The sequence below is a fragment of the Streptococcus agalactiae genome, from assembly GCF_949788565.1.
In the GTDB taxonomy this organism is placed as follows: domain Bacteria; phylum Bacillota; class Bacilli; order Lactobacillales; family Streptococcaceae; genus Streptococcus; species Streptococcus agalactiae.
In genome coordinates this window covers 97,501-212,843 of sequence record NZ_OX460931.1, presented here as the reverse complement: position 1 = coordinate 212,843, position 115,343 = coordinate 97,501, and the positions used below count along the sequence as shown (strand labels likewise).

The 115,343-nt window shown below is 36.6% G+C and carries 107 protein-coding genes, 12 tRNA genes and 3 rRNA genes (1 of these 122 running past the window's edge); 20 read left to right on the top strand and 102 right to left on the bottom strand.

What is annotated here, in order from left to right; genetic code table 11:
- The 12 genes from treP to QOR44_RS01205 form a co-directional block, all read right to left on the bottom strand.
- A protein-coding gene (gene treP / locus QOR44_RS01260; protein WP_017648367.1) for a PTS system trehalose-specific EIIBC component crosses the window boundary here: on the bottom strand, positions 1-1,772 show its 5' portion. It extends 259 nt beyond the left edge of the window; the window shows 1,772 of its 2,031 coding nt (coding positions 1-1,772); its start codon is at positions 1,770-1,772; its stop codon lies beyond the left edge, outside the window.
- A 282-nt stretch (positions 1,773-2,054) separates the two neighbouring features.
- Complete coding sequence (locus QOR44_RS01255) at positions 2,055-2,681, bottom strand: ABC transporter ATP-binding protein (RefSeq protein WP_000171312.1); 627 nt, start codon at positions 2,679-2,681, stop codon at positions 2,055-2,057.
- Positions 2,665-3,468: an ATP-binding cassette domain-containing protein gene (locus QOR44_RS01250; RefSeq protein WP_000140980.1), complete on the bottom strand. Its 804-nt coding sequence runs from the start codon at positions 3,466-3,468 to the stop codon at positions 2,665-2,667. Before QOR44_RS01250 ends, QOR44_RS01255 begins: the two co-directional genes overlap by 17 nt.
- Positions 3,469-3,479: 11 nt before the next feature.
- Positions 3,480-4,301, bottom strand: a complete 822-nt coding sequence (locus QOR44_RS01245) for an ABC transporter permease (RefSeq protein WP_017646958.1) — start codon at positions 4,299-4,301, stop codon at positions 3,480-3,482.
- Positions 4,298-5,275, bottom strand: coding sequence for an ABC transporter permease (locus QOR44_RS01240; protein WP_000680645.1), 978 nt, complete (start codon positions 5,273-5,275; stop codon positions 4,298-4,300). The genes QOR44_RS01245 and QOR44_RS01240 overlap by 4 nt, the downstream gene beginning before the upstream one ends.
- Positions 5,276-5,387: 112 nt before the next feature.
- Positions 5,388-7,016 carry an ABC transporter substrate-binding protein gene (locus QOR44_RS01235; protein WP_283572659.1) on the bottom strand — a complete coding sequence of 543 codons (1,629 nt, stop codon included), beginning with the start codon at positions 7,014-7,016 and terminating at the stop codon, positions 5,388-5,390.
- A 241-nt stretch (positions 7,017-7,257) separates the two neighbouring features.
- Positions 7,258-7,986 (bottom strand): antiholin-like protein LrgB, encoded by a 729-nt coding sequence (gene lrgB, locus QOR44_RS01230; RefSeq protein ID WP_000421727.1) that lies wholly within the window; start codon positions 7,984-7,986, stop codon positions 7,258-7,260.
- 1 nt (position 7,987) lies between these two features.
- Positions 7,988-8,443 carry a CidA/LrgA family protein gene (locus QOR44_RS01225; protein ID WP_000683316.1) on the bottom strand — a complete coding sequence of 152 codons (456 nt, stop codon included), beginning with the start codon at positions 8,441-8,443 and terminating at the stop codon, positions 7,988-7,990.
- A 169-nt stretch (positions 8,444-8,612) separates the two neighbouring features.
- Positions 8,613-9,353 carry a LytR/AlgR family response regulator transcription factor gene (locus QOR44_RS01220; RefSeq protein ID WP_000697630.1) on the bottom strand — a complete coding sequence of 247 codons (741 nt, stop codon included), beginning with the start codon at positions 9,351-9,353 and terminating at the stop codon, positions 8,613-8,615.
- The gene (locus QOR44_RS01215) at positions 9,334-11,079 is read right to left on the bottom strand and encodes a LytS/YhcK type 5TM receptor domain-containing protein (RefSeq protein WP_000930336.1); all 1,746 of its coding nucleotides are present in this window, start codon (positions 11,077-11,079) and stop codon (positions 9,334-9,336) included. The genes QOR44_RS01220 and QOR44_RS01215 overlap by 20 nt, the downstream gene beginning before the upstream one ends.
- Before the next feature lie 26 nt (positions 11,080-11,105).
- Positions 11,106-11,750: an HAD family hydrolase gene (locus QOR44_RS01210; RefSeq protein WP_000416615.1), complete on the bottom strand. Its 645-nt coding sequence runs from the start codon at positions 11,748-11,750 to the stop codon at positions 11,106-11,108.
- Between the two features lie 123 nt (positions 11,751-11,873).
- Positions 11,874-12,269 carry a single-stranded DNA-binding protein gene (locus QOR44_RS01205; protein WP_000282447.1) on the bottom strand — a complete coding sequence of 132 codons (396 nt, stop codon included), beginning with the start codon at positions 12,267-12,269 and terminating at the stop codon, positions 11,874-11,876.
- 80 nt (positions 12,270-12,349) lie between these two features.
- On the opposite strand from QOR44_RS01205, the gene QOR44_RS01200 reads away from it, so the two are divergent.
- Positions 12,350-13,066 carry a class I SAM-dependent methyltransferase gene (locus QOR44_RS01200; RefSeq protein ID WP_000186181.1) on the top strand — a complete coding sequence of 239 codons (717 nt, stop codon included), beginning with the start codon at positions 12,350-12,352 and terminating at the stop codon, positions 13,064-13,066.
- 53 nt (positions 13,067-13,119) lie between these two features.
- Here QOR44_RS01200 and ytpR read toward each other — a convergent pair whose 3' ends face one another.
- Genes ytpR through QOR44_RS01185 form a run of 3 tightly spaced genes read right to left on the bottom strand, consistent with a single transcriptional unit; the run spans position 13,120 to position 14,383 of the window.
- Complete coding sequence (gene ytpR / locus QOR44_RS01195) at positions 13,120-13,746, bottom strand: YtpR family tRNA-binding protein (RefSeq protein ID WP_141444610.1); 627 nt, start codon at positions 13,744-13,746, stop codon at positions 13,120-13,122.
- Between the two features lie 32 nt (positions 13,747-13,778).
- Positions 13,779-14,102: a thioredoxin family protein gene (locus tag QOR44_RS01190; protein ID WP_000602780.1), complete on the bottom strand. Its 324-nt coding sequence runs from the start codon at positions 14,100-14,102 to the stop codon at positions 13,779-13,781.
- On the bottom strand, positions 14,099-14,383 hold the full coding sequence (locus QOR44_RS01185; RefSeq protein ID WP_000791272.1) for a DUF4651 domain-containing protein: 285 nt from the start codon (positions 14,381-14,383) through the stop codon (positions 14,099-14,101). The genes QOR44_RS01190 and QOR44_RS01185 overlap by 4 nt, the downstream gene beginning before the upstream one ends.
- 160 nt (positions 14,384-14,543) lie before the next feature.
- On the opposite strand from QOR44_RS01185, the gene QOR44_RS01180 reads away from it, so the two are divergent.
- The 3 genes from QOR44_RS01180 (at position 14,544) to proC (ending at position 16,875) form a co-directional block, all read left to right on the top strand.
- Positions 14,544-14,783: a hypothetical protein gene (locus QOR44_RS01180; protein ID WP_000660178.1), complete on the top strand. Its 240-nt coding sequence runs from the start codon at positions 14,544-14,546 to the stop codon at positions 14,781-14,783.
- A gap of 184 nt (positions 14,784-14,967) precedes the next feature.
- Positions 14,968-16,035, top strand: coding sequence for a glutamyl aminopeptidase (pepA, locus tag QOR44_RS01175; RefSeq protein ID WP_001281326.1), 1,068 nt, complete (start codon positions 14,968-14,970; stop codon positions 16,033-16,035).
- A gap of 69 nt (positions 16,036-16,104) precedes the next feature.
- Complete coding sequence (gene proC, locus QOR44_RS01170; RefSeq protein WP_001867096.1) at positions 16,105-16,875, top strand: pyrroline-5-carboxylate reductase; 771 nt, start codon at positions 16,105-16,107, stop codon at positions 16,873-16,875.
- 20 nt (positions 16,876-16,895) lie between these two features.
- On the opposite strand, the gene QOR44_RS01165 is transcribed toward proC, so the two are convergent.
- The 17 genes from QOR44_RS01165 to pbp1b form a co-directional block, all read right to left on the bottom strand.
- Positions 16,896-17,561, bottom strand: a complete 666-nt coding sequence (locus QOR44_RS01165) for a CPBP family intramembrane glutamic endopeptidase (RefSeq protein ID WP_000008107.1) — start codon at positions 17,559-17,561, stop codon at positions 16,896-16,898.
- A 68-nt stretch (positions 17,562-17,629) separates the two neighbouring features.
- Positions 17,630-18,022 (bottom strand): hypothetical protein, encoded by a 393-nt coding sequence (locus QOR44_RS01160; protein ID WP_001265365.1) that lies wholly within the window; start codon positions 18,020-18,022, stop codon positions 17,630-17,632.
- 102 nt (positions 18,023-18,124) lie between these two features.
- Entirely contained in the window at positions 18,125-18,262 is a 138-nt protein-coding gene (locus QOR44_RS01155) for a hypothetical protein (RefSeq protein ID WP_079263416.1), read from the bottom strand.
- Between the two features lie 58 nt (positions 18,263-18,320).
- Entirely contained in the window at positions 18,321-18,527 is a 207-nt protein-coding gene (locus tag QOR44_RS01150) for a helix-turn-helix transcriptional regulator (RefSeq protein ID WP_000798241.1), read from the bottom strand.
- 151 nt (positions 18,528-18,678) lie between these two features.
- Positions 18,679-19,872, bottom strand: a complete 1,194-nt coding sequence (locus QOR44_RS01145; protein WP_000047537.1) for an acetate kinase — start codon at positions 19,870-19,872, stop codon at positions 18,679-18,681.
- A 31-nt stretch (positions 19,873-19,903) separates the two neighbouring features.
- Positions 19,904-20,878: a class I SAM-dependent methyltransferase gene (locus tag QOR44_RS01140; protein ID WP_001008568.1), complete on the bottom strand. Its 975-nt coding sequence runs from the start codon at positions 20,876-20,878 to the stop codon at positions 19,904-19,906.
- A 114-nt stretch (positions 20,879-20,992) separates the two neighbouring features.
- Positions 20,993-21,364 (bottom strand): competence type IV pilus minor pilin ComGG, encoded by a 372-nt coding sequence (gene comGG / locus QOR44_RS01135; RefSeq protein ID WP_000601103.1) that lies wholly within the window; start codon positions 21,362-21,364, stop codon positions 20,993-20,995.
- Positions 21,342-21,803 carry a competence type IV pilus minor pilin ComGF gene (gene comGF, locus QOR44_RS01130; RefSeq protein WP_001874060.1) on the bottom strand — a complete coding sequence of 154 codons (462 nt, stop codon included), beginning with the start codon at positions 21,801-21,803 and terminating at the stop codon, positions 21,342-21,344. The genes comGG and comGF overlap by 23 nt, the downstream gene beginning before the upstream one ends.
- Positions 21,757-22,002 (bottom strand): competence type IV pilus minor pilin ComGE, encoded by a 246-nt coding sequence (gene comGE / locus QOR44_RS01125; RefSeq protein ID WP_283572658.1) that lies wholly within the window; start codon positions 22,000-22,002, stop codon positions 21,757-21,759. The genes comGF and comGE overlap by 47 nt, the downstream gene beginning before the upstream one ends.
- A 25-nt stretch (positions 22,003-22,027) precedes the next feature.
- Positions 22,028-22,441, bottom strand: a complete 414-nt coding sequence (gene comGD / locus QOR44_RS01120) for a competence type IV pilus minor pilin ComGD (RefSeq protein ID WP_017646959.1) — start codon at positions 22,439-22,441, stop codon at positions 22,028-22,030.
- On the bottom strand, positions 22,416-22,745 hold the full coding sequence (gene comGC / locus QOR44_RS01115; protein WP_000793380.1) for a competence type IV pilus major pilin ComGC: 330 nt from the start codon (positions 22,743-22,745) through the stop codon (positions 22,416-22,418). The genes comGD and comGC overlap by 26 nt, the downstream gene beginning before the upstream one ends.
- Positions 22,742-23,785, bottom strand: coding sequence for a competence type IV pilus assembly protein ComGB (comGB, locus tag QOR44_RS01110; RefSeq protein ID WP_228322108.1), 1,044 nt, complete (start codon positions 23,783-23,785; stop codon positions 22,742-22,744). The genes comGC and comGB overlap by 4 nt, the downstream gene beginning before the upstream one ends.
- Positions 23,679-24,650 (bottom strand): competence type IV pilus ATPase ComGA, encoded by a 972-nt coding sequence (comGA, locus tag QOR44_RS01105; protein ID WP_283572657.1) that lies wholly within the window; start codon positions 24,648-24,650, stop codon positions 23,679-23,681. The genes comGB and comGA overlap by 107 nt, the downstream gene beginning before the upstream one ends.
- Before the next feature lie 171 nt (positions 24,651-24,821).
- Positions 24,822-25,187 carry a DUF1033 family protein gene (locus QOR44_RS01100; RefSeq protein WP_000285373.1) on the bottom strand — a complete coding sequence of 122 codons (366 nt, stop codon included), beginning with the start codon at positions 25,185-25,187 and terminating at the stop codon, positions 24,822-24,824.
- 113 nt (positions 25,188-25,300) lie between these two features.
- On the bottom strand, positions 25,301-28,951 hold the full coding sequence (gene rpoC, locus QOR44_RS01095) for a DNA-directed RNA polymerase subunit beta' (protein WP_000228729.1): 3,651 nt from the start codon (positions 28,949-28,951) through the stop codon (positions 25,301-25,303).
- Positions 28,952-29,067: 116 nt separating this feature from the next.
- On the bottom strand, positions 29,068-32,643 hold the full coding sequence (gene rpoB, locus QOR44_RS01090) for a DNA-directed RNA polymerase subunit beta (RefSeq protein ID WP_016502428.1): 3,576 nt from the start codon (positions 32,641-32,643) through the stop codon (positions 29,068-29,070).
- Between the two features lie 523 nt (positions 32,644-33,166).
- On the bottom strand, positions 33,167-35,464 hold the full coding sequence (gene pbp1b / locus QOR44_RS01085; protein WP_000472390.1) for a penicillin-binding protein PBP1B: 2,298 nt from the start codon (positions 35,462-35,464) through the stop codon (positions 33,167-33,169).
- A gap of 110 nt (positions 35,465-35,574) precedes the next feature.
- On the opposite strand from pbp1b, the gene tyrS reads away from it, so the two are divergent.
- Positions 35,575-36,834 carry a tyrosine--tRNA ligase gene (tyrS, locus tag QOR44_RS01080; protein WP_001019849.1) on the top strand — a complete coding sequence of 420 codons (1,260 nt, stop codon included), beginning with the start codon at positions 35,575-35,577 and terminating at the stop codon, positions 36,832-36,834.
- 579 nt (positions 36,835-37,413) lie between these two features.
- The gene (locus tag QOR44_RS01075; RefSeq protein ID WP_000777422.1) at positions 37,414-38,445 is read left to right on the top strand and encodes a DNA/RNA non-specific endonuclease; all 1,032 of its coding nucleotides are present in this window, start codon (positions 37,414-37,416) and stop codon (positions 38,443-38,445) included.
- Between the two features lie 210 nt (positions 38,446-38,655).
- Here QOR44_RS01075 and QOR44_RS01070 read toward each other — a convergent pair whose 3' ends face one another.
- The 14 genes from QOR44_RS01070 to QOR44_RS01005 all read right to left on the bottom strand — a co-directional run bounded on the left by QOR44_RS01070 (position 38,656) and on the right by QOR44_RS01005 (position 52,811).
- Positions 38,656-39,468, bottom strand: a complete 813-nt coding sequence (locus tag QOR44_RS01070) for a metal ABC transporter permease (protein ID WP_000923269.1) — start codon at positions 39,466-39,468, stop codon at positions 38,656-38,658.
- The gene (locus QOR44_RS01065) at positions 39,458-40,168 is read right to left on the bottom strand and encodes a metal ABC transporter ATP-binding protein (RefSeq protein WP_001269500.1); all 711 of its coding nucleotides are present in this window, start codon (positions 40,166-40,168) and stop codon (positions 39,458-39,460) included. Before QOR44_RS01065 ends, QOR44_RS01070 begins: the two co-directional genes overlap by 11 nt.
- A 2-nt stretch (positions 40,169-40,170) precedes the next feature.
- Positions 40,171-40,614, bottom strand: coding sequence for a zinc-dependent MarR family transcriptional regulator (locus tag QOR44_RS01060; RefSeq protein WP_000217076.1), 444 nt, complete (start codon positions 40,612-40,614; stop codon positions 40,171-40,173).
- Positions 40,615-40,699: 85 nt separating this feature from the next.
- Positions 40,700-41,551, bottom strand: coding sequence for a 4-(cytidine 5'-diphospho)-2-C-methyl-D-erythritol kinase (ispE, locus tag QOR44_RS01055; protein ID WP_000688170.1), 852 nt, complete (start codon positions 41,549-41,551; stop codon positions 40,700-40,702).
- Between the two features lie 140 nt (positions 41,552-41,691).
- Positions 41,692-41,765: transfer RNA gene (locus QOR44_RS01050), tRNA-Asn, on the bottom strand.
- Between the two features lie 5 nt (positions 41,766-41,770).
- A 5S ribosomal RNA gene (rrf, locus tag QOR44_RS01045) occupies positions 41,771-41,886 on the bottom strand.
- A gap of 74 nt (positions 41,887-41,960) precedes the next feature.
- Positions 41,961-44,863 (bottom strand): 23S ribosomal RNA (locus QOR44_RS01040).
- 154 nt (positions 44,864-45,017) lie between these two features.
- Positions 45,018-45,090: transfer RNA gene (locus QOR44_RS01035), tRNA-Ala, on the bottom strand.
- 54 nt (positions 45,091-45,144) lie between these two features.
- Positions 45,145-46,693, bottom strand: a 16S ribosomal RNA gene (locus QOR44_RS01030).
- Together the 16S, 23S and 5S rRNA genes with 2 tRNA genes alongside form the textbook arrangement of a ribosomal RNA operon.
- 397 nt (positions 46,694-47,090) lie before the next feature.
- Positions 47,091-48,023 (bottom strand): ABC transporter ATP-binding protein, encoded by a 933-nt coding sequence (locus tag QOR44_RS01025; RefSeq protein WP_000138506.1) that lies wholly within the window; start codon positions 48,021-48,023, stop codon positions 47,091-47,093.
- Positions 48,023-49,069, bottom strand: coding sequence for an ABC transporter ATP-binding protein (locus QOR44_RS01020; RefSeq protein WP_000410286.1), 1,047 nt, complete (start codon positions 49,067-49,069; stop codon positions 48,023-48,025). The genes QOR44_RS01025 and QOR44_RS01020 overlap by 1 nt, the downstream gene beginning before the upstream one ends.
- A 12-nt stretch (positions 49,070-49,081) precedes the next feature.
- Positions 49,082-50,113: an ABC transporter permease gene (locus QOR44_RS01015; protein WP_000764052.1), complete on the bottom strand. Its 1,032-nt coding sequence runs from the start codon at positions 50,111-50,113 to the stop codon at positions 49,082-49,084.
- A 9-nt stretch (positions 50,114-50,122) separates the two neighbouring features.
- Entirely contained in the window at positions 50,123-51,037 is a 915-nt protein-coding gene (locus tag QOR44_RS01010; RefSeq protein WP_000598968.1) for an ABC transporter permease, read from the bottom strand.
- Between the two features lie 118 nt (positions 51,038-51,155).
- Positions 51,156-52,811, bottom strand: coding sequence for a peptide ABC transporter substrate-binding protein (locus QOR44_RS01005; RefSeq protein ID WP_001118754.1), 1,656 nt, complete (start codon positions 52,809-52,811; stop codon positions 51,156-51,158).
- A 241-nt stretch (positions 52,812-53,052) separates the two neighbouring features.
- Between QOR44_RS01005 and pbp3 the strand changes: the two genes are divergently transcribed.
- Both pbp3 and QOR44_RS00995 read left to right on the top strand, forming a co-directional pair.
- Complete coding sequence (gene pbp3, locus QOR44_RS01000; protein ID WP_000720943.1) at positions 53,053-54,288, top strand: D-alanyl-D-alanine carboxypeptidase PBP3; 1,236 nt, start codon at positions 53,053-53,055, stop codon at positions 54,286-54,288.
- A gap of 151 nt (positions 54,289-54,439) precedes the next feature.
- On the top strand, positions 54,440-55,627 hold the full coding sequence (locus QOR44_RS00995) for a D-alanyl-D-alanine carboxypeptidase family protein (RefSeq protein ID WP_001125236.1): 1,188 nt from the start codon (positions 54,440-54,442) through the stop codon (positions 55,625-55,627).
- Positions 55,628-55,697: 70 nt separating this feature from the next.
- Here QOR44_RS00995 and sufB read toward each other — a convergent pair whose 3' ends face one another.
- The 9 genes from sufB to QOR44_RS00950 form a co-directional block, all read right to left on the bottom strand.
- On the bottom strand, positions 55,698-57,116 hold the full coding sequence (gene sufB, locus QOR44_RS00990; RefSeq protein WP_001289836.1) for a Fe-S cluster assembly protein SufB: 1,419 nt from the start codon (positions 57,114-57,116) through the stop codon (positions 55,698-55,700).
- A 99-nt stretch (positions 57,117-57,215) separates the two neighbouring features.
- Positions 57,216-57,659 (bottom strand): Fe-S cluster assembly sulfur transfer protein SufU, encoded by a 444-nt coding sequence (gene sufU / locus QOR44_RS00985; RefSeq protein ID WP_001218456.1) that lies wholly within the window; start codon positions 57,657-57,659, stop codon positions 57,216-57,218.
- On the bottom strand, positions 57,646-58,878 hold the full coding sequence (locus QOR44_RS00980) for a cysteine desulfurase (RefSeq protein WP_000173343.1): 1,233 nt from the start codon (positions 58,876-58,878) through the stop codon (positions 57,646-57,648). The genes sufU and QOR44_RS00980 overlap by 14 nt, the downstream gene beginning before the upstream one ends.
- A 1-nt stretch (position 58,879) precedes the next feature.
- Entirely contained in the window at positions 58,880-60,142 is a 1,263-nt protein-coding gene (gene sufD, locus QOR44_RS00975) for a Fe-S cluster assembly protein SufD (RefSeq protein ID WP_000031277.1), read from the bottom strand.
- A 36-nt stretch (positions 60,143-60,178) separates the two neighbouring features.
- A complete protein-coding gene (gene sufC, locus QOR44_RS00970; RefSeq protein WP_000114503.1) occupies positions 60,179-60,949 on the bottom strand; it encodes a Fe-S cluster assembly ATPase SufC in 771 nt (256 codons plus the stop codon).
- A 162-nt stretch (positions 60,950-61,111) separates the two neighbouring features.
- Positions 61,112-62,272 carry a glycosyltransferase family 4 protein gene (locus tag QOR44_RS00965; protein WP_000612110.1) on the bottom strand — a complete coding sequence of 387 codons (1,161 nt, stop codon included), beginning with the start codon at positions 62,270-62,272 and terminating at the stop codon, positions 61,112-61,114.
- A 1-nt stretch (position 62,273) separates the two neighbouring features.
- Entirely contained in the window at positions 62,274-63,029 is a 756-nt protein-coding gene (mecA, locus tag QOR44_RS00960) for an adaptor protein MecA (protein ID WP_000425367.1), read from the bottom strand.
- Between the two features lie 119 nt (positions 63,030-63,148).
- Positions 63,149-63,988 carry an undecaprenyl-diphosphate phosphatase gene (locus QOR44_RS00955; RefSeq protein WP_000905322.1) on the bottom strand — a complete coding sequence of 280 codons (840 nt, stop codon included), beginning with the start codon at positions 63,986-63,988 and terminating at the stop codon, positions 63,149-63,151.
- A gap of 45 nt (positions 63,989-64,033) precedes the next feature.
- Positions 64,034-65,917, bottom strand: a complete 1,884-nt coding sequence (locus QOR44_RS00950; RefSeq protein ID WP_000710518.1) for a DUF2207 domain-containing protein — start codon at positions 65,915-65,917, stop codon at positions 64,034-64,036.
- 135 nt (positions 65,918-66,052) lie between these two features.
- On the opposite strand from QOR44_RS00950, the gene QOR44_RS00945 reads away from it, so the two are divergent.
- The 4 genes from QOR44_RS00945 to QOR44_RS00930 all read left to right on the top strand — a co-directional run bounded on the left by QOR44_RS00945 (position 66,053) and on the right by QOR44_RS00930 (position 69,528).
- The gene (locus QOR44_RS00945; protein WP_000722381.1) at positions 66,053-67,603 is read left to right on the top strand and encodes an ABC transporter substrate-binding protein/permease; all 1,551 of its coding nucleotides are present in this window, start codon (positions 66,053-66,055) and stop codon (positions 67,601-67,603) included.
- 9 nt (positions 67,604-67,612) lie between these two features.
- Positions 67,613-68,353: an amino acid ABC transporter ATP-binding protein gene (locus QOR44_RS00940; protein WP_000189495.1), complete on the top strand. Its 741-nt coding sequence runs from the start codon at positions 67,613-67,615 to the stop codon at positions 68,351-68,353.
- 341 nt (positions 68,354-68,694) lie between these two features.
- Positions 68,695-69,045, top strand: coding sequence for a hypothetical protein (locus QOR44_RS00935; protein WP_053039113.1), 351 nt, complete (start codon positions 68,695-68,697; stop codon positions 69,043-69,045).
- Between the two features lie 366 nt (positions 69,046-69,411).
- Positions 69,412-69,528, top strand: coding sequence for a putative metal homeostasis protein (locus QOR44_RS00930; protein ID WP_000818733.1), 117 nt, complete (start codon positions 69,412-69,414; stop codon positions 69,526-69,528).
- 91 nt (positions 69,529-69,619) lie between these two features.
- Here the strand turns inward: QOR44_RS00930 and QOR44_RS00925 are convergent, their stop codons facing one another.
- The 4 genes from QOR44_RS00925 to rpmB all read right to left on the bottom strand — a co-directional run bounded on the left by QOR44_RS00925 (position 69,620) and on the right by rpmB (position 73,001).
- Entirely contained in the window at positions 69,620-70,504 is an 885-nt protein-coding gene (locus tag QOR44_RS00925) for an SPFH domain-containing protein (protein WP_000052520.1), read from the bottom strand.
- Positions 70,505-70,651: 147 nt separating this feature from the next.
- Positions 70,652-72,316: a DAK2 domain-containing protein gene (locus QOR44_RS00920; protein ID WP_283572656.1), complete on the bottom strand. Its 1,665-nt coding sequence runs from the start codon at positions 72,314-72,316 to the stop codon at positions 70,652-70,654.
- Positions 72,316-72,681, bottom strand: coding sequence for an Asp23/Gls24 family envelope stress response protein (locus QOR44_RS00915; RefSeq protein ID WP_000216444.1), 366 nt, complete (start codon positions 72,679-72,681; stop codon positions 72,316-72,318). Before QOR44_RS00915 ends, QOR44_RS00920 begins: the two co-directional genes overlap by 1 nt.
- Positions 72,682-72,812: 131 nt before the next feature.
- On the bottom strand, positions 72,813-73,001 hold the full coding sequence (rpmB, locus tag QOR44_RS00910) for a 50S ribosomal protein L28 (protein ID WP_001140949.1): 189 nt from the start codon (positions 72,999-73,001) through the stop codon (positions 72,813-72,815).
- A gap of 238 nt (positions 73,002-73,239) precedes the next feature.
- Here rpmB and QOR44_RS00905 point away from each other — a divergent pair, with 238 nt between their 5' ends.
- Positions 73,240-74,157, top strand: a complete 918-nt coding sequence (locus QOR44_RS00905) for an L-lactate dehydrogenase (protein WP_000197048.1) — start codon at positions 73,240-73,242, stop codon at positions 74,155-74,157.
- Between the two features lie 84 nt (positions 74,158-74,241).
- Here QOR44_RS00905 and QOR44_RS00900 read toward each other — a convergent pair whose 3' ends face one another.
- The 7 genes from QOR44_RS00900 to QOR44_RS00870 form a co-directional block, all read right to left on the bottom strand.
- Positions 74,242-75,123 carry a class II fructose-bisphosphate aldolase gene (locus tag QOR44_RS00900; RefSeq protein ID WP_001018987.1) on the bottom strand — a complete coding sequence of 294 codons (882 nt, stop codon included), beginning with the start codon at positions 75,121-75,123 and terminating at the stop codon, positions 74,242-74,244.
- 140 nt (positions 75,124-75,263) lie between these two features.
- Entirely contained in the window at positions 75,264-76,652 is a 1,389-nt protein-coding gene (argH, locus tag QOR44_RS00895) for an argininosuccinate lyase (protein WP_000164581.1), read from the bottom strand.
- An 18-nt stretch (positions 76,653-76,670) separates the two neighbouring features.
- Positions 76,671-77,861 carry an argininosuccinate synthase gene (locus QOR44_RS00890; RefSeq protein ID WP_000514044.1) on the bottom strand — a complete coding sequence of 397 codons (1,191 nt, stop codon included), beginning with the start codon at positions 77,859-77,861 and terminating at the stop codon, positions 76,671-76,673.
- Positions 77,862-78,014: 153 nt separating this feature from the next.
- Positions 78,015-79,094: a sensor histidine kinase gene (locus tag QOR44_RS00885; protein ID WP_001883592.1), complete on the bottom strand. Its 1,080-nt coding sequence runs from the start codon at positions 79,092-79,094 to the stop codon at positions 78,015-78,017.
- Positions 79,078-79,749 carry a response regulator transcription factor gene (locus tag QOR44_RS00880; protein ID WP_000590687.1) on the bottom strand — a complete coding sequence of 224 codons (672 nt, stop codon included), beginning with the start codon at positions 79,747-79,749 and terminating at the stop codon, positions 79,078-79,080. The genes QOR44_RS00885 and QOR44_RS00880 overlap by 17 nt, the downstream gene beginning before the upstream one ends.
- 30 nt (positions 79,750-79,779) lie before the next feature.
- Positions 79,780-80,466, bottom strand: a complete 687-nt coding sequence (locus QOR44_RS00875) for an ABC transporter ATP-binding protein (protein WP_001274148.1) — start codon at positions 80,464-80,466, stop codon at positions 79,780-79,782.
- The gene (locus tag QOR44_RS00870) at positions 80,466-81,554 is read right to left on the bottom strand and encodes an ABC transporter permease (protein ID WP_000017569.1); all 1,089 of its coding nucleotides are present in this window, start codon (positions 81,552-81,554) and stop codon (positions 80,466-80,468) included. The genes QOR44_RS00875 and QOR44_RS00870 overlap by 1 nt, the downstream gene beginning before the upstream one ends.
- A 181-nt stretch (positions 81,555-81,735) precedes the next feature.
- Here QOR44_RS00870 and QOR44_RS00865 point away from each other — a divergent pair, with 181 nt between their 5' ends.
- The 6 genes from QOR44_RS00865 to QOR44_RS00840 are packed head-to-tail and all read left to right on the top strand — an operon-like array spanning position 81,736 to position 87,457.
- Complete coding sequence (locus tag QOR44_RS00865) at positions 81,736-82,722, top strand: LacI family DNA-binding transcriptional regulator (RefSeq protein ID WP_000104356.1); 987 nt, start codon at positions 81,736-81,738, stop codon at positions 82,720-82,722.
- Positions 82,715-83,626 (top strand): ribokinase, encoded by a 912-nt coding sequence (gene rbsK, locus QOR44_RS00860; protein ID WP_000065864.1) that lies wholly within the window; start codon positions 82,715-82,717, stop codon positions 83,624-83,626. Before QOR44_RS00865 ends, rbsK begins: the two co-directional genes overlap by 8 nt.
- Complete coding sequence (gene rbsD / locus QOR44_RS00855; protein WP_000750737.1) at positions 83,601-83,999, top strand: D-ribose pyranase; 399 nt, start codon at positions 83,601-83,603, stop codon at positions 83,997-83,999. Before rbsK ends, rbsD begins: the two co-directional genes overlap by 26 nt.
- Positions 84,000-84,014: 15 nt before the next feature.
- Entirely contained in the window at positions 84,015-85,493 is a 1,479-nt protein-coding gene (locus tag QOR44_RS00850; RefSeq protein ID WP_000687223.1) for a sugar ABC transporter ATP-binding protein, read from the top strand.
- Position 85,494: 1 nt separating this feature from the next.
- Positions 85,495-86,436: an ABC transporter permease subunit gene (locus QOR44_RS00845; RefSeq protein ID WP_000794185.1), complete on the top strand. Its 942-nt coding sequence runs from the start codon at positions 85,495-85,497 to the stop codon at positions 86,434-86,436.
- 52 nt (positions 86,437-86,488) lie between these two features.
- Complete coding sequence (locus QOR44_RS00840) at positions 86,489-87,457, top strand: substrate-binding domain-containing protein (protein WP_000668262.1); 969 nt, start codon at positions 86,489-86,491, stop codon at positions 87,455-87,457.
- A 39-nt stretch (positions 87,458-87,496) separates the two neighbouring features.
- Here the strand turns inward: QOR44_RS00840 and gltX are convergent, their stop codons facing one another.
- From gltX to tig, 10 genes are all read right to left on the bottom strand, one after another.
- Positions 87,497-88,951 carry a glutamate--tRNA ligase gene (gene gltX, locus QOR44_RS00835; protein WP_001284497.1) on the bottom strand — a complete coding sequence of 485 codons (1,455 nt, stop codon included), beginning with the start codon at positions 88,949-88,951 and terminating at the stop codon, positions 87,497-87,499.
- A 209-nt stretch (positions 88,952-89,160) separates the two neighbouring features.
- Entirely contained in the window at positions 89,161-90,480 is a 1,320-nt protein-coding gene (locus tag QOR44_RS00830) for an FAD-containing oxidoreductase (RefSeq protein ID WP_000759710.1), read from the bottom strand.
- Positions 90,481-90,633: 153 nt separating this feature from the next.
- Positions 90,634-91,131, bottom strand: a complete 498-nt coding sequence (locus QOR44_RS00825) for a beta-class carbonic anhydrase (RefSeq protein WP_000214743.1) — start codon at positions 91,129-91,131, stop codon at positions 90,634-90,636.
- A gap of 135 nt (positions 91,132-91,266) precedes the next feature.
- The gene (radA, locus tag QOR44_RS00820; RefSeq protein ID WP_001085194.1) at positions 91,267-92,631 is read right to left on the bottom strand and encodes a DNA repair protein RadA; all 1,365 of its coding nucleotides are present in this window, start codon (positions 92,629-92,631) and stop codon (positions 91,267-91,269) included.
- A gap of 161 nt (positions 92,632-92,792) precedes the next feature.
- Positions 92,793-93,239: a dUTP diphosphatase gene (locus QOR44_RS00815; RefSeq protein WP_000049182.1), complete on the bottom strand. Its 447-nt coding sequence runs from the start codon at positions 93,237-93,239 to the stop codon at positions 92,793-92,795.
- Between the two features lie 62 nt (positions 93,240-93,301).
- A tRNA-Leu gene (locus QOR44_RS00810) sits at positions 93,302-93,387 on the bottom strand.
- 46 nt (positions 93,388-93,433) lie between these two features.
- Positions 93,434-94,360: an alpha/beta hydrolase gene (locus QOR44_RS00805; protein ID WP_000723853.1), complete on the bottom strand. Its 927-nt coding sequence runs from the start codon at positions 94,358-94,360 to the stop codon at positions 93,434-93,436.
- Positions 94,361-94,468: 108 nt separating this feature from the next.
- A complete protein-coding gene (gene pyrG / locus QOR44_RS00800) occupies positions 94,469-96,073 on the bottom strand; it encodes a CTP synthase (RefSeq protein WP_000170432.1) in 1,605 nt (534 codons plus the stop codon).
- Between the two features lie 272 nt (positions 96,074-96,345).
- Positions 96,346-96,921 (bottom strand): DNA-directed RNA polymerase subunit delta, encoded by a 576-nt coding sequence (rpoE, locus tag QOR44_RS00795; protein ID WP_000418426.1) that lies wholly within the window; start codon positions 96,919-96,921, stop codon positions 96,346-96,348.
- 188 nt (positions 96,922-97,109) lie between these two features.
- Positions 97,110-98,393 carry a trigger factor gene (tig, locus tag QOR44_RS00790; RefSeq protein WP_000107753.1) on the bottom strand — a complete coding sequence of 428 codons (1,284 nt, stop codon included), beginning with the start codon at positions 98,391-98,393 and terminating at the stop codon, positions 97,110-97,112.
- A gap of 156 nt (positions 98,394-98,549) precedes the next feature.
- Between tig and QOR44_RS00785 the strand changes: the two genes are divergently transcribed.
- Positions 98,550-99,392 carry a mechanosensitive ion channel family protein gene (locus tag QOR44_RS00785; protein WP_000631143.1) on the top strand — a complete coding sequence of 281 codons (843 nt, stop codon included), beginning with the start codon at positions 98,550-98,552 and terminating at the stop codon, positions 99,390-99,392.
- Between the two features lie 36 nt (positions 99,393-99,428).
- On the opposite strand, the gene QOR44_RS00780 is transcribed toward QOR44_RS00785, so the two are convergent.
- From QOR44_RS00780 to QOR44_RS00655, 26 genes are all read right to left on the bottom strand, one after another.
- Complete coding sequence (locus tag QOR44_RS00780; RefSeq protein ID WP_000599668.1) at positions 99,429-99,998, bottom strand: TIGR01440 family protein; 570 nt, start codon at positions 99,996-99,998, stop codon at positions 99,429-99,431.
- The gene (locus tag QOR44_RS00775) at positions 99,995-100,459 is read right to left on the bottom strand and encodes an ECF transporter S component (protein ID WP_001224405.1); all 465 of its coding nucleotides are present in this window, start codon (positions 100,457-100,459) and stop codon (positions 99,995-99,997) included. The genes QOR44_RS00780 and QOR44_RS00775 overlap by 4 nt, the downstream gene beginning before the upstream one ends.
- Before the next feature lie 9 nt (positions 100,460-100,468).
- Entirely contained in the window at positions 100,469-101,227 is a 759-nt protein-coding gene (locus QOR44_RS00770) for a bifunctional hydroxymethylpyrimidine kinase/phosphomethylpyrimidine kinase (protein WP_000857667.1), read from the bottom strand.
- Positions 101,190-101,966, bottom strand: a complete 777-nt coding sequence (gene truA / locus QOR44_RS00765) for a tRNA pseudouridine(38-40) synthase TruA (protein ID WP_000199161.1) — start codon at positions 101,964-101,966, stop codon at positions 101,190-101,192. The genes QOR44_RS00770 and truA overlap by 38 nt, the downstream gene beginning before the upstream one ends.
- A gap of 70 nt (positions 101,967-102,036) precedes the next feature.
- On the bottom strand, positions 102,037-103,284 hold the full coding sequence (locus QOR44_RS00760) for an aminotransferase-like domain-containing protein (RefSeq protein ID WP_000256643.1): 1,248 nt from the start codon (positions 103,282-103,284) through the stop codon (positions 102,037-102,039).
- 117 nt (positions 103,285-103,401) lie between these two features.
- Positions 103,402-104,517 (bottom strand): molecular chaperone DnaJ, encoded by a 1,116-nt coding sequence (dnaJ, locus tag QOR44_RS00755; protein ID WP_001066281.1) that lies wholly within the window; start codon positions 104,515-104,517, stop codon positions 103,402-103,404.
- 288 nt (positions 104,518-104,805) lie between these two features.
- The gene (gene dnaK / locus QOR44_RS00750) at positions 104,806-106,635 is read right to left on the bottom strand and encodes a molecular chaperone DnaK (protein WP_000034648.1); all 1,830 of its coding nucleotides are present in this window, start codon (positions 106,633-106,635) and stop codon (positions 104,806-104,808) included.
- Between the two features lie 180 nt (positions 106,636-106,815).
- Complete coding sequence (gene grpE, locus QOR44_RS00745) at positions 106,816-107,388, bottom strand: nucleotide exchange factor GrpE (RefSeq protein ID WP_001865751.1); 573 nt, start codon at positions 107,386-107,388, stop codon at positions 106,816-106,818.
- 2 nt (positions 107,389-107,390) lie between these two features.
- Positions 107,391-108,425, bottom strand: a complete 1,035-nt coding sequence (gene hrcA, locus QOR44_RS00740; RefSeq protein WP_032458911.1) for a heat-inducible transcriptional repressor HrcA — start codon at positions 108,423-108,425, stop codon at positions 107,391-107,393.
- Positions 108,426-108,567: 142 nt separating this feature from the next.
- Positions 108,568-109,143 (bottom strand): glycoside hydrolase family 73 protein, encoded by a 576-nt coding sequence (locus tag QOR44_RS00735; protein WP_001231504.1) that lies wholly within the window; start codon positions 109,141-109,143, stop codon positions 108,568-108,570.
- Positions 109,140-109,892, bottom strand: a complete 753-nt coding sequence (locus tag QOR44_RS00730) for a M15 family metallopeptidase (protein WP_000739808.1) — start codon at positions 109,890-109,892, stop codon at positions 109,140-109,142. Before QOR44_RS00730 ends, QOR44_RS00735 begins: the two co-directional genes overlap by 4 nt.
- Entirely contained in the window at positions 109,889-110,581 is a 693-nt protein-coding gene (locus QOR44_RS00725; RefSeq protein ID WP_000049274.1) for a histidine phosphatase family protein, read from the bottom strand. The genes QOR44_RS00730 and QOR44_RS00725 overlap by 4 nt, the downstream gene beginning before the upstream one ends.
- A 121-nt stretch (positions 110,582-110,702) precedes the next feature.
- Complete coding sequence (locus QOR44_RS00720; RefSeq protein WP_001204194.1) at positions 110,703-111,182, bottom strand: sigma-70 RNA polymerase sigma factor region 4 domain-containing protein; 480 nt, start codon at positions 111,180-111,182, stop codon at positions 110,703-110,705.
- 199 nt (positions 111,183-111,381) lie between these two features.
- Positions 111,382-111,801 carry a YjdF family protein gene (locus tag QOR44_RS00715; RefSeq protein ID WP_000784699.1) on the bottom strand — a complete coding sequence of 140 codons (420 nt, stop codon included), beginning with the start codon at positions 111,799-111,801 and terminating at the stop codon, positions 111,382-111,384.
- 173 nt (positions 111,802-111,974) lie between these two features.
- Positions 111,975-112,571: a nucleotidyltransferase family protein gene (locus QOR44_RS00710; RefSeq protein WP_000161845.1), complete on the bottom strand. Its 597-nt coding sequence runs from the start codon at positions 112,569-112,571 to the stop codon at positions 111,975-111,977.
- Between the two features lie 915 nt (positions 112,572-113,486).
- Positions 113,487-113,657, bottom strand: a complete 171-nt coding sequence (locus tag QOR44_RS00705; protein WP_000840973.1) for a hypothetical protein — start codon at positions 113,655-113,657, stop codon at positions 113,487-113,489.
- Positions 113,658-113,726: 69 nt separating this feature from the next.
- The gene (locus QOR44_RS00700) at positions 113,727-114,158 is read right to left on the bottom strand and encodes a hypothetical protein (RefSeq protein WP_000761053.1); all 432 of its coding nucleotides are present in this window, start codon (positions 114,156-114,158) and stop codon (positions 113,727-113,729) included.
- A gap of 413 nt (positions 114,159-114,571) precedes the next feature.
- Positions 114,572-114,655, bottom strand: a tRNA-Leu gene (locus QOR44_RS00695).
- A 10-nt stretch (positions 114,656-114,665) separates the two neighbouring features.
- Positions 114,666-114,737: transfer RNA gene (locus tag QOR44_RS00690), tRNA-Gln, on the bottom strand.
- Positions 114,738-114,743: 6 nt separating this feature from the next.
- Positions 114,744-114,816, bottom strand: a tRNA-His gene (locus QOR44_RS00685).
- Between the two features lie 14 nt (positions 114,817-114,830).
- Positions 114,831-114,901 (bottom strand) — tRNA-Trp (locus QOR44_RS00680).
- 6 nt (positions 114,902-114,907) lie between these two features.
- A tRNA-Tyr gene (locus QOR44_RS00675) sits at positions 114,908-114,988 on the bottom strand.
- A gap of 11 nt (positions 114,989-114,999) precedes the next feature.
- Positions 115,000-115,072 (bottom strand) — tRNA-Phe (locus QOR44_RS00670).
- A gap of 2 nt (positions 115,073-115,074) precedes the next feature.
- Positions 115,075-115,148: transfer RNA gene (locus tag QOR44_RS00665), tRNA-Met, on the bottom strand.
- Positions 115,149-115,158: 10 nt separating this feature from the next.
- Positions 115,159-115,248 (bottom strand) — tRNA-Ser (locus QOR44_RS00660).
- A gap of 13 nt (positions 115,249-115,261) precedes the next feature.
- A tRNA-Glu gene (locus tag QOR44_RS00655) sits at positions 115,262-115,333 on the bottom strand.
- Between the last annotated feature and the right edge of the window lie 10 nt (positions 115,334-115,343).

The window sequence follows — 115,343 nt, the reverse complement described above, 5'->3', positions numbered from 1 at the left end:
ACACCCTCTGATGTTAATAATCCAATAGCATGTTTCGTAGGGAAAAGAACTGAAACTGTCGCATCGACCGGTGAAACTAGTTCTCCATCACTTGGATCGATAACCACTCCCTTCCCCATAATTCCTTGTGAAAAGACAGGATCACTAGCTTGATCCAGTGGTTTAGCTAAACCTGATAAAGGGCTTACTACACTAAGCTTTGTACCTGATACGACAGCTTTTTCTTTTGCTGATTTTGTTTCTGTTGTTGAAGCAATGACAGCATCAGGTACTAATTTTTCTTCTTCAGTTTTTGTCAAAATACCTGATTTTTTAAAGAATAGTGTCAAAAATAAAGGGATAAAGATAGCCACTGCCATACAGATAAAGAAATATCCCATATATTTAACGTTAATTGACAGGAAGCCTGGAAGACCGCCTACACCAATAGAGTTAGCTTGGACATTAAAAGTTGTCGCCAAAAGACCTGCCACACTTGAACCAATCATACCAGCAACAAATGGATAAATGTATTTAACGTTTACACCAAAAAGCGCAGGCTCTGTAACACCAAGGTAGGCTGAGATAGCAGCTGGAAGTGATATTTGAGCCTCTTTTTCATCATGACGATGCATAAAATAATAAGCTAGTACAGCTGAACCCTGAGCAATATTTGAAAGAGCAATCATCGGCCAAAGGCCAGTTGTATGTGTTTTTGTATCTGCTATGAGTTGAGTATCGATAGCATTTGTCATGTGGTGCAAACCAGTAATAACAAATGGGGCATACAGGGCACCAAAAATAGCACCAAAGAGCCATTTTACAGGACCAGTCAATCCAATAAGAACGATAGCAGAAATCCATTTACCTAGTGTCCAACCAATAGGTCCAAGGACGGTATGAGCCAAGATAATAGCTGGAACTAAGGATAAAAATGGCACAAAAATCATTGAAACAACTTCAGGAATATGTTTTCTCCAGAAGATTTCTAAGTAAGACAGGCTCAAACCAGCTAACAGAGCTGGAATAACTTGAGCTTGATAACCAATTTTTTCTACTGTAAAGTAACCAAAATTCCAAGACCAATTTTTAGCAATGTCTGCTGCTGAAGTACTAGCTACAGAATAAGCATTAAGTAATTGTGGCGACACTAGACAGATACCTAGAACAATACCGAGGATTTGAGTAGTCCCCATCTTACGAGTCACAGACCATACAATACCAACTGGTAAGAAATGAAATATAGCTTCACCTGGTAACCATAAAAAAGAGTCTACTCCGCTCCAAAACGTTGAAACATCTACTAGAGTATTCCAAATTGGATGCCCAGAAGAGTCTACTTGCCTGACACCATCAACAACTTTTTGACCTAAAAATTCAAATGGAACGGCATCTAAAATATTACGAAAACCAAGGATCAGACCACCAACAATAATGGCTGGAATAATCGGTGTAAATATTTCAGCCAGCATTGTCAACACACGCTGTAAAGGGTTTTGATTTTTTTGGGCAGCCGATTTTGCCGCCTCTTTAGACACACCCTCAATACCAGAAACGGCTACAAAAGCATTATAAAAAATAGGGACATCATTACCAATAATGACTTGAAATTGCCCAGCATTGGTAAAGGTACCCTTGACTGATGGTAACTCCTCAATTACCTTTACCTTAGCTTTACTACTGTCATTCAAAACAAATCTCATGCGTGTGGCACAATGTGTCACTGCACTAATATTTTCTTTACCCCCAATTGCCTCTAACAAGGCTTTGGCATCATGTTTAAATTGTTCCATCTGTTTATCCTTATCTATTTAACGGAGAGTCTGTGACTCCAAGGCAGAAACTTAAAGAAGACTAGCTTACAATACAATTGTAAACGATTACATATCCCTATGCAAATCCTTAGCTTATCTTTTTAAAAAATCTATAAATTATAAAATAAATTAGTCAATAATACCCAAAACATTAGAATTTCTCACCAACGTTACCAAAATGTTAGAGTCATGGGTAGGTCAGTCACCCTCAATACTCTCTTAATAAAAAACACCTACTAATTGATATAGTAGGTGAGTTTTTTAATCTCCATTGAAAGCTACGATACGATTCTCTTCAATCATATAGCATTGGTTACAAAGTTTCTCTAACATAGCGAAATCATGACTAATAACAATGAGACCTAAATTTCTATCCTTTACAATCTCCAACAGGCTTTTCCATACACTAGCTTGTGTAATACTATCCAACATAGTAGTCATTTCATCTGCAATAAGGTATTTAGTCTCTGGATGTAATGAACGCACAATCGAAAAGCGTTGTAATTCCCCTCCCGAGAGTTCACTAGGGCGACGATTTAGCCATTTTTCTTGAATTCCAAAAGCATCTAGTAAATCTTGACTTGGGTAATAGGCTTCTTCCAAACTTTTTTTCATAGGCCATAAAGGATTCATCGTTTTTTCAGGATGTTGTTGAATAAGTTGTACAGGTCTAAATGCTTTGTTAGGCAAATTACTGCCATCAACTAATACTTCACCAGATCTAGGATGTAAAAAACCTGCAAGCACTCTGGATAAACTAGTTTTTCCACAACCACTTTGTCCAAATATACCTAAAACTTGACCAGGTGCTACCTCTAAATTAATCTCCTTAAAAAGCCATTGATCTTTTTTATGATAAAAGCCAAGCTTTTTAGCCTCTAAGGTCATGAGTAACTCCTTTCAAAAATTCTTGCTGTGGGAGAGAGCGCCATAAACTTCTAGCAAATTCTGTTTGTAACTGCTCTCCATTTCCGCTAAAGAAACTAGCTGGAGCTGTTTCAATAGCTTTTCCCTCTTTAAAAATAGTAATACGATCAGCAATTTGACTAGCTGCTACAATATCATGAGTGATAAATATAACGCTTATTCCTTTATCTGCAAAGGAGCGTAGTTGATCTAAAACCATTTGCAGAGCATCTGGATGTAATCCAGGGGTGGGCTCATCCGCAATAATCAAAGAAACCTTATCACTAATACATGTTGTAAACAAAACACGTCGGAGCATTCCGCCAGAAAGTTGGAAAGGATACAAGTCACCATCACTTTCTTTTAAACCAAACTGTTGAAACAATCCTTCTTGAGTAGCCTTTGAATTTTCTGAGATACCTAAGCGCACCTGATGTTTGACTTTCATAGATGGGTCTAAATAATTAACTGATTGTGGAATCAACGTAATATCTTTTCCTCGCAACTGTTTAATGCGTTTAGAATTTAGTGATTGACCACGATAAATCATATCTCCCGTTACAGATGCATTTTTAGGAAGAATGTCCATAATAGCATGTGCTAATAAACTCTTCCCTGAACCACTAGCACCTATAATAGCTAATAACTCACCTTTTTTAATTTCTAAATTCAGCGCTTGTATCGGTGTTGATTGAAATGGTTTTAAAAATCTTCCGTATTGAGTGAAGGTGATGGAGAGGTCTTTAATGCTTAATAATGTTTCTGTCATATCTCTACCTCCTAAAAATGATCAGTTTGAGGGTAAAAGAGTTTCTTTAAAGATTCTCCGATAGTATCAAATGCATTGACAACCAAAATAAGATAAAGTCCTGGAAAGATAACCAACCACCAATTTCCAAGAGAGATATGCTTAGCTGCCTCTGACAGAATGATACCAACCGAAGGTTGTTCGGCAGAGAGTCCAAATCCTAAGAAAGTCATTGATGCTTCATGTAGGATGACATGTGGAAATAAGAGGATAAAACCAATGAAAATTTGAGAAGCAATCAAAGGCAGGATATGATGCCTCACAATATAATAAGGCGTTTTTCCCATACTTTTAGAAAGTTGGACAAATTCTTTATTCTTTAGATGATAGACTTCATTGCGGATAAGCCTTGCTAAAGAAGGCCAATGTGTAACAGCCGTTGCAATGATGACCCCTTGAGCACCTTTCCCAACAACAAAAGAAATGAGAATCATAAAAATCAAATGAGGCATACCAATAAACAAATCAACTAACCATGCTATTATTTTATCAATAATGCTATTTCCTAAACCTGCAATCACTCCAAAAACTGTCGCAAGAATGACCCCCATAAGGGCACCTAATAAGCCGACTTGTAGAGAGAAATAAAGTCCTTTAATCGTTCTGACAAACATATCCCTACCTAAACCATCTGTCCCAAAAAGATGGTTTAATGAAGGAGCAAGATTCCGTAAAGCTGCATTGGTTTGCAAGGGAGTACTATAGAAATAAAGATTTAAGGCTAGAATACTAAGAATGAGAGAAATGGCGATACCCAGTTGCCATAAAACAATAGTTCGACGTCTCAATATCATACTTTTCTCCTTAACTGTGGATTGATTATGCTATTTAAAATATCCGCAATAAGATTGCCCGCAAAAACAAATAATGTCCCTATCATCACAATAGCTAGAAGTAGCGGTGTATCACTTTTAAGTCCTGCTTCAGTTAGGGTAGACCCTAGTCCTGGATATGAGAAAACTTGCTCAGCAAGAACAGATCCTCCAAACAATTCTCCAAAATAGGAAAAATGCAGTGTAATAGCTGGTACGATAGCATTTCTAAGACAATGATTTTTAAAAATTTGCCATTCCGTTTCCCCACGCGCTCTGGCAAATAAGACATATTCACTAGAAAGTACCGACATCATTTTAGTTCTAGTATGAAGAGTTACATTGGCAATGCCTAGAATACTTAGCGTGAAAACAGGTAAAATAAGGTGCTTAATACGATCAGCTAACGTAATATCTTGACTCAAAGTACCTATCGGAGAAGAAATACCAATCGGGAACCACCCCAGCTGGACAGAAAAGATTAATAAAAAAATGAGCCCAATCCAAAAAGTTGGTACTGATATCTGAAGGTAAGAAAACCACCTTACAATTCGATCAAGCAATTTCCCTTGATGGAAAGCTGATAAAGTTCCTAAGATAAATCCAATAAGACCCGATAAGACCCAGGAGAGTCCCATAAGTATGAAAGAGGCACCTGCCCGTGATCTAATAATATCAATAACAGGTTGCCGATAAACAAGTGAAGTCCCTAAATGTCCCTGTATAAAATTTTTTAACCAAATAAAATACTGGACCGGAGCTGGCTTATCCAAGCCATAGTGGTGAGCAATCGCTTTGTACTGAACAGGGGTTAGTGACGTGTCATAATTGACACTTGCCATGACTGGATCAACCGGTGATTGTTTTAGTAAAATAAAGGTCAAAATTGATACTCCAAAAACGAGTGACAAACACCTAAGTATCTTCCAGATAACTACAGTGGTAATATGTTTCACAGATAAATCTCCTTAATTGTTAAAAAAGGAGTCGAGGAAACCATTCACACCATAAGGTGTACATTGTTTTCTCTGACTCCAAACTTAAAGTAGCCTACATTAACTAAATTAGTTACTTAGCAGATTCATCCCAAGTCCATTCAGCAATGTTAGTCAATAATGACCAATCATGACCATGACTATGGACACCTTGTTTACCTACATTGATACGTTTATCACCAATATAAGTATGGTTAAGACTCACCAACCATACATTTGGTAAATCTCCAAGAGTGGAAGCACCTGTTTTGCCATCCCACTGAGCTAACTTCCAATATTTGTTAGCTTTATCAAGGTCAGGAGATATCATTGCTTTGTCAAGGTACTTAGTCACAGTAGGATTGTTATAAAAAGTAATATTGGTCCAACCTTTACCAGCTAAACTTGGGTAATGTGATTCATAAAATTGCTGCGCATGATGACGTCCTCCCGCATAAAGTAAGGCTGAATCATGTGACTTAGTTGCCATTTCATCCCAGTTACTAGCCTTGAGTTTAATAGTAATACCTAAGGCTTTAGCTTGCTCCGCTACTTCAACGGCTAAGTTTGCTCGTAATTGATCATTAGTAGGGTAGTAAAGGTCAAATTCCGCTTTAAGATTTCCTTTTTTACGGCTACCGTCTGCTTGTTCTTTCCATCCAGCTTTTGTCAAAAGTTGCTTAACTTTAGCTACTTTATTATCTTTAATTGCTGTTTTTGGATTCCAGAATGGTGTTCTATCAATAATTGAATAAGCTGGTTTACCATAACCATTTAAAACAGTATCCAGAACTTTTTGTCTATTTAAACCAATAGTCAAGGCTTTTCTGATTGCTGGATCACTAGTGACATCATTTCCTACTGGATAACCGTCTGGTGAATTTTTCACAACACCTTTCTTCACATAAGGTAGCGATAACCCACGAACATCATTTGAAGCAATATCTAGAAGACGTGTTCCTTTGACTTTCTTGCTAGCAAGCTCTGGCGTTGCGTAAATCATGTCAACATCACCAGATTCTAAAGCAGCTAGTGCTGTATTTTCATCAAGTAATACCCAAGTCCACTTTTTAAAATAAGGCTTTTTACCGTGCCAATATGGATTTCGAACGAAGATTGCTTGTTCTCCAGCCTTATATTCTTTCACCATGTAAGGTCCTGAACCGATAGGATTGCTCTTATACTTATCATTGTAATGTTTTTTAGGGACGATTGGGATTTCTGTCAACTGTGCTGTAAATGTCGAATGCGCCTCAGTCAAATGAATATTTACCTGGTTTTTCCCAACTACTTCAACATTCTTAATAAAGGTCAAATCCCAAGCTTTTCCATCTGCTTTCAACATATCATAAGTAAACTTAACATCGTCAGCAGTAACAGGCTCACCATTGGAGAATTTAAAATCATCATTTAAGTCGAACGACCACGTTAAGCCATCCTTAGAGATTTTATATTTTTTAGCAAGCTCTCCTTTTATATCTAGTTCAGGAGAACGTTTCAATAGGGTGCTATGAGTAATATTACCTTCATTATGGATTCCATAACGGTCCTTTGGATCGAATTCATGAGGAAGCTTTGCCCCCATAGAAACAACCAATTCATCTTTTGGTCGTTGTTTTCGTGTTCGCTCCTTTGTTTGTGAATTTTGATTTTGACAAGCTACTAAAAAGATACTCGCCAGAAACAAAGCAACAAAAGAGATATACTTCAAATATTTAGTCACTATTAAACCTCCTTTTTTATTGATAAATAATATTTTTGACAACTTTTTTCATTATAACAAGAAAAAAGTTGGAGGACAATTACTTAACTGGTTAATTAGAAAATTTGTTATTTTATCATTAATAACTTAAAGTTAGGTAAAACACAATTCTAGACTCTAGCTCATAAACCATGTTAATCCAATGTATTTTAATAGACATCATAAAAAGGCTGAATAAATTCAGCCTTAACCACGCTATTAATTATAGCAAACCAATCAAATGACTAAAGATAGGAATAACCAAATCAACTACCAAACCGATAACTACCACAGCTATAGCTGCCATCGCACCTTGTAGTTCTCCCAATTCCAATGCAAAGGCTGCTCCGACTGTATGACCAGAGGTCCCTAGACCTAACCCTGCACCAATCTTACTATCATTCAAATGGAAAAATGACACTAATTTTTTACCTAATGCATAAATAATAACTGCATTTAAGATACACGCCATTGCTGTCACAGCTGTGTTCCCTCCAATTGCTGCTGTTATTGGAAGAGCAATTGCTGTTGTTGCTGCTTGTGGCAACATTGAAGCAATTCCGACTTGACTAAGCCCAACCATTTTAGAAATAGCGACGATAAGCATAAGGGAAACAATCATACCGATTACTAAACTGCTGAGAATTTCTACCCAATATTTTTTAACAACGTCATTTTTCTTATAGAGAGGAACTGCAAAAGCAATTGTCGCTGGATTTAAAAACCAAAATATTAAATCACCACCTGGTTTATAAGCTTGTGTATAAAATGTCTTAACATCGGTTCCTAAACCTTTTGACATAAGCCAAAGAATGACAATACCACTAACCATTGCAAAGAAAAGAGGCTGCAAAAGGAAGAAACCTTTACTCTTCTTAAATAAATGTTGTCCTATCGTATAGAGTATTAAAGAAAAGCAAATACCAAAGATGGGTGTTTTTAAGAGTTCCATATTATTTTTCCTCTACTTTCTTACTATAGTGGTTAGGTAATATCTTTTTAAATAAATCTGTGACACTGAGTTCTCTAATAGCAAGTATTAATCGTGCAACGTATGCTACCACTACTAACATAACAACAGTTGAGATTGTAATAACAGCAACTAGTTGCAAGCCTTCAGCTTTTAGGATATCAAGATTCGCTGCTACTGATATTCCTGAGGGGACAAACATAAAACCAATCATGCTTATCATCAAAGCCCCAAAAGAGTCAACCCACTCTACCTTGATAATTTTAGCAGTTAGCAATACATACATTAGCACCAAACCAATAACCGTCGTTGGGATTGGTAGTGATTTCGGTAATAACATTGAAATCATTTGTGAAACTAATAGAATAGCTGCATATATTGACATTTGAATAAACATTGGAGCTTCTTTTGTTTTGGTTTCTTTACTGGTGTGTTTCATAGTCACTACCCCTTCCTTTTATTACAAAGTTTTAACTTGTTTTATTGATAGCTATATTGTACTTCAAAACAAATAAAACGTTTTCATTTTCAGTCTCAGTTACCAAAAAAAGAAGCCGAATTGCAAATTCAAGCTTCTAAACAACAAAGGGAAGTTCGCAAAAGCACTTTTACATGGTTAAATGCTCATTTAGGTCTTTTAAATACGATCGACCTACTGGAAATTTCTCTCCATTAGACATAATTAGTAACAAAGTATGATTAAACCAAGGTTGAATTTCCTCAATCATCTCTAGATTAATCACTGTGTTTCGATGAATCTGGAGAAAATATGGTGCTACGGCGCGTGACTTAAACCAATTGAGTGTTTTCCGAATAGTGTAAGTTTTCTGAACTGTACTAACAGTTAATTCGCCATCTTCAACACTAGCTGCAACGATATCTTGCATTTTAACAACAACACTGCGATCTGATAATGTCAAGGTTAACAATTCAACACTGGCTTTTTTAGGTATTGCTTGCTCTACATCTGAAGCAGTGGTGAGTTGGCTCAATTTCTTCACTTTTGATAGAGCCATATCAACGCGCTGTTGTTCAAACGGTTTCATGATATAATCAACAGCGTTACTTTCAAAAGCTTTCACAGCATAGTTATCATAAGCCGTCGCAAAAACAACAAGTGGGGGATGTGCAAGTTGGCTCAACTGATTAGCCAAAGTAAAGCCATTTTCTTCACTAAGCGAAATATCTAAAAAAATTAAATCAATTTGCTGTCTAAATAAGATTTTTTCGGCTTCACTGATATCCTCAGCCTGAAAAATCTCAGGGTTGTCAACCTCCTGGCTATGTTCAACTAAAAACGATAATTCTTGTCTGGCAAACATTTCATCATCAAGAATTAAAATTTTCATGCTCATCCTCCCTTATTCTATTAGGTATTCGATACCAAACTTTTGTACCATTCTTGTCGCTCGAAAAATGAAGGCAACTTACACTACCATATAATAAATTCAGCCTGTTATTTAGATTAACTAGAGCAGTACCTGTACCCTTACTCTCTGCAACTGTTTCTTGACCTAATTTATCAATGATAGTATCTGAGATTCCTTGTCCATTGTCACTAACAGAAACACAATAATAATAACCATCTGGCTTTATTTGAACCAATATATGGTTGTCCGTCTTACGTTCTTTGAAAGCATGTCGAACTGCATTCTCTACCAGTACCTGTAAACCAAAAGGCGGTAACTTCATTTTTTCTGGTGCACTAATATCATAAGATAACTGATATTTATCAGGGAAACGTAATTTTTCAACATTCATATAAGCATCCACATGTGATTTTTCTTGCTCAAGCGTTACCTCACGATCCTGACCACCTTGCAAACTTGTTCTAAAAAAAGTACTTAACTGCATCAGTGCATAACGTGCTTTATCAGAATCAATACGGATTAATGCACTAATTGTATTAATGGCATTAAAGAAGAAATGAGGGTTGATTTGTGCTTGTAAAGCCTTTATCTCTGCCATACTGGCTAACTTATTTTGTTCCTCTGTTATCCCCATTGCCAGTTGTCCTGAAAATATTTGCGCTAAACCAAGGACTAGGTTTTCCTCCACCTCAGACATTGTCTTATCTCCTGCAAAGTACATTTTTAAGGCACCCACAGTTTTATCATTTATTTTTAGAGGAACTACAATAGCAGAATTTAACTGACAGTTGTGATCTGGACAAGAAATCGCCGCTTTATCTTGCGCAATTCTTGGTTCGCCATCAAAAATAACACTTTTAGATAGGTCTGTTTTGACTGGTTGTCCTGCAATATGGTGATCATGGCCAACACCAATATGAGCTAATACGTTTGACCGATCTGTTAATCCCACAGCATCAAAATTAGTATGCCTCTTTATAATTTCGCAAACGCTCCTAGCAGATTGCGGTGTCAAACCTTGTCTAAGGTAGGGCAGAGTCTGTCGAGTCAATTCAAGAACATCTCTCGTTTGAACTGCGCGTAACTGACTTTCATTTGACAAATAAGTTTTCAAAATCGCAAGGAAAAGTGTGGAACCTAAACTATTTAAAATCATCATTGGAATGACAATCATTTTGACAAGTTCCCATCCTGTAAAAATGCCAACAAATAGCATCTGGATACTTTCGGCAATAATACTAATTAAAATAACTTGGCTTGTTGAAGGGTAGAGATGGTTTTCCTTAAGCTTATCACCAATCTTTCCGCTAACAATGCCGACTAGAACTGAACTGACAATATAGAAAGAACCTGAAAAGCTTCCTTGAAAAAAGCGATGAACCCCTCCAATAAAACCAACAATTGATCCAACCAGAGGTCCACCAACCAAACTTGCCGTTGTAATAACTAAAGTCCTTGTATTAGCAAGTGAGTCAGAATGGGAAATCGTTGTTAGAAAAGGGCGCTCGACCAAACTTCGATCCCCTTTTATTTCAATTCCTGTTATATTAGATATAATAACAAACAAGCCGAAAATGATGACAAGGACTACCGTTTCACGTTTAGACCGCTCTTCAATTAACTGTCTGAAATAACTATTATTTACCAATAAAAAGGCTAAAATCATAATAATTCCTAGCCTTTGGAATAACAACACCATCAACATATGCTTATCCTCCTCAAGATACCATTTTACTCCGGAAGATAAATATAGATATCTTGATAATCTGAAATAACCTTGTCTACCATTGATAAATCTTGCGGTGGATAATCAGGATTAGCAAAGCCAAAGCAATACATTCCTGCTTCCTTAGCAGCTAAACTCCCATTTCTTGTATCTTCTATAACTATACAAACTTTAGGGTCTACATCTAAAAGCTCTGCAGCTCTAAGAAAAACATCTGGAGCTGGTTTAGAAGACGATACATCTTCTCCTGTAACCATGTATTCAAAGCATTCTGCCACACCCAACTCTTTTAGATTACGCTTAATATCTACCATTGGAGATGAGGACGCAACTGCTAAGCGATAGCCATGTTGGTATAACCAATGAATCAGTCGCTGAGCTCCTTTGATGGGCCTAACACCATCACGCGCCACAATCGCTTGTCGACGTCTGTTCATCTCAGCAATATACTCTTTTACTGTTTTCGGTAAGCCAAACTCCTCTTTCATAGCTTGCCACATGAATTCAAAAGTAGTCCCCATGTACTGGTATTGGTACGAGACGTCCGTATCAATACCCTCCTCACGTAACATTTCTGTCTTATTATCTAAAAACGTGTACTCGGAATCAACAATAACGCCGTCCATATCAAAAATAATGACTTTTTCCATCTTAAACCTGCTTTCTATCCCCTTTATTGTAATCGTTTGCCTTTCTATTTTCAATAAAAAAAGGTTGCTTCCCACAGAAAGCAACCAGTATATTTAGAAATGATATTTTGAGAGTGATTTTATTTAAAAGGGGAGCTCCTCTTCTTCCAATACTAAATCTGACAAATCACCAGAAACGTTATTTTCACGCATAGCACGTTGGGCACGGCTTTCTAACAACTGAAATGATGATGCTAATACTTCAGTGATATAGTGCGTTTGACCATCCTTTTCGTACTTGCGCGTACGCAATTCACCATCTATTGAAATTAAAGAGCCCTTTGTCCCATAGCTCGCAAGGGTTTCCGCTAGACGACCCCACATAACCACATTAATAAAATCTGCTTCACGCTCACCATTACTTCCTTTAAAGCGTCTATTAACAGCAACAGTTGCACGCGTTACTGACTTGTCAGTTGGTGTTTTTACCATCTCAGGCTTTGCTGTTAGACGCCCAATCATAATAACTTTATTATACATTGACTACCTCCTCACTATTATTATTCGAAAATAAGGAAGAAAAATGCTAAAATATATGAAATTGTTCTGGGAGAATTAAGATGACAAATGTAACTAGTTATAAAGAAATGCTGGCTAAACCTTGGGGAAAAATACAATATGAAATAACTTTTGCTCAATTAAGCCATATCAAAAATCAGAACGTTTTAGATTTTGGAGCTGGTTTTTGTCTCACCGCACAACATCTAGCAAAAGAAAACAATGTAACTGCTATTGAACCCAATCCTAAACTGCTTTACGATAATCAAAGTGACAATATTTATAAAATCCTAGGTTCCTACGAAGCATTAAGAGCTTTGCCTGATCAAAGTTTTGATACTATTGTTTGTCATAATGTTCTTGAATATATAGACAAACATAATCATCCTGCTTATTTTGACGAATTTTCTCGACTTCTAAAACCTAATGGAGAACTATCTCTCATCAAACATAATATAACCGGTAAAATATTACAATCAGTTATTTTTAGCAATGATACCTCCACTGCGATGGAACTCTTAACAGGAGAAGCAAACTTTAAAAGTGCCAGTTTTGACCAGGGAAATATTTATACCTTAGAAGAACTAAAACAAAATACAAATTTATTAGTTGAACGTTATCAGGGTATTCGTACCTTCTATTCATTACAATCAAATCATTTTAAAACTGAAACTGATTGGCTAAACAAAATGCTTGCTATCGAGCTAAGTGTTGCTGACAAAGCTCCTTATAAAGATATTGCTTTTTTGCAACACATCACACTTAAAAAGTCATTGTAACTTCTTAAGTTTACAACTAAAAATCAACTTAGCTGAAGCTAAGTTGATTTTTACTAATTTTTCCAATGTTTATTGGCGTCGAAAGACTCTCCAACAATTACCTGATCAGATAATTCAATGATACCTCTGACTTGAGGAGCATTTGGAAGAGCTAACTCGCGAGCACTACATAACATTCCAAAGCTATCTTCTCCACGAAGTTTTCCTGGGAAAATAAGGCTACCATTTGGCATCATAGCTCCTGGAAGAGCTGCAACTGTTTTAAGACCTACTGAAGCATTAGGTGCCCCACAAACGATTTGGACCGTCTTCCCATCGTTGATTTCTACTTGACAGATATGTAAATGGTCACTATCTGGATGATCAATCATTTCTTTAATTTGCGCCACAACAAATGTAGGTTCAATATTATTAACAAGAGAGTCTTCGAATCCTTCTTTCAGTAGTTCTGCATTAAGGATTTTAATATCTTGATCAGATAAAGTTACTCGACCTACTCCCTCAATAGCAATTAAACTTGACACTTCAAAGATATTCCAAGCAACTGTTTCTTTACTATCTTGCAGATAGACGCGTGCTACTTGTCCGCGACGATCAACATCTAGCTTAGCTCCTTGACTATCCTTAACAATAACCATTAAGGTATCACCAACATGCTCTCTATTATAAGTAAAAATCATTTATTCTCCTTTAAATTTTGCTATTTTCTGTCTTATTTATGGTTAATTTCAGCGAGAAATTTAGTAATTTCAGCCTTTGTTTTGCGATTCTTATTAACCAAACGACCCAGTTCCTGACCATTTTCCACAACAACGAAACTCGGAATCCCAAAAATATTCCACTGCTGAGCTAATTCTATATAGTCATCACGATTAACACGTACAAAGACAAAATCTGAGAAGTCTTTTTCAATTGATGGCATTACTGGATATATAAATTGACAATCTGGACACCAATCTGCTGTAAAAAAGAAAACAACTTTCTTAGTGCTATCAATATAGGCTGCTATTTCTTCATAAGATTCTGGTAAAATCATTTGCTCACCTCCACATAATCAAGAACACCTTGACGATAAATGAATTCGAAAATTCTGCCATCTTCCAAGACAAGACCACCACTGGTCATTTTAATATCAGATTCAAATTCATTAAAATAAAATACCTGAATATCACCCATCTGACTAAAAAATTCTCTTAAGGTCTGAGTGATTTGCTGACGTTTATAATCTGTTACTTTTTTAGTTAGGGTATAACCAGCAGCTGCTAGTAAACCCACACCAGCAAGGCCAGTCCCAAATAAGATTTTTTTATTTTTCATAACTGTTATTATACCATACCCCCCGGAATTAGACACAGGAATTGATGGAATAAATCCACATAACAGTTATGAAAAAAAACAACTTATTCCTTGTGGTATAATAGGATGACATTGTCTTAAGATACCATTATGGTTAATCATTCAAACAGAAAGAAAAAACATGAAAGAAAAATTATTAGTACCTGCTTTAAATTGTTTGCTAGGTCTACTCTTCCTAGGTGATCACTGGTTTTTATTTCGTCTTCAAAATGGAGAACTTTTTGCTATTGTAACGCTAATACTGCTTTGCACAGCTTCATTTTTAATCAATAAGAATCACCCCAAAAATTTGACTTTGATTTCTATGATTATCACTTTTCTAGCCGTATTATCTCTCCTATCTACCTTTTTATTAGCTTAAGCCGATAAACATTATCTCCGTTGTATTCAACCCAGTTTTCACTATAACAGGCTTTGTCAGTCATAACAGTCTTCTGGTAGTACTTGATATTCTTTTTGAAAGTCTTTATATTGACTGAAACCTGTTCTGTTCTTTATTTTTAATTAAAAGGTGCTAAAATAGTATTTGTAGAATTGAGGTAATTATGTCAGATTTATTTAACAAAATTAAAACCGTAACTGAGCTTGATGGGATTGCTGGCTATGAACACAATATCCGCAACTTCCTTCGTCAAGAAATAACTCCTTTAGTTGATCAAGTTGAGACAGACGGACTTGGTGGAATTTTTGGAGTTAAAAATACTCATGAGACTAATGCTCCTAAAGTCATGGTTGCTGCCCATATGGATGAAGTCGGCTTTATGGTTAGTCATATTCAGCCAGATGGAACATTTCGTGTACTTGAGGTTGGAGGATGGAATCCCCTAGTAGTCAGCTCACAACGCTTTACCCTCTACACACGTTCTGGTGATGCTATTCCTGTTATATCAGGCTCAGTTCCTCCTCACTTTCTTCGTGGACAAAGCGGTGGAACGACATTACCCAAAATTAGTGACATTGTTTTTGATGGAGGATTCACAGATAAAAATGAAGCTAAAAGCTTTGGCATTGCTCCTGGCGATATCATTGTTCCTAAATCTGAAACCATTTTAACTGCAAATCAAAAACATATTATGTCAAAAGCTTGGGATAATCGCTATGGTGTGCTTATGGTGACCGAATTGCTAAAAAGCTTAAAAGATCAAAGCCTTAGCAACACACTTATTGCTGGGGCTAATGTTCAAGAAGAAGTCGGACTTCGTGGCGCACATGTTTCAACAACTAAATTCAACCCAGATATCTTCTTAGCTGTCGATTGTTCCCCAGCTGGAGATATTTATGGGGAACAAGGCAAAATAGGAGAGGGAACCTTAATCCGTTTTTATGATCCCGGACATATCATGCTTAAAGATATGAGAGATTTCTTGCTTACAACAGCTGAAGAAGCAGGTATAAAATACCAATATTATGCTGCAAAAGGTGGTACCGATGCTGGGGCTGCTCACCTAAAAAATAGTGGTATTCCTTCTACAACTATCGGTGTCTGTGCACGCTACATTCATTCTCATCAAACACTCTACGCTATGGATGATTTTCTGCAAGCACAAGCTTACCTTCAGGCCATCGTTAACAAATTAGACCGCTCGACGGTGGATATTATTAAAGGTTATTAAGATAGAAAGGATGGGAGTTTCATAAGGTAGACACATTTTAGTATCTCCTTTCATCCCCATATCAACATTATGAAAATTGGAATTATCGGCGTTGGAAAAATGGCCAGTGCAATTATTCAAGGCCTCAAACAAACCCAACATGACATTGTCATATCCGGATCTTGCTTAGAGCGTTCAAAAGAAATTGCAGAAAGACTTGATGTTACTTACGCCGAATCTCATCAGTCATTAATCAATCAAGCTGATATTATCATGTTAGGTATTAAACCTCAACTATTTGAAAAGGTTCTTCTTCCACTTGATATCACAAAACCAATCATCTCAATGGCAGCAGGAATCTCCTTAGCGCGTTTAAGCCAATTAACTCGTTCTGATTTACCATTGATTCGTATTATGCCAAATATTAACGCACAAATACTTCAAAGTTGCACAGCTATTTGTTACAACAATCATGTATCGGATGAGTTACGACAATTAACCAAAGAAATTACGGATAGTTTTGGAAGTAGCTTTGATATAGCAGAAACCAATTTTGATACCTTCACTGCTCTAGCAGGTTCTAGCCCTGCCTATATCTATCTATTTATAGAAGCCTTGGCTAAAGCAGGTGTAAAATATGGATTTCCAAAAGAACAAGCACTCTCTATTGTAGGACAGACTGTCTTAGCTTCTAGTCAAAACCTATTACAAGGACAAAATAGCACCTCTGACTTAATCGACAACATTTGTAGCCCAGGCGGAACTACTATTGCTGGCCTTTTAGACTTAGAAAAAAATGGTCTGACGCATAGTGTTATTTCTGCTATTGATGCTACTATTGAGAAAGCAAAAAAACTTTGAGCAAATTGCTCAAAGTTTTTTTAGTTATTCATCATTGTACTGATTAACACACTATAAGCAAGAGCATTGTTAATAAAATGAATCATTATACTATATTCTAAGTGCTCAGTTTTATAATAAACAAAAGATAAAATAGCACCCATCCCAGCATAAATAATAAAACTACCTATATCAGAAGGAGAATGAATAAGAGCAAAAGCTAAAGTACCGATGACAAAACCCCATTTTTGATGTTTCGCAAAAAGTTCTTTAGGGATAATATAGCGAAATATAATTTCTTCCATAATCGGGGCACCAATTATGGCAAAAATTAACATCAAAGCTAGTGGAAGTTGCTTTGTTAATTCCATAATTACTGTTTGATTTGCTGTATCTTTAACCCCTTGCATAGTCATAATGAGGTAACCAATAATTTGTGGAACCCTCAATGATAACCAACCTAATAAAATAGTAACTAATGCTTTCCTTGTCAATAATACTTTCCATCTGATTATTTGTTTAACCTTAGCATAATAAAGGAAAAGAGCAATAATAAGTAATTCTAAGCCAATTAACAATATACTAGTAAAAGGCGTTTGATAGTGATTCTTTAGGAGCCACACAGCCAATATAGGAACAAGTTGATTAATAACTAAAAATGCTATTAGCAAAGCTAAAATTTTGCCTTTTTTAATAATAAATGACACAAAAACCTCCAAAATAAATTATTAACTTTTTTCTATCATAACATATTTTCAAATCTTATAGACTTATCTCACAATAACTTCTGTAAAATAAAGTAAATTAATAAATAACCGTGTAAAACAAAAGAGAGTATCAATAGCAAGAACTTTGCATAGGAAAAAGTTATACCAAACCAGACATTAATCAGGCACAATACCACTAAAACAAGGACAGATAAAAGAAAAAGAAGTCGACAAGACATATTAGCAATAAATTGATTATGCTCATCAAAAACTTTGGTATAGTAATGTTGAAATCGCTTTTCACTAAATGTTATCACCAAAAAATAAAAACTTCCTGCAAATAAGGCAATACCTGAACCAAAGGAAAAACCTTTAGTAAAATTAGATTCAAAGGTATGTAGAAATGATGATACTATCATAATCAAACTACATACACTAAAAACAAAAGACAAAACTCTCATATATACTTTGTAATCCTTCGGAGATACTTTACTATTGGGTGACAATAATCCTTTTATTAACTAGAATACTACTTTCTAAAACTTCAATTTAATCATCAGCTATTATATCGTTTTCTTCAATGAAGCATAGCGATAAATAGCAAAAATAGACATCGCAATACTAATACTAATAGTAATGATAAAAACATATTGCTGGTAAACGTTTGGTGGACAAAAATCAATAGTCCACTTCCTTGACATATTACAGATTAACTTTTAACCTTTTGTCTTTTGTGGACTGTATTTTTCCATTAAAATCCTATCCTCCTTCACTTTCTGTATAAATAAAAACTTCCTCAATTTGTTTATCAAAATAACGCGCTATCTTAAATGCTAGCTCCAAAGATGCCGTGTATTTCTCTTTTTCTAGAGAAATAATAGTTTGCCTAGTAACTCCAAGTGCAACTGCAAGTTCTGCTTGACTTAATTTCCTAGATTTTCGTAACTTTTGTAGAGAATTTTTCATATCTTACACCTTTTTTGTATAGTTAACTTTACATTTATAGTGTAGTTAACTATACATTTTTTGTCAAGTACATTTTACATACCTGTTCAAAAAACAAAAAAGTTGATAGTTAAACTATCAACTTTTCTGGTCTTATCAATTTTTTGATAACTTATTTAGCTTTAAGGCGCTCAACGTCACGCGCAATCATTAATTCTTCATCAGTAGGAATAACTAAAACCTTCACTTTTGAATCTGGTTTTGTGATATCTCCAAAATAACCAAAAACATTTTTTTCTGGATCAAGTTCAATGCCAAACCATGATAATCCTGCGATAACATCTTGACGCATTAATGGCGCATTTTCTCCCATACCTGCAGTAAAAATAATAGCATCCGCGCCATTTAATACTGCCAAGTATTGTCCAATAAATTTCTTAATACGGTCAATAAAGACATTATAGGCTAACACTGCATTTGGATCTTTACTTTGAAGACCTGCTTCAATATCTCGCATATCACTTGAAGTGCCTGATACTCCAAGCAATCCTGATTGTTTGTTAAGCATATTAACAACAGCTGCTGCATCTTCCAATTCTGGATCATTAGCTACAAGATAAGGGATAATCGCAGGATCAATATCTCCTGAACGTGTTCCCATCATTGGTCCTGCAAGTGGTGTGAATCCCATTGATGTATCAATAGACTGTCCATGATAATTTGCTGTAATAGAAACACCATTACCCACATGTGCTGTGATTAATTTTAATTCTTCTAAAGGACGTCCTAATTGCTTAGCTGCTTCTTGGGCAACGTATTGGTGGCTTGTCCCGTGTGCACCGTATTTACGTACTTTATAATCAGTATAGTACTTTTGTGGGATTGGATATAAGTAGGTATGAGGTTGCATTGTTGTATGGAAGGCTGTATCAAATACACATACACTCGTGATATCTGGTAAGATTTCTCTAAACGCACGAATCCCTGCTGCAGCTGCTGGGTTGTGGAGTGGAGCTAAAGCTGATAATTCTTCAACCTGTTCTACAACTTTATCATCTACTAAAGCAGACTCTTTAAAATATTCACCACCAGCAACGACACGATGACCAACACCTGTAATTTCATTAAAGTTTTTGATAATACCATGTTTTGTTAGATCTTCTAAAAGAATTTTAACAGCTTGGGTATGATCTACGATATCTAAAATTTGTTCATCTTTTTTATCGTCAAATTTTACAGTCGAAATAGAATCTTTCAAACCAATACGTTCGATAATCCCTTTGGCAACTACTTTCTCCTCTGGCATTTCATATAATTGCCATTTCAAACTTGAACTTCCAGCATTAATTGCTATTGTTTTTGACATAATTTACCTCTCTAAAGCGTTTTCACAATCTCTATTCTATCATATTTTTTGAGTAATGACTATTTTCTCTTCTCCATTTTTGAAAATTTTCAATGAAGTTTGCCATATTCTCACGATTTTGCAAATCTGTCAGCGGATATACAAAGGTTTCTGGTTTTTGTTCTGCTTGCTTCTTGAGAACAAATATAGATTTCGCATTTTGACGACTTCCAAAAATAGTTTCTGGTAGAGTTAAAACGGCAATGACATCTGCATATCCTTTTAACCACTCCTTCAGCAAATCACTTTGTGGACTTGTTAAAAGGTTTTCGGGTGCTAAAAATATAGCGATTCCATCTTTTTTCAAATATTTAAGAGATTGCTCCATCAATAGATGGTGAGCATAGGTGTGCTCTTTAGAACTTGATACAGCATATCGTTTAGCAATATCATCATTAGGATAATAGCCAACTGGTAAATCACTAATGATTACATCGCTTTCTTTCAAAATTTGTGGTCTAACAGCATCCTCTTGGATAAATTGGACACTACAACCTATAATTTCAGCAATGCTTGCTGATAGATCAATCAAAAGATCATCAACTTCAATGCCCATATAATTTAACTCTTTCGAGCTGTTATTGAGGAGAGTCTGAGCTAAATTCCCAGTTCCACTTCCAATTTCCAAGACATCCACTGTCTCTTGACTCGTTAATTCTTCCAAAAGAAATAACAAGATAAAACCAATACTATCTGGCGTAAACTGATGATTAGCTTGTAATTGCTCTGTTTGCGCAGATTTGATAAAAATGAACTGGAAAGTGCGACGCCATTCTTCTTGACTTAAGTCAAGTTGACGTAATTTTTGGTTATTCACCACAACAATATCTAAATCACAACTTGAACCAAGGTAATAAGAGTTCTGTTCAATTAAGGCATCATAAATATGAGTTTTTAATTGATTCTCAATCGTTTGGATATTTTCTAAAATCAGCTCATAGGCTGTCTCAATTTTTTCAAAATTCATGATTTCCTCCAGAATTTATCATAACAAAAAAGACAGCATCTGAAAAGAGAAGCAAACAAAAATCCTGTTTTTAAGCAAAACCTTGTCTTACTAATATTTCATCACTGTATATTTTTAATGTTTATGGCTTGCTTTATTATCATTAGACTTGAGAGGTACTTGGAGAGTGTCTATTTTACGATAAAACTTATGGTTATAGTTTCCTCCCTTATCCAATGTAACCTTAACTTGTAAATAGTTCCCTTCTTGGAGGTATGAAGCATATCCTCCTGTAAAATAACATTTTCCTGATATGGAGTCACCTTCTATTGTTTTATAAGCTAACTGCGCTGTTAAATAAGCTTTACTTGCTTCAATTTGGCTATGATACTGTCTTTCTGTTGCCAATATTCTTGCTAGATAAAACTGTAAGACGAGTGTAAATACAGCAGCCAATACAATAGCTTGCAAAAGGATACCAGCTTTAAGTTTCTTCTTTAAAATCATAGTAAAATGTCCTTTTTAACCCGTCCTTAAAATAAAAAACAAGTTTTACCATACTTTTGGTTTGACTCATTTGACAATTGTCTAACCCATAAACCATTGGTTGATAACCTCGACCATCATAACCTGTCTTACGGAAATCATCTTTATTAGATTTGCCAAAGGTTACAATCTTATCTTGCTTACGTAAATAAAGTTTGTTCTGTCTTAAATATTCCAGATGAGCGCCTTCAAATTCTGCATTTAGTTGCTGAGTTAATAACACCCATTCAGACTGACTGGAAGAAGACATCACTACTATCTGTTGAGCCAACAATTTTGTCAGTCCTTGATAAACTAGTAAAGCTCCTGTAATTGTAACCAATGCTACCAAACATTCTAAAAGCGTAAATGCTTTAACCCTTAACTTTTGATACGTGCAAAATTTCCTTATTACCTTCAAAGAGCGCAATTTTATTTTTACTTTCTTCAATACGAATATTAACACCATTTGCTTCTAATATTTTTTGATCAGTTTGCATAGCCATTCTAGCTAATATCAATACTTCTTGCTCATGTTGCCTTCTTGCAATATGAGATTGTTGACGATTGATTTCACTTATTACTAAACTTGTAATAGTAACTAAAATAGCTAATCCCACTAGGCTTTCCAGTAAAATATAGGCTCTAATTTTCTTTCTTACGATAGTTACCACTTCCTATATATAATTGATACGTGACAGTTTTTCTATAACATTCAAATTGAATTTTTGCCAAGCTTGAATTCCCTCCATTAGCGTCAAATGCAAGTGTGTCACTTTTGACTACTTTTACAGTTTTAGGTAAATAAAGTCTCTCATAAGTATTTTCGAGATAATTATGAGAGATTGTAAGGGTTTGTTTCTTCTGACCAAATGCACTCAATTTCTGAGTATCTCTATAAAGATGTTCAAAGGATATGAAGAAAATTGTTTCTTCAACCTGCCTAAAAATATTATTAAATGATGTTGAAAATACTAACGTCATAAATGCCACTACTGATAATGCAATAAGGCTCTCCAAAACAGTAAATGCTTTAACTTGAAATTTTCTGAGAACCATTGGAACTGTCTTTATAATAATCTAAATAGGCTTTTTCTTGCTTTTCAGTAATATATCCTCCAGATTTTAGAGTGGATAAACTAGCTTTTCTACCTGTTTCTTGCAGTTCAAAAAGTTCGGCTTGACTTTCTACAACCTTGACAACAGCGGCATTTCCAGTTCTTGTGACACTTTCCTTTTGTTTTGATAAATTGGGTACAAACAATAACAACAAGACCGAAATAATGATCAAAACAACTAACATTTCTAAAAGTGTAAATGCTTTAACCTTCTTATCCTTACATTTTAACAATAAATTTTTCATGATAATATCTCCATATTTTGATACATTGGTAACAGCATTGCTGCATAAATCATAACAATGATAAGAGCTACAAAAATAAAAATAACGGGTTGGATTAACTGGGTCGCTCTAGCTAATTTTGTAAAAAAATCCTCCCACTTCTCATCAGCATATATATCTAACTCTGTTCCTAATTTCGCCTTAACTTGACCATATTCAATCATTAAACTAAGCTCAGTTAAGAAAAACGGATAGTCTAATACTTTTTGGTGAAATGCTTTACCTGATAGAAAACCTTCTTCCATGTCATACCCTATTTCCCTAAAAAGTTTGGATTTCTGATTTTGCATTACTTTAACAATTTGGTCCAATTCAACACCTTGACTTAATAAATTTCCCCACTCACGGGCATAGTAAGCAGTTAAATAAAGCTTAACATATGATCCAACTAAGGGAATTGTTGTTAAAAAACAAGCTACTTTAATGCGCGACAATCGCTTTTGAATAATATAAAATATTAAACTAAAAATAAGTACAACTGCTAAAAGTAATAAGAAAATATTCGGCACATTTGTAATCAGTCTAGTTGCAAAATTATTTTCTCCTAATTGGGGCATTAAATAATTCCTAAGGCCAATCATAATTAGCACCAGAAAAGACAATAATATCAATGGGTAAGCAGCTACTTCTATTACTTTTTTTCTAACTAACAAAAGATTAGCTAAATAAGACTCAATCTTTAGTAGGCTCCTTGAAATGTTACCATGCAAATCAGCTAATGCAACCTGTGTGATAACAGTGTCAGAAAAACCTAACTCTCCTAACATTTTTGATAAATCTTTTCCCTCTAATAATGCCTTATTCATCCTATCTGTATAACAATCAGACAATAACTTACTCCTCTTTAAGAAGGTGACCATATCAGTTAAAGAAAAACCACTAGCAAAAAGATTATTAAAAAGTTGGACTACTTTCCGTTGTTTCTTGAGGGATAATTTTTTCGACTTGTGCCTGTTTCTTACTGATATGTCCTTCTTCAGCCAAGATATCCACTTGTCTATTCCACTTGTCTGATGAGTGTTTTTTAAAGTTACCTGTCTCAAAGTCAATTAGGCTTCCTCCTCCAATTAAACGTTGATATGCTATTAATTTTAGACTATTTTCTAACTCTTGATAGTTAACCCCTAATTCTATAAGCCTATCATAGACTCCGGGAATACTTTTAGCATGAATAGTAGAAAAAACCATCACTCCCGTTAAACTTGCACGAATAACAGCACGAGCCGTCGCTTGATCTCTAATCTCTCCGATAATTAAAATATCTGGACGATGCCGTAAAGACAGTTTGATTAAAGCATCATAAGTCATTCCAATATCCTCATTCAATTGGAGTTGTAACATCTTGTCATTCTTGATTTCTACCGGATCTTCAATCGTGATAATTTGCTTATTTTTAAATACTTCTGAAGCGAATTGATACATGAGAGTTGTTTTACCACTCCCCACAGGGCCGGAAAAAAGATATAGCCCTCTTGTACCCAGTACTTCCTTCATTTGCTTTATATTATCAAACCAATATTTTAAGTCCTGATGACCTGAATACAAAATACGAATAACTAAAGATTCTTGACCACGATAATCTCCCACACTCGATAGTCGTAATGAAATCAGTCTTCCCTCTGACAGTTCATAGTCACAAGAACCTAATTGACTTCGTCTTTTTTCTCCAACGTTCATGCCTGCCACAAATTTAAAGTGACTAATAAGACTAGCCATCCTATTAAACTCAAAAACATCAATAAACCGCCTTTCATCATCAATACGCATATAGAGTTCATAACAATCACCTTTGGGAATGATATAAATATCTTGAGCATTTACTTCTACTGCCTGATGAATGACGTGCTTTGCTAATGATTGAACCATCCCGTACCTCCTTAACCATATATTCGAAAATAAAATAAAAAAATCTCACCAATTGGTGAGATTTTTTCAATGATTTCTTGGGGGGTAGTAACATAAATATTATGAAGCAGAGGCTGAACAAACCTATTATATCCCCATAAAAACTATCTAACTTTTTTAAACTACTTTTAATTACAAATTTAAAGAACATGCCGATGGCAACTCAGCTATCTTATTAAATACTTCAAATCGCTCAATAGATTCTTCCTTAGGAATTTCTTGCCATTCTTTCAATAACATTAAGGAATGATACTGTTGGAGGTACTCATCACATTCTTCACACCAACGTTTTTCTTTTATACTCCAAAACGTTGCCAACAAACTAGACTTACTTTGAAAATAAGGCCACTTTTCCTGTCCCCTATCCCACTCCTCTTGAAAATAGAGCAAAGCTTCTGATAAGGTATCATACTCAGCAATTTCAGTAATATCTTCTTCCCAACCTTCAATAAACCACCAAGGTTCCCAATCACCAAACATTTTTACAACTTGATACATAATACACTTCCTTTAGAGAGTATTATATAAAAAATAAGAATAAAATAAAAAATATCTGCTCATTCCAAATTCTTGTAAAAAAAGAACCTGAGTTAAACTCAAGTTCTTTTTGATTAATCTTCTGTTGTAGGTGTTGATACTTCCGTAACTTCTGCATCAACAGGAGTTCCTTCAATAATCTCAACTTCATTAACAGCAAGTGGTTCAATATTACGGTAACGAGCCATACCAGTACCCGCTGGAATGATTTTACCGATAATAACATTTTCTTTAAGACCAAGTAAGTGATCTTTCTTACCACGGATAGCAGCATCTGTAAGAACACGTGTTGTTTCTTGGAAGGATGCAGCTGATAAGAATGAATTAGTTTCAAGGGAAGCCTTAGTAATACCCATAAGGACAGGACGGCTTGTCGCAGGGATACCACCGGAAATAACAATATCTTTGTTAGCATCTGTAAAGTCTGAAATATCCATAAGTGTACCTGGAAGAAGATCTGTATCTCCTGGATCCATGACACGAACTTTACGGAGCATCTGACGAACCATTACCTCAACGTGTTTATCTCCGATTTCTACCCCTTGGCTACGGTAAACTTTTTGTACTTCAGCAAGTAGGTACGTTTCAACAGATAAAGTATCACGAACTTCAAGGAGACGTTTTGGTTGGATAGACCCTTCAGTTAAGGCCGCACCACGAGCTACTTCATCACCAACTTCAACTTTCATACGTGCTGTAAATGGAACAACGTATTCTCCCTCACCTGTCTGACCTTTAACGAATACTTTCTTAGTACGTGTTGAAGAGTCTTCTTCAATTGCAACGACTTCACCCTTAACTTCAGTAATGACTGCCTCACCTTTAGGGTTACGTGCTTCAAAGATTTCTTGGATACGTGGAAGACCTTGTGTAATATCAGTATTTGAAGCAACACCACCGGTATGGAAGGTACGCATTGTAAGCTGTGTCCCTGGTTCACCGATAGATTGAGCTGCAATAGTACCAACTGCTTCACCAACCTCAACAGCATCACCTGTTGCCAAGTTAATACCGTAACAGTGACGACAAACACCATGGCGAGTGTTACATGTAAATACTGATCGGATAGTTACTTCCTCAACGCCGGCTTTAACAACTTTAGCAGCCATATCTTCAGTAATTAAGGTATCCGCACCAACAAGAATTTCACCTGTCTCAGGATGTTTGATTGACTTCTTAGTATAACGTCCTATCAAACGCTCTTCAAGTGTCTCAGTAACCTCTTTACCATCTGTAATTGCTGTGATTGTCAAACCGCGGTCTGTTCCACAGTCATCTTCACGAATAATAACATCTTGGGCAACGTCAACCAAACGACGAGTAAGGTAACCTGAGTCGGCTGTCTTAAGGGCCGTATCAGTCATACCTTTACGCGCACCGTGAGTTGAGAAGAACATTTCCAAAACACTAAGACCTTCACGGAAGTTTGATAAGATTGGCAATTCCATGATACGTCCGTTAGGAGCAGCCATCAAACCACGCATACCGGCAAGTTGTGAGAAGTTTGAGATGTTACCACGAGCTCCTGAGTCCATCATCATAACGATAGGGTTCTTTGGATCTTGTGTCTCAATAAGACGTTTTTCAAGTGCTTCTTTAGCTTCACGCCATGTTGTTGTAACAGCAACATAACGATCTTCTTCAGTCATCAAACCTCGACGGAAAGCTTTATTGATATCTTCAACTCTGTGGTGAGCTGCATCAATAATCTCAGCTTTATTGTCAATAACTGGGATATCAGCAATACCCACAGTCAAACCAGCAAGTGTTGAATGATAATATCCAAGATCCTTCAAACGGTCAAGGAAAGCAGAAGTTTCTGTTGTACGGAAACGTTTAAAAGTTTCTGCGATAATATTACCAAGATTTTTCTTCTTAAAGGGAATATTAATCTCTAAATTATCAATAACTGCTTGAATATCCTGACCTGGCTCTAAGAAGTATTTATCTGGAGTTTTTTCTGTCAAGTTTGCATTATTAGGTTCAATTAAGTACGGTAAATCTTCAGGCATGATATCGTTGAAGAGAATCTTACCAACTGTTGTAACCATGATTTTATGTTTTTGCTCTTCTGTCCAAGGCTTATTCGGCATTGAATCAACAGCGATACCAACACGTGTATGTAAATGAACATAACCATTTTGATATGCCATAACTGCTTCGTCATGATCTTTGAAAATCATGCCTTCACCTTCACGACCAGCATCTTCCATAGTCAGGTAGTAATTTCCTAAAACCATGTCCTGAGATGGTGTTACGACTGGCTTACCATCTTTAGGGTTAAGGATGTGCTCTGCAGCAAGCATCAAAAGACGAGCTTCTGCTTGGGCTTCTTCAGACAATGGAACGTGGATGGCCATTTGGTCTCCATCAAAGTCAGCATTGTAGGCCTCACATACAAGTGGGTGAAGACGAAGCGCCTTACCATCAATAAGGACAGGTTCAAACGCTTGGATACCTAATCTGTGAAGAGTAGGTGCTCGGTTTAGAAGTACTGGGTGCTCTTTAATAACTTCTTCTAAGATGTCCCAAATTCGTTCGTCCCCACGTTCAACCATACGTTTAGCTGCTTTAACGTTCCCTGCGAGGTCACGAGCAACGATTTCACGCATTACAAAAGGTTTGAAGAGCTCAATAGCCATTTCACGTGGTACACCACATTGGTACATTTTAAGTGTTGGACCAACAGCAATAACGGAACGTCCAGAGAAGTCAACACGTTTACCAAGCAAGTTTTGGCGGAAACGACCTTGTTTACCTTTAAGCATATGGCTTAATGATTTCAAAGGACGACTACCTGGTCCGGTAATTGGACGACCACGACGACCATTGTCGATAAGCGCATCAACAGCTTCTTGTAACATACGTTTTTCATTTTGAACGATGATGCCAGGAGCATTTAATTCCAACAAACGTGCCAAACGGTTGTTACGGTTAATAACACGGCGGTAAAGGTCATTCAAGTCTGATGCCGCAAAACGACCACCATCTAATTGAACCATCGGACGAAGATCCGGTGGGATAACCGGTAAAATGTTAAGAACCATCCATTCTGGTTTATTTCCAGATTTTTTAAAGGCATCTAACACATCCAGACGACGAACTGCTTTCACACGTTTTTGACCTGTCGCTGATTTCAACTCCTCTTTAAGAACTGCGATTTCTGCATCTAAATCAACGCGTTTAAGAAGATCTTGAATGGCTTCAGCACCCATTTTAGCAACAAACGAACCGTAACCGTACTCTTGAAGTTTTTCACGGTATTCACGCTCAGTAAGGAGTGACTTCGGTTCTAATGGTGTGTCCATTGGATCGATAACAACATAAGCCGCAAAATAAATAACTTCTTCAAGGGCACGAGGACTCATATCCAACGTGAGTCCCATACGCGATGGGATACCTTTGAAATACCAGATATGAGATACTGGTGCTTTTAACTCGATATGTCCCATACGTTCGCGACGAACTTTTGCACGAGTTACTTCAACGCCACAACGGTCACAAATGATTCCTTTGTAACGAATACGTTTGTATTTTCCACACGCACATTCCCAATCTTTTGTTGGACCAAAAATAACTTCATCAAAAAGTCCTTCACGTTCTGGTTTCAATGTGCGGTAGTTGATTGTTTCAGGTTTTTTAACTTCACCATAAGACCATGAACGGACCTTACTTGGTGATGCTAATGTGATTTGCATACTTTTAAAACGATTTACGTCAACCACTAGTTTTACCTTTCTTCGATTTATCATCATACTAGCCCAGCTAGGATTTCAATAAATCCTAGGACTAGCATTGCATATCAATTCTATATTCGCTTCTAGTTATAAACTAGATAAATTTAATCTTCTTGAACGACTTCAGATACTTGTTCAGCTTGTTTTTCTTCAGCTTCTTGTTTCACACGCGCTTTTTCAAGGTCATCAACGTGCATCACATCATCATCTTCACCTTCATCAAGATCACGGAGTTCAACTTCGTTGTCATCTTCATCAAGGACACGCATATCAAGACCAAGTGATTGCAATTCTTTTACAAGAACACGGAATGATTCTGGAACACCTGGTTTTGGAATTGGCTTACCTTTTGTGATCGCTTCATAAGCTTTAAGACGTCCTGTAACATCATCAGATTTGTATGTTAAAATTTCTTGAAGAACATTTGAAGCTCCATAAGCTTCAAGCGCCCAAACCTCCATCTCACCAAAACGTTGTCCACCAAATTGAGCTTTACCTCCAAGTGGTTGTTGAGTAACAAGTGAGTATGGTCCTACTGAACGGGCATGAAGTTTATCATCAACCATGTGGTGAAGTTTGATCATGTACATGACACCAACTGACACACGGTTATCGAATGGTTCACCAGTACGACCATCATAAAGAACAGTCTTAGCATCTGAATCCATACCTGCTTCTTGAACAGTTTCCCAAAGGTCTTCTGAAGAAGCCCCATCAAAGACTGGCGTTGCAATATGAATACCTAAATTACGAGCAGCCATACCTAAATGAAGCTCCATAACTTGTCCGATATTCATACGTGATGGCACCCCAAGTGGGTTCAACATGATATCAACTGGCGTTCCATCTGGTAAATAAGGCATATCTTCAACAGGAACAATACGTGAGACGACACCTTTGTTTCCGTGACGACCGGCCATCTTATCACCGACTTTGATTTTACGTTTTTGAGCGATATAAACGCGGACAAGCATATTAACACCTGATTGCAATTCATCACCATTTGCACGAGTAAAGATTTTAACGTCACGAACTACTCCATCGCCACCGTGAGGTACACGTAGTGAAGTATCACGAACTTCACGTGATTTATCACCAAAAATGGCATGCAAGAGACGTTCTTCAGCAGATAAGTCCTTTTCACCCTTAGGCGTTACCTTACCAACAAGAATGTCACCTTCTTTTACCTCAGCACCAATGCGGATGATTCCCATTTCATCGAGATCACGTAGTGAATCTTCACCAACATTTGGAATTTCACGAGTAATTTCTTCAGGCCCAAGCTTTGTATCACGCGTTTCAGATTCGAATTCTTCCAAGTGAACAGATGTATAGACGTCTTCTTTCACAAGGCGCTCACTCATGATAACGGCATCCTCGAAGTTATAACCTTCCCAAGTCATATAAGCAACAACTGGGTTTTGTCCAAGAGCCATTTCACCATTTTCCATAGATGGTCCGTCGGCGATAAAATCACCTTTTTCAACGAGATCACCAACTTTAACTAAGGTACGTTGGTTATAAGCAGTACCTGAGTTTGAACGGCGGAATTTTTGAACATGATAAACATCAAGAGAACCATCTTCGCGACGCACTTCAACTTTTTCAGCATCTGAAAAAATAACACGACCGTCATGTTTAGCAATCACAGCTGCACCTGAATCGTGGGCTGCTTGATACTCCATACCAGTACCAACATATGGTGCTTTTGGATCAATCAATGGCACAGCCTGACGTTGCATGTTGGCACCCATCAAGGCACGGTTAGAGTCATCATTTTCCAAGAAAGGAATACATGCTGTTGCGACAGCAACTACTTGCTTAGGTGACACGTCAACAAAGTCAACAATGCTTGAAGGAAACTCTTGGTTATTACCTTGATGACGACCCATAACGATTTCTTCTGCAAATGTACCGTCTTCGTTAAGTTTAGAGTTGGCTTGTGCAACTGTAAATTCATCTTCTTCATCAGCAGTCAACCAAACAATTTCGTTCGTTACCGCACCAGTAGAACGATCTACTTTACGATATGGTGTTTGAATAAATCCATATTTATTGAGGTGTCCAAATGAAGATAAGTTATTAATCAAACCAATGTTTGGACCTTCAGGTGTTTCAATCGGACACATGCGCCCATAGTGGGTATAGTGCACATCACGAACTTCATATCCAGCACGGTCACGTGTCAAACCACCAGGTCCTAAGGCAGAGAGACGGCGTTTGTGCGACAATTCTGATAGAGGGTTGTGTTGGTCCATGAATTGTGACAGCTGTGATGAACCAAAGAATTCTTTAACAGCGGCAGTCACTGGACGAATGTTAATGATTTGTTGAGGTGTCAAGACTTCATTGTCTTGTACAGACATACGTTCGCGGACATTGCGTTCCATACGAGCAAGTCCAATACGGAATTGGTTCGCAAGCAATTCACCAACTGCACGAATACGACGGTTACCTAAATGGTCAATGTCATCTACCTTACCGAGACCCTCTGCAAGGTTTAAGAAGTATGACATCTCTGCTAAAATATCTGCAGGAGTTAAGGCACGAACTTTATCTTCAGGATTTGAGTTTCCAACAATAGTAACAACACGGTCTGGATCAGTTGGAGCAACAACTTTGAATTTTTGAAGAATAACTGGTTCAGTAACTACAGCATAATCATTTGGTGTGTAGACAAACTTGTTTAAGTCTCCATCGATATGCTCTGCAATTGAATCAATGACATCTCGTGTCATAACAGTGCCAGCTTCAACAAGAATCTCTCCTGTTTCACCATCAACTAAATTTTCAGCGATTGTTTGGTTCAATAGGCGTGTTTTAAGATTCAGTTTTTTATTAATCTTATAACGACCAACAGCCGCTAAGTCATAACGACGTGGATCAAAGAAACGTGCAACTAAAAGACTACGTGAGCTGTCTGCAGTTTTTGGTTCACCTGGACGAAGACGTTCATAGATTTCTTTAAGTGCTTCATCTGTACGAGAATCACTTGGATTTTTATGAATGTCTTTTTCAATAGTATTGCGAACAAGTTCACTGTCACCAAAGATGTCAACAATTTCATCGTCTCCAGAGAAACCAAGTGCACGGACTAGTGTTGTGAATGGAATTTTACGTGTGCGGTCGATACGTGTATAAGCAATATCTTTTGCGTCTGTCTCAAGTTCCAACCAAGCTCCACGGTTAGGGATAACAGTTGACCCATAACCAACTTTTCCATTTTTATCTACCTTATCATTAAAGTAAACACCAGGAGAACGGACTAATTGTGAAACAATGATACGTTCACCACCATTGATGATGAAAGTACCCATTTCAGTCATAATTGGAAAATCACCAAAGAAAACTTCTTGAGTTTTAATTTCACCAGTTTCTTTATTAACTAAACGGAAAGTAACAAAAATAGGTGCTGAGTAGCTAGCATCATGGATACGAGCTTCTTCCAAAGTATATTTAGGTTCTTTTAATTCATAACCAACAAATTCAAGATCCATAGTATCTGTAAAGTTTGAAATTGGAAGTACATCCTCAAATACTTCTTTCAAGCCAGCATCAAGAAAATCTTGGAATGAATCAGTTTGAATTTCAATTAAGTTTGGTAAATCAAGAACTTCCTTAATTCTTGAAAAGCTACGACGTGTACGGTGTTTTCCGTACTGAACTTCATGTCCTGCCAAGTTTTTAGCTCCTTTTTAAAGATAGAGTGACTAAGTTTTTATCTCATAAAACTTAGTGAGTTTATTTCATTTGCTCGCCTAACAAGAACAAGCTTATAGATGTCGTTTGCGGTAATTTTCAGAAAGTTTAAATATGTATTACAACAACCTTTTTTCTTAAAATTAAGCACAAAAAGAGCAGCTAAATCTCACTTTATCAAGTTGATTTAACTGCTGTATATCTAGGTCGGACAATATTTCAACCTAGACAGACGACAAATAGTTACATATATTATAACTTATTTTCACCAATAAATCAAGTTTTATTCTCTTGACTTCAAGGAAGCTTCTAGAATTTCAATTTGTTCATCAACACCCTTGAGTTTTAGCATAACACGATGATTTTTAAACATAGCATACTGGTGTTTTTCTAATTCTTTGAAAGAAGACTATACAAGAATTAAATCATATTATCTTGGAAAAAATAAAAGGAGAACAGATCACTCTATTCTCCTCAAATAAAACTATCAGTATCGTAAACCTGTTATCGTTTTCCACCCAAAGTAGACCAAGCTTTTTGATAATCACTATCAGTTCCCCCAATAGCAAAACGATAGGTCATCGTTCCAGGTCCATTTTTTGCCCAATAACTTGTTGTGCTTTCACCTCCAACAGTGATTCGACGACCGTTTACTGTTACTACACCTGGCTGTAAGCCTGTAGACTTAAGAACTTTAGCTTTTATAACGCTATCATCAAGTCTAAACCTTTCTGACTTACCAAAAGTATTGCCATCTGCATTATTAATAGCATTAACCAAGTGAGCCATATAATTAGCATTATTATTGTAACCTGTCAATTTCGCTAAAGAGGCATTATTATCATGTCCTGCCCATCCACCTAAAGTCACTTTAGGTGTAGAAAGCATCAACCAAACGTCAGAAGTTGAGTTAGTAGTACCCGTTTTTCCAATCCAATCTACCCCAGCTAAACCACTATTTAAACCTTGTAAGCGATTTTTAAAGGTTGTAGTCTTTCCGGAGTTAATTGGTCCATGTAATAGCTGCTGTAAGATAGTAGCTGTTGCTTTCGAAAAGACACGGACAGGTTTACTCTCGTGATTATAAATCACTTTCCCATTACTATCCTCTATACTTTCTATCATATACTGCTTATGATAAACACCACCATTTGCAATCATTTGATAAAGGTTTGTTTGCTGAGCAACTGACGTATCAATACCACCACCAAGTGGTAAACTTTCTATACCAAAGTTTTCAATTGGATAGTCTAATTTCTCCATATAGTTTTTTACATCAACGCCTCGATCTCGTAGCATCTTGTAAGTCCAGAAAGCTGGAATGTTCCAAGAAATGTCCAATGACTCTTGAAGGTTAACCATAGCAGTACCTTCTTCATCCGCATGCATAATCTTTTCGCCACTTGAATATGTCGTTGGATAATTTGAAAGAACACTACCACTGCCTAACATCCCTTGATCAATAGCAATTCCGTAAGGTAATATCGGTTTAATACTTGACCCTGGAGAGCGTGCCGTATCAAAAGCATGGTTATTTTGATTCTCACTATAGTTACGACCACCAATAAATCCTATAATAGCACCACTAGAATTGTCCGTTAGTACATTTCCCATTTGAACCTTGCCAGTACCATCATCTAACAACCCTCCGTATTGAGCTGCAGCATCCTGCATGGCTTGATAAACAGATTTATTGATAGTAGTTTTAATAGTATACCCTCCCTGTTGAATCTCTTCAATAGCGCGGTGTCTGTACGTCGCTCTAGTCTCGTCATTTTTTAAATCATGCTCTGAAACATTATCCTTTTTAATGAGGTAATTGTACATCACTTTTTGAGCTTCAGATAATGCCGAGTAGTAGAGATAATCATGATGATTTGTTGTCGCCACTGCAGGTTTGATAAAATCTTTTTTGATGTCATAATCTTTGTAGGATTTGTACTCATCTTTGGTTAAAGCTCTCGTTCTATACATATTGTATAACACATTTTTTTGGCGCTTTATACCAAAACTAAGATCTTTATCTGATTTCAACTGGGCATCTGCAGTATAAGGAGAATATACAATAGGGCTTTGCGGTAAACCTGCAAGGAAAGCTGCCTGAGGAATTGTTAAATCTTTTGCGGAAACTCCAAAAATCCCTTGTGCTGCTTCTTCAATACCTGCAATATTCTGTCCTTTGTTATTGCGACCAAACGGTGATACATTTAAATAATCTGATAAAATCGAATCCTTATCCATGTAACGCTCTAATGCTAGAGCATAGATAATTTCTTTTGATTTGCGTTTAAATGACGGATCATCTCCCAAAATTTGCTGCTTTAATAATTGTTGTGTCAGCGTTGAACCACCGCTACTCTCTCCAAACCCCAGAACAGATCCTGCTGCAGCACGTAGTACGGCTTTAGGAACTACACCTTTATGGTCATTGAAATTTTCGTCCTCTGTTGCAATGATAGCCTTTTTAATATTATCAGATATAGCATCCTTTGCCACTGGTGTACGTTGTAAATCAGTGTCAATCTCTGAAATTTGTGATTTATCAGAATAAGTTAACCTAGACACCCTAGTAAGTGTATTAACTTGTGTCACTAAACTATTTTTACTTGGTACTTTAACAGAGTCAACTTGACTAGCAAGATACCCTACTGCAAGTCCTACTCCGAGCATAACAAATAGTAAAATAATAACATAGATGAAATCTGATAAAAGCTTTACAATTCTTAAAAAAATAGAACCAAATTCAAGTGGTGTGTAATCACCTAATTTAGAACTATTCAACTTCTTATTACCTTTAAACATGAATAATACCTCATCCTACATTATATCAGATTTAATATAACTTGCATATCCTAAAGAGTTTTGATATAGTTGACATTGATACACAACAAGTTAATAATTAGGAGAAAAAGATGAATATTTTTGATGAACTCAAAGAACGTGGACTCGTTTTTCAGACAACTGACGAAGATGCTTTACGCAAAGCTCTTGAAGAAGGTTCTGTCTCTTACTATACTGGCTACGATCCTACGGCTGATAGCCTTCATCTTGGACATTTAGTTGCTATTTTAACCTCTCGTCGCTTACAACTTGCTGGTCACAAGCCTTATGCACTTGTGGGAGGCGCAACTGGACTTATTGGGGATCCTTCATTTAAAGATGTTGAGCGCAGTTTACAAACAAAGGAAACTGTAGTTAGTTGGGGTAATAAAATCCGCGGTCAATTATCTAATTTTCTAGAGTTTGAAACAGGTGATAACAAAGCTGTATTGGTAAATAATTATGATTGGTTCAGCAATATTAGTTTCATTGATTTCTTACGAGATGTTGGTAAATATTTTACTGTCAATTATATGATGAGTAAAGAATCTGTTAAAAAACGTATCGAAACAGGGATTTCCTATACTGAATTTGCTTATCAAATTATGCAAGGATATGACTTTTACGAATTAAATAAGAACTATAATGTCACTTTGCAAATTGGTGGTTCTGATCAATGGGGCAACATGACTGCTGGAACCGAACTTATTAGACGAAAATCAAATGGTGTATCTCATGTTATGACTGTTCCATTGATAACAGATTCTACAGGAAAAAAATTCGGAAAATCTGAAGGAAATGCTGTTTGGCTTGATGCTGACAAGACCTCTCCTTATGAAATGTACCAATTTTGGCTCAATGTTATGGATGCTGATGCCGTTCGCTTCCTTAAGATTTTTACATTCCTAAGCCTTAAAGAAATAGAAGATATACGTATTCAATTCGAGGAAGCACCTCACCAACGCTTAGCACAAAAAACACTAGCACGTGAAGTTGTAACTCTTGTTCATGGTGAAAAAGCTTATAAAGAGGCCGTTAATATCACGGAACAGCTATTTGCTGGCAATATAAAAGGATTGTCTGTTAAAGAGCTCAAACAAGGTTTACGTGGAGTACCAAATTATCACGTTCAGACGGAAGATAACCTCAATATCATAGACCTTCTAGTCACTTCAGGAGTTGTCAATTCTAAACGTCAAGCTCGAGAAGATGTCTCCAATGGAGCTATTTATATTAATGGAGATCGTATTCAAGATTTAGAATATACTATCTCAGAAAATGATAAGCTTGAAAATGAAATTACAGTCATTCGTCGTGGAAAGAAAAAATACTTTGTATTAAACTTTAAATAGACTTGAAGTGTAATCGATACTCTGACAATAATATTTCAAGACAATAAAAAGTGTAGTCAATTGACTACACTTTTTATTAATGAACAACATTCCTAAAGATACAACTTTTAAATTATAGTTATTATATATGACTACCTTATTTTTATTAAGAAATAACACCAAACAAACAGATTAGAATTTCTACCATAGAGTAAATAGTTATCGAAAAAATATACATATCTAATACCCACAATTTTTTCATAAAAACAACAAATATCGTCTGTCTAACCCCAACGAATTTATTCTAACCTTTACATGTTATAAATCAAGAAAATATGATTAGAATACCTTAACTTTGTAATCAAAATCAGCTAAAGAAATAATCCATTAAAAAATCTAATAAAATAACAAATTATATAAAAATTATTATGTAATAACAGTATATCTATAACATTTAACTTTAATAACTATCTAGTTAAATAACATAATATCCAAAAAAACATTAACTAGTTATGTTTTTTTATTACTTTTTCCCAATAAAATGATAAAATTATACTTGTGAAAGGCCTTCACAAATATCATTTAGAAGGGTTTAGGTTTATGAAATTATCTAAACAATTATACAAATCACTCCCACTATTAACTGTCGTGCTATGCGTTGGGGCATTACAACAGAATGTTGAAGCTAAGGCTAAACATTATAAGACGACATCCCATATTGAGACACAGTATGTAAGTACTTCTTCAACAAAAATCTTACCGTTTACTCATAATAAACAAATCAAGGTAGGTCCATTAGATAACTTAGGAAGAGCAACATATTCTCACATACAATTGAGGGATGCAGATGAGCCTAAGATAAAAAGAGAAAGACTGACGTATAATCCAACCGGTTGGCACAACTACAAATTTACTACTGAAAAGGGTAAAACAACTTGGCTTATGGACCGAGGTCACCTCGTTGGTTATCAATTTTCAGGAATGAACAATGTTCCTGAGAACCTAGTTACTATGACCAAATATCTAAATACAGGATTTAGCGAAAATAATCCTGATGGTATGTTATACTACGAAAATAGATTAGATAGTTGGTTGGCAAATCATAAAAATTTCTGGCTTGATTACAAAGTGACTCCAATATACGAAGGAAATAATTTAGTACCTAGCCGAGTTGAACTTCAGTATGTTGGAATTGATAAACAAGGAAAACTTCTAGAAATCAAATTAGGCGGCGGCAAAGAACAGACTGATGAATACGGCGTCACAACTGTTACATTAGAAAATACGTCTCCACTCGCAAAAATTGATTACAAAACTGGTATGCTAATCAAAGAAGATGGGAAACAGGCAGAAGAAGGTGAAGATTCAAATAGCGATGCTGATGAAAACGAAGCAGCTATTGAAGGTGCATCTGATATAGAAGAAAATAATAACACTAATACTTCTGAATCAGATACAAATAATGTAGCTCCCAAAAATAGAATCGTCTACGTTGCAAATAAGGGTCGTTCAAATACTTATTGGTATAGTTTAGAAAACATAAAAAATGCAAATACCGCTAATATCGTTCAAATGACTGAACAAGAAGCGTTAAATCAACACAAACATCACAGCACTACTGAAGCACAATAATTATAATTTACTGCCGGCAAAATTGCCGGTAGTATTTTTTATCCTAAAACGCAAAAATAGATTCACATTGCCCCTTCTATCAACTTAAGCCAGAAAACTTAGTAGATACCTCATCGAGATAATTTCTCAACTGATCCCTCATAAAATATATTCGAAAAAAACAGGGAGATAAATAAAAAATCTATCCTAGAATAAGATAGATTTTTTTATTTAACGTTTGCGAAGCAAGGCTACTAAGCTAACTAATAGGAAAATGCCAATAAAAATCATCGTTATTGTTGCACTAGCAGGTGTCTCCCAATAATAAGAAAGAAAAATACCAGCTACCATTCCCACAAATCCAATTAACATCCCCAGAAAAATAACAGTTTTAAAATTTCGACCTAACCGCATAGCAATACTAGCTGGTAAAACCATAATAGTTGATACCAATAGAGCACCTGCGGCAGGAATTGTTAACGCAATAGCAATACCTGTAACAACATTGAACAAAATAGACATTGTACGCACAGGCAATCCATCTACAAAAGCTGTATCCTCATCAAACGTTAATATATACATTGGTCTAATAAATAGGATGGTTAAAATAAAAGTGATTAATGCAATAACAAACAAAGCAATCACTTGTTCCTTCCCAATAGTAATAATAGAACCAAATAAATACTGTTCAAGACTGACATTACCAACATTATGAGCTTTACTCATAACGATTAAAGATATAGCCAACCCCATCGACATCAGGATAGCAGTTGATATTTCCATATAATGTTTGTATACAGTACGCAAATACTCTAATACAACTGCCGCCAAAGTAACAACGAAAATAGTTGACCATGTAGGCGAGATACCTAAAACAACGCCTAATGCAACACCGGCTAAGGAAACGTGGCTCAAAGTATCACTCATCAAACTCTGACGACGTAAAATTAGGAAGATGCCTAAAATTGGAGCAAAAATACTAATAGCCACAACTGCTAAGAGCGCTCGTTGCATAAAATCATAGGAAAGCATATCAAGTAGCATCTGATTCAGCCTCCATTTCGTTTGTATGGACATTGAAACAACGCCATGGTAAAGATTGGTTCCTAACAAGATGAATATTTCGGTCAGCATACCCCTTTACTTCATCAGGATCGTGAGTAATCATCAAAACAGACTTACCATGCTTATGAGCATTATGATGCATTAACTCATAAAATTTCTCAGTAGTCCCTGCGTCCATACCAGTTGTTGGCTCATCCAATACAAAAATATCTGGATCAGAAGCAAACATCCTAGCAATGACAGCTCTCTGCTTTTGACCGCCAGATAAACTTCCTATCTTTTTATGGCGATTATCCCACATACCAACAGCTTCTAAACTAACCCTAATATGTTCTTCATCATGTTTAGTCAGTCTTCTAAACCAACCATTTCTAGGGTATCGTCCAGATTTCACAAATTCATAAACTGACGATGGAAAGCCAGCGTTAAAACTTGCAATCTGTTGAGGTAAATAGGCAATACGTAATTTTTTACCTTCTTTGTTTTCTTTAGAGATATTAACTGTACCCACTTTGGGCGTTAAAATACCTAAAGTAGCCTTTATTAAAGTTGATTTAGCAGCCCCATTTTCACCTGTTAAGGTAACAAACTCCCCGCTGTCTAAATGGTAATTAACCCCTTCCAGCACAGGATCGCTATCATACTGAAAAGTAAGACCACTAACTGTAATATATCGCATGATTACCCTTCTAATTCTCTAGAGAAAAGATCAAGAAAACGTTCTAAAACGACCTTTTCGTCCTTTGAAAAATGATTTACTAATCTTCCGTAAACCCCTAACGTATTGTCATGATGATGTGTGTGTTCATCTGCGATGGGTTTAGCAAGTTCAGATAACTCAAAATAAGTAATACGAGCATCCTTAGAATCTTTATTCGCTTTCAACATATCCTGAGAAATTAAACTTTTTACTGCTTTAGTTACAGCTGCCTGACTAATATTTAACTTCTTTGCTAAATCAGAATTTGTCAACTGCTCTTGTGATAAAAGCATCAGAATGTGTTCTTGCGTATTAGTCAATTTAACATCACTTTGACAAGTACCAAACAATAATTCATGTTGATTTTCTGCTTTAAGCAAGATTTGACTCACTAAATGGTCTAATTTTTGTTCTAAAACTGTCATATATACCTCTTTTTTGTTAACCAGTAAATTATATCACGAAGATATAGAAGAATCAATCATAGATAGGTGAAGAAGATAAAACCTTTTATCTCAACAACCTAACTTTATAAACTTCTTTGCAAAAACCTTTCATACTATTAAAAACACGATCAGCTTTTTTCTCTGTAGAACACATTGAAAAAACAGTTGGTCCACTTCCTGTCATTAATGCAACATCGGCTCCAGAATTTAACATACGTTCTTTTATTGTACTTATAACTGGATTTTTAGTAATTGTAATATCCTCGAGTGAATTTCCCATAGATTTGACCATTAACTGATAATCTGATGACAAAATAGCAGACTTTAATAAATCAATATCAACTCTGCTTATAGACTTACAATCAATATCTCTAAAAATAGATTTAGTTGAAATACCAAAATCCGGCTTAACCAGAACTATCCAACATGGTCTCAATGTCGGTAAGGGTTTAACAATTTCACCTTTACCTAATACTAACGAACATCCCCCACCAAGACAATAAGGAACATCACTACCAATTTTAAAACCAATAGCAACCATTTCGTCATAGTCCATTTGAAGATTCCATAATTGATTAAGAGCTCTTATTGTAGCAGCAGCATCAGTAGAACCACCCCCCAGTCCTGCACAGACAGGAATGGATTTTTCTAATCTAATATGAACACCTTTATTAATACCATATTGATTTTTGATTATATCTGCAGCTTTAAACACATCATTATCATTATTTAAAGGCATTTTGCTACTATCAGAATCGATAACAATACAATCTTCCTTTAGCTCAGAAATGGTAACGTAGTCATTAAGATCAATACTAACCATAATCATAGCTAATTCATGATAACCATCGTCACATCGTCCTTTAATATCTAATCCTAAATTAAGTTTGGCAGGAGCTTTCTCAAAAATTTTCATAAAACCTCCCTAATAAAATATAGAATATCCATATTATAACATAACAAATGATAAATTCGGACAATTAAGATGCTAACCGATTTTAAGGAATAATAATTCCAATAAAAAAAGGCTAACCAAAGTTAGTCTCCCTTTATCTACTCCGCCAGTAGGACTCGAACCTACGACATCATGATTAACAGTCATGCGCTACTACCAACTGAGCTATGGCGGATTATAGCTAAGCGACTACCTTATCTCACAGGGGGCAACCCCCAACTACTTCCGGCGTTCTAGGGCTTAACTTCTGTGTTCGGCATGAGAACAGGTGTATCTCCTAGGCAATTATCACTTAACTATTGAGTCTTATTCACTCAAAATTGAATATCTATAGTCTAACAAGAAACCGTAACGTTGTCAATATCTCTTTTTGGATAAGTCCTCGAGCTATTAGTATTAGTCCGCTAAATGTGTCACCACAATTACACTCCTAACCTATCTACCTGATCATCTCTCAGGGCTCTTACTGATATAAAATCATGGGAAATCTCATCTTGAGGTGGGCTTCGCACTTAGATGCTTTCAGCGCTTATCCCTTCCCTACATAGCTACCCAGCGATGCCTTTGGCAAGACAACTGGTACACCAGCGGTAAGTCCACTCTGGTCCTCTCGTACTAGGAGCAGATCCTCTCAAATTTCCTACGCCCGCGACGGATAGGGACCGAACTGTCTCACGACGTTCTGAACCCAGCTCGCGTGCCGCTTTAATGGGCGAACAGCCCAACCCTTGGGACCGACTACAGCCCCAGGATGCGACGAGCCGACATCGAGGTGCCAAACCTCCCCGTCGATGTGAACTCTTGGGGGAGATAAGCCTGTTATCCCCAGGGTAGCTTTTATCCGTTGAGCGATGGCCCTTCCATACGGAACCACCGGATCACTAAGCCCGACTTTCGTCCCTGCTCGAGTTGTAGCTCTCGCAGTCAAGCTCCCTTATACCTTTACACTCTACGACTGATTTCCAACCAGTCTGAGGGAACCTTTGGGCGCCTCCGTTACCTTTTAGGAGGCGACCGCCCCAGTCAAACTGCCCGTCAGACACTGTCTCCGATAGGGATTGCCTATCTGGGTTAGAGTAGCCATAACACAAGGGTAGTATCCCAACAACGCCTCAAACGAAACTGGCGTCCCGTTATCATAGGCTCCTACCTATCCTGTACATGTGGTACAGATACTCAATATCAAACTGCAGTAAAGCTCCATGGGGTCTTTCCGTCCTGTCGCGGGTAACCTGCATCTTCACAGGTACTAAAATTTCACCGAGTCTCTCGTTGAGACAGTGCCCAAATCATTACGCCTTTCGTGCGGGTCGGAACTTACCCGACAAGGAATTTCGCTACCTTAGGACCGTTATAGTTACGGCCGCCGTTTACTGGGGCTTCAATTCATACCTTCGCTTACGCTAAGCACTCCTCTTAACCTTCCAGCACCGGGCAGGCGTCACCCCCTATACATCATCTTACGATTTAGCAGAGAGCTGTGTTTTTGATAAACAGTTGCTTGGGCCTATTCACTGCGGCTGATCTAAAATCAGCGCCCCTTCTCCCGAAGTTACGGGGCCATTTTGCCGAGTTCCTTAACGAGAGTTCTCTCGCTCACCTGAGGCTACTCGCCTCGACTACCTGTGTCGGTTTGCGGTACGGGTAGAGTATATGTATCGCTAGAAGCTTTTCTTGGCAGTGTGACATCACTAACTTCGCTACTAAACTTCGCTCCTCGTCACAGCTCAATGTTAAAGATATAAGCATTTGACTCATATCACACCTCACTGTTTGACCAGACACTTCCAATCGTCTGGTTTAGTTAGCCTACTGCGTCCCTCCATCACTATATACTCTAGTACAGGAATATCAACCTGTTGTCCATCGGATACACCTTTCGGTCTCTCCTTAGGTCCCGACTAACCCAGGGCGGACGAGCCTTCCCCTGGAAACCTTAGTCTTACGGTGGACAGGATTCTCACCTGTCTTGCGCTACTCATACCGGCATTCTCACTTCTATGCGTTCCAGCGCTCCTCACGGTACACCTTCTTCACACATAGAACGCTCTCCTACCATGACACTTTTGTGTCATCCACAGCTTCGGTAATATGTTTTAGCCCCGGTACATTTTCGGCGCAGGGTCACTCGACTAGTGAGCTATTACGCACTCTTTGAATGAATAGCTGCTTCTAAGCTAACATCCTAGTTGTCTGTGCAACCCCACATCCTTTTCCACTTAACATATATTTTGGGACCTTAGCTGGTGGTCTGGGCTGTTTCCCTTTCGACTACGGATCTTAGCACTCGCAGTCTGACTGCCGATTATATCTCGTTGGCATTCGGAGTTTATCTGAGATTGGTAATCCGGGATGGACCCCTCACCCAAACAGTGCTCTACCTCCAAGAGACTTAACATCGACGCTAGCCCTAAAGCTATTTCGGAGAGAACCAGCTATCTCCAAGTTCGTTTGGAATTTCTCCGCTACCCACAAGTCATCCAAGCACTTTTCAACGTGCCCTGGTTCGGTCCTCCAGTGAGTTTTACCTCACCTTCAACCTGCTCATGGGTAGGTCACATGGTTTCGGGTCTACAACATGATACTATGACGCCCTATTAAGACTCGGTTTCCCTACGGCTCCGTCTCTTCAACTTAACCTCGCATCATATCGTAACTCGCCGGTTCATTCTACAAAAGGCACGCTCTCACCCATTAACGGGCTCGAACTTGTTGTAGGCACACGGTTTCAGGTTCTATTTCACTCCCCTCCCGGGGTGCTTTTCACCTTTCCCTCACGGTACTGGTTCACTATCGGTCACTAGAGAGTATTTAGGGTTGGGAGATGGTCCTCCCAGATTCCGACGAGATTTCGCGTGTCTCGCCGTACTCAGGATACTGCTAAGGTTAATCTATCATTTTAAATACGAGGCTGTTACTCTCTTTGGCTTACCTTCCCAGGTAATTCTTCTATAATGATTAATCCTATATCGCAGTCCTACAACCCCGAAGTGTAAACACTTCGGTTTGCCCTCCTGCCGTTTCGCTCGCCGCTACTAAGGCAATCGCTTTTGCTTTCTCTTCCTGCAGCTACTTAGATGTTTCAGTTCACTGCGTCTTCCTTCTCATATCCTTAACAGATATGGATACTAGTCATTAACTAGTGGGTTCCCCCATTCGGACATCTCTGGATCAGCGCTTACTTACAGCTCCCCAAAGCATTTCGTCGTTAGTCACGTCCTTCTTCGGCTTCTAGTGCCAAGGCATCCACCGTGCGCCCTTATTAACTTAACCTTATTAACCTAGTTTCTTTAAAACTAGAAAACTCATTAAATATTCACAGCGTTTTCGGTTTATTTTCTTGTTACTTTCTACAATCTATTTCTAGATCGTGGAATTTGATATAGATATTCAATTTTCAATGAACAATTTGAATCTTTCGATTCAATGGAGCCTAGCGGGATCGAACCGCTGACCTCCTGCGTGCAAAGCAGGCGCTCTCCCAGCTGAGCTAAGGCCCCACAAGACCTCTCAAAACTAAACAAGACACAAATGGCAGGTTTCCTTATCCTTAGAAAGGAGGTGATCCAGCCGCACCTTCCGATACGGCTACCTTGTTACGACTTCACCCCAATCATCTATCCCACCTTAGGCGGCTGGCTCCTAAAAGGTTACCTCACCGACTTCGGGTGTTACAAACTCTCGTGGTGTGACGGGCGGTGTGTACAAGGCCCGGGAACGTATTCACCGCGGCGTGCTGATCCGCGATTACTAGCGATTCCGACTTCATGTAGGCGAGTTGCAGCCTACAATCCGAACTGAGATTGGCTTTAAGAGATTAGCTTGCCGTCACCGGCTTGCGACTCGTTGTACCAACCATTGTAGCACGTGTGTAGCCCAGGTCATAAGGGGCATGATGATTTGACGTCATCCCCACCTTCCTCCGGTTTATTACCGGCAGTCTCGCTAGAGTGCCCAACTTAATGATGGCAACTAACAATAGGGGTTGCGCTCGTTGCGGGACTTAACCCAACATCTCACGACACGAGCTGACGACAACCATGCACCACCTGTCACTTCTGCTCCGAAGAGAAAGCCTATCTCTAGGCCGGTCAGAAGGATGTCAAGACCTGGTAAGGTTCTTCGCGTTGCTTCGAATTAAACCACATGCTCCACCGCTTGTGCGGGCCCCCGTCAATTCCTTTGAGTTTCAACCTTGCGGTCGTACTCCCCAGGCGGAGTGCTTAATGCGTTAGCTGCGGCACTAAGCCCCGGAAAGGGCCTAACACCTAGCACTCATCGTTTACGGCGTGGACTACCAGGGTATCTAATCCTGTTTGCTCCCCACGCTTTCGAGCCTCAGCGTCAGTTACAGACCAGAGAGCCGCTTTCGCCACCGGTGTTCCTCCATATATCTACGCATTTCACCGCTACACATGGAATTCCACTCTCCCCTTCTGCACTCAAGTCCTCCAGTTTCCAAAGCGTACAATGGTTAAGCCACTGCCTTTAACTTCAGACTTAAAGAACCGCCTGCGCTCGCTTTACGCCCAATAAATCCGGACAACGCTCGGGACCTACGTATTACCGCGGCTGCTGGCACGTAGTTAGCCGTCCCTTTCTGGTTAGTTACCGTCACTTGGTAGATTTTCCACTCCTACCAACGTTCTTCTCTAACAACAGAGCTTTACGATCCGAAAACCTTCTTCACTCACGCGGCGTTGCTCGGTCAGACTTCCGTCCATTGCCGAAGATTCCCTACTGCTGCCTCCCGTAGGAGTCTGGGCCGTGTCTCAGTCCCAGTGTGGCCGATCACCCTCTCAGGTCGGCTATGTATCGTCGCCTTGGTGAGCCTTTACCTCACCAACTAGCTAATACAACGCAGGTCCATCTCACAGTGAAGCAATTGCTCCTTTTAAATAACTAACATGTGTTAATTACTCTTATGCGGTATTAGCTATCGTTTCCAATAGTTATCCCCCGCTATGAGGCAGGTTACCTACGCGTTACTCACCCGTTCGCAACTCATCAGTCTAGTGTAAACACCAAACCTCAGCGTTCTACTTGCATGTATTAGGCACGCCGCCAGCGTTCGTCCTGAGCCAGGATCAAACTCTCATTAAAAGTTTGAGCTTTGCTCTTTTCTGTCTCGCTGACAGATTTATTGTTTTTTTGTCATTGACGGATTTACAGTGTAAATCCACCCTGCACATTCGTTCGTCTTGTTCAGTTTTCAAAGGTCTTTGCCTCTCTTGAGACAACTTCTATATTCTAGCAAACTTATTCTGCTTTGTCAACTACTTTTTTTAAGTTGTTAACTACGCGCTAATAGAAACTGCTCTCTCGAGACAACTTATTTAGTTTACTACATCATCTCTTACTTTGTCAACTCTTTTTTCATACTTTTTCTACATTTTCTGAAAAAAGTTTCCTGTTGGCTAACACCAATAACATAGAGTTTAAAATTCCATACCTAAATTTATTTTATTAGTAAAAAAATAAAAGATGGGCTAGCCATCTTTTATAATATTTGTTTTTTATATTCTTCAGCTTCTTGGGGTGTAGATAAAACAAAATGACCAGGGGTAATCTCGTGCATTTGACGTTCTTGTCCGTCTTGCTCAATAGCTGGATTATACGGCTGGTGAACACGTTGACGTTCACTCTCCGGATCTGGTTCTGGAATAGCTGATAATAGACTCTTCGTATAAGGGTGGATTGGATTGTTATAAACATCATCAGATGTTCCAACTTCTAACAGTTTCCCCCAATGCATAACACCGATACGATCTGAAATGTATTTTACCATAGACAAATCATGTGCGATAAACAAATAAGTCAATCCTTGTTCTCTTTGCAATTTTTGCATTAAATTAACAACTTGTGCTTGGATTGAAACATCTAAGGCAGATATTGGTTCATCAGCAATGATAAATTTAGGCTCTACTGCTAAAGCACGTGCAATCCCGATACGTTGTCGTTGTCCACCTGAAAATTCATGCGGATAACGTGTTAAATGATCTTTATTTAACCCTACAAGATCTAATAGGGCCTGAACTTTACTATCACGATCTGATTTTGATTTAGCTAATTTATGTATATCTAAACCTTCTGCTACGATATCACGAATCTTCATACGGCCGTTTAAGCTAGCCTGAGGATCCTGAAAAATCATCTGAGCGTCTTTACGAAAACTATGTAATGCTTTACCTTTCAGATGTGAGATCACTTCTCCATTAAAGGTAATTTCTCCATCAGAAATATCATAAAGTTTTAAAATTGAACGTCCAACGGTTGTCTTTCCTGATCCAGATTCCCCAACTAATCCAAACACTTCACCTTCATAAATGTCAAAACTAACATTATCAATTGCTCTCACTTCATTAGCTTTTCCTTTATTGAAGGTCAAAGAAACATTTTTGACTTCAACTAATTTTTTTCGATTTTCAGTCATTAGGCTTTCCTCCCTTCAATCTCGTTCCATTTTTCCCAACGTTTTTGGATCGGTAATGGAGGAAGCACCTTAGGTGATCTTTCATCTAAAAGCCATGTAGCAGCGAAATGTGTTTCTGAAACTTTGAAGTACGGTGGTTCTTCTTCATGATCAATATCTAATGCAAATTCATTACGAGCTGCAAATGCATCTCCTTTAGGTGGGTTCAACAAATCTGGTGGTGTTCCCGGAATTGACTCTAAACTACCTGATTCTGTGTCGGTTGTCGGCATTGAATTCAATAATCCCCAAGTATATGGATGTTGTGGATTATAAAAGACCTCATCAACAGTTCCAAATTCAACAATTTTCCCTGCATACATAACTGCTACACGATCTGCCATCCCTGCAACGACCCCTAAGTCATGAGTTATGAAAACAATGGAGGAGTCTCGTTCTGCTTGAATTTTTTTCATTAAGTTCAAAATTTGTGCTTGAATTGTTACATCTAAAGCAGTCGTTGGTTCATCAGCAATAAGAATTTCAGGATCAGCAGCTAAAGCAATCGCTATAACCGCACGTTGACGCATTCCTCCAGACCACTGATGTGGGTAATCATTAATATGCTCTTCAGCATTTGGGATACCTACATCTTTCATTAGTTCGAGAGCTAATTTTAAAGCATCCTTTTTTGAAATTTTTTGATGAATCATCATTGGTTCTGCTATTTGCATACCAATTTTCATCGTTGGATCCAAACTAGTCATAGGGTCTTGGAAAATCATAGAAATCTCATTCCCGCGTACCTTAGTCCACTCTTCTTCTGATAGTTCAACAAGGTTACGCCCCTTAAATTGAACATTCCCCGATATCTCTGAATTTTTAGCATTTAAACCAATTAAAGTTCTGGTAGTTACAGATTTTCCTGAACCAGATTCACCAACGATTGCAAGAGTCTCACCTTTTTTTAATTCAAAGTTGACATCACGAATTGCTTTTACTTCTCCAGCATATGTGTGGAAGTCAACATGAAGATTATTAACACTTAAAATAGTTTCTTTTTCCATGATTATACCTCCTTATTCATCGCTAGATTTTGGATCAAAAGCATCTCGCAACCCATCACCAAGCAAAATAAATGCCAATGAAATCATTACCAATGCTAAAGCTGGCAAGATAACTTGATATGGATAATATTGTAAATTTTCTTGTGCATCTGAAATCAATGATCCTAATGAAGCTGTCGGTGGTTTAACACCTAAATTGATTGCTGAAAGTACCGCTTCATACATAATAGCACTTGGGATTGTCATCATAATTTGTACAATGATAATACCAGAAATGTTAGGTAAAATATGTTTGAAGGCTATTTTAATTGGACTTTCCCCAAGTGAACGTGCAGCAAGTACAAACTCTCTTTCTCGATATGATAGGGTTAAATTCCTTACCTGACGAGACATAGAAGTCCATCCGGTAAAAGCAATAGAGATAATAATAGCCGTAATACCGTTACCAAGGACCAAACCTAACATTGTAACGATAACTAAGTTTGGAATTGATGAAATTACCTCTACGATACGTTGCATTAATGTATCAAGGCGTCCTCCAGCAAAACCTGAAACAAGACCGTATGTAACACCGATAATTAAATCAATGAATGTAGCTGCAATAGCTACAAGTAAGGAAATCCGAATACCTACGATGATGCGCTTAGCAACACTTCTCCCTAGAGAATCTGTACCTAAAGCATACTTAACTTTTTCAGGGACATTTTGAGACTTATAAGCGTCTGTAGATTCTGTATTTCCAGCGTACTTAATGCTACCATTCCAAAAAGGAAGGTTTGAACTCAATTTAGGTGGTAAGTTGCGATATGTCGTTACTTTTTTCGAATCAAACCCATTAGCATCCTTCTGAGTTACAAATAAATTTGAAGCCAACGAAAAAGTAAGTAAAAGAGCTAATAAATAGAGTGAAACTACTGCTAATTTGTTTTTTTTCAAGCGACGCCACGCATCTTGCATAAACGAAAGAGCAGGCTTTTCAATTTTTTCTTGTGTGCTAGAAGATCCTGCACCTACAAGTTTAAATGTTCTGTTTTTATCTGCCATAACATCTCCTTACTGCAAGCGAACGCGTGGGTCTACGATACTAATAACAACGTCTGTTATCAAGATAGCAACCATCAACATTACTGCATAAACAATGGTTGTCCCCATAATAACAGGATAGTCTTTTGTTGGAATCGAAGTAACAAACTGCTGCCCAATTCCTGGAATCGAGAAAATCTGCTCAATTAGTGCAGAACCAGTTAACAGACCCGCCGCCAAAGGGCCAATTAGAGTTAAAATTGGAATCATAGAATTACGGTAAGCATGTTTTCGAGTTACTTGACGAATTGTCATACCTTTTGAACGAGCTAGTTGCACATAATCAGAATTTAAAGTTTCAATCATTTCACTACGGAAGAAGCGTGAAACAGATGCTAATGTAGGGAGTCCTAGAGCTAAAGAAGGTAAAATTGTTTGAGAGAAAGTCCCCCAACCTGATAAAGGCAACAAGTTCCACTTAAATCCAAAATAGTCTAATAATAAGATACCAATGATAAATGAAGGCATAGAAATCCCTAGCGTTGCAATAACACTTAAGATACCATCGACTTTATCATTCTTATGACGTGCCGAAATAGCTCCTACCAAAATACCGCCTAAAACACCAAATACGAGAGCCTGAACACCTAGATGTACTGAAACTCCTAATCTCAAGCTAATCATACGTGATACTGGCTGATTCACTGATTGATAACTCGTTCCAAAGTCACCATGAAGTACATTCCAAAGGTAAGTCAAATATTGTTGCCATACAGGCTTGTCTAAACCATACTGTTTATTAAGCAATGCGATCATTTCTTGAGTGAGTTTTGGATTATTGTAGGGTGTTCCTGGAAGGATCTGCATCAGAAAGAACGATAGGGTTATGACAACCCATAGCGTTACTAACAAAATAGCAACACGCTTTAAAATATATTTAATCATATCATTTCCTTTTCTTAGAATTGCTAAAAATAGCAAACTCTTTCACTTTCTTTACTTAACCAAAAGCAAGAACTGGCAATTACCAATTCTTGCAAAGGTTTAGTGTAAAGTAATTTAATTATTTTTTATAAGCATGTGTAAAGTCTATTGACAAACCTGTAGTATTACGAATAACACCTTTTAATTTTGGATTTTGTAAACCTTTACCACTACGGAAGTAGAGTGGGTTATAAGCACCTTGCTCAAATAAAATTTTCTCTGCTTCTTTATAGTCCTTCGCTGATTCTGCTGGTTTCATCGCATCTTCAGAAATTGCCTTGTTATAAGCAGCATCATAGTCCTTGTTAGCAAATTTTCCATCGTTATTTTGTGAATCTGACTTAAAGAGGCCGTAGAAAGTTGATCCTTCTGGATAATCCCCACCCCAAAGAGAAACTACGATGTCAAAGTTTTGTTTTCTACTGTCTTCTAAGCGTTGTTTAAAGGTTACAAATTTTTCTTCAACAGTAAGTCCTGGAAGAGCAGCTTCCCAAGTAGACTTGATGTAGTCAACAGAGTTTTTGGCAGCAGGAACATCAGCATCTGCTGTAATTGTTAATTTTAGCTTAGTCAAGCCTGATTCAGCCAAACCTTCTTTAAAGAGTTTTGCTGCTTCAGTTTTATTATATTCATAACCTGGGGCAACATATTTTGCCAAATCAGTTCCATCTGGTGTTTTGGCTAAACCAGTAGGTGCAAAAGCAATTGCCGGTTTTGAGCCTGTATCAACGGCTGCTTGAACAACTCCTTTACGGTTAGTTGCTAAGTTTAAGGCGCGACGAATCTTAACATTATCAAGCCCTTTCACAGAACCAGTAGTATTATATTGCATATAGGCAGTGGTCGCTTCTAGAACATCTGTGACATCTTTATTATTTTTATTAGCTTGATAAATAGCAGAAGTATTTGAGATATTAGCTGCATCTAACTCACCACGTTTATACATTTGAACGGCGGTATCTGGTTTTTTAACAGTCTGGATGCGAACTTCTTTTGTTTTTACATTTTTAGCGTCCCAATAATTTTTGTTTTTCTTCAGCGTGAAAGTCCCATTTGAACCATTCCAACCTTCAACAGTATATGGTCCTGAGTAAACTGTATTTTTTGAAGTAGTTGCGTAATCTTTTCCATATTTTTCAACAACTTCTTGTTTTTGTGGCATGAAGTTAGTGAATGCAAGGTAGTAGATGAATTGTGGAGACGGACTAGATAAAGTAATAACAACTTTGTCATCGCCTTCTGCCTTAACACCTAGCTTATTCAAGTCTTTCTCTTGTCCTTCGTTGATTTTATCGGCATTAAGCACATGCCCTTCAACAGCAAGGTAAGCATATTGTGAAGCTGTTTTAGGATCAACTAAACGTTGCCATGAATAAACAAAATCCTTTGCAGTAAGTTTACTGCCATCTGACCACTTCAAGCCTTTACGTAATGTAGCTGTATAAGTTAAGCCATCTTTTGAAACATCTACTTTAGTAGCCAAATCTGGTCTTGTCTTTCCATCTTTATCTAAGCGAAGGAAATTACTACTAGAGTTACCAATAGCTAGATTTGAGTAAGTGTCTGTAACTTTAGATAAATCTAGTGTATTGATTTCTGTTGGAATAGCCCAATTAATCGCTCCATTAGAATCCTGGGAAGCTGATTTACTTCCACATGCAGCAAGAGTCGCAACTGAAGCAAGTGTAAGGACACCAACTCCAACACGGCGCCAGTTATTTTTCTGTTTTGCCATAGCTTTGTTCTCCTAATTCATTTATCTAGTGACTAACATTATACCACAAAAAATTCTTAAGAAAAGACAAAAACGCAAAATTTTCAGATAATTTTTTAACTTTCATTTTTTTACATTTTTTTACATTTTTATAACAAACGTTTTCTTCATTCAATTATCTGAAAATAATAATTCCTAGTATGGTATAGTGATATGGTATAATAGGAGGGACAAAGTTTAAAAAATTTCTAAAGGTGTTATTTTGAAAAAAATTATTACTTCTATTCTATTACTTAGTTGCATTTTTTTTATGCCAACCATCTCTGCTGAATCTTTTAATGCTTCCGCTAAACATGCCTTGGCAGTTGATTTAGATTCAGGAAAAATCTTGTATGAAAAAGATGCTAACAAACCCGCTGCTATTGCTTCCTTGACTAAAATAATGACCGTTTATATGGTCTATAAAGAAATTGATAACGGTAACCTCAAGTGGAATACCAAAGTAAATATATCTGACTACCCTTATCAACTAACACGCGAATCTGATGCTAGTAATGTTCCTTTAGAAAAAAGGCGCTATACTGTTAAACAACTCGTGGACGCTGCCATGATTTCTAGTGCTAACAGTGCAGCCATTGCTTTAGCTGAACATATTTCAGGAACTGAAAGTAAATTTGTTGATAAAATGACTGCTCAATTGGAAAAGTGGGGAATTCATGATAGCCACCTAGTCAATGCTTCTGGCTTAAATAATAGTATGTTAGGCAATCACATTTATCCAAAATCGTCACAAAACGACGAAAATAAAATGAGTGCACGTGATATTGCTATTGTTGCCTACCATTTGGTCAACGAATATCCTTCCATTCTTAAGATTACTAGTAAGTCCGTTGCTAAATTTGATAAAGATATTATGCATTCTTATAACTACATGCTACCAGATATGCCTGTCTTTAGACCAGGTATTACAGGTTTGAAAACTGGGACAACGGAATTAGCTGGCCAATCTTTTATTGCTACGTCCACTGAAAGTGGAATGAGGCTACTCACTGTTATTATGCATGCTGATAAGGCCGATAAAGACAAATATGCTCGCTTTACAGCAACTAACTCTCTCTTGAACTATATCACAAACACCTACGAACCTAATCTTGTATTAGCTAAAGGAGCTTCATATAAAGGTAAAGAAGCAAGTGTGAGAGACGGAAAAGAACAATCGGTTATCGCTGTTGCTAAAAACGATTTGAAAGTAGCACAGAAGAAAAATATCACTAAACAAAATCAGTTAAAAATTAACTTTAAAAAAGAGCTTACTGCTCCTATTACAAAAAAAGAGAACCTAGGGAAAGCTTATTACGTTGACCTTAATAAGGTTGGAAAAGGCTATCTCATAAAGGAACCTAGCGTCCATTTAGTGGCAAAAGATAGTATTGAGCGCAGTTTCTTCCTCAAAGTGTGGTGGAATCATTTTGTGCGCTACGTTAACGAAAAACTTTAATAGTAATCTCCCTTTGACACAGGACTTACTGCACAGCAGTTTCTTTAACTAGTTTTAAGAGAAAATATAAAATTAAAAATCACTAATGAAATGTCTTTTTTATTAGTGATTTTTTGTTATAATATTAATAAAAAGTTTTCAGGAGTTACCTATGCCTAAATTAATCGTATCTTTCCTCTGCATTTTATTATCCCTGACTTGTGTAAACTCTGTGCAAGCTGAAGAACATAAAGATATTATGCAAATTACCCGAGAAGCCGGATATGATGTTAAAGATATTAATAAACCTAAAGCGTCTATCGTTATTGACAATAAAGGTCATATTTTGTGGGAAGATAACGCTGATTTAGAACGTGATCCCGCTAGCATGTCTAAAATGTTTACTTTATATTTACTATTTGAAGACTTAGCTAAAGGAAAAACAAGCCTCAACACCACAGTGACTGCAACAGAAACAGACCAAGCCATAAGTAAGATTTATGAAATTAGTAATAATAATATTCATGCTGGGGTTGCTTATCCTATTCGTGAACTGATTACTATGACAGCTGTCCCGTCATCTAATGTAGCAACTATTATGATTGCTAACCACTTATCACAAAACAACCCTGACGCCTTCATTAAACGAATCAATGAAACCGCCAAGAAACTCGGTATGACAAAAACTCACTTTTATAACCCCAGTGGGGCGGTAGCGAGTGCTTTTAATGGACTTTACTCCCCAAAAGAATACGATAACAATGCTACTAACGTTACGACTGCACGTGATCTATCAATTTTAACCTATCATTTCCTTAAAAAATACCCTGATATACTGAACTATACAAAATATCCTGAAGTCAAGGCCATGGTCGGAACTCCTTATGAAGAAACATTTACAACTTATAACTACTCTACCCCCGGCGCTAAATTTGGATTAGAAGGAGTAGATGGCTTAAAAACTGGTTCTAGCCCTAGCGCTGCTTTTAATGCCTTAGTTACAGCTAAACGCCAGAATACTCGCTTGATAACTGTGGTTTTAGGAGTTGGCGATTGGTCAGACCAAGACGGAGAGTACTATCGTCATCCGTTTGTCAACGCTCTTGTAGAAAAAGGTTTTAAAGACGCTAAAAATATTTCTTCTAAAACTCCTGTATTAAAAGCCGTTAAACCTAAAAAAGAAGTTACTAAAACCAAAACCAAATCTATTCAAGAACAGCCTCAAACAAAAGAACAGTGGTGGACAAAAACAGATCAATTTATCCAATCACATTTTGTATCTATTTTAATTGTTCTGGGAACCATCGCTATCCTTTGTCTTTTAGCTGGGATAGTATTACTTATAAAGCGCTCTAGATAATAACTGTGCTAATATAAAAGCCCCTTCATCAATAACATAGGGGCTTTTTATTATCTCTTGAAATCTTCAATTAACCAACTGAACCTTCCATTTCATAGGAAATTAAGCGGTTTAACTCTACCGCATATTCCATTGGTAATTCTTTCGTAAAGGGCTCAACAAACCCCATAACAATCATTTCTGTTGCCTCAGCTTCAGATAAACCTCGACTCATCAAGTAGTACAGTTGCTCTTCAGAAATCTTAGACACCTTTGCTTCATGCTCTAAAGCAACCTGTGAATTATGAATCTCATTAAACGGTATGGTATCTGATTTTGAAATATCATCCATCAATATGGTGTCACATTCTATATGTGACACTGATTTTTTGGAATCTTTATTAAATGTCACTTGACCTCGATAATCAACTTTTCCTCCACCCTTAGCAATTGATTTAGAGACAATGGATGAACTAGTATGGGGAGCATTATGAATCATCTTTGCACCCGTATCTTGGTGTTGTCCTTTGTTTGCAAAAGCAATAGACAACATCGTGCCACGTGCTCCTTCACCATCAAGGTAAACCGATGGGTATTTCATTGTTGTTTTAGCACCTAGATTTCCATCTATCCACTCAACTGTTGCATCTTTTTTAGCGGTAGCACGTTTTGTCACTAAATTATAGACATTATCGGACCAATTTTGAATCGTCGTATAGCGCATATAAGCTCCATCAAGTGCAAAAATTTCAACTATAGCTGCATGTAAACTATTTGAAGAATAAGTTGGGGCGGTACAACCTTCAACATAGTGAACACTTGCTCCCTCATCAACAATAATGAGAGTACGTTCAAATTGTCCAGTATTTTCATTATTAATACGGAAGTAAGTTTGAAGTGGAATATCCACCTTAACACCTTTAGGGACATAAATAAATGTTCCACCTGACCATACAGCAGAGTTCAGAGCAGCTAATTTATTATCTGTTGGAGGGACAAGTTTAGCAAAATATTTTTTGAATAGCTCTGGATACTCTTTAAGTGCAGAGTCAGTATCCGTAAAAACAATACCCAGCTTATCATATTCTTCTTTCATATTATGATAAACCACTTCTGATTCATATTGTGCTGATGCTCCTGCAAGATAGGCTCTTTCAGCTTCTGGAATCCCAATTCTTTCAAAAGTTTCTTTGATTTTTTCTGGAACATCATCCCAATCACGCGCAGGTTTATCAGATGCTTTTTGATAATAAATAATATCATCAAAATCAATATCTGATAAATCTGCTCCCCAGGTCTGCATTGGCATTTTATTAAACGTTTCCAAGGATTTTAGACGAAAGTCCAACATCCACCCAGGTTCACCCTTAGCTGCAGATAACTCACGAATAACAGCCTCATTTAGACCTTTTCCCGTAGAATAAATTGGCTTTACATCGTCATGAAATCCAAATTTATATTCCCCAAGATCTATTGGCTGTGGTTCTACTTTTTCATTTATTTCGGACATACTTATCCTTTCTTTAATATTTAAATTTAAGACATTCTTCTACTAGACTACCTTATGTCAGTAAAAGTTGTTTAAATGTAATTCTTTCAACTATGGTTGTCAGAGTTCTGCCTGATTATCTCTCTCAATAGCCTTTCTTAAAGCATTCCACGAAAGCGTAGCACATTTGATACGTTGTGGAAATTTTGATACCCCAGCTAGAAACTCTGCATCCCCAAGTTTCTCTTGTTTTGGATTTTGATCGCCTTGAACCATTTTGGAGAATACATCAGCAAGCTGCAATGCTTCTTCTTTTGTTTTCCCAATAACTGCATCTGTCATCATGCTTGATGAAGCCGTAGAAATTGTACAACCATTACCAGCAAATGCAATATCTGAAATAATATTCCCATCAAATTTAACAGATAAGGAAATAACATCTCCACATGTAGGATTGTTTAACTGCACTTGTTCAACGCCTTCTAAAAATCCATGATGATGAGGGTGTTTTGAATGATCAGCTACCACTGCCATGTAGAGGTTATCTAATTTAGAGAGTGCCATTGAAAAACTCCTTAGTTTTTTGGATAGCGTCTACCAATTTGTCGCAATCCTCTTTGGTATTATAGAAATAGAAACTTGCTCGAACCGCCGAATGGATACCAAGATGATTAATAAGGGGTTGTGCACAATGATGACCTGCACGAACAGCCACTCCTTCGTAATCCATTGCAGTTGCCACATCATGTGGGTGTAAACCTTCTAAATTGAAGGCAATAACGCCTACATGAGATTCAGCATCACTAGGTCCGTAAATAGTTAAACCATCGACAGCCTGTAATTTAGGCAACACATAAGAAACTAAACTTTGTTCATATTGATGAATCTCATCCATACCAACATCCGATAAATAATCTAAAGCTTCCCCAAAAGCGATCGCTCCAGCAATATTAGGCGTTCCAGCTTCAAACTTCCAGGGCAATTCCTTCCATGTTGCACTTTGCTCATAGACAAAATCAATCATTTCACCACCAAATTCGACAGGTGGCATCTTATCTAAAATGCTTTCTTTCCCATAAAGAACACCAATACCAGTAGGACCAAGCATCTTATGGCCAGATAAGGCGAAGAAATCACAATCAAGGTCTTGAACATCAATCGCCATATGTGGCGCTGATTGAGCTCCATCAACAACCATGTATGCCCCAACTTGATGCACACGTTCTGCTATTGCTTTTACTGGTGTAATACAGCCAAGTACATTCGAGATATGTGCCAAACTAACAAATTTAGTTTTAGAGGATAATTTATTATAGAAATCTTCTAAATCTAAAGAACCATCTTTTAGATAGGCATAAACCAATTTAGCGCCAGTTCTCTCGCAAGCTTGTTGCCATGGGATAATATTAGAATGATGCTCCATAATGGAAATAAGTACCTCATCACCTCGTTCTAAAATACTTTCGGCAAACTTAGCTACCCAATTTAATCCTGTTGTGGTGCCACGTGTGAATAAAATTTCTTTACTTGATTTAGCATTTAAAAACTGCCTTGCTTTTTCACGAGCATTCTCGTACTGAGCAGTCGCTCGTTCTGCTAAAGTATGAACACCACGATGGACATTTGCATTGTCGTTTTGGTAGTAGTCTCGCAAAGCTTCTAAAACTTGATTCGGTTTTTGTGTCGTTGCTGCATTATCTAAATAGATAAGCGGCTCATCATTAACTAATTGATTTAAAATTGGGAAATCTTGCTTTAGTTTATAACTATCTAGTAATGTCATATTAACGTTTTTCTAGTTTTGTATCAATAACGGCAATCATTTCATCGCGAACTTCTTTTACTGGTATTTCAGCAATGACTGTTCCTAAAAATCCACGAATAACTAATTGCTCTGCTGTTTTTTGGTTCAAGCCTCGGCTCATCAAATAATATAAATCCTCTGGGTCAACCTGACCAATTGAGGCTGCGTGACCAGCTGTAACATCATTTTCATCAATCAAAAGGATAGGATTAGCATCTGAACGTGCTTTGTCTGATAACATGAGAACTCGGCTTTCTTGTTGGGCGTCTGCTCCCTTTGCACCTTTTATAATATGTCCGATACCGTTAAAAGTAAGAGTCCCACGCTCTAAAATAACCCCATGCTGTAAAATATGTCCTACTGAATTACAGCCATAGTTTGTAACACGCGTATCAATTCCTTGAACTTGACGCCCTGACGAGGCAGCAACTACTTTTAAATTAGCGTGACTTCCATCACCAATTAAATCAGAATCAAAGTCAGCAACAACATTGCCTTCATTCATCACCCCAAGGGCCCAATCTATTGTTGCATCGCTACTGTGACGACCACGACGACTTATAAACGTTGTCACATTTTCTCCGAGGCGATCAATTGAAGCAAATTTAATTTGGCTACCTGCTTGGGCAATTACTTCTACAGAAATATTAGCACTTGTTCGTTCTGTCCCATCACCAATTGACTCAAATCGCTCTAAGTAACTAACTTTTGCATTTTTTCCAACAATAAGAAGGATATGCTTATTAAATGGTACTTTAGATTGACTATCTTGATAAAAAAGACCTTCGATTGGTTGAGTAATTTCAACATTATCTGGAATATAAAGCACTGCACCACTGTTGAAGTAAGCTGTGTGATAGGCAGCAAGTCTATCTTCTTCAAAAGGACGTGCTTTCCCAAAGTAGCGCTCTATGACTTCTGGAATTTCTTCCAAAGCCGAATAGAAATCTGTAAAGACAACGCCTTTCTCTATTAATTCCATAGGAACTTGTTCAAGGACAGTTTGGGTCCCAATTTGAACCAACTTGGGATTGTTTCCTAACTCTGTGAAATCTGGAATGTTAGCTGTATAGTCATTCTCTAAAATAGTTCCATCACCTAAATTCCATCTATGAAATTTTACACGTTCAATTACTGGTAATTCTAGTTCTTCTATTTTTTCAAAAGCCTTTAGTCGTAATTCTTGTAACCAAGTAGGCTCACCTTTGGCTTGTAAAAAATTTAATATAGCTTCTTTAGACATTTGTAACTCCTTTTCTCTTCTAGTTGAAGTGACAAATTAGACTTCTTCTTTATACTCTAAACCAAGCTCTTCAGCGATTTGAGCATAACCTTCTTTCTCAAGGCGAACCGCTAATTCTGGTCCTCCTGACAATACTACCTTCCCGTCCATCATAACGTGTACTTTATCTGGTGTAATGTAATTCAAAAGGCGTTGATAGTGTGTAATAATCATAGCACCAAAACCTTCACCACGCATTTCATTGACTCCCTTTGATACCACTTTAAGAGCATCAATATCAAGGCCAGAGTCAATCTCATCCAAGAGGGCAAACTTAGGCTCTAACATTAGGAGTTGTAAAATTTCATTGCGCTTCTTCTCACCACCTGAAAAACCTTCGTTAAGATAACGTTCCGCCATTTCTTCTTTCATGCCAAGTAGTTCCATCTTTTCATCTAACTTAGTGATAAATTGGCGGATGGAAATTTTATCATCATCAGCCTTTCCAGCATTCATAGCTGCTCGGATAAATTCAGCATTAGTAATTCCTGGAACCTCTGAAGGGTATTGCATCGCAAGAAATAGACCCAAACGAGCACGTTCATCCACTTCTAGCTCTAAAATATCTTCACCATCAAAAAGAATTTCACCTGCTGTAACTTCATAATTAGGATTTCCCATAATAGCTGCTGAAAGTGTCGACTTCCCAGTACCATTTGGACCCATGATAGCAGCAATTTCTCCTGTTTTCAACGTTAAATTAAGACCTTTTAAAATTTCTTTACCTTCAATAGAAACATGAAGATTTTTGATTTCAAGTACAGACATTGTACACTCCTTTTCTTGGTTAACAGAGAATATGTGATATTTCTCTATGGTTTAAAGAAGATATTATAGGGCACTCACCCGATATTATATTCTAAATAATTATAGCAAAAATGAGGTGTGACTGCTATCTAAATGATCAAAAATAAAAGCCTTTTCAGGCTTTTATTTTTGATGCTTATCGCTATATTTAGCAATAACACTTTGTCTGTAATCACTGTTGCCAATGAACTTTAAGAGATTAAATAGTGGTGTCCGATTCTCACCCCAAATATTTAAACCTTCTATAAAAATTTCCATTGCTAATAGTAGTGCCAATAGAAGAAAAATTCCCCCAATACGACTAGAAACATTTAAAAGCAAAGCGATAAGCGAAAAGATAATTGCAATACCATAAACAACTAAAACTGCTCCTCTATGTGTAAATCCCATAGATAGCAATCGGTGATGCAGGTGCATCTTATCAGCTTCAGAAATCTTTTTCCCTGATAATTTACGCCTCACAATAGCAACAGCTGTATCCAAAATAGGAACTCCTAAAATAATGACAGGTGTTATCACTGCAACAGCTGTGGAGTTTTTTAAACCTTGAAGCGATAATACACCAATCATAAATCCTATAAACAAGGCACCAGCATCACCTAGGTAGATAATGGCTGGATGATAATTATAAGGGAAAAAACCAACTATTGAGGCGATTAAAATAACAATAGTTAGCGTGAGAAAAAAATCTATTTTAGGTAAAAAGAAATAAGAAACCACTGCCATTGTTGCTAGACTGATGATTGAAACACCACTAACGAGACCATCTAGACCATCAATCAGATTGATAGCATTAGTAATCGAAATAATCCATAAAACTGTCAAAAAGAAAGTTAGAATAGGACCAAACTCCAAGAGTGGACCACCTATTGGAATCTTAAAACTATCAAATCTAAAATGTGTAAATTTCCATATGATAACAGCTGCAATAATAATTCCCAACATTTTATAACGAGGTCTTAATTCAAAGATGTCATCTATAAATCCTGTTGTTGTAACTACGAGACCGCCAATAATTACAGGCAAAATGTAGTGAAAATAAGAGACTTCTATAAAGTGTCTACTGGCCGCCATTGGCATGAAAAATAATGTTGTTACAACAAAGGAGAGAAATATTGCTAAACCACCACTACTTGGCATTGGTACTTTGTTGATTCTTCGAGCGTTCGGTTTATCAACCGCTCCTACCTTCAAAGATATAACTCGAATAATAGGAGTTAGAATGATTGATAATAAAAATGCTCCAATCAATACAAAAATATACTCAATTGTAAAAGGTATCATTTTATCCCATCTCAATCATTTGTAATTTTGAAATAGCATCATCATGAATCAATTGAATACTATGCTCTTTCAAGTAAGCTCGTGTTTTTGTGCCCACATTAGCATGTTCAAGCATTCGAGCATACATCAAATTAGCAAAGTAGCTTGGTTGGTTTTCCAAGTCTAGCAAAATTGTCATATGATAGCCTTTACCATTTTTATAGAGTTCAGAAGCTTCTATTGGAAAATCAATCGTTTGTGAAAATCGAACTACAGCTTCAATATTATCAAAATCAAAGACATAGTGAACATATCCAATCGTTTCTACTTCCTTTTCAGGTTGTTCTTCAGAAACATTTTCCTCAACTACTTCTTGAGTTGCTTTATCCATCATATTTTCAATTTCTGCTAATTTGGCATGAGCATCCGTATCCCCTTTTTCCAACATCGATTGTTCCAATGTTTTAAAAAAGTCTTCTGGAGACATTTTTGAAATGTCACCCAAATCTGCTAATTCTTCTAAATTTAAATCTTTACTTAATTCAGACTTTGTAACAAAAACATCAATGCGATCTTTTTTAGGTGTTACTCGAAAACTTAACATACCACTATTTTTAAAGTTGTCTGGCAAGTCTAATTCATCCATGACAGAATAGAAAAATTCCTCAGTCTTCTCCTGAGGGATTAGGAAATCTTTCAGCTCCATACCACGATCTTCTAAATCTTCCATACTAATTGTAATTTTCAGTGTTGTTTCACTGATTTGTTTCATTTCCATATCATCACCTCATACGAGTATTCAGTTTTCTTATTATACCGAAAAAGCTATTTTTTAGCAATTTTTCACAGCCTAACACGCTAAAAAGCTGAGGAATACTCAGCTTTTTATGTTATATTTTAGAATAAATGAACAACTAACCAGTAGAGGATGAGTAAACTTCCTAAGACTATACGATACTTACCAAAGATGGTGAAATCGTGTCGTTTGACATAGTCTGTCAAGAAACGAATAACATATAAACTAACTACGAAAGCTATCAGACTTGCTACTAAAAGTATTAAAGATTGGTCTAAACTCAAGACGTTACCATCTAAAAAGTATTTAACCGCCTTAAGTCCACTATAACCAAACATAGTTGGGATGGCAAGGAAGAAAGTAAAGTCAGCAGCGACCGAACGACTAGTTCCAATAATAATTGCTCCTAAAATAGTAGCTCCAGAACGACTGGTTCCCGGAACAATACTGAGAACCTGGAAGCATCCAATCAAGAAAGCTGTCTTGTAAGACATACTTGCCAATTCGGTTACCTGTGGTTTGAGGTGTGCATTACGTTTTTCAACCCATATGAAGACAAAACCATAAAAGATTAGGGCTATTGCAATCGGGATCATGAAATTAAAATGAGCTTCAAACCAATTATCAAATGGTAAAGCAATTAAAATAGATGGAATACAAGCTATCACTACTTTTAACCATAATTGCCAAGTTAAACGAATTTCTTTAGCAGATTTACCTGGCTGAAATGGGTTAAGGCGTTTAAAATAAATGACAATAACTGCCATAATTGCCCCAAGTTGTATAACAATATTAAACATTTCAACAAAGGATTTGCTTTGGTTCAACTTCATAAACTCTTGAACCAAGATTAAATGGCCAGTACTAGAAACAGGTAACCATTCTGTCACTCCCTCAACGACTCCTAAAAATAGGGCTTTGAGTAATTCAATTATTAACATAATAACTCCATAAATTTTTCTTTATTATACCATACTTTTGGAAAATTAGAAGGCACCACCACCTCCGCCGCCTCCGCCGCCTGAGAAACCACCTGAAGAACCGCCTGAATTAACACTAAAATTAGAAGCGTGACTAACATCTTCAGTTATCGTTGAAAAATGATTACTAGATTGATTGACTGAAATCGCAAATTGATGACTATCAATGTTTGCAAATCTTTCTGGAATATCTATTTGGTTCACTCTGAGTACTTTCTCAACACGGTCAGCGTAGCCGAATAAAGTAGCGTAAACCAATATTCGATTCCATAATACGATACTTTCTAACTCTGAACGATCAAACGATTTGATATCCCTTAGCATGTTCCTAAAACTAGTCCATTGGTAGACACGACTTGCTCCATCTTCAGTTACAATATAACCGTTACTTATTTTTTTTGTCATCATAAAAATGATTTTATTCAACAACAGGATAACACCAAACAATAAGAGATAGATACAGCAATAGGTAAAATAATTTAAAAAAAGCGTATAAATTATAACAACAAAAGAAATAAGAGGTGATAGGTAACTGAATCTTTTCAACCTAGATAATTCTTTAGACTCTTCTGAAGACATTTTACGATAAGGGGATGAAATTCCCTTTCTTCTAAGAGAGTTTATATTGTCTTTAGAAATCAACCTTGTGAGACGCGTAATTCTTGATAAGGCATTACTTCCTCGGCGTCTCATTTGAGTTTGCAGATCTGAAGCCTTGTGCTGCTTTTTCAGTTCACGTAGTGTTTCTTTATAACTAAATTGGTAATTAGAAAAGAGTTGATCTGGCTTCAAACTCGTAGAATCCGCAAAAGCAAACTCTATAAAATCTATTTCTGCATCAGAAGCTCTATCTAAGTTAGCTAGAGATAACAAGTTATCATCATAATTCAATACTTTTCTATCAATCAAGTCTAATAGAATTGACTGTATGAGTTGTTCTTGACTGATAAGGTGAGTTTTCTTCTCCTCATCTTGAAAATTTTTAAAGCTCATACTATAAATGCTTTGAGTTAACTCTAGTGGTGAAAGGTCCTCAGGTGCTTCATATAAATGATGATCCTTAGGGAATTGCCCGTATTTATTAACTTTTTTTCTAAACAGGAACACCCTAATTGAGATGAATAGTGTCACAATAATAAAGAATGAAGGTAATAATATCCTCAACAAGAAACTTAGGATAAAACCATGACGCTCTATCATCTTCTCTTGATGTTCAATTTTTTTCTTGTAATTATTTTTACTGTTTGTAGGTAGATTAAAATAAGATCTATCCCAATAACCATGAAACTCTAATCGTTTGTTTACATTAAAAGCTGTCAAATGGTAACGATTATTATTTTGTCTTATTTTAGGAGGAGTTTTAAGATAACCCAAGTGCCCCCAAAGACGAGAAAGAGCAACCTTTTTGTCAGTTGATATCCAAAAATCTACTTTCTCTAATGTTTTATCCCAGTCGCTAATAGGAATCCAGTTAAGTTCACCAACATCCTTATGCATAAATAGAACATTTTTTAGTTTCCACTGAACATTGACTTTAACAGTATCACCTGCTTCACCACCATTAAACACTTTCAAACGGTAGCCATCCTCCAAATCTTCTAGCTGGTAACTAACTTTCCTTACTTTACCATTAATTGAAACTTCAACCTGTGGCTTATTATTAATATCAAAATTGTCAGGTAACTTACCCGCCGTACCTAATGTGACATACTGTCCATTATAGGACGAATCAAATTGGTAAGTAACCTTCTCTGTAAAATCAGCACTATTATCATTGTGAATAGTTAGATTACCCTCATAATGAGGAATGTTATAGTCCACCTCATCTGCTTGAACTGAAACCATAAAAAAACTAAGAGCTAAACAAATAGCCAAAAAACATTTCTTCATTATCATCCTCCCTCCTTTGTTTGTATACCATTTTAACATAAAAATACAATTAATCGCTTTCAATAAGATAATGATATTGAAATCGACCTTGTTTTTCGGTAAAATAGGAGGAAGTAACTTATCGGAGGCTGTTGAATGAAAAAAATATTACTAAGTTTATTCACTGCTTTGCTTATCACCTTTGGAGGTATGACAAGTATACAAGCAGATGAATATCTACGTGTCGGTATGGAGGCAGCCTATGCTCCTTTCAACTGGACACAAAATGATAACACAAATGGTGCAGTTCCTATTGAAGGAACTGATCAATATGCTAATGGTTATGATGTACAAGTCGCTAAAAAGTTAGCTAAAAAGTTAAATAAAAAAGTTGTTGTTGTCAAAACAAAATGGGAAGGCCTTGTTCCAGCACTAACTTCTGGAAAACTCGATATGATTATTGCAGGAATGAGTCCTACCGAAGAACGTAAAAAAGAAATTAATTTTTCAAAGCCTTACTACATTTCAGAACCTACTCTAGTTGTTAACGCTGAAGGAAAATATACTAATGCTAAAAATATTAGTGATTTCAAAAATGCTAAAGTAACTGCCCAACAAGGAGTCTACTTATACAACCTCATTGATCAAATCAATGGTGTCAAAAAAGAAGTTGCCATGGGGGACTTTAATCAATTAAGACAAGCTGTAGAATCTGGTGTTGTAGACGCCTATGTTTCAGAACGTCCAGATGCAACTTCCGCTCAAACTGCTAATCCTAAATTAAAAATGATTGAACTGCACCAAGGGTTTAAAACATCTGATGCTGATACAAATATTTCTGTTGGGATGCGTAAAGGTGACAATCGTATTAATCAAGTCAATCAAGTTCTCGAAAGCATTTCTAGAGATAAACAAATCGCCTTGATGGATAAGATGATTAAAGAACAACCATCCGTTAAAAAAGAAAAAAATGGAAAAACAAACTTCTTTGAACAGATGGCAACTATTTTAAAAAACAATGGTTCTCAATTCCTCAGAGGAACAGCTACAACCCTCCTAATTTCTATGGTAGGAACTATCGTCGGATTATTTATCGGCCTTCTCATCGGTGTTTTCCGTACAGCACCAAAATCTGACAATAAGTTAAAGGCTGCCTTACAAAAATTATTAGGTTGGTTACTTAACATCTATATTGAGGTCTTCCGTGGGACACCTATGATTGTACAATCGATGGTTATCTACTACGGAACAGCACAAGCTTTTGGAGTTTCGCTGGACCGTACACTAGCAGCTATATTTATTGTTTCAATCAATACTGGTGCTTATATGAGCGAAATTGTACGTGGTGGTATTTTCTCTGTTGATAAAGGACAATTTGAAGCCGCAACTGCACTTGGTTTCACCCACGGACAAACCATGCGAAAAATTGTTCTACCACAAGTTGTACGTAACATACTCCCAGCTACTGGTAATGAGTTTGTTATCAATATCAAAGATACCTCTGTACTGAACGTTATCTCTGTTGTCGAACTCTACTTCTCTGGTAATACTGTTGCAACACAAACCTACCAATATTTCCAAACATTCACCATTATTGCGATTATTTACTTCATCTTAACCTTCACCGTAACACGTATCTTACGTTACATTGAAAAACGTTTTGATTCAGATAATTACACAACCGGTGCGAATCAATTACAAGTCTAGGAGGTTGGTATGACACAAGCTATTTTAGAAATTAAACATTTGAAAAAATCTTACGGAAGCAATGAAGTGTTAAAAGATATTTCGCTTTCGGTCAACAAAGGCGAAGTTATTTCTATCATTGGTTCTTCTGGATCAGGAAAATCAACTTTCCTACGTTCTATTAACCTCTTAGAAGAACCAAGTGGAGGAGAAATCTTATATCACGGTCACAATGTTCTTGAAAAAGGCTATGATTTAAATAATTATCGTGAAAAACTTGGGATGGTCTTTCAATCTTTTAACCTCTTTGAAAATTTAAATATCTTAGAGAATGCTATTGTCGCACAGACTACTGTTCTAAAACGTGAACGCCAAGAAGCTGAAAAGATTGCTAAAGAAAACTTAAATGCTGTTGGCATGACTGAGCAATATTGGAAAGCTAAACCAAAACAATTATCAGGTGGGCAAAAGCAACGTGTCGCAATCGCCCGAGCACTTTCTGTTAACCCAGAAGCTATACTTTTTGATGAACCAACTTCAGCCTTGGATCCAGAAATGGTTGGTGAGGTCCTTAAAACAATGCAAGATCTAGCTAAATCTGGATTAACAATGATAATTGTGACACACGAGATGGAATTTGCTAAAGAAGTATCAGACCGCGTTATTTTCATGGACAAAGGAATCATTGCAGAGCAGGGTACTCCTAAGCAACTTTTCGAAAATCCAAAACAAGAAAGAACTAAGGAATTTCTACAACGCTTCTTAAAATAAAATTTATCCACATTTAAATATAGACTATTTATACCCCTACAGGTTTTGTCATTGTCATCATTACAATGGAACTGGAGGGGATTTTTTATTGCCACATCTTTGGTGAAATCTACGACTAGCCTCAACTATAGATCAAATTAGACAGTCGTTATTGGATTGTATACTATTAAATAAGTTACTAAATCTCATTTTTTAATTTTAAGTGATATTTAATTAATTATATATTTGTTTAAAATTAAAAACATGTTGTTTTAATGAGTTTTTGATGATATAATATGGTATGCACAAAATGAACTAACCACTGTGCAAGAATAGTTTATTATCTTTGAAAGGATTTTATAATGAAACTTAAAATCAGTGTTTTAACAGCAGCTTCAGCTGTCACTCTATTATTAGCTACTTCAGCAAGTCTTGCGAAGGCAGACACAGTGTCTTATCCTTCACGTGATGCCGGATTTGTCTACTCTCGTGGGTATGCGCCTTCTGAATCACGCTATCCTTCACGCGATGCCGGGTTTATCTACTCTCGTGGGTATGCGCCTTCTGAATCAAGCTACCCTTCACGCGATGCCGGGTTTATCTACTCTCGTGGGTATGCGCCTTCTGAATCAAGCTACCCTTCACGCGATGCCGGGTTTATCTACTCTCGTGGGTACGCTCCAAAACACTTCCTAAGTGCTTACGATAAATAAAAACTGACCTTATTAACTTAACCGATACACTTTCACAAGTATAAATTTTCATTCAATTACATTAAAAATAATTATTTAGTTTGCTGAAAAACGATCACTCAACGATCGTTTTTTATGTGCACAATGATAGCCATTAGCTACTTTCTCGTTGGGTATTTTCCTCATTCATCTTTCACTTAACATCGCTTGTCAAATCCAAACCTCATTAATAAAGGTGTAATATATCTTTGAGCTTATTACTTTTGATTGATATTTAATTACTTTGCTATTTATTTTTAAATTTATCAACAAAGTACTTTACCAGTTAATTTTTTTGTGGTATACTGGTGTCTGTTAACGTTAATAAATTGTCTATAGGAGGTAATCATGGCTGAAAAAACAGACCTATCGTCAGCCTATCGCAGACTTAAAAGTCCTAACATTAAAACTAGAAAACGTGCTCTGAAAATCATTCATGAGTACAAACGTTACGGTAAAAAATAACTTTTTTCCGTCTCTCCAATTATAATAAATAAGTCAGACACAAAATAACCAGAGCAAATGCTCTGGTTATTTTGCTTCTATAAAAAGTTCATTATCTTGTTTTAAGAGCAGATAAAACTTGTGTACGAATATCTTCAACACCTTCTGGGTTATTTGGTAAGAAAATCGTTTGATTACCATTAATAGCAAATGTATTTAAAGTATCTAAATATTGATTCGTTAACAAGATAGACATGATTTGTTCTTCTGTCAATGTCACGTTAGCATCTTTCAATTCTTGAATCGAATCAGCTAACCCATCTACAATTGCTTTACGTTGTTGCGCAATACCCACACCATGTAGACGATCCTTTTCTGCTTCTGCTTCTGCAGCAGTTACAATTTTGATCTTATCAGCATTCGCTAATTCTTGAGCTGCTACACGTTTACGTTGTGCAGCATTGATTTCGTTCATGGATTGTTTTACTTCTGCATCTGGCTCAACCTTAGTAATTAAAGTCTTAACAATGATGTAGCCGTATGTTGACATTTCTTCTGCCACTTGATGTTGAACTTCCAAGGCTATTTCATCTTTCTTTTCGAATAGCTCATCTAATGTAAGTTTAGGTACTGATGAACGTAAAGCATCTTCGATATAAGATTTAATCTGAGCTTCTGGCTTTATTAATTTGTAATAAGCATCTGTAACGTTATTTTCATTGACACGATATTGTGTAGCAATATTTAAAGTGACAAAAACGTTATCTTTTGTTTTTGTCTCAACGATAATTTCACTCTGTAAAAGACGTAACTGCACTCGTGCTGCAATCTTATCGATACCCAATGGTACACGAATATGAATACCGCTAGTAGCAGTCTTTTGATATTTACCAAAGCGTTCAATGATGGCTACTGTCTGTTGTTTAACAACGTATAAAGAAGTTATCAACAGAACAATCACTAAAACCAAAATAACCGTAAGAATAATTAATGACATCATAAATCTCCTTTGTATGAATGTTTTAAAACAATTCTAACACAATTTGTCAAAATTTTCAAAATACTGATGCTTTATCATACTAAAATAGAAACTCTGATAAAATAAAAAATTAGAAGTATCTCTCCTAATTTTTTATTTTATCAATTATTCAACGCTCATGAGGTATGGATATACAGGTTGATCTCCTTGGTGGATCTCAACTTCAACATCTTCATAAGTCTCCTCAAGATATTCCGACAAGGTCTCGGCTAATGCTTGTTTACCATCTTCACCAACATAGATTGTCACGATTTCACTATCTTCATCAATCATTTTATCAAAAGTGTCCTTAAGTGCTTTTTCCATATCTGGTGTAGATACTAGAATTTTACCATCAACCATCCCAAGGATGTCGTTTTCATGAATTTCAAGGCCATCTATCGTTGTATCACGAACAGCTAAAGTCACACTACCACTAATGACATCTGAGAGGCTATTTGTCATATCAGCTACATTAGTTTCAAGAGACTTAGCAGGATCAAAAGCAAGTAAGCTAGTAAATCCTTGTGGAACTGTACGTGTCTCTACTACTGCTGCTGGAATATCAACGACATCTGCAGCTGACTGTGCAGCCATGAAGATGTTCTTATTGTTTGGTAAAATAATAACATTTCTAGCGTTTACTTTTTCAATCGCTTTTACAATATCTTCTGTAGATGGGTTCATAGTCTGGCCGCCAGAGATGATATAATCAACACCTTGTGATTTAAAAATCTCAGCTAGACCGTCACCAGCTACAACAGCAATAATACCATATTCTTTAGTTTCTTTGACAGTTTCTTCAACTTCAACCTTTTGCATTTGGGCATCATGTTGGTTACGCATGTTTTCAACTTTAACCTTCACAAGCGATCCATATTTCAAACCTTCTTGCATAACAAGACCTGGATCTTCTGTATGAACATGAACCTTGACAATTTCATCATCATTAACAACTAGTAAAGAATCCCCTAGATTGCTAAGATAACCTTGAAATTCTTCGTAGTTAAATTCCTTAACGTAAGTTGGTCCTTGCTTTAAACCAACCATGACTTCTGTACAATAGCCATATTTAATATCTTCTGTGGCTACGTGGCCTACTACAGCTTTATGGTGCTCTGCATTAACCATTTCAGTCATTGTTGCGGGAGTTGCTTTAAAATCTTCTGATGCGATATATTCCCCAGTCAGTGCTGAGAGGAAACCTTCGTAAATAAAGACGAGTCCTTGACCACCAGAATCAACAACACCAACCTCTTTAAGAACAGGTAGCATATCCGGTGTTTTAGCAAGAGCACGCTTAGCACCTTTGAGAGTTGCGCGCATAACTTCAACTGCATCATCAGTTTCTTCAGCTTTTTTTAGAGCAGCGGTAGCTGCACCGCGTGATACTGTCAAGATAGTTCCTTCAACTGGTTTCATAACGGCTTTATAAGCTACTTCAACACCATTCTGGAAAGCGTGTGCCAAATCTTGACCCGTTAATTCTTCTTTATCCTTGATACTTTGACCAAAACCACGGAATAATTGTGATGTAATTACACCTGAATTTCCACGTGCTCCCATCAATACACCTTTAGAAAGAATTTGACCAACTTCTCCAACAGTCATCGCTGGTTTGTCCGAAACTTCCTTGGCTCCGTTTTCCATAGTCATCCCCATATTCGTACCAGTATCACCATCTGGAACTGGGAATACATTTAATGAGTTGACATACTCTGCCTGTTTACTCAGACGTGTACTGGCAGCTTGTACCATTTCTTGGAATAAACTTGTCGTAATCTTTGACACTAATCTTCTCCTACAACCTTAATACTTTGCACATAAACATTCACCATATCAGCAGATAAACCAAGCTGATTTTCGAGATTGAATTTCACTCGCTCTTGAATATTTTTTGAAACTTCACTAATTTTGACGCCGTAACTCATGACAGTATAAACATCTACTGCGATGCCCGCTTCACTAGACCTCACAACAACACCTTTTGCGTAGTTTTCCTTACGCAAAAGTGCTTGAAAGTTATCTTTGATAGCACTTTTACTTGCCATACCAACAACGCCAAAAATTTCCGTTGCTGAACCTCCAACGACAGTTGCAATAACGTCATCAGAGAGTTCAATTTGACCATCTCTTGTATTGATTTTTACAGTCATATCTACTACCTCAAAAAGTTTTTATCACTCTATTCTATCATATCTCACTATTATTGTAAAAAAATAGAGGCATCTAACTATCAAATCAGCCTTAGAAACACTAAAAAAAGCCCTAAGGCTTTCTCAGTTTATTAAACGCGTTCTACTTTACCAGATTTAAGCGCACGAGCTGAAACCCAAACTTTTTTTGGTTTACCGTCGATAAGAACAGTAACTTTTTGAAGGTTTGGTTTAACAGTACGTTTTGTTTGGTTCATCGCGTGTGAACGGTTGTTACCAGAAACTGTTTTACGTCCTGTGAAATAACATACTTTAGCCATTTTACGAGTTCCTCCTATATTGATCAATATTTACGGATGTGCTAGCACCACATACTAGACTATTCTATCACAACTTACTTCTTCTAGCAAGTTCTTTTCAAAATTACTTTTTCATTTGTTTTATCTAAATCGCTTACATATTTTTTATAATAAGACACACTTCCTTCTAATTCATTTTTTAGTTTACATTTTCTTTCAAAATATTATAATAGACAACAATAATCAAAGGAGGTTTCATATGACACGTAAAATTGGAATTATAGGCATGGGGCACGTTGGATCAACTGTTGCACACGCTCTTATTGCACAAGGTATTGGTGATGATTATGTCTTTATTGATACTAATATTGATAAGGTTAATGCTGATATGATTGATTTTCAAGATGCTCTGGCAAATGCTACTTATCACGCTAATATAGTATTAAACGACTATGACGCGTTGTCAGATGCTGATGTTGTGATTTCAGCCTTAGGTGATATTTCACTACAGAATAACAAAGAAGCTAATCGCTTTGCTGAACTACCATTTACCAGTAAAGAAGTCTACGACGTTAGCCAAAAGTTAAAATCATCTGGTTTTAGAGGGATCCTTATTGTCGTTACCAATCCTGTTGATGCCATCACCCAGCTTTATCAAGAATATACTCAATTTCCTAAATCACGCGTTATCGGAACAGGAACCTTATTGGATACTGCTCGGATGAAAAGAGTGCTTGGTCAACGCCTACAAGTTGATCCAAGGAGTATCGGTGGTTATAATCTAGGAGAGCATGGTAACTCCCAATTTGTCGCTTGGAGTCAGGTAACTGTAAAAGGACAACCAGCTATATCACTATTAAAAGCAGAAGAATTAGAACAGATAAAAGAAGCTTCTTTAAAAGGCGGGCACACTGTCTTTTTTGGTAAAAAATATACTAGTTATGGTATCGCTACCGCAGCTGTCCGCATCGTTTTAGCTGTGTTAAATGATTCCCATGAGTTACTACCTGTATCTACCTTCTATGAGTCCGAAGGGGTTTACCTTGGATATCCAGCTATTATTGGTAGAGTAGGAATTGTAGAAAGAATTTCTCTTTCACTAAGCCCAAAAGAAGAGCAACAACTCACAGCTTCAGCGGCATTTATTCGAAATTATCTTAAGCATATCAATCTTTAAAGAGTATCTATTTAATAAAAAGTTATATAATCCAAAAAAAGCTCACCATAAGTGAGCTTTTAACTATTATCTGTTTTATGTTAATTATGCTTTGTTTGCTGAACCAAACACGTCAATACGTTCTTCAACTGCTTCTGTAATTGCATCGAAACCAGGTTTCAAGAATTTACGTGGGTCAAAGAGTTTTTTCTTCATGTATTCAGCTTCGTTAGCGTTGAATTCAACAGCGTAGTCACGAGTTGCTTGACAGAAAGCTAATTGACATTCTGTGTTAACGTTAACTTTAGCAACACCAAGTTTGATAGCTTCTTGGATTTGATCATCAGGAATACCTGAACCACCGTGTAACACGATTGGGAAACCAGGAACAGCTTCAGTCAATTTCTTCAAGTGATCAAGGTCAAGTCCTTCCCAGTTTGCTGGGTATGGTCCATGAATGTTACCGATACCTGCAGCCAAGAAGTCAATACCAGTTTCAACCATAGCTTTAGCATCTTCGATTGGTGCTAATTCACCTTTACCAACAATACCATCTTCTTCACCACCGATAGTACCAACTTCAGCTTCTACTGAAATACCTTTAGCATGTGCTTTAGCAACAACTTCGCGTGCTTTTTCAAGGTTTTCTTCAACTGGAAGGTGTGAACCATCAAACATAATTGAAGTGTAACCTACTTCAATACACTCAAGGGCATCATCGTAATGACCGTGGTCAAGGTGGATAGCAACTGGTACAGTAATACCCATTGATTCAACCAAAGTTTCAATAAGTTGTTTACAAAGTTTGTAACCACCCATGTATTTAGCCGCACCCATTGAAGTTTGGATAAGTACTGGAGCTTTTTTAGCTTCTGCTGCGCGCAAGATAGCTTGAGTCCACTCAAGGTTGTTTGTGTTAAATCCACCTACTGCATAGCCGTTATCACGAGCTGCTTGGACGAATTTTTCTGCTGAAACGATTGCCATTATTCAGGCCTCCTATTTATTTTTTGGGCGTTGCCCACTTACATGTTAATTCTAGCACAATTCTATAAAAAATGCTAGTTTTTTACTGAAAATACGTGAGAAACTTAACAGAGTTAAACGAGGTTTTTTTCAGAAAGCAGTCATTCCGCTTTCAATTCTTTACGTGCCAACAGGATCTGTTCTTTAACCTGGTCAAACCCCGTTCCTCCTAATGAATTTCTTCGTTTAACTGCTGTCTTTGCAGTTAATATCTCATAGATATCGTTTTCTATCAACTCTGAAATTTCTTGATAATATTTTAAAGGTATATCCTGTAAATAAGAACCATTTTTACTGCATTCTAAAACCAATTTACCTACAATTTCATGTGCTTTTCTGAAAGGTATCCCCTTACTTGCTAAATAATCTGCTAATTCTGTTGCATTTGAAAAATCAGTCTCCGTTGAGGTCATCATTATGTGCTCATTCACAGTCATTGTCTCAAGCATATTAGCCATGATTTCAATAGCTATGCTGACTGTTTCTACGCTATCAAACATCCCTTCTTTATCTTCTTGTAAATCTTTGTTATAAGCTAACGGCAATGATTTCATAACAGTTAGTAAACTAAATAAATTTCCATAAACACGGCCTGTCTTCCCTCGAATTAATTCTGCCATATCAGGATTTTTCTTTTGAGGCATAATAGATGATCCTGTAGAGAAAGTATCTGATAATGTGATGAATTGATACTCATAACTGCACCAATTAATGATTTCTTCACAAAAACGTGATAAATGCATCATTAAAATGCTAGCATTGGATAAAAATTCTATGATAAAATCACGATCTGAGACAGCATCAAGCGAATTACTATATGGTTTTTCAAAATCTAATAAACGAGTTGTCATATGGCGGTCAATAGGAAACGTTGTCCCTGCTAGAGCAGCAGCTCCTAATGGTGATAGATTGGTGTGTTTCATATTAAACTCTAATCGCTCTGTATCACGCGTAAACATATTATAGTAAGCCATTAGATGATGTCCAAATGAAATCGGCTGAGCATGTTGTAAATGTGTATACCCTGGCATAACAGTATAGATATGATTTTCTGCTAAATTAACTAAGGTTGTTCGTAAATGAAGCAATTTCTTCATCATTTCTTGCAATTTATCTTTCAAATAAAGGTGCATATCTGTAGCCACTTGATCATTTCGTGAACGTGCAGTATGAAGCTTACCTGCTACTTCTCCAATTTCAGCGGTTAATAAGCTCTCTATGTTCATATGAATGTCTTCATTTGATATGCTAAAAGTCAATTGACCTGCTCTGTATTTATCTTGCAGTATTTTTAAACCATCTTTTATCAATCCTGCTTCTTCTTGACTAATAATATCCGTTTTGCCTAACATTGTGACATGGGCCATAGAAGCCTTCATATCATAGGGAGCTAATTTTTGGTCGAAACTGATTGATGCACCGAACTCTTCAACCCATTTTTCAAGACTACTTTCAAAACGACCACCCCATAACTTATGATTTTTTGTCATCCTCTTATCTTCCTTTATTTATCCTTTGTTTACTTGGGCATTAACTTGGGTTGGAAGTCCCCAGAGTTTGATAAAACCAACTGCTGCATCTTGATCAAAGCTATCAGCAGCTGTATAGGTTGCTAAGTTCTCATCATATAATGAATTAGATGAGTGGCGAGCAACGACTTGGGCAGAACCTTTATATAACTTAACTTTTGTAATACCATTAACCACTTTTTGTGTTTCTTTGACATAGGCAATGATAGCTTTTGTAGCTGGACTAAACCATAAAGCATTATAAATAAGATTTGATAGTTCATTTTCAAGGATAGGTTTAAAATGAGACACTTCACGGACTAATGTTAAATCTTCAATTTCTTTATGGGCAGCTAACAGTACCATTGCCGCAGGACATTCATAAATTTCACGTGATTTGATACCGACTAAACGATTTTCAACATGATCAATGCGTCCAATACCATGTTTTCCTGCAATTTCATTTAGCGATAAAATCAAATCTGCTAGTGTCATTTCTTGATTGTTTATAGCTATAGGCTTCCCATTTTGGAACGTAATATCAATATATTCTGCACAATCAGGAGCTTCTTCTGGTGATTTTGTAATACCAAAAGCTTCTTCTGGCGCTTGATTCCAAGGATTCTCAAGCACACCACATTCATTGGCACGTCCCCATAAATTTTGATCTATAGAATAAGGGTTATCTAAATCTGCTGGAATAGGTACGCCGTTAGCTTTTGCAAAAGTAATTTCCTCTTCACGATGCCACTTCCACTCACGAACAGGGGCAATTACTTTTAATTCAGGATCTAGTGCTGCAATTGCAACTTCAAAACGCACTTGGTCATTTCCTTTACCTGTACATCCATGTGCAATTGTGGTCGCACCTGTTTGATGTGCCATTTCAACTAATTTTTGGGCAATAATTGGACGGCTAAGCGCTGAAACAAGCGGGTATTTTTGTTCATACATCGCATGTGCCTGTAAAGCTGGTAAAACAAAATGCTCAGCAAACTCATCTTTAACATCTAAAATATAAGATTCTATGGCACCTATTGTTAAAGCTTTATCGTGAATAAAATCAAGATCTTTACCTTCGCCAACATCCATACAGACAGCAATAACGTCATAATCTTTTTTTAACCAAGCTATAGCAACAGAGGTATCTAAACCACCAGAATAAGCTAAAATTAATTTTTCTTTTCCCATAAAAAATCCCCTTCCAAATTCCTATATTTTGTAATATTATACACTTGTTATATTTATTGTCAAATATTTTTATAGTTTTTGTCTATTTTTAGTATATTTATTTCTAAATAAATAAAACAATAACTGCCAATTGGCAGTTATTGTTTTAAATAATTATGATAAGGGTAGTTCTACACAAAATTCTGTTCCAATTTCCAACTGACTGGAGACACTAATACGTCCCTTACAAAGAACAATTATACGTTTAACTATTGCTAGTCCTAATCCATTTCCTTGTTGATTATGCGACTGATCCGCTTGGTAAAATTTATCAAATATATGCTGAACATCATATTGAGAAATTCCCTTACCTTTATCAGAAATAATAACTCTCAGATAATGATTATTAGTTTCTTCCATTCGTACACTTAAGTCTACAATATCATCGGAATATTTTATTGCATTATCTAAAAGGTTTATCCAAACTTGCATCAGCAAGTCAGAGTTTGAGTAAACAGTATATGGTTTTGAATCCAGTTGAAAATTTATCCTTTTAGCTTGCCAACGTTCTGTTAAACTAATCATTGCTTGACGAATTTGTTCATCTACACGAACAGAGGATAGCTCCCCAATAGTCTCCTGATTATCCACGCGCGACATTTGCAACATCGTATCACATAATCTTGTTAACCTTAGGCTCTCTGTTTTAACAAGATCTAATAACTCACTTTGTGTTTCTTCATCTAATTCTGGATCTTGTAATAGTTCTACAATATTAGCTACTGCAGCAATCGGAGTCTTTAGCTCATGAGAAACATTAGTGATAAAGTCTTTTCGCATATGATCCATATGAGATAAAGAAACAATCATCTGATTAATACTTTCAGATAGCTCATCCAATTCATTATAATACTCATAGGATTTACGACGATTACTGTTTCGATAAATATGCCCTTCAAAGTCACCGTCTGCAACATTGGACACAATATGGCTAATATCTAAAATTGGTTTTGTTAAATGATAAGAACCGTACCACATACTAATACTAGCTATCACAAGGCTTAAAAAAACAACAGCGAGAGCGCTAACTTGTAATACATGAGTAGTTAAGACTCCTTGAAAAAAAGTAAAAACTATTGCTGCAACTAGTAAAAGAGAAGCTAGGACTGAGAAAAGCATCGTTAACACAAACATTAATGTGAAATAAAATCTTAACGGAAACCGAAATCGCCTTAGCTTAGTCATTTTTTGCACGATACCCTACCCCTCTCACCGTTTCAATCTTAAAATCTGGTAAGTGTTCTACTTTTCGTCTAATTTTATTGATGCAAGCATCTACCACCCGCTCATCTAAATCAGTATCCATTCCCCAAATACTATCCAATAGTTCTAAACGTGTGAAAATCCTATTAGGATAGCTAAGTAAGTGGAAAAGAACCCTAAATTCTTTCTGAGGAAATACAATTTCTTGCTCAAAATATTTCAAGCTTAATTCATCTTCATTAAGACAAGTATTCCCAATAATTAGCTGATGTTGAGCTACAATATTAGCTCTCCTCAAGAGTGCCTTAATACGTAAAGCTAATTCTTGTAACTGCACAGGCTTAACCATATAATCATCTGCACCAAGGCCAAACCCTTTTGTCATATCTTCCATTTGTGATTTTGCTGTCATAACAATGATTGGAACATTATAAGCAGCTGACCTGAGTTCTTGAATTAATTGATAACCATCCATCATGGGCATCATGATATCAGTTATAATCAATTGTACTTCTTCTGTATCTAGACAATTTAGAGCTTCTTGTCCATTTGAAGCAGTGATAAATTGGTAGCCCTCTTGTGTTAATTTTGTGGTAATGATTTTTTGTTGAACAATGTTATCCTCTACAACTAATATTTTAATCATTAAATCACCTCTAACTTATTGTAACACAAGTTAGAAGTTTTCTTTAACTAATTTCCCGTCCTTTAAACGATAAACGGTGTCTACTAAATCTAGAACGCGTTCATCGTGTGTCACCATAATTGCTGCAGTATTATGTGATTTAACTTCCTGGCGAATAAGTTCTGTAACTTGACGCCCACGTTCTTCATCAAGGCTAGCTGTTGGCTCATCTGCCAAGATAACCTTAGGATGATTAATAAATGCTCTAGCAATTGCTGCGCGTTGCTTTTGTCCTCCCGATAATTGGTTAGGGTATTTATGTGCACACTGCTCTATTCCTAAATCTGATAATAATTTATTAATTTCTTCCAAGCTTGTTTTCTTATCATAGTGTTTTGCAAATCGAGCCTCTTGTTGCAACTGTTCTTGGATTGTTAAATAAGGAAGCAGTTGATGACTTTGAAATATAAAACCTAGTGCTTCACGGCGCAATTGTGTTCTTTGTCTTTGAGACAAATCCGTAACGTTCTCATGATTGACATACAAACTACCTTGATCTGCGCCAAGAAGTAACCCTGCAATGGATAAAAGTGTGCTTTTACCTGAACCTGAGGGTCCCAGTATAGCTACAAACTCACCTGCAGAAACTGATAAATCTAAATTATCTAATATTGATAAAAGCTCATCTCCATCTGGGTAGTGTTTTGAGATGTGTTTTAATTCTAAGATTGCTGACATTATTCTCCTCCCCCATTAATAACTTCGACTGGGTCGATTTTAGCAACTTTTACAATTGACAAAGCACTACTAATCATTGCAATGACTAAAAATACAAATGATACTAGAATAATATTTTGCCAATTAATAACAAATGGCATTTGAGCTGGTAATACATAAGAGAGAGCAACCGCCAATCCATCTCCAACAATGATACCAAACAGTGCCAATATAATGACTTGACTCAATTGAAATAGGGCAATCTCTGACATTTTTGTCCCAATAGCTTTCATGACGCTAAATTCATGACGTTTTTGAAGTGTGATGATGTAGAAAAAGACACCTAAAATACCAGCTGAAGCTACGACAAGGACCCATAAAATCATATTCAAAGTGGATTGTTCAGCACTATAACCAGGAATATGTTGAATGACATCTTTTTTACTAACAGCTTCTAATTGAGTTGGTAAATGAGATATACTTTTATCATTTTTCATAACTAATGCCTGAGGTAAGAACTGGTATTGAGGATTAATCTTTTTATTAATTTCGGTATAAATGTCTTTATCAATAAATGCCACAGGTCCGTGACCATACATACTATTATGGACAAATCCAACGACTGTTAGTGATATAGATGATGACTTATCAATCACCTTATCACCTAACTTTATCCCTTCAGCTTTTAAACTATCATTTAAAATAATAGCTTTTTTGTAACTTGTCAGTTGTTTTCCCTCAGAAAGTGTAGGTGCCATAAAAGAATCTTTATCAATAGCAAAATAAGAAATATCAATTTTCTTTTCATGTCCTTGGCGAGTTAAACTCGAACGTTGAATATTTAAAGTGGTACCATCTTTTAAATTCAAACTGTTTAAATCTGTCTGATCTTTAGTTGTCAATACAGATGATGTAATCACTTGTTCAGCACCTTCATTCAAAATATAGGTTTGAGCTGGGTTATTTTCAATAGCAGCACTAACAGCTCTACCTAAACCGTTTGCTAAACCTGATAAAAAAACTACCATGAACATCATAACAATGATTAGCAATTCAATCAGGAGGTATTTTTTCTTATAAAAGGTTAATTCTTTCCAAGCATGTGACATGGTTTTTCTCCTTTGATCTTTTGATGTGAACATAGTATCACAGCTTTATGACTTGAATATGACCTCTAAAAATAATGATATTTTATCATTAAATTATTTAAAAAATAGCTTGACAATTTTTTAGTAAGCGATTACAATTCTAATTATGAAATCGTTCCCACAATAAAAGAAAGGAGTTTCTATGAGTACGATTAGACAAGTCGCCGAGAAAGCTGGCGTATCAACATCTACTGTCTCACGGTATATATCCCAAAATGGTTACGTTAGTCAAAAAGCAAGTCAAAAAATCGAGCAAGCTATCCGCGAACTCCATTATGTTCCAAATTTCCTTGCACAATCTCTGAAAACCAAAAAAAATCAACTTGTTGGATTACTACTTCCCGATATTTCAAACCCTTTCTTTCCAAGACTTGCTAGAGGAGTTGAAGAATTTCTAAAAGAACAGGATTATCGTGTCATGCTTGGCAACACAAATAACAAGAGCCATTTAGAAGAAGAGTACTTAAATGTGCTATTACAAAGTAATGCTGCAGGGATTATTACAACACACGATTTCACCAAAAATCATCCTGAAATAGATATTCCAGTTGTAGTTGTTGACCGCGTTAATCAAGAAACACAGTACGGCGTTTTCTCTGATAATAAAGAGGGAGGAAAATTAGCAGCTCAAGCTATTTGGACAGCAGGTGCTACCAATATATTACTCATTCGTGGTCCGCTAGATAAAGCTGATAACCTTAATCAAAGGTTTCAAGGAAGCCAAAATTACCTATTAAACAAAGGGGCTTGTTTTGCTATCGAAGATAGTGCCAGTTTTGATTTTGCAGAGATTCAAATTGAAGCGAAAACTTTACTTGACCACCATCCAGACATTGATAGCATTATCGCTCCATCTGATATACATGCTATTGCCTACCTACACGAGATTCTTAATCGAGGGAAGCGAATCCCTGAAGATGTACAAATTATTGGTTATGATGATATTTTAATGAGCCAATTTATCTACCCTTCGTTGTCAACTATTCACCAATCGTCATATATTATGGGACAAAAAGCAGCTGAATTAATTTTCAAAATTACTAATCAATTACCTATTACCAATAAGCGTATTAAATTACCCGTTCATTATATCGAACGTGAAACCCTAAGGAGGAAAATAGATGAGTAACATTGTCATTATCGGTAGTATTTCCATGGACTTAGTTATGGAAACCAATCGTATCGCCAAAGAGGGAGAAACCGTATTTGGCCAACGTTTTTCAATGGTTCCAGGAGGTAAAGGTGCTAATCAGGCTGTCGCTATTGGGCGTCTTAGCCAAGAGCGAGATAATATTACTATTCTTGGTGCCATTGGCGAGGATTCTTTTGGTCCCATTCTTTTGGATAATTTAAACAAAAATCATGTTACTACGGATTTTGTGGGAACGATACCATCTTCTTCAGGTGTTGCCCAAATCACTCTTTATAATAATGATAATCGAATCATTTACTGTCCTGGAGCCAACGGAAAAGTTGATACTAAAAAATGGTCTCAGGAGTGGTCAATAATTAAAGAAGCTGATTTAGTTGTATTACAAAATGAAATTCCTCATCAAGCAAATATGAAAATTGCTAATTTTTGTAAAGAACATAGTATTAAATTACTCTATAATCCTGCACCATCTAGAGAAACTGATATTGAGATGCTCGATAAGGTCGATTATTTCACACCAAATGAACACGAATGTCAAGAGCTGTTCCCAAACCAAAAACTAGAGGATATATTAGCCACATATCCTGAGAAACTAATCGTAACACTCGGCACAAAAGGAGCCATCTACTCTGATGGAAAAGAAAGCCATTTAATTCCTGCCTTAGAAACTAAAGCTGTTGATACAACTGGTGCAGGTGATACTTTTAACGGTGCATTCGGTTATGCTATCTCGAAAAAATTTAAGATTGCTAATGCCTTACGTTTTGCAACTCTAGCTGCTCACTTATCCGTGCAAAAATTTGGTGCACAGGGTGGCATGCCTACAATTAAAGAAATGGAGGACAACCAACATTATGAAAAAGACTGGCATATTAAATAGTCATCTCGCTAAATTAGCAGATGACCTTGGGCATACTGATCAAGTTTGTATTGGAGATCTGGGTCTACCTGTTCCAAATGGCATTCCAAAGATTGATTTGTCTTTGACCTCTGGAATACCTAGTTTCCAAGAGGTACTTGATATCTATTTAGAGAATATCTTAGTTGAAAAAGTCATTTTAGCAGAAGAAATCAAGGAAGCAAATCCGGATCAATTATCAAGGTTATTAGCTAAACTTGATAACTCTGTTAGCATAGAGTACGTCAGTCACAATCATTTAAAACAAATGACCCAAGATGTCAAAGCAGTTATTCGTACAGGTGAAAATACACCGTATTCAAATATTATTCTACAATCTGGTGTTATCATCTAGAAAGGAGTTTAGTCCATGAAAATTGACATGAGGAATATCTCCAAATCCTTCGGTACTAATAAAGTTCTAGAGAAGATTGATTTGGAATTACAATCTGGTCAAATACACGCACTTATGGGTGAAAATGGTGCGGGTAAATCAACCTTAATGAACATTCTAACAGGACTTTTTCCAGCAAGTACAGGAACTATTTATATTGATGGCGAGGAACGAACTTTTTCAAACCCTCAAGAAGCAGAGGAATTTGGTATTAGTTTTATTCACCAAGAGATGAATACTTGGCCGGAAATGACTGTCTTGGAAAATCTCTTTCTTGGACGTGAAATCAAGACAACTTTTGGCTTACTCAATCAAAAATTAATGAGACAAAAAGCACTTGAAGCTTTTAAAAGATTAGGTGTAACTATTCCCCTAGACATCCCGATTGGTAACTTGTCTGTTGGACAACAACAAATGATTGAAATCGCCAAAAGTCTCCTAAACCAACTCTCTATTTTGGTAATGGATGAACCGACTGCTGCTTTAACAGATCGTGAAACTGAAAATCTTTTCCGAGTTATCCGAAGTTTGAAACAAGAAGGAGTGGGCGTTGTCTATATCTCCCATCGAATGGAGGAAATTTTTAAAATCACTGACTTCGTAACCGTCATGAGAGATGGTGTCATTGTAGATACAAAAGAAACATCACTCACAAATTCTGACGAATTGGTTAAAAAAATGGTTGGCCGAAAATTGGAAGATTACTATCCTGAAAAACATTCTAAAATTGGGCCTGTTGCTTTTGAAGTTAGTAACCTCTGTGGAGATAATTTCGAGGACGTTTCCTTTTATGTCCGTAAAGGCGAGATTCTTGGATTTTCTGGATTAATGGGAGCTGGGCGTACTGAAGTTATGCGAACTATCTTTGGAATTGATAAAAAGAAGTCTGGTAAGGTGAAAATTGATGACCAAGAAATCACTATTACTAGCCCAAGCCAAGCTATCAAGCAGGGCATTGGTTTTTTGACCGAAAATAGAAAAGATGAAGGTCTCATCCTAGACTTCAATATCAAGGACAATATGACTCTCCCTAGCACTAAAGATTTTAGCAAACATGGTTTCTTTGATGAAAAAACAAGCACAACATTTGTGCAACAATTGATTAATCGCCTCTACATTAAATCAGGGAGACCAGATTTAGAGGTTGGAAATCTTTCTGGAGGTAACCAACAAAAGGTCGTTCTCGCTAAATGGATTGGTATTGCTCCTAAAGTCTTAATTCTTGATGAGCCAACACGTGGTGTTGATGTCGGAGCTAAACGAGAGATTTACCAATTAATGAATGAACTAGCAGACAGAGGTGTTCCAATTGTCATGGTATCATCAGACTTACCTGAAATTCTAGGTGTTAGTGACCGCATCATGGTAATGCACGAAGGTCGAATCAGTGGAGAACTCAGTCGAAAAGAAGCTGACCAAGAAAAAGTTATGCAACTAGCCACAGGAGGTAAGTAAAGTGAAAAATATGATGAAATATATATCAGAGTTAACAACCCTGATTGCGTTAGCTGGTTTAATGGTTATTATCACACTCATTAATCCTAATTTCCTCACAACCAATAATCTACTCAATTTATTATTACAAGTAACTGCAAATGGTTTTATCGCTTTCGGGATGACCTTCGTTATTTTGACTGGCGGTATTGATTTATCAGTCGGGTCCATATTAGCCCTATCTAGTGCATTAACAGCTGGATTAATCGGCCACGGAGTACCCGTTGGTATTGCTATCGTTTTATCTGTTGCCTTAGGTGGCATCTTGGGAATGCTAAACGGACTCTTCATTTCTTACGGAAAATTAGCACCATTTATCGTTACACTGGCAACAATGACTATCTTTAGAGGAGCAACGCTAGTTTATTCAAACGGCAACCCAATTACCGCTGGCTTATCCGATAGTTTTCTATTCCAATTTTTGGGACAAGGCTATATTGTTGGTATCCCATTCCCAGTCATTCTCATGTTTCTTACTTTTATTATTTTGTATATTTTGTTACATAAAACAGCCTTCGGGAAATCTGTTTACGCTTTAGGAGGTAATGAAAAAGCAGCGTATATCTCGGGTATTAAGTTAAACAAAGTTAAAATTATCATCTACACTATCTCAGGTATCATGGCTTCCATTTCTGGGTTAATTATCACATCACGCCTTAGCTCAGCACAACCAACAGCTGGAGCAAGTTATGAGATGGATGCTATTGCCGCCGTTGTCTTAGGTGGAACGTCTTTATCTGGTGGGAAAGGACGTATCATTGGAACATTGATTGGTGCTCTCATTATTGGTGTCCTGAACAATGGATTAAACATCATTGGTGTCTCTGCATTTTGGCAACAAGTTGTGAAAGGTATCGTTATTTTAATGGCTGTTTTACTTGATCGCTTTAAAGTAGCAAAATAGTCTTTACTCTAATTTCTATAAATTCATTATATTTTATCTAAAGGAGTTTCAAATGAAATTTGGAAAAAAACTTGGCTTTCTAGCCTTATCGATGTCTATTGTCCTCATTCTCGGTGCATGTGGTAAAACTGGACTTGGAAATTCTTCTGGGAATTCTACAAAAAATGTAACCAAAAAATCTGCTAAAGATTTGAAACTAGGTGTATCTATTTCAACAACTAACAATCCCTACTTTGTTGCGATGAAAGACGGTATTGACAAATATGCTAGCAATAAAAAAATAAGCATTAAGGTAGCTGATGCTCAAGATGACGCCGCACGTCAAGCAGATGATGTCCAAAACTTTATTAGTCAAAACGTAGATGCTATTTTGATTAATCCCGTTGACTCAAAAGCTATTGTAACAGCTATTAAGTCTGCAAACAACGCTAATATTCCTGTTATTCTAATGGACCGTGGTAGTGAGGGAGGCAAAGTATTAACTACTGTCGCTTCAGATAACGTTGCTGCTGGTAAGATGGCTGCGGATTATGCTGTTAAAAAACTAGGCAAAAAAGCAAAAGCCTTTGAATTATCTGGAGTACCAGGTGCCTCTGCTACTGTAGACCGTGGTAAAGGATTTCATTCAGTTGCAAAATCTAAACTTGACATTCTTTCAAGCCAATCTGCCAATTTTGACCGCGCCAAAGCTTTGAATACTACACAAAATATGATTCAAGGACATAAAGATGTCCAAATTATTTTCGCACAAAATGATGAAATGGCACTTGGGACTGCACAGGCTGTCAAATCTGCTGGCTTGCAAAATGTTCTTATCATAGGAATTGATGGTCAGCCAGATGCCCATGATGCCATTAAAAAAGGTGATATTTCAGCCACTATTGCACAACAACCAGCTAAGATGGGAGAAATAGCAATTCAAGCAGCAATTGATCATTATAAAGGCAAAAAAGTAGAGAAAGAAACAATTTCTCCAATTTACCTTGTTACCAAAGACAATGTTGAAAAATACAATTGGTAAAAGTACACAAAAAGTCGTGAAAATTCACGACTTTTTATATTATAATTTTGCTAACATATTATCGATATGTTGAACTGATTTTTCTTTACCTAATAAATAAATAGTATCTGGTAACTCTGGTCCATGCATTTCACCAGAAACCGCAATACGAATAGGCATAAATAGGTTCTTACCTTTGATGCCTGTTTCTTTTTGAACAGCCTTAATTTGAGGGAAAATAGTATCTCTAGTGAATTCTTCGTCAGAAAGCGATACTAACTTTTCCTTAAAAGCAGATAAGACTGTTGGGACTGTTTCTGCTGCCATTACTTCTTTTTCGGCTTCTGTTAATTCTGGAAAATCTGCAAAGAAAAGGTCTGTTAATGGTACAATCTCATCAGCTGATTTTAATTGAGGTTTATAAAGCTCAACTAATTTTTCAGCTTTGTCTGTAAGTCGACCAGCTTCTTCTAAGAATGGTTTGCAAAGTGCAAAAACACTCTCAAAATCAGCATTTTTTAGGTAATCATTACTCATCCAATCCATCTTCTTCTGATCGAATGCTGCTGGTGATTTGCTAAGACGATTTTCATCAAATAGATTAATTAATTGCTCGCGTGAGAAGATTTCTTCTTCTCCACCAGGATTCCAACCAAGAAGGGCAATGAAATTAAAGACAGCTTCCGACATATAACCTTTTTTACGATAGTCTTCGATAAATTGAAGAGTATTGGTGTCGCGTTTTGATAATTTCTTACCAGTCTCTGAGTTTATAATCAATGTCATGTGACCAAATTGTGGCGCTTCCCAACCGAGTGCTTCATAAATCATTAATTGTTTTGGCGTATTTGCAATATGGTCATCGCCACGAATAACATGCGAAATTTGCATATCATGATCATCAATGACTACTGCGAAATTGTAAGTTGGATAACCATCTTTCTTCTGAATAACCCAGTCTCCGCCGATATTAGAGCCTTCAAACTCAATGTCACCTTTTACCATATCAGTCCACTTATAAATTCCAGATTCATTAACAGCAAGGCGTACTGTCGGAATGATGCCTGCTGCTTCACGCTCTGCAATGTAAGCTTCTTTTTCAGTTTCTGACATTCCGATAAATTCGTTGATATAGCGAGGTGTTTCGCCTGCCAATTCTTGGCGTTCACGCTCTGCTGCTAATTCTTCCTCAGTCACATAGGACTTGTAGGCTTTACCTTCTGCTAACAACTGATCAATATAACGTTGGTAAAGCTCAAGGCGTTCTGATTGACGATAATTTTCATGTGTTTCAGGGCTTTCATCCCAGTCCATACCTAGCCAACGTAAGTTCTCCAATTGAGAGCGTTCACCATCTTCGACGTGACGTTTTCGGTCAGTATCTTCAATACGAATAACAAAATCCCCACCATGATGGCGAGCATAAAGGTAGTTAAAGAGCGCAGTACGCGCATTTCCGATGTGTAACAATCCTGTTGGACTTGGTGCATAACGCACACGAATCTTATTAGCCAAAATTCTACTCCTATATTTTCTGATAGTAAACTTTTTCAGTTTAACTGAATTAGTCAAGGGGGCAAAACATCATTCAAACTCTTACAGATGATTGCCAATCAACCCTATTATACCACTAAATCACTAAAAATGATAATCAGTAATAATAGCCACACTAATTTTCGATAAAAAAAAGTAAAGCAAAATTGCCTTACTTTTTAAAAATATTCTTAAAAGTTAAACAAATCATTAAAATTCTCTACCATTGTTGGGTGAGTGAAAATTTGTTTTTGGAAATAAGTATATGGGATTTTATTATCCATTGCCATTGTGATGATATTAATTAATTCATGAGATTCTGCACCAAATAAGCGAGCTCCCAAAATAAGATTTGTCTCAGTATCTACCACAACTTTAAAAATACCTCTAAGGTCATTATTGACATGTGCACGTGGCATGGCAGAAACAAGAAGGCTATTAGATTTAACTTGATATCCTTTTTCCTTAGCGGTCTTTTCATCTAGACCTACCGTTGCTAAAGGAGGATTTGTAAAGGTTGAAGTCGGTACTGCTCCTCGATTTTTTAGAGAATAATCCTTATCACCATTCAAATAATTTAAGACAATACGTGAGTCATCTAAAGAAATATATGTGAATTGAGGGCCGCCATTAACATCACCAACTGCAAAAATATTCTCAACAGAAGTTTGGCAATATTCATCAACAGCAATAGCTCCACGTTCTGTCAATTTAATATCTGTATTTTCAAGTGCTAAACCTTCTGTGTTTGGCTTACGTCCTGTTGCATATAATACTGCATCAAATCTTAATTTTTCATCCTCAAAGCTAATAACAACGTTTTCATCTTCATTTTGCACAGATTTGATATCGGCTGATAATTTAAAAGATATCCCCATCTCTTCTAAATAATCTTGAGCCATCTCTGATAATTCCTCTTCCTCACGCGCAAAGATACGAGATTGACTATCAATAACTGTCACTTTGCTCCCTAATTCGGAATATAAAGTCGCAAATTCAAGCCCAATATTACCGCCTCCAATGATACCTAACCGTTTAGGAAGATGAGCCAATTCTTGGATTGCCGTTGAATCATAAACATGTTGAGAATCAGCTAATCCTGGGATTGGTAATTGTACTGACTTAGCACCAGTATTGATAATAATAACATCAGCTGTAAGTTCTTGTTTGTCAGCTCCTCCTGTTAATTCGACCACTTTATTTGATATAAAGCGAGCTTTAGCATTATAAACATCCACAGTGTCTTTATTATCCAACATAGCAAAATTTTTAGCACGTAAACGACTTGTAACTTCATTTCTAGTAGTCATAGCTTCTTGAAAATCGTGATTTTTGCTAGCTGATACTAAAAGCGTTTTTGTCGGAATACATCCAATGTTGATACATGTTCCCCCATACATTTTATCGTCTTCTTCGACCATTGCAACGCTTTTACCTTGTGTTGCTAATTTTGCTGCTAATGTTTTACCTGCTTTACCAAAACCAAGAACAATGACATCATATTTTTTCATTTTAAATTTCCTCCGCTTTTATAATATAGTTTCAGTATAGCAAAAGATGTTTCCTCTGTCTGAATTCCAGCATAAGGCATGATAAGCCTAACTGTTGCCTTTAAATCTAGTTTTCTAACATAAAAAAACCCATCGCTAAGGACAGGATTTTTTCTATTTAACTTCCACCATACGACCAGTATCTACATCATAAATAGCACCAGAAATAACAACATCATTTGGGATTAATGGAGAAGCATGTAATTTTGCCACATCTTCACGAACGCTTTCTTCAATATCATTAAAAGGAAGAAAATCATGTCCATGCATATCAACACCCAAATCTCTCTGTAATTGAGCAGCAAAAGCTTCGTTAGTAAACGTCTGTGCTCCACAATCTGTATGGTGTAGAACAACGATTTCTCGTGTTCCTAATTGTTGTTGCGAAATAACTAAAGAACGTAGAACATCATCTGTAACTCGTCCACCAGCATTACGTAAAATATGAGCATCTCCTAAAGCTAGCCCTAGAGCTTGAGCAACGTGTAAACGAGAATCCATACAGGTTACAATAGCAACCTTTGTCTTTGGCTTGATAGGTAGATGAGCTGTTCCATGTAAGTCAGCATAGGCTTGATTGGTTTTTAAAAAGTTATCAAAATAAGTGGTCATAGAGATCTCCTTTGTTAGTGTAACATCATTCGATATTTACTAAATACCAACCCTTTTATATTATCATTTTGCCCATTATTTTTCACGAAATGTCTCTCGCCACCAAAAAAGATTCGGCTGAACCGAATCTAATCATTATGTTGAAAACACTGCTTTTAAGACCTGACTAACAGTTGTCACACCAATAATATCAATGCCTTTAGGTATTTCAATCCCAGCTAGAGAATTCTTTGGTGCGTAAATTTTAGTAAAGCCCAATTTACTAGCCTCATTAATACGTTGCTCAATACGTGTCACGCGACGAATCTCACCAGTGAGTCCAATTTCTCCAATAAATGATTCTTGTGGATTTGTGGGTTTTTCTTTGTAACTGGAAGCAATAGCTACAGCAACAGCTAAATCAATTGCTGGTTCATCCAATTTAACACCACCCGCTGATTTTAAATAGGCATCTTGATTTTGAAGCAATAAACCACAACGTTTTTCTAGAACTGCCATAATAAGGCTGACACGATTAAAATCAAGACCTGTGGTTGTGCGCTTAGCATTTCCAAAAACAGTTGGAGTCACTAAAGCTTGAACCTCTGCTAAAATAGGCCTTGTTCCTTCCATAGTAACAACAATAGCAGATCCTGTTGCACCGTCTAAACGTTCTTCAAGAAAAACTTGACTTGGATTCAAAACTTCAACTAGACCACCAGACTGCATTTCAAAGATACCTATTTCATTGGTCGAACCAAAACGGTTTTTGACTGCCCGTAAAATACGGAACGTGTGATGACGCTCCCCTTCAAAATAAAGAACCGTATCCACCATATGTTCTAGCATTCGAGGGCCTGCTAATGTTCCCTCCTTAGTCACATGACCTACAATAAAAGTAGCAATATTATTAGTTTTAGCTAACTGCATCAACTCAGCGGTCACTTCGCGAACTTGGCTAACAGAGCCTTGGACACTTGATACTTCGGGACTCATAATAGTTTGTATAGAATCAATAATAAGAAAATCTGGTTTAATCTTCTCAATCTCCGACCGAATACTTTGCATATTAGTCTCGGCATAAAGGTAAAATTCATTATCGATATCGCCTAGACGCTCACTTCGTAACTTAATCTGTTCTGCAGATTCCTCACCTGAGACATATAATACTGTACCTTTATTAGCTAGCTGAGTTGATACTTGTAGTAATAAAGTAGATTTACCTATCCCAGGATCTCCTCCAATCAGAACCAAACTTCCTGGTACAACACCACCTCCTAGAACACGGTTAAATTCATCCATATCAGTCTTAGTTCTAGAATAGTTAATTGAGGAAACATCTTTTAACTTCGTCGGTCGGGACTTTTCACCGTTCAAACTAACTCGTGCATTTTTAACTTCTTGAACTTCAACCTCTTCTACAAATGAAGACCAGGCTGAGCAATTTGGACAACGTCCCAAATACTTAGGTGATTGGTAACCACACTCTTGACAGGTGAAGACTGATTTTTTCTTAGCCACTCAGGCCTCCTTTATAACTTCTAAATTAATATGATAGCTTGGTACCAAATAACTAGTACACTCATTATATCACACCAAGTTAGAGAAAATATAAGTTTACTCTCATCAAAAAAGGCTAAGAAGTAAGTCTAGCCTTTTCTAACATTATTCGTAAAATAATTTTATTTTCCAGTACTACCAAAACCACCTGTACGCATTCCTGTAGCCTGATCGTCATCTGCCAATAAGAATGGGGCAAAAACAGCCTGAACAATCCGTTCCCCTTCTTCTAAAATAACAGCCTGATCAGTAATATTTTGCATCTGTGCAAAAATATGTCCTTCATTGACTTGGTTATTATAGTAGTCACCATCAATAACACCAACTGAATTTATTAGGACAATCCCTTTTTTACGTGGATTCGATGAACGATCATAAAGGTACAGGACCTCCCCTGGTTGCATGTGTGCTTTAATACCGGTCGGGACCAATGTAATTTCACCAGGTTCAATAACCGTTTTTTTAGCTACTTTTAAATCATAGCCAGCTGCGTGAGCTGTTTCTCGTTTTGGTAATAACTCTTTATTGCTAAATTGGCTAACTAATTCAAAGCCACGTACTTTTGACATGTGATACTCCATCTTTATCTTAAATATGCAAAAAGTCGAGTTCCAAATGAACTCGACTAGTCTGCGGAGAGAGGGACTTGAACCCTCACGACCAAAAGCGGTCACAAGATCCTTAGTCTTGCGCGTCTGCCAATTCCGCCATCCCCGCTTAACAACATAATAAATTATATCAACTTATCATATTGTTGTCAATATTATTTTTCATATTTTTTCAAAAAACTAGAGATACGTTTCTCATATTTTTCTGGCTCTGTTTCAAAAGATTTCGCATGTTTTGCCCCTTTTACAATATAAAGCTCTTTCTTACCTGCTGTAGCTTTATAGTTGTCATAAACCATACTTGTTGGAACAAAATTATCCTTATCACCATGAATAAAGAGGGCTGGTAAATTATTCTTTTTCAATTGTTCGACACTACTTGCTTGTCCATACGAAAAACCTGCTCTGATTTTAGAAATTGTTGAAACTTCATATAAGAGTGGGAAGGCTGGTAAACCATACATCTCTTTAGCCTGAAATTTTAATTCATCCCAAACACTAGAATAACCGCAATCTTCAATGATATTAACAACCTGACTAGGTAATTTTTCACCACTAGCCATCATGACTGTTGCTCCACCCATTGAAACACCAAATAAAGTAATTTGGCTTGATGGATTCTTATCAACTATCATTTCTGTCCATTTGATAATGTTCTCGCGGTCGTTCCAGCCATAGCCTATCAACTGCCCATGACTTTCACCATGTGCAATATTGTCAGGCATAAGAACATTGTATCCTAACTTATGAAACAGCCAACCATATGCCTTCATATTCTCTTTGCTATTCGCAAAACCATGAACGACAACAGCTGTCTTATGAGTTTTCTTAGCAGCAGGAACATACCAAGCAACTTGCTTTATATTTTGGTTTGTCATTTCTATTTTTTGCTTTAATAGCTTATCAAAGGATTTATCATAAGCATATAAAGAGTTTCCAGGCTTACGTTGACCATTTGAAATAAAGGATTTATCATCTCGAACTTGGGCAACGTGGAAAAAATAAAAACTAGCTGCTACACTAATTAAAAACAAAATAACAACAATCATTTTAATAAACTTTGATAATCGAATCTTTTTCATGCAACCTATTATACCTTATTTTTAGAAAAAGAAAAGAGCTAATGATACTTTGATAGTGAAACTATCTAAAAAAATAAAATCGCCTCCTAATACTGGGAGGCGATAAAGTTATTTCATATTTTCAACTGCTGCTGTTACAAAAGCTGTGTAAAGCTCTTCAGCATGGTTAGGACGTGATTGTAATTCTGGATGGTATTGTGCTGCAACAAAGAATTTTTTCTCTGGTAACTCAACAACTTCCATCAAACGATTATCCGGTGATACCCCTGAAAAGACAAATCCAGCAGCCTCAAATTGCTCACGGAATTTTGTATTAAATTCATAACGGTGACGGTGACGACGTTGGACAACTTCTTGATTATTATAAGCTGCCGCAGCTCTTGAACCTGCTTTCAATTTACATGGATATAGACCAAGGCGAAGAGTACCACCCATATCTTCAATATCGATTTGATCACGCATAATATCAATGATTGGGAACGGTGTTTTAGGGTCAAGCTCTGCTGAATTAGCTCCATGAAGTTTTAAAACATTACGCGCAAATTCGACACAAGTTAGCTGCATTCCGAGACAAACACCAAGCATTGGAACATCATTTTCACGTGCATAGCGAATTGCTTCAATTTTACCCTCACTACCTCTTTGGCCAAATCCACCAGGAACGATAATACCATCTGCATCTCCGACAAGTTCTTTAATATTATCTTCTGTCACTTCAGCAGCATTTACCCATTTTAGGTCAATAGCAACATCGTTGACGTACCCTGAGTGCTTAAGGGCTTCCACAACTGAAAGGTAGGCATCAGGTAATTCAACATATTTACCAACCAATGCAATTTTAACTTTTTTCTCAAGGTTCATTACTTTATCAACCATTGCTGACCATTCTGTCATATCAGCAGCAGGTGTCTCAAGCTTCAAGTGATCACAAACAATTTGATCCATATTTTGAGCTTGCATGTTAAGTGGAATTTGATAAATATGGTCAACATCAAGGGACTCTATAACAGCCTCTGGTGCAACATCACAAAATTGTGCCAATTTATTCTTAATACTTTGACCTGCTGGTTGCTCTGTACGGATAACAAGCATATTAGGTTGGATACCTAAGCCACGTAACTCTTTAACAGAATGTTGAGTCGGTTTTGTTTTCATTTCGCCGGCAGCCTTTAGGTATGGTAATAACGTTGTATGAATGTACATAACATTATCAGAACCAACATCTGCCTTCATTTGACGAAGTGCTTCTAAAAACGGAAGGCTCTCAATATCTCCAACAGTACCGCCAACTTCAGTAATAATAACATCTGAATCTGTAGTTGTCGCAGCACGTTTGATTTTTTCTTTCAAAGCATCCGTAACGTGTGGGATAACTTGAACAGTTGCACCAAGATATTCTCCACGGCGTTCTTTTTTAAGAACTTCACTATAAATCTTACCCGTTGTAACATTTGAATACTTGTTTAAGTTAATATCAATAAAACGCTCGTAGTGTCCAAGGTCAAGGTCAGTTTCTGCACCATCATCTGTAACATAAACTTCTCCATGTTGATAAGGGCTCATTGTCCCTGGGTCAATATTAATATATGGATCAAATTTTTGAATTGTCACCTTTAGCCCACGGTTTTTTAGTAAGCGCCCAAGACTTGCTGCAACAATCCCCTTACCAATAGAAGAGACCACACCACCTGTAACAAAAATATACTTTGTCATTAAAAACTCCTTAAATTAAATGTTAATCTAACAGTTAGTTTACGGGTAAAACCCAAAACACATGATTGATAAATAATACCAGCTTCTCTAGTCAAAACTAGTAGAAACTATCTGATCAAGGGCCTACTCAGAAAACTATCTGGAACCATTCTGTATCTTTCCCAAAAACAAAATAGCCCCCTATCACTAGGGAGCTTTATCTGACCTCATAAGAGGTGCCCGAATAATAGTTTAAACTATATCTGACTATTTGTCAAATACAAAATCCCCGTCTAAACCTCTTCTTCCTCTTCTTCCTCTTCATCGTCTTCTTCGTTGATTTCTACATCCTCATCTAAATCTTCATCAGGAATGATTTCATTAATCTCAGAATCATACGATTCTACCTCTGATTTTTCATCGTCAGGGTTTTCTTCATCATATTCTAAACTTGGTGTTTCTTCTGTGAAATCTTCATCTTCTGGATCATCATCATTGTAATCAATAGCATCTTCATCACCATCCATGAAAGCATTGACACGTTTCTTCTTACGTTTTGGAGCGCCATCTTCATCTTCTTCAAGAGTGATGATTTCCTCGTCAATTTCATCGATAGCATACCATGAACGAAGCCCCCATTTGTTTTCGCCAAGTGGAATAAAACTTCCGTCTGTATTCAAATCTGAATAGAAAAATGGCAATGACTCACGGATTGCTGAGTCAGATTTTCCAAGGTAGGTTTGAATATCATTTACCAAATCGCTGAAGTACATTTCGTTATCACGACCACGTTGCTCTAAAATAGCGCGAGCAACTTCAATCATCGAAAGTTCACTTTTTTCTTGCCCAGCAAATACTTCTAATTCCAAAGTTATTCTCCTTAATTGTGTAAGACTATCATTTTGTTTAGCAATATTCTTTATAGATAGAAAATAGATAAGTCATATTTTCAAATTTTCGCTATTTACTATTTTACGCTATTTTTAGCTATTCGTCAAAAGAATAATCACAAATAAAAAGACTGGGAAGCCCAATCTTTTCAAAATTTAATAAGCAATTATTTTACAGTAGCTGAGCTAGTGATAACGTCAACCGCTTTTTTCATTGCAATATCATGTTTAAGCATATCTGCTGAAAGTAGACCGCGTACTTGGTCAGCTTCCATATTGTATTCTGAAGCAAGATCTGTGATTTCTTTTTCGATTTCTTCATCTGTTGCTTCAAAGCCTTCTGCAGCTGCAATTGCTTCAATAACAAGGTTAGTTTTAACGCGTTTGTCAGCATCTGCTTGGTATTGCTTATGAAGGTCTTCTTCAGTTGTACCTGTTAATTGGAAGTACATTTCTGGTGAAATTCCTTGACGTTGCATATTACCCATGAACTCATTCATAGCACGATGTACTTCATCATGGACCATCTCTTCTGGTAATTCAACAATTTCTGCATTGGCAACAGCTAATTCGATTGCTGCACCTTCAACTGCATCATCAAATGCAATTTCTTTTGCTGATTCTAGCTCTTTGCGATACTTTGCTTTCAACTCATCAAGTGTTTCAACTTCTTCATCAATATCTTTTGCAAGTTCATCATCAAGTGCTGGAACTTCTTTAGTTTTTACTTCATGAATTGTTGTAACAAATTTAGCATCTTTACCAGCAAGATCTTCTGCTTGATAATCTTCTGGGAATGTTACATTAACGTCTACAGTTTGACCAGCTTTAGAACCTACTAATTGTTCTTCAAATCCTGGGATAAATTGACCTGAACCAAGTTCAAGTGAGAAGTTATCTCCTTTACCACCATCAAATTCAACACCATCAACTGAACCTACAAAGTCAATAACAACTGTATCACCTTGTGCTGCTTCACCATCTTTAACAGTCAATTCTGCAAGGTTGTTACGCTCACGTTCAACTTTAGCATCAACTTCTTCATCTGAAACTTCTTTTGAAGCATCAACTTCTACTGAAAGGTCTTTGTAATCCCCAAGTTTAACTTCTGGTTTTGTAACAACTTCAGCTGTCAACTTCCAATCTTGACCTTTTTCCATTGATACAACATCAATTTTTGGTTGAGCAACAACGTCTAAACCAAGTTCTGCAACAGCTGCTTCGTAAGCCTTTGGCAACACTAAATTCAATGCATTTTCGTAGAGTGCTTCTTCACCAAATTTTTGGTTGAAAACTGTACGAGGCATATGTCCTTTACGGAATCCTGGAACGTTCAAATCTTTTTTTACTTTGTTGAATGCTTGATCAAGAGCTGGCTTGATCTCATCTTGACTAATTGTAAATGTGATAATACCACGGTTTGTAGCTTTATTTTCAAATGATGTAGACATTAAGTCATTTCTCCTTAAAATTATTTAGATACAGTTTAGTTTACCATAATTTAAAACGTTTTACAAAGTTTTTATGCAAAAAAGAAGCTTTAAACTGCTTAACGATAAGCTTTTAAAATACTTGCTCTATGGCTTTTTTTTTACTAGACTATTACTATGATTACTTTAGAAAAATTTATAGACCATCTTAATGTAGAGGAAGTTTTATTTACTTTCTTCACCAAACTAATATCAATCTTATTATTGATCATTGCATTCGTTATCGTTAGGCAAGTCATCAATTATCTTTTCGAAAAGACTGTTAATCGCTCACTCGCCTTTTCTAGACAAAAAGTAGCTCGTCAAAAAACATTAGCTAAACTTTCTCACAATGTTTTAAACTATACCCTTTATTTCTTTCTATTCTATTGGATTTTAAGTATATTGGGCGTTCCAATTTCTAGTTTATTAGCTGGGGCTGGTATTGCTGGGGTTGCTATTGGACTTGGTGCTCAAGGCTTCTTATCAGATGTTGTCAATGGCTTTTTTATTCTGCTAGAAAACCAATTTGATGTTGGTGATATTATTAATGTTGGTGCTGTATCAGGCACTGTTACTAATGTTGGGATACGCACCACACAAATTCATGATTTCGATGGAACCTTACACTTCATTCCTAATCGTAATATTACAATTGTCAGCAATAAGTCTCGTAGCAATATGCGTGCTCAAATTGATATTCCTTTATTTGTTCATACAAACCTTGATCAGATTTCTGATATTGTAACAAAAATCAATGAAGAGTATGTTTCAAAACACCCTGCTATCGTTGGAGAGCCTACTGTTTTTGGTCCTACAACCAATGCTAATGGTCAATTTGTTTATCGTATTAATATCTTCACGCAAAACGGTGCTCAGTTTGACATCTATGCTGAATTTTACAAACTTTATCAAAAAGCTATTCTTGAAGAAGGTATTGACTTACCAACGTACAATTTCTCCAATAACCACTCTCGTTGAGATAAATAATAAACCTCTGCAGAGCAGAGGTTTATTTTAAAATTTACGGATTGGATCGCTCGTATATCCTGCTCTAGCACCGCCAATTAATTTAGGACGACTAGCTAGTGCTGTAACGTGTGCTCCTCCCAACTCACGACTAATTGGAATCAAGGGAACTTGTACTCTCTTGATATGCATTCCAATAGAAGTATCTCCAATATCAATTCCAGCATGTGCCACAATTTCTTCAACCTCAACTGGTGATGTCATCAACTTAAAAGCTGCAACCTGACCACTACCGCCAGCATGTAGATTAGGAACAACATTAACGACTTCCAACTGTTGACGTTCAGCCAATTCTGCTTCAACAACCAACGCTCTATTAACATGTTCACAACCTTGAACTGCTAAATAGATGCCGCGTGAATGTAACTCTTTGAGGATAACTTCAACGATAATTTCACCAATTTCAGAACTAGAATTTTTTCCAATTAAACCACCAGAAACCTCACTAGATGATAGACCTAGTACAAAAATTTGACCTTTTTTAAGAGCACTACGATCAATAATATCAACTACAATAGCTTTAGTTTCCTGCTTTAACTTATTATAATCTAGTATCATTTCTTCACTCTTTCTAGAGACTTATTAAGAGCAAAACCAACGACCATACCAACCATATTTTGCATAATATTGCCAGGAATATCTGGTAGAACAGCTCCCCAACCATACATCAATCCACTAGCTATAGCATAACCTAATACCATAACAAGAGTTGCACTAATAAGACCTAAAAGACGTCTTCTACCTGGTAAACCCGCTAAATACCCTTGCGCCCCATGAATCAATAAACTAAAGAACATCCAATTGGGATAACCTTTCAATAAATCAATTAAAAAACCAGCTAAGGCACCTACCACAGCTCCCTCTTTTTTGCCAAAGTAAAAGGCAGCAAAGAATATTCCAGCATCTAGTAATGTCAAAAAACCTGTTGGTGTCGGAATACTTATAAACATCCCCAATACAATAGATATAGCTGTTACAATTGCCAATTGAACCAATTGACTAGTTTTCTCTTTCCTCATTAAAATCTCCTAAAAATGTTGGACAACTCCGTACTTATCCGATGCTTTAATAGCTTGATAGACGAAACCTTTAGACATTTTGACTGCATCTTCTACATTTTTACCCATAGCTAATTGGCTGGCAATACTTGACGCAAATGTACATCCAGCACCTGTATTATTGGCATCTACTACAGGAAAAACATAGGTTTCAAAACATTCACCATCATAGTAAAGGTCTGTAGCCTCTTCAGCATTTAAACGGTTGCCCCCTTTGATAACAACATGTTTAGCCCCCATATCGTAAAGTTTCTCAGCAGCAATTTTCATTTGATCTAAGTTTTCAATCGAAAGACCCGTCAATAATTGAGCCTCTACTAAATTAGGAGTAATCACATCAGCATATGGGAAAAATGCAATTAGCTGCTCACGTAATTGGCTAACTTCTAAATCATGATTTTCTTTACAAACTAAGACTGGGTCTAAGACTACTGGACATTCTTGTTTTGATTTTACAAATTCCAAAACAACTTGTGCTGTTTCTACATTGGGAAGTAATCCTAGTTTAATAGACCCAAACTCTACATCTTTTAAACTTTCTAGTTGCTGCTTTAGTATAGATGCCTCTATAGGAATGACTTCAAACCCTTTATCTGACATTGCTGTTAAGCATGTTACTGCCACAAAACCATGTAATTTATTAACAACGTAAGTTGCTAAATCTGCATGCAAGCCGCCGCCAGAGAAAATATCATTTCCTGAAATTGCTAAAACATTCCTCGTCTTCATAAATAATCTCCTTCAAATATAAACCATTTCCTGCCGCAGTTGGACCTGCTAAATCCCGATTTTTAGCCTGTAAAATTGTTTTGATTTGGCTAATAGGCATGTGTCCATTACCAATTTTTAGCAGGGTGCCAACCATGTTACGCACCTGTTTATACAAAAAACCATTTCCTGTAAAGGTAAAAATTAAAAGATTTTTAGACGCTTCAAACTGAATTTTCGCATCAAAAATAGTACGTACTTTATTTTCTACACTCGTACCTGAAGCAGTAAAGCCTGTAAAGTCATGGGTACCTACTAAATCTTTAATAGCTTCTTTCATAAGCTCAATAATGACAGGATAAGGGTAATGTGTCGCATAGTTTCTCATCATAGGATTTTTCGGCCTACCGATATCTACTAAAAACTCATAAGTTTTAATGTGTTTATCATATCGACAATGAAAATCATCAGACACTTGCTCTACTTTGACAATATCAATATCGTCTGGACACTGTGTATCTAAACCAAAGCGTAATTTTTCTACATCACGCGCCTGTGGTAAATCAAAATGAATAACTTGTCCATAAGCATGAACACCAGCATCTGTGCGACCAGCACCATGGATTATCACATCGTTCCCGCTATTTAGGCGCTTAAGAGTTCTCTCAATTTCTTCTTGAACTGTCCTACAATTTGGTTGTCTTTGGAAGCCTGAAAAAGCTGAACCATCATAAGAAATCTGTGCCTTATACCTTGTCATGGGTTTATTTTACCACCTTTCATTTATGAAAACTATAATATCTATTTTAAACTGTCCCCCTACAATTATACTACAACGATCCCAAGAACTGCTTTAAGCAGGAATCATTTTTTACTTGTAAGAGAGATTGATGCGATTTTTGACAAAAATAATTTTCCAAAGTATCGCCGTATTGCCGTAATATTTTGAAGTTATCGAGTTTCGAACAATCAAATAATACACTATCGTGATGTAAACTATATGGGGGTAGATTAGGCTGATCAACTAAAATAGATTTTGAATTTGCAAGGTCTTTCTGATAACGATATTTCAAATATTGACTATTCTTACCATAAAGGCCATTTTCAATATAAAGCGCTAATGCTTTTTGTAAAATCAGATTAGTATCATAATCCATCAACTTCTTGTAAGCCATAAATGTTGATTTTAAAGCTTGTGGTAAACAAATCGCAGCTAATCTTAAAGCAGGGAAAATAGCCTTTGAAAAAGATTTTAGATAAATAACACGCCCGTGAGTATCATAATAATGTAATGGTGACTGACTTGCAAAATCAGACATATAGTCATCTTCCACAATATAAACATCATACTTCTCTGCCATCTCTATTAATCTTTTCATCTCTACCGGATTATAGGATGTTCCCAAAGGATTATGCATGCGAGGTATAACATAAAAAAACTTAATTGATTGTGTCTGGAAAATCTCCTCTAAGCGCTGAAAATCAATTCCATGAGTACCTCGAGAAATAGTTTCATAGGGTAAATTTTGTGTTTTGATTAGTTCAATCATACGAGGATAGGTCGGTTCTTCTATTAAAACTCGAGATTTTCGATTTGGAAAGGTAACCTGTGTCAAAATAAATAATGCCTGTTGAGTACCAGCCGTAATAACAATATCATCAAGAGGAACATAGACCCCTGTTTCTTCCATTAATTTAGCCACCGCTTTACTTAAATCAAGAAGACCTTCTTGACGATAGTAATAATTGAAAAGGTAATCTTCCCTACCAATAAGGGTCTCATTCAAACACAATCTAAAATCATCATAAGCTATATTTGCAATCTCAGAGTTTGGTAAACTAACCCCTTCTTCAACTTCCTCTTGATGAGAATCAAAGACGTAATAGCCTGACCTAGGCTTTGCATAGATATAATTATCAAAACGCAATTCCATCAAAACTCGTTGCACTGTATCTTTGTTACAGGAAAATTGATTAGCTAACTGTCTTATAGATGGTAGGCGATCTCCTGGAGCCAACTTACCATTTTGTATAGAAGCTATCAAATATGAGCGAATCTCTTCAATTTTGGTTACCATAAAAATTGTCCCCCTACAATATTAGATTCATTGTACTGTAAAATTTAGGTTCAAGCAATCCCTCTAGCAATAACTACAAAAAAGTCTAGAATACTTTCGATTCTAGACTTTTATTTTTTAATCAACATCTAAAGCATCTTTGACTTTATCAAAGAAACCTTTCTTCTTCGGATGTACCATCTTATCTCCACTTGCCTCTGCAAAAGCGTGCAATGCCTCTTTTTGAGCATCATTCAATTTAGTAGGAGTTACGATGTTAACAGTAACATGCTGATCACCTTGTCCACCCCCTCGAAGTTTAGGGGCACCTTTTCCGCGAAGACGGAACGTTTTTCCTGTCTGAGTACCAGCAGGAATTGACATTTCTACCGCTCCATGGACAGTAGGTATATCAATTGTATCACCCAAAGCAGCTTGGACAAAGCTAATATTCAAAGTATAATAAATTGTTGATCCATTACGCTCAAACTGTTGGCTTGGGAGAACGTTAATAATGACAAAGAGATCACCATAAGGACCACCATTGAAGCCAGCTTCACCTTGTCCTGTTAAACGAATTTGTTGCCCAGTTTCAACTCCTGCAGGTATTTTAACTGATACTTTATGCGTCTTCTTCTCATGACCAGTTCCATGACATGTTGGACATTTCTCTTTGATTTCTTGACCACTACCCTGACAAACATCACAAGTCACTTGGCGACGCATTGTTCCTAGAGGTGTTTGTGTATCAACATTAATCACACCCGAACCATGACACTTTTGACAAGTCACAGGGCTAGTACCTGGCTTAGCTCCACTTCCTGAACAAGTATGACATGATGACTCACGATTATAAGATACTTCTTTTTCAGCTCCAAAGATAGCTTCTTCAAAACTTAAATTAACACGATATTGTAGGTCATCTCCTTGACGTGGTGCATTAGGATTGCGCATCCCTCCTCCACCAAAAAAGCTTGAGAAGATGTCTTCAAAACCACCAAAGCCACCACCATCGAAGCCACCAAAACCGCCATTTGCCCCAGCAGCGCCATATTGATCATAGGCAGCACGTTTTTGTGTATCACTCAAGGTTTCATAAGCTTCTTGGACCTCTTTATATTTTTCCTCTGCTCCCGCTTCCTTATTAATATCTGGATGGTATTTCTTAGACATCCTACGGTAAGCTTTTTTTATTTCGTCCTGAGAAGCATCTTTTGAAACGCCAAGACGATCATAAAATTCTGTATTGTTCATTATCTAATCCTTTATATTTTGTTCATATACTACACTTGAAGAGATTAACAATTATTCTTGCCCAGTTACAGCTCTAAATAGTTAACATATATATGACACTTAATAAAACAGACGGAGCGAGGCGCCCCGCCTATTTATTATTAATATGTTTTTATTTAGTGATAGCGAAATTAGCTTATGTAATCTGAAACTTATCTAGATTATTGAGCAACCCCTATCACGAAGAACTTTACTATGCTAGTATAGTTTTCATGCTTATATTCAAATGAATCTGAACAATATTAATAATTATTTCTCAGTGAATTCTCCATCTACAACATCATCACCCTTGCTTGATGAATCAGCTGATTGTGCACCTTCAGCCCCTTGAGCTGCTTGTTGTGCTGCAGCCGCTTGTTCGTAAAGTTTAACTGCAAGAGCTTGTGCTTTTTCGTTAAGAGCTTCAAGTTTAGCTTTCATGTCGTCAAGGTTACCTGATTCTTGAGCTTTTTTCAACTCATCAAGTGCTGATTGCGCTGCATCACGTTCTGTATCAAAGCCTTTGCCTTCAGTTTCTTTAATAGTTTTTTCTGTTGCAAAGATGGCTTGGTCAACTTCATTTTTAAGATCAACTTCTTCTTTACGTTTTGCATCTGCTTCAGCATTTGCTTCAGCATCTTTCATCATTTTATCAATTTCTTCATCAGTTAATCCTGAATTAGATTGGATAACAATGTGTTGTTCTTTTTGAGTACCAAGGTCTTTTGCTTTAACAGATACAATACCATTTTTATCGATATCAAATGTTACTTCAATTTGTGGGATTCCACGAGGTGCAGCTGGGATATCAGTCAATTGGAAGCGACCGAGTGTTTTGTTATCTGCTGCCATTGGGCGTTCACCTTGAAGAACATGGATATCAACGGCTGGTTGGTTGTCTGCTGCTGTTGAGAAGACTTGTGATTTAGATGTTGGGATAGTTGTGTTGCGGTCGATCAATTTAGTGAAGACACCACCCATTGTTTCAATACCAAGTGACAATGGTGTTACGTCAAGAAGTACAACGTCTTTCACATCCCCAGTGATAACACCACCTTGGATAGCAGCACCCATGGCAACCACTTCATCAGGGTTAACAGATTTATTTGGTTCTTTACCAGTTTCAGCTTTTACAGCTTCAACAACTGCTGGGATACGTGTTGATCCACCAACGAGGATAACTTCATCAATTTCTGACAATGAAAGTCCTGCATCAGAGAGTGCTTGACGAACTGGAGTTTTCGTACGTTCAACAAGGTCACGAGTGAGATCGTCAAATTTAGCACGTGATAAGCTCATCTCCAAGTGAAGAGGACCAGCAGAACCAGCAGTGATGAACGGTAATGAAATTTGAGTTTGAGTTACACCTGAAAGGTCTTTTTTAGCTTTTTCAGCAGCATCTTTCAAGCGTTGAAGAGCCATTTTGTCTTGAGAAAGATCAATACCATTTTCTTTCTTGAATTCTTCTACCAAGAAATCAATAATTTTCTGGTCAAAGTCGTCACCACCAAGTTTGTTATCACCTGCTGTTGCAAGAACGTCGAAGACACCATCACCTAATTCAAGGATTGATACGTCAAATGTACCACCACCAAGGTCAAAAACTAAGATTTTTTCATCCTTGTCAGTCTTGTCCATACCATAAGCAAGTGCGGCTGCTGTTGGTTCGTTAACGATACGTTCTACTTCAAGACCTGCAATTTTACCAGCGTCTTTAGTTGCCTGACGTTGTGCATCGTTGAAGTAAGCTGGAACAGTAATAACTGCTTTTTCTACTTTTTCTCCAAGATAGTCTTCAGCATAACCTTTAAGGTATTGAAGAATCATTGCTGAAATTTCTTGAGGAGTATATTCTTTACCATTTGCAGAAACTTTTTCAGAAGTTCCCATCTTTGATTTGATAGAGATAACAGTATCTGGATTTGTTACCGCTTGACGTTTTGCAGCATCACCCACGATAATTTCACCATTTTTGAATGATACTACTGAAGGAGTTGTACGATTGCCTTCTGGGTTAGCAATGATTTTTGATTCAGTCCCTTCAAGAACTGCTACTGCTGAGTTTGTTGTACCTAAGTCAATACCAATAATTTTAGACATGTTAATACCTCTTATTTTATAATACTTTATTACTTTTTATTTCAATTTATCTTAGTAAGCACTCGAATTATTTTACTTCCAATTCTAAGCAATCACTATAGTTTAATCAGCAAGCTGAATAGCTTCTAACTTGCTATCTAGTTTACTGTCATTACGGACAAAAACGAAAACTCATTTACCTTAGTTATAGACAACTACCATCGCTGGTCTTAGCAGACGCTCGTGCAATTTATATCCCTTTTGAAAGACTTCTGCAATGCTATCGGCTGGATGTTCATCATCGGCTGGGAGGGTCTGAACTGCCATATGAAAGTTGTGGTCAAATGAGTCGACTTCTACTTCTTCTACGCCTTCTTCCTTTAGTGCTTGAATAAGGCTATCACGAGTCATTTCTAAACCTTTTTTAACATCATCTGTCAACCCTTCAACAGCCAAGGCACGTTCTAGATTGTCAAGCGATGGTAAGATTGCTTTTGCCAGATCCTGAGAACGATAGCGTTGAAGTTGTTGACGTTCTTCACTAGAGCGACGTTGTATATTCTGCATTTCTGCATGAGCACGCAAGTATTTATTTTCAAACTCATCAGCACGCTCGTTTGCGAGTTCTAACTCTGATTTTTCAGGAATTTCTTCAATAACTTCCTCAACTGTCTCTTCAGTTTCAGTGGCTTCCACTTCTTCCTGTAAATCGTCTTTTTTAATTTCTTCTGACACTGAGTGCCTCCTTTTAAATAACTTATTGAATACTGCCATTATCAGTGAACTTCATAATGGTTAGAATTTAGGTATCGATAATAATCACCTAATTTAGCAGCCAATACCTTTCCGATAATGTTTACCAAACTAACAGACCTACGATAATCCATATCAATAGGACCAATCAAACTCAGGAGTCCAAATCCACGGTAAGGAATCAAAAATTTGTGAGTTAAAACTGACACATCTGCAAGTGCGGCTTCTTGACTATCTGCCACTTGGACAGAAGCCATCTCACCCTCTTTCAGACTTTGCCTCAAAGAAATCGCTACTTGCTGCTCATTATCCAAAAACTGATACGTTGATAGTTCTGAATATGTTAAAGAATTTACCTTGCCAGCTACAAATACCGTTTCCAGAAACAGCTCTGAAAAAACATAATCAAATAGTTGTAAAACATTATCCGTAGTTACAAAATACTTCTGAACGATCTGAGGAATTTCTGTCCTCAACTTATAATGAATATCCATGACACTACCATCCAGCAAGCGCTCCTCTACGATAGCTTTAAATGCTATCAAGTCACGTGTCAAAAAGTTTCTTGGAATAGCAAACTGCACTGTCACTGGCTTAGATTCATCTAAAGTCATGACTGCTAGAGCATCATGGTTGCTAAGCTGAACAACATCAAACCCTGTCAAACGTTGACGAGCTGGCTCCACATCTAAAATAACGGATGTATAGCCCGTCATCTCCGATAAAATATGACTAGCTTTTTGAAGCATGTCTTCTAATTTGAATGCTTCAAAATCAAAAGCTTTTATGACATAATAAATATCTTGCTCATCAATACTATCTAGTCTAAGGGAGTGCTCTACAAAATACTTAAAACCAGCTGGGCTCGGCATCCGTCCACTAGAAGTGTGCGCTTTTTCCAATAACCCCAACTTCTCTAGTTTTGCCATATCATTACGAATAGTGGCGCTACTAGAATCAATCGTTCTCTGTAAAGCTTTAGACCCTACTGGTTCATGAGTTTGTGTAAATAACTCAACGATTAAATTCAAAATATCATTTTGACGTTGTGTAATCACAAAAACATCACCCCTCTCGGTCTTTTTGAAATTAGCACTCTTACACATCGACTGCTAACTATGATTTTATTATACTCCTTTTTAAAAGATAGTCAAGGAAAAAACATCAAAAATTAGCACTCTTATTCAAAGAGTGCTAATATCACTTATCATATCTTGTTAAATCATACAAATCAATGATTTCCGTCATTTTTTTAGCGTACTTTTTGTCATTATCAAAACCACTATCTTGTAATTTTTGCACTAAAGTTTTTGGATTTTTAACAGACACCATTATAGTATACGAATCTTTTTTGCCTGTCGCTCCAGATTTTATATGAGCAAGGTAATCATACATTGAATACTTCCAAGATTTATAATGAGTAAATTGCTTTTCCTGTTTTTTTCCTGTACTACTATCATTTAAGGTAATTGAGGGCGTTCCTGGTTCTGCAAGCAAACCAAACAGATTATGATACTTATTAGCTAATATTTTCTCTCCGAAATCAGAATCCAAAGCCGCCTGTGCAATAATAAATGAAGGACGAATACCGTACGACTTTCCTAGATCTTGCGCATCTGGCACAATTTTTTGTATAAATTCTTCTTTGGTGTAGGTAACACTCTGCCTAGAATTAGCATCTACTTTTCCCTTATGGTTTAAAAGCGGAAAAAGAATAAAGAAAAAGAAAATAAAAGTAACAACAATAAAATTTAGCAAGGAAAAACGTTTCCTCATTGGTTATTCTCCTTTAATAAAGTTATGTATTCTTCTAATGTTAAATGATGTTTGGCCATATATTTTGCAGACTCTACCCCAACATAGCGGTAATGCCAATCTTCATAACCTACCCCTGTTTCTGCTGTTTTACCATCCGGAAACCGTAAGACAAAACCATATTGTGGAGCTATCTTTTTCAACTGACTGACTACTCTAGGATCGCTCTCATTCAAAGAATCTACAGTACTCATATCCATCGCTAATCCAGTCTGGTGTTCACTAGCACCTGCAGGCTGAGAGTAAGTTTTTACCAACTTTTCTGCTTGTTCCTTCGTCAAATTAGGGTTACTAGTCATTTCTTGAGTAACATAAGAATTGAACAACTTCTCCTGATAGGCAACACTACGATAACCCGAAATTAAATGTTCTCGTGAATCAATTGCTCTAGCAGCCTCTAAAAACTGAGTAGCTTGCTTCGTAATACGTTTATCCAAATAAATATTTTCAACAGGCACCACATCTGGACTTAATTCTTCATGTTTATGGTCACGATTGACCAAAATCAAGTTCCAATCTTTTGATGATACAGCTGGTAATCGTAATTTCTTATTTCTTTTTTGAGAGGATGTCTTTTTTATATCCTCATTCCTCAACTTTTGAGATGATGATTGTTGACTGTTAGGCTTCAATAAAGCAAAAAGACTAAAGCATAGTATCGCAAGTAGAACACCAACTAAACTGAATCGGATAACTTTATTTTTTTTCATTGTAATGTTTTTTCTAAAATTTCTCTTCCTTTTTCTCGATAGGACATATCCCCAATAGATTGAATAGAAAATGTTCCATCTTCAAAATCAACGACTGAGACACTACCATTGTTTAAGCCTAAACTACGAGGGGTACTGTGGTCGATTAACCATAAAAAAGTCGCAATAGTCATCCCATGACTGACAACAATCGCATTACCTCCCCCAATATCCTCTATTTTTTTAGCTATAGCAGTGAAGCCTGACAGAATACGGTTACTCAATATTGCCCACGGTTCTGCCCAGCCAGCCGTATCAACTTGACAAATCAAATTAGCAATTTCTTCGTGTGTCAAATGGCTCATATCTCCGTTTGAAACTCGAGGCAGAACGCCATTAAAAAGGTCGCCATCATATCCTCCATCCAAACTACCAAAGCACCACTCGCGGATTCGTTTATCTCTCGTATAGGGAATATTTTCCTGTTGCACTTCCCTGAGAATAATTTCCATAGTTTGTAAAGTACGTCCACTATCACTAGAAAAAGCCTCTTTAAAACTAATATTTGAAGCCTTTAGTCCCAAACCAAGCTCTTTAATCCCGAGTTCTCCAAAAGTAGTTAAAGGAGTATCACTCCACCCCTGAGCGCGACCAATTGTATTAAACATTGTTTTACCATGACGAGCGATATATAAACGAACTTTACTCATACTGACACCTCACAAGCATTTTATTATATTATAACAAAAAACAAAGGCTTTCACAGGAATATATCAGCGAACTTTCCCTATAAAAAAATTCTGCAGCTATCTACTGCAGAAATAAAATCGATTAATCCGCTTTAAAAGCATTGAAAAAAGGTTGAATATCTCGTATGAATTGTTTCTTCCCCGCAAAACGTTCACCACTAATCAGTTTTTCAAATTTTTCTTTATCAATATCTGACAAAGTTTCTTCCACTTTTGTTAAAGTATCACGATAAGCAATATAGTCATCTAAAACTAGTCCTTTACTCTTAACATAGTGACTAACTTCACTGATTTCTTCATAAGGCATTTTATTAAATTGTCGCTTTTGACAATCTTGGTGTCTTAATACATCGTTTAAATAATTTGAAAATTTTGTTTTAAAGTAAATGAATAGTTTGCTTTCATTATCCAATAAATACGGATGCTCTTCAAGCAACCTAAAAAGTACAATACGTCCTTCTTGAATCCAATCATCATATTCCCAAAGTTGAACAAAATAATTTCTTCTCAGCTTCATTACGATTGGCTTTACTTTATCAAACAACTCCTCAAAATCTCTCAAAACAACTTATTCCTTTCTTAAACATATACTAAGTATAAAAAAAGTAAGGTGATAACAACATGACAATGGTGTCCTTTAAGGAAATGATTTTTTCCCAAAACACATTAATTGAGCATTATCAGACTATTTAGTGACTCATATTAGTTAACATATAAAAAGCTTGAGAGTATCATCTCAAGCTTTTTATATGATGACACAATCAATGCCCTTTTTTCTTTTGGTAACGTTTTTCTTGTTTTAATTGGTACCGATGCTTTCTTAACTCATTTTTCTTACATTTCTGACTTAATTGACGTTCGTTTTTTATACTCATATGAATAGTTTTCATCGCCAATTGCGCTTTTTTAGATACTACTGGCTTACGTTTTTCTCTATTAATTTCTCTTTGCATTCTTTTAGGACTTTTTTTGTGTTCATTCGTACGCTTTAGAGAAATATCCGTTTTAACAAACTCATATTTTTTTATCAAATCATTAAGTTTATGATTTATAAAATTAAAAACATCATCATCTTTAGGTTCTTTTCCAAAAAAATAACGAAAAACTTTGTAATCACCATCATCATCGTACTCAATCAAACCCAACCAAAAATTACCATCAAAATAGACTGTCATTTTCATACAGCCCCCTCCTTTAAATATTAAATTGCAATGGACGACCTGGAGGGAAGGTTACTGACGTTCACTGAACGCTTGCAGACTACCAACTGCAACGTGTTTTTATGCTATAACGATTATAACACAGTACACTATGATTATCGATAAACGACCTTATTAAAGGTCTATACTATTTGTTAGTCTAAAAATTTAAAAGCTGTTAAGCCAACTCCAGTAACGTTATCATTTTTTATGATTGTTAAACAAGGCCAAATATTATTCCATTTCTTCTTATCCACTCGCTTCAAATAAACATTATAACGTAATAGATCCTCTTCAAAATATGGCGTAGGACTAACAATGAAATTTAGTATTTCCTCTTCACCATAAGGGAGGTAAAGTTCGAGTTGATTTCTATCATCTAACCTTGCTCCCACTGAAGTACACTTTTCAGGAAATTTCGAAATAGCATCTTTAGAGCTAGTATACTTTGGGGTATTAGGAGAATGAGTGTTCATGTAAAATTCATTTTTAAGTTCCCAATCATACTGTGGATAGTTATCCTTTAATTGTTGTTCTAATGCCACCGTTTCTTCATAAGAAATATTTTTATCAAAAAATACAACATCAATATCTGATGTCAATGTCTCATTTATTCCAGAAAGTTTATTCCATATAAAGTTTCTCAATGTGCCAGCACACAGCCAACAATCATTCAGTGGAAGAGATTTTATTATAGCTAAAATCTTCATTATATCAGAATTACATAAAATCATATGATAAATTTTAGTCATTTTATCTCCTTTGCTACATCTCCAGACAATGTTTAAATTTTAATCTTATTATATACCATTATTAGATCAGATAGTAAGATCAACAAGAAATACATCCTTAAATTTTAAACAATTTTTAGTTATTACAATCTCGTGATTGAATGCTCCAAGTGTCAATTTAAGATAATTATTATCCCATATATTAAGCAAGAAGAATAATCATCAAGTTAACATATTAAATCAACCAGATAAAGGGATCGCTTTTGATGAAAAGAATTACATTGATGATTTATTGACAAACTGGAATATTAAAAGTATCATTTGATACCAGAATAATTACATAATTAATAAACCATTACTCAGAAAGAATAAAAACAACAATATTGTTATCCCGCCTAATACAAACAATAAACTTACATTTAGTTCACTAAAAATATTTAGCCTATTTCATATGTACAAGGTTATCAAAAGGATATTTAAGACTATGTACCAATATATGACGTTAGATACTAGGTTAAAATATTTTAACTTCTACAGTTCTTTTAAAGATGTCTTCGAAAATACTATAATGGAGCGTACATACTCCAAAATATTAAATTAAAAATAATGAAAATAAACCTTAAGTAAAGGTACATATAAACAAAGTAACTTAGAATGAGGAATCCCGATAACCTCATTTTTAGAAAAATAAAATGTCACTTTTAAAAGTAAACAAGCCTTGATTTAACAAGGTTCGAGCTTTAGAAGTTAACTTAAACACTAAGCAATGATGAGCTTTTAGTGATTATAGAGCTACTGCTTCATCATCTTTCAGTAACCTTTCTGATAGGAATTAGTAACACAATGCTCAGAGTGATAACCGCCATTGACATCAGGAACGCGAACCTCTACTTTTTCATCAATTGTATTTAAGGACTTATCCAGTTTGCAGGTAGATTACCCTATGACTTGGGGGTGCCCTCCTTCGATAACCTTATTTTCTTTCTTAACATCTTTAGAAAAATTAAACTTAACTGACTCCCCATTTTTTAACTTTTCTCTTTGAAATTCAGTTAATTCTTCTAAAACAAAAGAATTCGATCGTCCTGTATTAGCACTTTCTGCCATACTTCAAAATATATCTTCAAATTCCTTAAGATTCCATCATCCCATTATATACCTTTCTTATTGTTATTATTAATCTTCAATAGTTGATAAATTATCTGAGCCAACTGAGTCAATATTAGGCATTTGATTATCACCCAATGTGAAATTTAGAGTAAAATTGGTTAATTCACTGCCATTTGCATAACCCAAAATTAATAATAGTTGCTCTCCGCCTTGAGGGGTTCCATTACTAGCTTCCACTATACGCACACTATTCCAATCATACTTAATTTCACTAATATCTGGATTTTGGATTTTGACATATTCAGTTAATTCTTTTTCATGCTTTTTGAGATAAGCTACTTGTTCTTTTTTCATTACTTTTTTACCTTTCTTTACTGCTGACTGTTTGCTATTTTTTACTTCGTTTGACTGACTTTTAGATTCACTATTCATTTGACAGCCTGCTAGTAACATCCCAATAATAGATATGGGAATTAACCATTTTACATATTTTTTCATCATGCTCTCTTTTCTTAGAAAATAAACTTCCCATGTCAAGTATCTAATAAAAATAATTATTATTTACCAGTATGTTAAAACTAATATTAGTATAACAAATTTTCACGAGTTTAATTTTTTAGTCGTAACATATACACTGAAAAATCTTATTATTTTATACTACCTATCTATCATTCACAAACACTTTTATTACTTCAGAATCTATGACATTTAGGAGTCCTCTTTGAATTGCATTTAAATGTTGAGTCTCCACTAACTCTTGAAAAATTTCCTTATTATTTCTGCTTGTTTTAAAACTTCAATAACAATTGCAATAATGAACAACAAATATAAGTAATTTTCAGTAACTTTTTCTCAAAATTACCAGTACAATACAAAAAAGACAAGGTTTAGAAACCTTGTCTTTTAAAGTATACCGGCGGCCGGGGTCGAACCGGCACGTCCGTGAGGACACTGGATTTTGAGTCCAGCGCGTCTGCCAATTCCGCCACGCCGGCTATCTTAAAACTGGGGTAGCTGGATTCGAACCAACGCATGAGGGAGTCAAAGTCCCTTGCCTTACCGCTTGGCTATACCCCATGAAAAGGCGAGTGATGGGAATCGAACCCACGAATGTCAGAGCCACAATCTGATGTGTTAACCACTTCACCACACCCGCCATATTAGAAAAAACACGGGCAGTAGGAATCGAACCCACACTGAAGGTTTTGGAGACCTTAGTTCTACCTTTAAACTATGCCCGTTTACTATGGAGAGAGAGGGATTCGAACCCCCGAACCCGAAGGAGCGGATTTACAGTCCGCCGCGTTTAGCCTCTTCGCTATCTCTCCTAAGGTATAAATGGCGCGAGACGGAATCGAACCGCCGACACATGGAGCTTCAATCCATTGCTCTACCAACTGAGCTACCGAGCCTATTGCGGGAGCAGGATTTGAACCTACGACCTTCGGGTTATGAGCCCGACGAGCTACCTAGCTGCTCCATCCCGCGATATCTTTAAAGGAGGATGTGGGATTCGAACCCACGCACGCTTTTACACGCCTGACGGTTTTCAAGACCGTTCCCTTCAGCCGGACTTGGGTAATCCTCCATATAACAAAAAATAGTCCGTACGGGATTCGAACCCGTGTTACCGCCGTGAAAAGGCGGTGTCTTAACCCCTTGACCAACGGACCATATTCTTGA

Coding starts and splice junctions, on each gene's coding strand:
- QOR44_RS01255 (WP_000171312.1), bottom strand. CDS start 2,681: ATGACCTTAGAGGCTAAAAAGCTTGGCTTTTATCATAAAAAAGATCAA.
- QOR44_RS01250 (WP_000140980.1), bottom strand. CDS start 3,468: ATGACAGAAACATTATTAAGCATTAAAGACCTCTCCATCACCTTCACT.
- QOR44_RS01245 (WP_017646958.1), bottom strand. CDS start 4,301: ATGATATTGAGACGTCGAACTATTGTTTTATGGCAACTGGGTATCGCC.
- lrgB (WP_000421727.1), bottom strand. CDS start 7,986: ATGGAACTCTTAAAAACACCCATCTTTGGTATTTGCTTTTCTTTAATA.
- QOR44_RS01225 (WP_000683316.1), bottom strand. CDS start 8,443: ATGAAACACACCAGTAAAGAAACCAAAACAAAAGAAGCTCCAATGTTT.
- QOR44_RS01220 (WP_000697630.1), bottom strand. CDS start 9,353: ATGAAAATTTTAATTCTTGATGATGAAATGTTTGCCAGACAAGAATTA.
- QOR44_RS01215 (WP_000930336.1), bottom strand. CDS start 11,079: ATGTTGATGGTGTTGTTATTCCAAAGGCTAGGAATTATTATGATTTTA.
- QOR44_RS01210 (WP_000416615.1), bottom strand. CDS start 11,750: ATGGAAAAAGTCATTATTTTTGATATGGACGGCGTTATTGTTGATTCC.
- QOR44_RS01205 (WP_000282447.1), bottom strand. CDS start 12,269: ATGTATAATAAAGTTATTATGATTGGGCGTCTAACAGCAAAGCCTGAG.
- QOR44_RS01200 (WP_000186181.1), top strand. CDS start 12,350: ATGACAAATGTAACTAGTTATAAAGAAATGCTGGCTAAACCTTGGGGA.
- ytpR (WP_141444610.1), bottom strand. CDS start 13,746: ATGATTTTTACTTATAATAGAGAGCATGTTGGTGATACCTTAATGGTT.
- QOR44_RS01190 (WP_000602780.1), bottom strand. CDS start 14,102: ATGATTTTACCAGAATCTTATGAAGAAATAGCAGCCTATATTGATAGC.
- QOR44_RS01185 (WP_000791272.1), bottom strand. CDS start 14,383: ATGAAAAATAAAAAAATCTTATTTGGGACTGGCCTTGCTGGTGTGGGT.
- QOR44_RS01180 (WP_000660178.1), top strand. CDS start 14,544: ATGAAAGAAAAATTATTAGTACCTGCTTTAAATTGTTTGCTAGGTCTA.
- pepA (WP_001281326.1), top strand. CDS start 14,968: ATGTCAGATTTATTTAACAAAATTAAAACCGTAACTGAGCTTGATGGG.
- proC (WP_001867096.1), top strand. CDS start 16,105: ATGAAAATTGGAATTATCGGCGTTGGAAAAATGGCCAGTGCAATTATT.
- QOR44_RS01160 (WP_001265365.1), bottom strand. CDS start 18,022: ATGAGAGTTTTGTCTTTTGTTTTTAGTGTATGTAGTTTGATTATGATA.
- QOR44_RS01155 (WP_079263416.1), bottom strand. CDS start 18,262: ATGTCAAGGAAGTGGACTATTGATTTTTGTCCACCAAACGTTTACCAG.
- QOR44_RS01150 (WP_000798241.1), bottom strand. CDS start 18,527: ATGAAAAATTCTCTACAAAAGTTACGAAAATCTAGGAAATTAAGTCAA.
- QOR44_RS01145 (WP_000047537.1), bottom strand. CDS start 19,872: ATGTCAAAAACAATAGCAATTAATGCTGGAAGTTCAAGTTTGAAATGG.
- QOR44_RS01140 (WP_001008568.1), bottom strand. CDS start 20,878: ATGAATTTTGAAAAAATTGAGACAGCCTATGAGCTGATTTTAGAAAAT.
- comGG (WP_000601103.1), bottom strand. CDS start 21,364: ATGATTTTAAAGAAGAAACTTAAAGCTGGTATCCTTTTGCAAGCTATT.
- comGD (WP_017646959.1), bottom strand. CDS start 22,441: ATGGTTCTCAGAAAATTTCAAGTTAAAGCATTTACTGTTTTGGAGAGC.
- comGC (WP_000793380.1), bottom strand. CDS start 22,745: ATGAAAAATTTATTGTTAAAATGTAAGGATAAGAAGGTTAAAGCATTT.
- comGA (WP_283572657.1), bottom strand. CDS start 24,650: ATGGTTCAATCATTAGCAAAGCACGTCATTCATCAGGCAGTAGAAGTA.
- QOR44_RS01100 (WP_000285373.1), bottom strand. CDS start 25,187: ATGTATCAAGTTGTAAAAATGTTTGGTGATTGGGAACCTTGGTGGTTT.
- pbp1b (WP_000472390.1), bottom strand. CDS start 35,464: ATGTTTAAAGGTAATAAGAAGTTGAATAGTTCTAAATTAGGTGATTAC.
- tyrS (WP_001019849.1), top strand. CDS start 35,575: ATGAATATTTTTGATGAACTCAAAGAACGTGGACTCGTTTTTCAGACA.
- QOR44_RS01075 (WP_000777422.1), top strand. CDS start 37,414: ATGAAATTATCTAAACAATTATACAAATCACTCCCACTATTAACTGTC.
- QOR44_RS01070 (WP_000923269.1), bottom strand. CDS start 39,468: ATGCTACTTGATATGCTTTCCTATGATTTTATGCAACGAGCGCTCTTA.
- QOR44_RS01065 (WP_001269500.1), bottom strand. CDS start 40,168: ATGCGATATATTACAGTTAGTGGTCTTACTTTTCAGTATGATAGCGAT.
- QOR44_RS01060 (WP_000217076.1), bottom strand. CDS start 40,614: ATGACAGTTTTAGAACAAAAATTAGACCATTTAGTGAGTCAAATCTTG.
- ispE (WP_000688170.1), bottom strand. CDS start 41,551: ATGAAAATTTTTGAGAAAGCTCCTGCCAAACTTAATTTAGGATTAGAT.
- QOR44_RS01025 (WP_000138506.1), bottom strand. CDS start 48,023: ATGACTGAAAATCGAAAAAAATTAGTTGAAGTCAAAAATGTTTCTTTG.
- QOR44_RS01020 (WP_000410286.1), bottom strand. CDS start 49,069: ATGGAAAAAGAAACTATTTTAAGTGTTAATAATCTTCATGTTGACTTC.
- QOR44_RS01015 (WP_000764052.1), bottom strand. CDS start 50,113: ATGGCAGATAAAAACAGAACATTTAAACTTGTAGGTGCAGGATCTTCT.
- QOR44_RS01010 (WP_000598968.1), bottom strand. CDS start 51,037: ATGATTAAATATATTTTAAAGCGTGTTGCTATTTTGTTAGTAACGCTA.
- QOR44_RS01005 (WP_001118754.1), bottom strand. CDS start 52,811: ATGGCAAAACAGAAAAATAACTGGCGCCGTGTTGGAGTTGGTGTCCTT.
- QOR44_RS00995 (WP_001125236.1), top strand. CDS start 54,440: ATGCCTAAATTAATCGTATCTTTCCTCTGCATTTTATTATCCCTGACT.
- sufB (WP_001289836.1), bottom strand. CDS start 57,116: ATGTCCGAAATAAATGAAAAAGTAGAACCACAGCCAATAGATCTTGGG.
- sufU (WP_001218456.1), bottom strand. CDS start 57,659: ATGGCACTCTCTAAATTAGATAACCTCTACATGGCAGTGGTAGCTGAT.
- QOR44_RS00980 (WP_000173343.1), bottom strand. CDS start 58,878: ATGACATTACTAGATAGTTATAAACTAAAGCAAGATTTCCCAATTTTA.
- sufD (WP_000031277.1), bottom strand. CDS start 60,142: ATGTCTAAAGAAGCTATATTAAATTTTTTACAAGCCAAAGGTGAGCCT.
- sufC (WP_000114503.1), bottom strand. CDS start 60,949: ATGTCTGTACTTGAAATCAAAAATCTTCATGTTTCTATTGAAGGTAAA.
- QOR44_RS00965 (WP_000612110.1), bottom strand. CDS start 62,272: ATGATACCTTTTACAATTGAGTATATTTTTGTATTGATTGGAGCATTT.
- mecA (WP_000425367.1), bottom strand. CDS start 63,029: ATGGAAATGAAACAAATCAGTGAAACAACACTGAAAATTACAATTAGT.
- QOR44_RS00955 (WP_000905322.1), bottom strand. CDS start 63,988: ATGTTAATAATTGAATTACTCAAAGCCCTATTTTTAGGAGTCGTTGAG.
- QOR44_RS00950 (WP_000710518.1), bottom strand. CDS start 65,917: ATGAAGAAATGTTTTTTGGCTATTTGTTTAGCTCTTAGTTTTTTTATG.
- QOR44_RS00945 (WP_000722381.1), top strand. CDS start 66,053: ATGAAAAAAATATTACTAAGTTTATTCACTGCTTTGCTTATCACCTTT.
- QOR44_RS00940 (WP_000189495.1), top strand. CDS start 67,613: ATGACACAAGCTATTTTAGAAATTAAACATTTGAAAAAATCTTACGGA.
- QOR44_RS00935 (WP_053039113.1), top strand. CDS start 68,695: ATGAAACTTAAAATCAGTGTTTTAACAGCAGCTTCAGCTGTCACTCTA.
- QOR44_RS00930 (WP_000818733.1), top strand. CDS start 69,412: ATGGCTGAAAAAACAGACCTATCGTCAGCCTATCGCAGACTTAAAAGT.
- QOR44_RS00925 (WP_000052520.1), bottom strand. CDS start 70,504: ATGTCATTAATTATTCTTACGGTTATTTTGGTTTTAGTGATTGTTCTG.
- QOR44_RS00915 (WP_000216444.1), bottom strand. CDS start 72,681: ATGACTGTAAAAATCAATACAAGAGATGGTCAAATTGAACTCTCTGAT.
- rpmB (WP_001140949.1), bottom strand. CDS start 73,001: ATGGCTAAAGTATGTTATTTCACAGGACGTAAAACAGTTTCTGGTAAC.
- QOR44_RS00905 (WP_000197048.1), top strand. CDS start 73,240: ATGACACGTAAAATTGGAATTATAGGCATGGGGCACGTTGGATCAACT.
- QOR44_RS00900 (WP_001018987.1), bottom strand. CDS start 75,123: ATGGCAATCGTTTCAGCAGAAAAATTCGTCCAAGCAGCTCGTGATAAC.
- argH (WP_000164581.1), bottom strand. CDS start 76,652: ATGACAAAAAATCATAAGTTATGGGGTGGTCGTTTTGAAAGTAGTCTT.
- QOR44_RS00890 (WP_000514044.1), bottom strand. CDS start 77,861: ATGGGAAAAGAAAAATTAATTTTAGCTTATTCTGGTGGTTTAGATACC.
- QOR44_RS00880 (WP_000590687.1), bottom strand. CDS start 79,749: ATGATTAAAATATTAGTTGTAGAGGATAACATTGTTCAACAAAAAATC.
- QOR44_RS00875 (WP_001274148.1), bottom strand. CDS start 80,466: ATGTCAGCAATCTTAGAATTAAAACACATCTCAAAACACTACCCAGAT.
- QOR44_RS00870 (WP_000017569.1), bottom strand. CDS start 81,554: ATGTCACATGCTTGGAAAGAATTAACCTTTTATAAGAAAAAATACCTC.
- QOR44_RS00865 (WP_000104356.1), top strand. CDS start 81,736: ATGAGTACGATTAGACAAGTCGCCGAGAAAGCTGGCGTATCAACATCT.
- rbsK (WP_000065864.1), top strand. CDS start 82,715: ATGAGTAACATTGTCATTATCGGTAGTATTTCCATGGACTTAGTTATG.
- rbsD (WP_000750737.1), top strand. CDS start 83,601: ATGAAAAAGACTGGCATATTAAATAGTCATCTCGCTAAATTAGCAGAT.
- QOR44_RS00850 (WP_000687223.1), top strand. CDS start 84,015: ATGAAAATTGACATGAGGAATATCTCCAAATCCTTCGGTACTAATAAA.
- QOR44_RS00840 (WP_000668262.1), top strand. CDS start 86,489: ATGAAATTTGGAAAAAAACTTGGCTTTCTAGCCTTATCGATGTCTATT.
- QOR44_RS00830 (WP_000759710.1), bottom strand. CDS start 90,480: ATGAAAAAATATGATGTCATTGTTCTTGGTTTTGGTAAAGCAGGTAAA.
- QOR44_RS00825 (WP_000214743.1), bottom strand. CDS start 91,131: ATGACCACTTATTTTGATAACTTTTTAAAAACCAATCAAGCCTATGCT.
- QOR44_RS00815 (WP_000049182.1), bottom strand. CDS start 93,239: ATGTCAAAAGTACGTGGCTTTGAATTAGTTAGCCAATTTAGCAATAAA.
- QOR44_RS00805 (WP_000723853.1), bottom strand. CDS start 94,360: ATGAAAAAGATTCGATTATCAAAGTTTATTAAAATGATTGTTGTTATT.
- pyrG (WP_000170432.1), bottom strand. CDS start 96,073: ATGACAAAGTATATTTTTGTTACAGGTGGTGTGGTCTCTTCTATTGGT.
- tig (WP_000107753.1), bottom strand. CDS start 98,393: ATGTCTACATCATTTGAAAATAAAGCTACAAACCGTGGTATTATCACA.
- QOR44_RS00785 (WP_000631143.1), top strand. CDS start 98,550: ATGATTACTTTAGAAAAATTTATAGACCATCTTAATGTAGAGGAAGTT.
- QOR44_RS00780 (WP_000599668.1), bottom strand. CDS start 99,998: ATGATACTAGATTATAATAAGTTAAAGCAGGAAACTAAAGCTATTGTA.
- QOR44_RS00775 (WP_001224405.1), bottom strand. CDS start 100,459: ATGAGGAAAGAGAAAACTAGTCAATTGGTTCAATTGGCAATTGTAACA.
- QOR44_RS00770 (WP_000857667.1), bottom strand. CDS start 101,227: ATGAAGACGAGGAATGTTTTAGCAATTTCAGGAAATGATATTTTCTCT.
- truA (WP_000199161.1), bottom strand. CDS start 101,966: ATGACAAGGTATAAGGCACAGATTTCTTATGATGGTTCAGCTTTTTCA.
- QOR44_RS00760 (WP_000256643.1), bottom strand. CDS start 103,284: ATGGTAACCAAAATTGAAGAGATTCGCTCATATTTGATAGCTTCTATA.
- dnaJ (WP_001066281.1), bottom strand. CDS start 104,517: ATGAACAATACAGAATTTTATGATCGTCTTGGCGTTTCAAAAGATGCT.
- dnaK (WP_000034648.1), bottom strand. CDS start 106,635: ATGTCTAAAATTATTGGTATTGACTTAGGTACAACAAACTCAGCAGTA.
- grpE (WP_001865751.1), bottom strand. CDS start 107,388: ATGGCAGTATTCAATAAGTTATTTAAAAGGAGGCACTCAGTGTCAGAA.
- QOR44_RS00735 (WP_001231504.1), bottom strand. CDS start 109,143: ATGAGGAAACGTTTTTCCTTGCTAAATTTTATTGTTGTTACTTTTATT.
- QOR44_RS00730 (WP_000739808.1), bottom strand. CDS start 109,892: ATGAAAAAAAATAAAGTTATCCGATTCAGTTTAGTTGGTGTTCTACTT.
- QOR44_RS00725 (WP_000049274.1), bottom strand. CDS start 110,581: ATGAGTAAAGTTCGTTTATATATCGCTCGTCATGGTAAAACAATGTTT.
- QOR44_RS00715 (WP_000784699.1), bottom strand. CDS start 111,801: ATGAAAATGACAGTCTATTTTGATGGTAATTTTTGGTTGGGTTTGATT.
- QOR44_RS00710 (WP_000161845.1), bottom strand. CDS start 112,571: ATGACTAAAATTTATCATATGATTTTATGTAATTCTGATATAATGAAG.
- QOR44_RS00705 (WP_000840973.1), bottom strand. CDS start 113,657: ATGGCAGAAAGTGCTAATACAGGACGATCGAATTCTTTTGTTTTAGAA.
- QOR44_RS00700 (WP_000761053.1), bottom strand. CDS start 114,158: ATGAAAAAATATGTAAAATGGTTAATTCCCATATCTATTATTGGGATG.